Origin of the sequence: Arthrobacter sunyaminii (genome assembly GCF_018866305.1) — a bacterium.
Lineage (GTDB): Bacteria > Actinomycetota > Actinomycetes > Actinomycetales > Micrococcaceae > Arthrobacter_B > Arthrobacter_B sunyaminii.
Map to the genome: position 1 here is coordinate 2,686,480 of NZ_CP076456.1, position 115,343 is coordinate 2,801,822.

The window sequence follows — 115,343 nt, forward strand, 5'->3', positions numbered from 1 at the left end:
GATGAGGTCGGCTTCGCCCAGCAGGGCATTACGGAGCAGCGCCGCGCCGGGGACGGCATCCGGTGACATGCTTTCCGTTCCCCCGCCGGCCCTGGAAACGGCACGGACGGAAACGGCACGGACGGAAACGGCTGTGCGCGGACCGGCGGCGCCGTCGTTCAGTTCAATGAGCTCCAGCGCAAGCCGGACGCCCGCCGTCCCGGAACCAGCCAGTTCCGGGAATTCCAGCTCGAAGACCACGGGTTCCGGTGTCTGCCCGGGCGGGAGGAGCGGGCGGACCCTCGGCGGCATGCCGCTAAGCGCCCTGTTCCTGGTACAGCCGGCGATACGCGGCGCGGGGCACCAGTTCCGAAACGTCACCGCCCAGGGAGGAAACTTCCTTGATCAGGGTCGACGAGAGATGCGTGTAGCGGCTTTCGGCCGGCAGGAACACGGTCTCGATGCCGGTTAGGTGTCGGTTCATGACAGCCATCGGCAGCTCGTACTGATAGTCCTGCACCGACCTCAGGCCCTTCACAATGGCGTTCACGCCGTGTTCACGGCAGAAGTCCGCCAGCAGGCCCTCCCCCATAGGCACCACCGACACGCCGCGCAGGCCGCCGAGGGTTTCACGGGCCATAGCCAGCCGTTCCGGCCCGGAAAACCGGTATTTCTTGGCGTAATTCGTGGACACCGCTACGAGGACTTCATCGAACAGGCTGGCGGCCCGAGCGATCACCTCCACGTGTCCGTTGTGGATGGGGTCATATGATCCGGGGCATACAGCGCGTCGCATAGGTCGAATCTACCCGGTGCAAGCAGGTAATACTGGTAGGCATGAGCTCTCTCGACCGCACCAGTCTTCTCCGCTCCGCTTCGGCTTCCGGCACCCCGCCCTGGCAGCGCACCGCCGCCGGCGCCAATCTGCTCGGTCCGGACGGGGCCCTGGGGGTGACCATCTTCGAGGAGATCACGGTCCTGTCCGGCAGGCACAACGCCATCAACCTGGGCCAGGGCTTCCCGGATGAGGACGGACCTTCGGTCATCAGCGAAGCCGCCCGCGAGGCGATCAGCGCCGGTGCCAACCAGTACGCTCCGGGCCAGGGCCTGCCGGTGCTGCGCAACGCCGTCGCCGCTCATCAGGAGCGCTTCTACGGCCTGTCCCTGGATCCGGACACCCAGATCATTGTCAGCACCGGCGCCACGGAAGCCATTGCCGCCGCCCTGCTCGCGCTCACCGGCCCGGGCGACGAGGTCCTGACCTTCGAGCCGTTCTACGACTCCTACGGGGCGGTGATCGGACTCAGCGGCGCCACGCACACCACCGCACCGCTGAGAGCTCCGGATTTCCAGCCGGACCTGGCAACCCTGGAGGATTCCTTTACCGAGCGCACCCGCGTGGTACTCGTGAACAATCCGCACAACCCCACCGGCGCCGTGTTTCCCGCCGAAACCCTGCAGCGGATCGTGGAGCTTGCCGCCAAGTACAACGCCGTGATCGTCACCGACGAGGTGTACGAGCACCTCACATTCGGTCCCCGGCATGTTCCGGTGGCGACCCTTCCCGGGGCGGCTGAGCGCACGCTCACGATTTCCTCGGCAGGCAAGACCTTCTCCTTCACCGGATGGAAGATCGGCTGGCTGTCCGGACCCGCGGACCTGGTAGCCGCCGTCCGCGCGGTGAAGTCCTTCCTCAGCTACAGCTCCGGCACTCCGTTCCAGAGCGCCATCGCCCTCGGCCTGGGGATGGAGGACGAGTTCTTCACCGGCATCGCCAAGACCCTGCAGAACAAACGCGACGTCCTCAGCGAGGGACTGCGGGCCGCAGGTCTGACCGTTTTTGAACCGCAGGGCACCTACTTCGTCAATGCCGACGTCGCACCCCTGGGGATCACCGACGCCACCGCGCTGGCCCGCCGGCTCCCGGAACTGGTGGGGGTGGGCGCCATTCCGGTGGCGGTCTTCTGCCACGACGACGGCGCCCGCCGGACCCGCTCACTGCTGCGGTTCGCGTTCTGCAAGAAAACCGAGGTGCTGCAGGAAGCCGCCGAGCGTATCTCGAAGCTGGGGCAGGTGCTCTGATGGCTGCTTCGGACAAGATCCCGTCCCGGCTGCTGCGCGGCATCGGCGCCCACGCCACCATTACTGAAGACGGCTTCACCCCCGGCGCCTGGGTGCTGAGCATCGGCGGCGCCGAACAGTCGCACGTGAACCTCGCCCATCCCGAGGAGATCTTCTACGAGTACCTGCGCCGGATCGGGAACGTGCTGGACCTCGCCGCCCCCGCCGGGCAACCGCTGCGGACCCTGCACTTGGGTGCCGGCGCGCTGACCCTCACCCGCTACCTCCAGGCCACGCGTCCCGGCTCCGAGCAGGTGGCCGTGGAGCTGGAGCGGGAACTGCTGGACTTTGTGCTGGCGCATCTGCCGTTGCCGGAGGGGACCGTGCTGGAGACGGTCATTGGAGATGCCCGGGACGCCCTGTCCCGCTGGGAGCCGGGGTCCTTTGACGCCATCGTGCTGGACGTCTTTGCCGGGGCGGACGCACCGGAGCACCTGACCACACCCGAGTTTTACGCCGAAGCCGCAGCCCTGCTCTCCCCCGCGGGGGTGCTGCTGGTGAATGTGGGCGACGATCCGGGGCTGGCTTTTTGCCGCCGTCAGGTCCGCGCCCTGCAGGAGGGGATGTCCGGGATTCCCGGCGCGGGACTCGCTGCGCTGGCAGAGAAGTCCATGTTCAGCGGGCGTTATCCGGGCAACATTGTCCTGGCCGCCACGGCCTTCCCCTGGCCTGAGGACTGGACCGCGCATCTGCTCGCCGCGGGACCGCATCCGGCCGACGTCCTCACCGGTGAACGGCTGGACGTCTTCGCGTCGGGTTCCTAGGAAGCGCCCTCAGCCTGTGCATCCCCGGCATCATGGTCGTCGGCCTCCGCACCATCTGCCTGCGCCGGCTCCGCGAACCACAGCGTGGTCTCCCCGTACTTGCGTTCACTGAAGCGCTCCATTCCGGCGGGCCACACCGGCTCCGGTGAGCGCGTGGAGCGTTCCAGGACGACGACGGCCCCCTCGGCCAGGTGCCGGGGCAGGGCCCGCAGCACGGAGTTCAGGTCCTCTTCGTCCAGGTCATAGGGCGGATCCAGGAACACTACGTCCCAGGTGACGTCCGCCGGAACGCGCAGCAGGTAGGTGTCGGCCTTGGCTCGGTGCACGTTGACGACGGACCGGCCGGCGGCGTCGTTGATGAGTTTGGCGTTCTGCTTGCAGGTGCCGGCGGCCTTGTCCGCGAGCTCCACCAGGTCCACGGAGACGGCGCCTCGGCTGGCGCTCTCCACGCCCAGGGCTCCGGATCCGGCAAAGAGGTCCAGCACGCGGGCGCCGGAGAGGACGTCATAGGACTCCAGCCGGGAGAACAGGGCTTCCTTCACCCGGTCCGTGGTGGGGCGGGTTCCTGTTCCGGGAACGCTGGTCAGGGAGGTTCCGCCGGCGGTTCCGGCAATGATGCGGCTCATGGGTTCACTTTATCGGGCTTTGAATCGGAACCGGGACACTGGCAGTTGCCCTGCCGGGGGTAACGGACGGCTTAGCCGCGGTCCAGGAAGGCTTCCTTCTCCGGGTTCAGATAGTCCTCAATCGCCTCGTTCAGCGCCGGGTGCTCAGTCAGGTCCGGATCCTCCGCCACCAGGGCCGTGGCGGAGGCTCGGGCCTTTTCAATCAGCGGTTCATCCTGAATGGCGCGCAGCAGCTTCAGCGTGGAACGTCCCCCGGACTGCGAGGCGCCCAGGATGTCCCCCTCGCGGCGCAACTCCAGGTCCCGCCGGGAGAGCTCAAACCCGTCGGTGGTGGATGCCACTGCCTCCAGCCGTTCCCGGCTGGGATGCCCGGGTTCCAGCCTCGTGACCAGCAGGCAGGTGCCGGGCAGGCCGCCGCGGCCCACCCGGCCGCGCAGCTGGTGAAGCTGGGAAATACCGAAACGGTCGGCGTCCATGATCACCATGAGGGAGGCGTTGTGTACGTCCACGCCCACTTCGATGACCGTGGTGGAGATCAGCAGGTCGATGTCGCCGCGGGTGAACGCCGCCATGGTCTCGGTCTTGTCCACGGGATCCAGCCGGCCGTGCAGCACTCCGATCCGCACTCCTGCGAGCGCCGGCGCCTCCGAGAGCTGCTGATACATCTCGGCGACGGAAGCCAGATCCGGTTTGTTCGCTTTTCCTGCCGGGGGCGGGCCGTAGTCCAGCAGGGTCAGGTCGGTTCCCGGCTCTTCTTCCTTGTCCCCGATCTTGGGACACACCACGTACACCTGCCGCCCGGCGTCGATCTCCTCGCGGGCGCGCTCCCAGATGCGCCGGCCCCAGGCCGGCTTTTCCGCCAGCGGTGCCATGAAGGTGGAGATAGGCGCGCGGCCGGCCGGCAGCTCGGTCAGGGTAGAGACTTCCAGATCGCCGAACACGGTCATGGCCACGGTCCGCGGAATGGGGGTGGCGGTCATGACCAGCAGGTGCGGCGTGCTGCGGCCCTTGGTGCGCAGCACGTCCCGCTGTTCGACGCCGAACCGGTGCTGTTCGTCCACGACGACGAGTCCCAGGTCCGCGAACTGCACGTGTCCGGAGAGCAGGGCATGGGTGCCGATCACAATGCCGGCGGCGCCGCTCGCGGCATCCAGCAGGGCGGCCCGGCGTCCGCCGGTGTCCATGGATCCGGTCAGCAGCGTGACCCGGGTGGCGTCGTCGTCGCTTCCCAGCCGTCCGCCCTGCCCCAGTGGGCCCAGAGTCCTGGTGATCGATTCAAAGTGCTGTGCCGCTAGAACCTCGGTGGGGGCCAGCAGTGCGGCCTGGCCCCCGGCGTCGATCACCTGGAGCATGGCGCGCAGGGCCACCAGGGTTTTGCCGGAACCCACCTCGCCCTGCAGCAGCCGGTTCATCGGATGCGGGCGGGCCAGGTCCTCGGCGAGTTCACGCCCCACGGTGAACTGGCCGTCGGTGAGCGTGAACGGCAGGGCGGCGTCGAACTTGTCCAGGAGCCGGCCGGGCTTTGGCGGACGCGCGGTGGCGTCTTCCTGGGCTGCGAAGCTGCGGCGGCGGGCCAGCGCCGTCTGCAGCACCAGGGCCTCCTGGTAGCGGAACCGGTGGCGGGCTTTGTACGCCTCGCCAATCTCTGCGGGCCGGTGAATCTTCTCGTAGGCCTCGGCCAGACCCAGCAGATGCTCCGTCTTCCGGATGGGCTCAGGAATGGGATCCTGCAGCTGTTCGGCCTGCATGGTGTCCAGCAGCAGGTCCACCGCCTTTTTGATGTCCCAGCTGTTGAGCTTGGCGGTGGCGGGATAGACGGGGATGGGGCGCTTGGCCATTTCCTCGTCGTCGGCCTCGTCATCAAGCACCACGTAGTTGGGGTTGGTCAGCGTGAGCTGCTGCTTGTAGACGCCCACCTTGCCGGAGAACATGGCGCGGGTACCCACGGTGAGTTCCTTCTGCGCGTTCCAGCCGTTGAAAAAGGTCAGGTGCAGCTGGCCCAGGGCTCCGGAGGCGTCATCGGTGACCACCACTTCAAGGAGGGTTCCCTTGCGGGTCTGCATGCGCCGGGCGTTGGCGCTCTGCACCCTGGCAATGAGGGTGACGTCCTCATCGAAGGGGATTTCCGCGATGGGCGTCAGCTCTCCGCGTTCCAGGTAGCGCCGCGGAAAGTGGTGCAGCAGATCTCCGACGGTTTTCAGGCCCAGGTGTTTGTCTAGCTTGGTGGCGGAGGGCTTGCCTATGCGCCGTTCGAGCGGGAAGTCCAGTTCCGGGGGAACGTTAGACTTCATGGGCCTCGTGGATTTCGCTGATGATTTCGTTGGTTTCGTGGCCGTCGGCTGAGAGTTCCGTGACGGTCAGGTTCATGGGCTCGCCCACGGTGCGCAGCAGGTCAATGGCGGTGCCGGCGTCGGGCGTGTGAACGTGCACCCGCCAGCGGTACCCTTCCCCCACCGCATTTACGGCACTCATGATCACTGAATCCCCCACCTCATCCAGCTGCAGGCGGAGCGTCGCGGCGTCCAGCGGGCTCAGCATGATGGTGCACATGACTTCCACCCCCTCCATCCGGGGCATGGTGCTATGGATGTGCGGGGCCTGCACATCGTAGCCGTGCAGGCCGTCCAGGAGCTCTTCCTGCAACTCCTCGCCGAGAGCTGACGCCCGCAGGGCGTCCAGCACCAGCAGGAACCCGACTCCCCCGGCATCCACCACGCGGGCCTGGGTCAGGGCGTCCAGCTGGAGTTCGGTGTTGACGACGGCGGCGAGGGCGGCATTCATGACGGCGCGCAGGGTGGCGGCCAGGCCCACGTTGCTGTCATCACCGGATTGGGCGGCTTCCTCATCCATAGCGGCGCGGGCCGCTTCTTCCAGGACCGAGAGCATCGTGCCGGGAACCGGATCGCTCAGGACCGACCAGGAGCGCAGCTGCGCCCGGTGAAGAGCCGTGGCCAGCAGCGGCGCAGAAAGCCGGGTACTGCCCTGCAGCGGTTCAGCCATGGCGGTCAGGAACACAGAGAGCAGAGTGCCCGAGTTGCCCTTGGCGTCCTCCATGGCCGCGCGTCCGGCGATGGCCAGCAGTTCACCGATATCGGCAGTGTCGACGTCGGCGATGGCGCGGGAGGCGGCGCGAAGCGTGAGATACAGGTTGGTACCTGTGTCGCCGTCGGCCACCGGGAAGATGTTGATCGCGTTCAGCCGGTCACTGTGATTGCCCAGAGACACTTCGGCGTTGCTCAACCATCGCTTCAGCGCTTGTGCGTTCGCGGTGATTTTGGTCTGCAAAGTGATTCCGTTTCCGTGCTGGCGCCGCTGATCCGGACCGCAGGCGTCATTGCCAGCGTGCCGGTTTTGTCAGTAGGAACTCTACCGCAGCCGCCTTGGCACCGCCGATAACGATTTGCATAAATGTGGGAAAGTTGAGGGATGGCCAACAAGCGGTACGCGGACGTTGCCGCGGCAAGACATATGAGGGACGCCCCCCTTGGACCGCCGACAGATACAGAGCGGGGCAAGCGCACCGATCCTCTGCCCCGCCCGGCTGCGGGCAGCCGCGCCCCCCAATCCGAGAAGGACCGGGCGTACCGGAAGAAGCGTCTGGTTGCCCTGGTGCTGACAACCCTGGTGTGCCTTTCCGTTCCCACGCTGATAATCCTGCTGGTCCTTTTCGGGTAATCGCGGGGAGCTGAGGCGCGAAGTACTCCATTTGCCACGGATCCGACTTCTTATTTTCTTAAACCGCGTTTCGGTTAGACTGAGCCGAGTTATCGGGCTGTTGTCAAGCTAAGCGGGGAATTTATGCCAGTTGTCATGCCAATTTATGGCACTAGGCCGGAAGCCATCAAGATGGCGCCGATTGTGGCCGCGCTGAAGAAGTCTGACGTGCTGGATTGCTTTGTCACAGTGACCGGCCAGCACCGCTCAATGCTGGACCAGGTGAACAACCTGTTTGGGATTGAACCGGACCACGACCTGAACATCTTTGAGACCGGCCAGTCCCTCAACGGCATTCTTGCCCGGACCATCGACGGGCTGGACAAACTCTTTACCGTCAACCGCCCGGATGCAGTCATTGTCCAGGGCGACACGACCACCTCCACCGCCGCAGCCATGGCAGCGTTCTACCACGGCATTCCGGTGGTCCATGTGGAGGCCGGCCTGCGCAGCGGGAATCCCTTTTCTCCCTTCCCTGAGGAAGGTAACCGGAAAATCACGTCGCAGATCGCCTCCCTCCATCTGGCGCCCACGGAGGGAAGCCGGCAGAACCTGCTGGCGGAGAACATCAACCCGGCGGACATCGTGGTTACCGGAAACACCGTCATCGATGCTCTGCTGGCAACGGTGGAAAAGAATGTTCCCTTTAAGGACCCCGAGTTGGAAAACCTTGCGGAGTCCGGCCGCAGGGTTTTGCTGGTCACCACACATCGGCGGGAAAATCAGGGCGAAGGCATGCAAGGTATTGGGCGGGCATTGGCCCGCATTGCTGCCGCCGAGCCCGACCTGAGCATTGTTCTGCCGATCCATGCCAATCCATTGGTCCGCGAGGCAGTGCTCCCCCAGTTGGACGGTCTGGGCAACATCCTGGTCACCGAGCCGCTGGAATACGGCGAGTTCACCCGGCTGCTCTCACTGGCACACATCATCCTGACCGATTCCGGCGGGGTCCAGGAAGAGGCACCCAGTCTGGGTGTTCCCGTGCTGGTGATGCGCGAAAACACGGAGCGGCCGGAGGCTGTGGACGCCGGCGTCGTGAAACTCATCGGCACCGACGAGGACCGGATTGTTCACGAAGTTAACCGGCTGCTGCATGACCGGGACTACTTCGATTCCATGTCCGAGGCCATGAATCCTTACGGGGATGGATCCGCTGCTGCGCAGAGTGTACTAGCTGTTACAACATTCCTTCATCCTCACAACAAGCGCATGGCATAGCCAAGGTAAGCTCTTGAAAGATGTCATAGTCTCATAACCTTGGCAATGGTGCTACCAATTTATGTTCCTCCATTGAACATCAGGCGTTAGACTTTCATGACCCGAACAGATGGAGCAAAATGCCATTATTTGATTTGTCCACTCTCGTCCGTGCAAAGAAAACCGGCCGGATAGCCGTTTTTGTAGCAGGCGATCACAATATATTCTTCCCGGCACTGGTTGCACTTGACAGTATTCAAAAGAACAACAATAAGCACCCGTTTGATTACTACATGTCATTTTCTTCAGAGCACTTGACTGACCGCATGAAGCAAATACTGGCAGCTCATGACATAACATTCCTCGATGTGGACGAATTTGACACACACGGTTCGGTCTCTGGCCTTTCAGCTATGCACGAAAATCGCTGGCCTGAGGAGATATTTTACAACTGGATTGCTCCTCTATACTTCGCAGCGCAGGGCTATGAATATGCACTAAAAGTCGATTACGACATTTTGTGTCTAGCTGAATACGAACTTCCGAAACTAACCAATCCGGCAAGCACCTTCACCGGCTTGGCTTGGGACCTCGATCTCACTAAACAAGGTCTCACGAAAAGCCACCTGGATGCTCTAGATATTCCGGACTTTACCGCAGAAAGAGTCGCCTATTTCAACGCGGGTTTCGTTGCGATTAATCTCAACAGATACGTAGAACAGGACACATACAACAAGTTCAAGACTATTTATGCCCTGCTCCAATCGCAAGAAACTGCCGTCAACATGGCCGAGCAGGTGGCCTTGTCAATCACCGCGTACCTCGACCCCAGCCCGGTAGCTCGGTTAGATGAAACCTATAACACCCGAATAACTGTTCTTCCCCAACTGTCGCCTGACAAGCAGCCGATTATTAGAAATATCCACTACATCACGCAAAATAAGCCTTGGCGTGCTGTCGATTTTCGTTATCTCGAAGGATACACAAAATCCGACAAGACGTGTCTATACATGTATCGAAACGCGTGGCTAAAGTACGCAGCCGACATAGACGGCTTTTCAGAGTTTATTGAAATTTCGCCCCCAAGCGAGTTGGAAACCATCGGCATGTACTCCCAGATTTTCGCGAGCCACTATCGCTTGGCAAAAACGGCGAACAAAGCATAGTCTAGATGGATCCTGTGATGCGTTGTCATATATTGAGGTGCAGCCTCGAGACAACCGAGATTACGGCGTCTAAAGTGGGAGACGATTTGTCCCAATATAGGCGAAATACCATTACCGGAAACTATGGCGGAATTACGGGGTTATCCGACTAAACTTTGGGCGCCTTTTCTGCTGTAAGCAACTTATCCGCCTCAGCCCTTTTCAGTAAAGGAAAAGTCCGCGAATCGGACACATTGTCATTTGCCCACGCCCGAGCCTCAGTTTCTGTCTCGAACGCTATGACGGCAGGTGCTCCCCCGAGTTCAGAAACTACGGCATAACGCGTTTCGGGTTCCTCGACAGCTGTAGTCGCCCAGTACGCGGACTTCGTAATGGAACTTGCATCAGGTTTGTAATAGGGGCGACTGAGGGACAAGTGTGGCCTTTCCCAGGCAACGTCTCGCCGAATGACTCGTGCCGGGATGCCGGCGGCAACACAATTATTGGGAATTACACCAGAGACTATGGACCCAAAACCAATGACGCTCCCGTTGCCTATTTTGGCGCCTCCCAACAGTACGGCCCGCTTCGCCAGCCACACGTGGCTTCCGACGATGATGTCCTCCGAGTGATTTACTCGCTTCTCGGAGTGCACATCGAATATGGCGTGACCATCATCGGCCCGAAGCTCGTTTTCGCTGGCAAACATCACGTCATCTCCGACCATGACTGACGTGCCCTCGACTGCAGAAATAACACAAGTGTTCGTCGTGGTGACGTTTTCACCAAGGCGGACTTCTGAATCCTGGCCGACCCTTATCCAGCCGGAAAAGTGCCCAAATTTGCTGTTTCCCATACTCACCGTGCCGTTGTCACAATCAAAAACGATAGTCAGCTTCGCTATGCGAACGCCTTCGGCAACGCTGAGAGTGTTTCCTGTCCCCGTAAATTCAATCCGGATCCCTGGAATATCAGGACCTTGATAATTGATTCGATTGCTGTTCTCGTCTTCATACGCTGACAAGACATTTAGTACAACCATGTTCCACCTATAATCTAGGATCAATCTGCCGGATTGTTGGGTCCTCGCGGGTCCAGTGAAGGAACTGGCCTATGCTGTTTGGTTGACCGGGCCCCCATGCGCTGGTGAATGAGGAAACGACTCAAGCAGTCGCTGCGCAGCCTTGCCATCATCCAATGAAGCATACTTTGCGACAAAGGCTGAGTATCTTTCTTGATACTCCGAGTTTATTGAGTCTAGGCGTTTGATAGCATCGATTACTTCAGACGTTGATGAAAGTAGTGGACCGGGAGCAACGTCACGAAAGTTAAAGTAGAAGCCACGGGTTTCGTTTTCATATTGATCAATGTCCGGCGCGAGAAATAGTATCGGTTTCTCTGTTCCACAATAATCAAACATCGAGGATGAGTAATCAGTAATCATCAAGTCAGCAGCTAAATATAGATCCGCTATTTCAGGATATGACGTAACATCGATGTAAGTTGATCGGTCTGCCGTTTTCCGCTGGCCGGCGACATTATGGTGACCCCTAGACAACACTCTAAAACGGGACCCGAGCTCCTCAGCAATTTCCTCATAGTCGAGGTAATTAACCACATCAAACCTGTTTTGGGCGGTACGGACATTGTCACGCCATGTCGGAGTGTAAAGAATAGCGAAGGTATCTTCGTTGAGCCCAAGTGCACTTCGGACTTTGGAGCGCCGGTTGGAAGAGTCTGCATCGTGGAGAACATCGTTCCGCGGGTAGCCGGTTGTTACAACGTTACCAAGATATCCAAAGGCTCTCGGCAAAGTCTCTCCGGCGAATTCGTTCTGAGCTATTAGTAGATCCCAAAATTTGGCTTCACGTTCCATAAGTCGCCGGTAAGACGCGCTCAGATTAGCCACAGGGGTATGGTTGCCAATTTTCTTGAGGGGCGTTCCGTGCCAGGTTTGGACATACACCTGCCCCTCACGTTTACGGAAATAGTGAGGAAAGTTGTTATTATTTACTAATGTTCCGACTGTATTGAGGATGCGGTACCAATCAGCGCTGTAAATCAATATACCTGTACATCCTTTAGGTACGCTTACAGAGTGGTCCGTGATTGTCCAATAGCGTTTGTAGTCAGGCCGGGTACGGCCTATTTCGTCGGAAATAGCACGGACGCTATCTGTTGCAGATTTTCCGGCGAAACTCTCGAATAGCACAGCTTCCGGGTCTATCTCGGTACTGTCTGAGAGATGCTTGGTGCGAAGTTGCTGCTGGGCAAAAGGACCGCGTTCATTGAGCTGGTATGGTGCCAGAACCTTCACTACAAAACTGCGTTCACGATCCTCAGCGGAGAGTACTATTCTCAATCGATCCGTTAGGTGCTCTGCGGGAACGCTTTGCGCGAGAGCACCTACAGCTCTAACGGTGTGGCGACGAACAGTCCCGTTGTCGTCTATGGTCCGGGCGTAAAGCTTGTAATGACCCGTCTCCGGCGTCGCGTTGCCGTGTCCCCATCGGTCTGAAGACAGGGGAAATATGGCCGTGAAGACCTCCGACCCAGGAGTAAAGCTGACCTTCCGAGGCGAAATATAGCTTCTCGGTGTGGCCAAAATAAGGTCCAGCATCATCTCGTTGCCGGCCTTCAGGTAAGCAGACGTCCCTGTGACGACGAGCGCGCTATGGTCCTGATTCACCGTGCAATCAGAAGCCGTCACTCGCCACGATCTCACATTGATACGAAGGTACCCATAGCCCGTAGGGAAGACACTCAGTGCTCCCCCTACAGGCGGCAGGCCAGATGGATCACTGCTTGCGCCGGGCCAACCTACAAAATGCGGTTTTCCGGTACCCGACTGTCCATAGACGTCCCACGCGACCTCGCGCCCGTTGGGCGGGACCGGGAGTTCGACAGCAAATACGCGGCCAGTCGGGGAGTCTGTTACGGACGAAAGCAGTTCGTCTTCTCCGCTTTTCACATAGATATTCTCCGGAATATTAGAGGAACCTTCAAAGCGGATCTTCACCGTTCTACCGCTGACGGTCACCTGGCTCGCCATGGACCCGTACCGTATTACGCGAAATCGAAGGCCGCGAGTGCGATCAATCTGTGCCACTACGCGGCTTCGATTGCCGGCTTTACCTGTCGGCAGCTGGAATGGCAGCTTCTCGCCATCACGGACTCGAATAACGTCCGTTTCAGATATGCCTGCGGAGTCTACTGATACGAGCAGACTCCATTCCTGTCCGTTGGGTGTTGCCTTTCCGGCAGCACTAAGTAGGTCACTTGTTTTGATCGTGGCGCTAAAGACGCACCCTGCGTAGCTGTTCCAGCGATCACCGCTAACCTGGTCGATCCAGCGGTCAGGGCTTGCGGTTGCCTGCACAGTAAGACGGTCACCAGTTGTGGTGTTGAGAAGCTCCAGATGAGTCTTATACGGGTGATTGGAAGCGTCGAGTCCCTGGATGTATGCGGCCCCTCGCACCTCAACGGTATCTGTATCAGCCCAAGAAATACTGAGCAGACGAGTTTTGAGTTGAGTATCGACCGGATGAAACTGCAATAAATGCAGAGGCAGCTGAGGAGTTAGCTCCTTGGCATAAATTGGTTCTGCGTAGAGGACTCCGTTAACGGCACGTACTGGGAATGTACGGCCGTTATCCCTAAAACTGACCAGGACGTTCTCCACGTCACCACGCCGGTCCTCCGACACAAGACTAACCACCACACGATCTGCCACGGGCAGGAGTGAAAAAACGTCCGGCTCAGCCTTAGCATAAAGTTGGCTCACGGATGATTGAAGGACGTCCCAATACGCATCAGTCGCCTGCGGAACTTGGTCAATGTACAGTCGCAGATCTTCGCCCAGAGACTTTACATACCATGCTCTCTTAGTTTCCGCTTTAGCTTCGATTTCTACTAACTCCGTGACAATCAAAGCGGCCCTCATCCGGTCGATAAGGTCGTTGAGGTCACCTTTTTGTTGAGTTATGGAGGAATTATCCTCTCGGATCCGCCAGGTGTATACAGGTTGTTGCAAGACGTCGAAGGAGCCAGCACGAAGGAAGGCTCGGACAATGGTTTCCTGATCTTCATAAAGGACGCCTTCGGGAATTGAGCCAACGGATTGATTCCAGAATTCGCGTATAAATACCTTGTTCCATAAGAAGACGTCTCTTAGGATCTCAGGGAAATCGTCTACCGCGATTCCTATCCTATCTTCACCATGTATCTCGGACATCATCTGAGGCAGCCATTTCTTACTGCCCTTCTGGCGATAGAATGCACCCGAGACAAAGTCCGACCCAGAGGACTTCAACTGGTTGATCATCGTTGTATACGCCCCAGGCTCGACGATGTCGTCAGAGTCAACAAACGTTAGGTACTTACCCTTGGCAGCCTGGATTCCGACGTTTCGAGCAGTACCATTTCCTGCGTGGTTCACTCTCAACATACGAACGCGCTTGTGGCGGGACATGTACGCTTCGACTACTTGGTCAGAACCATCCGTGGAACCATCGTCAACTATGATTACCTCGAGATTTTTGTAGTCCTGGCTCAGAATGCTCTCCAAGCACTTTTCTATATATTTCCGGACATTGTAAACGGGAACAATGACACTAAGTAGTGAGTTCTCCGGCGGTTCTCCGACGGGGGACGTAGCTGGTTTGATTTGGTTTGGTATAAGAGGACGGACATTTGCCTGCAAGCCCTTTGGCAGTGCGTTCCAGCTGAGGCGCATCGCCCGGTCAATCGACTTCTTTACTTGCCGCATTCCACCCTCGCGTCTTTCTCTTACTACCGTCTTAAAGATCTGGTTGAATCAGTGCAGGCATGACACGGCATTCTAGTGCCCTGAATTGACTCGGCTCAGGTTCAGCTGCTCGTTGGCCCTAGCTAGATCGTCGGCGAAATCAACTTCAACTGCATAGAATTGACTGATATCTACAGGGAGGTATTTGACTGCGTCTCTTTGGATGGTAAGCATGATGCCGCCTTCAAAATACTCCTGATCATCTACGTCGTTGAGTCTGCGAATCAGTTTGTCTTTATCTTGAGATGAAATGTAATTGATACCAACGGCTTCGCCAAGGCCGTTTATAACACTCTTGGAGAGCTGATTTATGTGCCCCTCGGCGTCCATTGTGTATTTGACTTCTTCATCAGAGACGGCAGAAGTATCGACGGCTACGAAGGAAATATCGTCCAGCAGATAGGGTTGCAGGCATTCGAACATGGCCGGGTCAAATACCACATCTCCGTTCATCCAGAGCACCCCTCCTTCAGCAGAATTGCGAAGAGCCTTGAGTAGGCTTTTGGACGTGTTGGTCTGGTCAAAGGCTTCGTTATAGACAAAGGAAGCATCAGGCACGTGTTCCATGATCTGTTCAAGCTTGTATCCCACCACGATTGTCAGGCGCAGATCATCAGAAAACGCAGACTGAAGGTTGTCCACCTGTTGCGTCATGATCGTGCGTCCGTCGTCCAACGGTGTCAGAGCCTTCGGATGGGGCCTGGCGAGCCTTGTGCCCATACCTGCAGCAAGGATTACGGCTTGTACGGTCATCTGGTTTTCCTATCCATAAATGAATTGAACCGAAGGGAACCTACTCAGGATGCCTAAGCATCGCTACGGAACACGCAGAATAACCCCCATGCGACACCTTACCGCCGGATGAACAAAAGGTGAATTTCGCCACACTTCCTTCTCCTCGCTTCCACGACTGCACAAATTGCGGGCGCGAGTCGACGAAAAGGCCGTCGCATGGTTCGCCTACAGGGAGATGGCGATGTCTCGCCTTAGAGATCGACGCTCTGGATGCACCGTGCTGGATTTCCAGCAGTTGCGGCGATATTGAATCTCGATAGAGTATCTTTCACTTCCCCCCCTTTGAGCCGCCCCTCCGCTCTTCACTGTGGTTGTCGGTCACGTGCGGCAGCCCGACGAGGGATCGCTGCCGGTCCCATGGACGCCCCAGATTCTCCACCACCACGGTGATCCGCTCACACGAGCGCGAATCCCAGAAGGGGAAGGTCTCCCGTACCCGCTCCTCATACTTTTCTTCGCGGGCGAGTCCCCCGCGGACGATGCGCTCGAGTTCTTGAATGGCACTGTCCACGTTGTCAGTCACCGGACCAAAACCGTGCTGGGCATAGTCGAAGTATCCCTTGCGGTACACATGCTTGCCCCGGAAAATCTCGTCGCCGTCAAACTGCACGTAAATAAGGTTGCTCCCCGCATACGCGGCATCAAAGGCAATGGAGGAATGGTCGGTGATCAGAGTGTGGGCTTTGGTGAGTTCAGCCTGGACGCTCACGTCCCGGTACCGCGCCGGCCGCACAAATTCTGGCAGGTCCAGATACGGCACCACGAATTCGAACTCGGGATGGGGCATGAACACCACGTCCACCCCCTGGTTGACGCTCAGTTCCTTGAGCTCCGCGGAGCGGAGCAGCGCCATCCACGTTCCGCCAAAGTCCGTCGCTTCAAAGGCCCGGGCAGCCTCGGCCGGCGTGGCACAGACCTCAATGACCTTTTTCACGTACTGCCGCCAGGTGGGGGCGATCAGGACCTGACGGCGCTCCTCAACGGGTGAGGCCAGCGCGGCTGTGCGTAGGGCGTCGTAGCGGGGCAGCCCCACGAGTTTGGCCTGGTGGTTCGTCAGCCGGTACACACTGTTGTTGCCGGCAATCGATTCGTGCTCGCCATGGGTGGTAGTGACCATTGCCGCGATGTCCTTGCCATTGATCCACCGGGACATGTCATCCTTGATGACACCGTGCTGGAGGTAGACAAATTTGGCGTTGCCGCTGCCGAAACGCTTGCGGCTCACCGGGTATTCAACGTTCCAGTTGGCGTGTGAGGAGAGTTTATAGGCGGCATTCAACACCAGCAGCACGGATTCGTCCGAGCCGTAGGGAACCAGTTTGAATCCTTCACCCTGCAAACGGTGCCAGTCCGCACAGTCCTGTTCAATCACGAAGAAGGCATTGATATCAGGGCGGTGCTTCATGAGGTACCGGTACAGGTGCTCCGCATTGTCATCGGCCCGGTCAATCCGGTCCATCAGCAGCCAGGCATCCTGGTACCGCGCGCGCCGCGGTTCCGTGGATGCCCTGCGGATCAACGCCTGGTCTGCCGCAGCACGTTTTTTGGCGGCGACCGATTTGAGTTGCCGGCGGAGCACCCGGTTTATTGCTAACGCCGCCGTCCGGGAACGGGACTGTCCGGACAGTACCTGCCGGACAGTGAGTCCCGCACGGGCACGCGCGACACGCCGGGACACGCGGCTTCCGCCAACGGTCTTGGTTAGACGACTTTCCTCACGCCCAGCAGCCAGTTGAAGGTAGGGCGCCGGCTCCGGCTTGCGCCCGGGCTGCAGCGGCACTCTGCGGTCCGTGGTGGGAACCGCCTTAACGCCATCCAGCACGATCTCGGTGCTCTCCCCCGCCGGCAAAACAAGGATCCGCTCACGGATCAGGACCTTGCCCAGCACCCGGTGCTCCAACACCTTGGCGGCCACCGGAGGCCGGGAAACGCCGTCCACTACGTATTCTTCCTGCGGCAGGTTCCCCTGGTAGAGGTAGTTATAGGTTGTGACCTGCTGCTCTGGATCGGTTGCCCCCTCCACCACGAGAGGATCACTGTCACGGATGCCCTTGTAGTAGGTGCGGAGAATGTTATGGAAGAGCCAGCCCTGGCTAACCACGCTGAAGGAGCTAATGGCCTCCAGATCGATCAGCGCAACAATTCGTTCGAGCAGGCGGTGCATAGTGGCCTGCTGATCAGGCGTAGCCGACCCTGTGTCGCTGTGCATGCGTTTGTCGTCAATGTAGAACCACACCAGGTCGTAAAGCACCATGTACTGCGCCCAGCGCGGAACATGCCCGGCACATTGGCGCACAGCCTCGAGCATTCCCAGCCAGCCGTGTTCAGGCAGATCGCTGTAGGCACGGGGGTCGCCCCATGTGCCCTGAACCAGTGATGCACCGCTGCTGCGCTGGCGGCGATAGTAGTAGCTAGCGGATGCGACGAGCCCGACGACGGGACGGTCCACGACCGCCAGATAGCGGCCGATGAGGTGCGCGTCCTCGAACTTGGGCCGGATCCGCTCATCAAAGCGCAGGCCATGCGCTTCCAGAACCTCCCTGCGCAGGAAGGTGGTTGGCCCGTGCATATGGATGTACTCCGGGTTCAGGTTCAGGTCCACCAACTGATCCCCCAGACGGAACTTCCGGTTGAGCAGATGGCCCTGTGACGTCTTCAATGATGCGTCATTGAATTGGACAAGCCGTCCGGTGAGCATCTGCGCCGACTGCTGGGTGTCCCGGGAGATGAATTCCGAGAGTCGCTGGAAATACTGCGGATGGAATGCGTCATCGGGATCGCAGAACGTAACCCATGTATTGCGGACTAAGTCCAGCCCAGCGTTTCGTGCAGAACCGGGGCCGCCGTTGGTCTTATCGACCAGTCGAACGTTGGCCCGCCCCTCTGCCCACCTTGATACCAGGGCGGCCGACTCATCAGTGGAACCATCGTTAATCACAACGATGTCCAAGTCATCCACAGAGTAGGTCTGGACCTCCAGGGACTTGAGAAACACCGGAACGTACTCCGCCACGTTGTAAAGCGCCACCACCAGGGAAAACTGGCCCTCAGTCACGTTCGTGTCTCCACTCAGTTGAATAAGCCGTCCGGCAGCCCCTATCAGGCCAATCACCGCAGAGGCAGGTGTTTATGCGCTTCGTACACGATCCACAAGCGCAGGGACTGCCCAATTTAACAGCTTTGGGTCGGGCAGCACCGCTCTCTCCGTCATATGCTTCCATACCCGGCTGCCGTCGCTGTCGCCTCAGCTGCCCGTATAGATCCCAGTACGGTTATATTTCCTGACTCAGCCCGCACAGGGCCCAGTTGCGTAAGTTCATTCCAAGGTTAGATTGGAAACGTCGTCATAGCTTACCCCCTACCCTAACCAGTCATACCCGGCGTTTGATCAGGTGGAAATCTTCTTGATCCGTTACCGTTATTTACGGCACGGCCGACGTACCAAAGGATCTGTCAAGGTCATTTAGTCGGTTTGCGGTGCATTGAAAGGACCATCGTACCGAATACACCCAAAGGTGACGGGCTAGCATAAGAAAGCGCCACAGGCGATCGGGCACCGTTCTGAACAGTAGACTCCCAATGCTAGTTTGCTGCTGGCCAAGGACCATACAACGAGATGCCGCCCCTTCCGTACCTTCAAAAAGCGTATTTGAAATACACCAACCTCAATCTCAAACTCAAGGAGTATAGATGACAAAGCGATATATCCGTTTGAAAGAATATCCAACTAATAGTGACCAATGGGTGACTCCATCCCCCGACTACATTTCGGGCACTGACGGAACTCTGCCTGAGGGCCCGTTTCGGTGCCGCTCAGATTACAACGGGTTTATCCAAACCGGCAACCCATCAGTTCCCGGCGCACGACCCATAGTCTTTCTCGGAGATTCGTTTGTGGAGTCTATGTATACAGCCGAGAGTGACCGATTTGTCTCGGTAGTCGAGCGGACACTCCGAACCCACGGCCATAGCGTGCAGTGCATGAACGGAGGATATTCGGGATCAACGACGCTGCAACTGCTGAACGTCCTGATCAATAAGGTCTACCCCGTCATAGGCCCTGGCGGGACCGTCGTCCTATTTGCACCGCATAGCGACCGTGACTACCTCTATAAGCAAGGTACCTATTGGAGCGATACGCAACGTGGGGCCACAATACTTCCGCCTGGTGACCCTGGTCATCAGGACATTCCGCGTGGACAAGCATCTGCTGTCATGGTCCTCAGACTCTTCGCCACAGCGGCCCAGCAGCTGGGAATGCGTTTGGTTTTGGCGACCGCACCTTACCGTACCGGTGACTATGACGCTGACCCATTGTTTCCACTCAGGTACCACGGGCGGCCCGACTGGTTCCGTGCTGGAATGGCACGGAGACGCCATTGGATTTCCACCATCGCAGACACGGCCGCCGAGTTTAATCTGCCATTGATCAAGGCAGAGGAATTCATCGGTGGTCATGCTAGCTGCTTCTATGACGAATTGCACCTTAACACCGAAGGGCAGAGGCGCGTTTCAATGTACGTATCAGAAAAACTCGGGGAGCTTTGGGCCACGGATAAGCGGGGCCCCGGCAAGGTCGATTCAGACTCACTTCCTGTCGGATAGATACTTCGGGCTATTCCCCCAAGTGTTCGCTAACGAGCCGCGGGCTATTGCAAGGACGTCGTCATTTTATACCCCAGCCTTTTCAATAACTCCTCACGAAAAGTTCGATAGAACCCGGACTCGTAGTGGTACGGAGCGGGGCCCCCGGGGTGGGAGGGATCGCTGAGCGTCTTTGCTCCGCCGGCGCTGACCGCTTCTGCTGGGACATGCTGCAGGAATATCTCGTCAAGCTTCGACCATCGCATGTTGATTGCGTTGACGAACTTCTTGGAGAAGTCCACTCGTGCTCCTTTGTCGAAATAGGAGTACGCCGCTCGCGCAGAATTTAATATCACCCGCGTCTCAGGAAAGTGTTTCCGTCGCAGGGTTTCGAATTCCCCCGCGGCGGCACGGAAGGCCCGCAGGTATTCTTCCTCGTTATCCCAAAGATTCAGGGTCTGATATACGTGTGCGGACTCTTTCCAGTAGCGCGTATTATGAAGCTTCCAATCGTTGTTGGTAACCAGCGAGCCCTCTGCGCGTAAACACCCAAAACGCGCGTCAGCAAATAAATCAACAACTAGAATATCTGGAGCGTCGCCAGCTACAAGATCAACCATGTATTGCTTGCTGAAGTCACGGACGGTTGTCCGCGTTGAATGCTGGTCGGAGCCTTCCAACTCTCCTGTTGAAACCCCCACAGGTTTTGACATCAGCGATAAAAACGAGGACTGATAATGTTCGTTACCCAGGGTAAAATATGACTTCCAGCCGGGTGACAAACGACTGTTGAAGTTGTCTCGTGAAACACAGGACCCGACAACATCCACTCTGGGCCTGTTGCTAAGCTGCACTGAACTAAATGATCCGGAGATGGAAACTACGCTTTCCAACGGCTCGCTGAACACTACATCGCCGAATCGTGCTGTCACGAAGGCTGCGTATTGCCCAGGCGGAGTTCCCATCAGCGCAACACCCCTGTACTTAGGCGTCGCGTAGTATGCCTTTGAATAATCGATCCAAGAGCCGCGGAACTGTTCATTTATCTCCGGCCGGTTGTCCGAGGCCAAGGGGAACGCCGCTATCGGCGCTCCGCCCTCTACCGGGCATAGAACGAGATAATATCTGACGTCATGGTAATGGGCCGTTGGAATTCCCTCCACAGCGAAGTAGCCTTCAAAGTGGACACGGTCCTCTGCGGCCCACCGCCCCATTTCCTTGAAGTACGCACCTCGTGCGGCAGCGCCGAGTGCCGGGCGTTTGGTCAATGTCGTGCGAGATTCATCTGTCTCGATCTTATAAAGATAGCCTTCGCCTGACGTCCATACGTTCCGCGAGCGGTTAGAACTGGCCGGCACTAGATGCTGCCTTCCACCGTGACGCACATTCAAGGAAACATGGTACTTTCCTTCCGGGAGTCCGGACAGGGAAATCCCCTTGTGCGCGAGTGATGCGAACTTTGCCGTGGAGTAATCGCAATACTGATGCTCATAGAACTTGGTGCTCAGGAGGGGATCTTTTACTCCGCCTAGGGGCACCTCATGTGTGAAAGATTCGCTGGCGAATTGAATGCCGGTTCGAACCTTTCCATAGTCATCCGCAGGGTAACCCTTAACGAACGCATATCCTTCAGGAAAGAGGAGGGATCCTTTGAAGCTGATGGACGTCAGGGCCTGAACAACTTCATCCCTGCCGCGAACCTGCTCCAGCGTCAGACTCGAAGCGGCATTGCCGGGAGCCATCGACCCGTTGCAAAGGATCCCCAGGGCAGGTTTGACCCCCTCGCTCAACAGACTCAGGATGCTGGTTATTGTCGGAACATTATATCGAGTGACCGCGCTGTGGGTGTCCACCAAGGGGCTTGATGTCAGAACATAGTTGAAGTTGGTGTACTTACCCAACTCACGCAGATAAGGCACAACGCTTTTCTTATGTTGCGGATCACTTTCGGAAGAAAACAGGTACAGGTTCCGCGCGAGATTGGCATCATCACGAAGTAGATTCGGGAGAAGGGAATCTAGGTAATCGCATTCTGCTGATGACCCGTCTTTTGTCATCGCACTGAACACCTCGGGCCACTTTTTCCTGACCGAACTGCCAATGTGCATTTGCGGAACCGTTGCCAGAATCGCCCCATAGTTGTATTTGATACCATAATAGAGGGCAGCACTCCCACCTTTGGAAAATCCAGCCACAGCACACTGATCTCGGGTGATGCCCAAGTAACGGATGGCCTCCTCTATCAGGGAAGCGACGGCCCGTTCCACACTGAAATCAAGGGCTGTGCACAAATAATATGCGAAGTTGTCGGAGAAATCATCAAGTATCCATAAGACGTTTCCACGGACGCTGGATATCGGCCCGCCGTCAAAGTCATACGTGCCGCGTTCGCGAAATCCCGAGAATATAACGATCAGGTTCCGGCGGTCTCCGATTGCTTTCCGGTACTTGTATTTCACATTCACACCATCGTGTAAATACGTACCTTCGACGATGCTCATCTTTGTGCTGATTCCTTACGCGTAACCTGCCGAACCAATATATTCAACTGTCTTATTCGAACACGGACCATTCAGTAAACGATTCGTATAAGGCGCAGGATGACCGTATTATTCATTCCATGTTCCTTCACACCTGCCAGACTGCCAAAGAGAGTCTAACCGACGACGAGACGTTCCTAGCCTTGGAGCTCGGCGTGCTGGACGACTTCATTTCTGGATCAAGCCGAGGCGGGACCCGACCGTTACAGAACGAACATCTTGAGTATCTGGCGGCGCTCCACTTTCGGGGTGATGGCGAATTAGCTTTGGAGCTCCTAGACCGCGCCTTGGCCATTGCGTCTGATGACTCGCTCCCCACTGCGGGCACAGTATCCCAATCTGAACTGCTTATCCTCAAGGCAGATATGCTGATAGCGACGAATTCACTCGCTGATGCAGAGTCAACTCTCCTGCATGCGGCCTCTATCAGCAGTTCGCCGCACATGATCGGTGTTGTCGCCATTCTTCATGCCAAACTGCTTGCGGGATCGTTCAGAAAACAGGAAGCCTTGACAGTCCTCCAGAGTGCCGTCGGTTCCCTCACCCCAGAGACAGTACCGACGGAACTTGTCAGCTCGCTAGCAGCTGCATACGCCGGTGCAGGCGACTACGGACAGGCGGAAGAGCTTCTCCGCACCCACATCCACCAGGTGTCCGGCATCCCTCCCGTCCCGCGATCTGACGGTGCTGCGCTGTGCCGCTTACAGCTCGCATCGGTGTTATTCGAACAGGGAAAGTACCTTGAAACCGAAAGTACGCTGCGTGTGACCGAACCAGATGAAACATCAGCTCCGATGGTCTCCACCGATTTGTCCGACTATTACACGGCTGCCTGCAGTGCTGTTTCCTCGGGAAAACTACTCTCGGACTGTATAACTGCATCACCATTTCTTTCCCGGCCCGCTGGCTCGGGCGCGGTAAGCCTCCAGCTCTTCGCTGCTTTCGATTGGCTTCGGGCGGGCGAGACCAGCAAAGACACCATGTTGCGCGATTCCCGCAGCAGTGGAGCTGTAACCTCCGCGCCTTGGGCGGAGATCTTCCACGCAGAAGAACTCAACCTCCAGGGTTCCGCTTATGGGCGCTTGGTGGAACGTGACTACGCCGGCGCAGTAGAGGCGTTTCAAAAGCTCGAGAGGTTGCGGGCAGAGGCTTCCCGCGAACGAACACTAATAGCCGTTCTAGATTCCAGGGCTTTGGCCTCTGCTCTCGTCCAAGCGGGGCATTCCGGTGCGCTCGAAGCCGTGCGCCGCGCCCGCCGCTATTCGCAACTCCTGCTCGGTCTCTCAGCAGTCAGCACCCTCTGGGCAGTCTTCGATGAAGCTCGGGTTCTGCTGGACCGCGACGAGGCATCGCAGGCCGGGACTCTCGTACGGCAGGCTCTCACACGGGACGAGCCATCCAGCGATGCGCGGGAAGTCCTCCTCCGGCTACATCTGATCCTCATGGAGGTCAACACTCGGTCAGGTTTTGTTCATGAGAGTCTGAAGTCGGTTGACTCGCTAGCTTCCGAAGCTGCTGTTCTTCGAAGCGTTGCTCCGGACTTGGAATTCATCGTCAAGTATCAGGCTGCGGCGGCCAAGGCAGCTGCTGGCGACTTCGACGCGGCCGAGCATGAATTTACGGCGTTGCGCCACGCCCTGGACGCTGCCGAAGATATGCCGCCGGAGCTCGCTCTTAAGGCCGCCTACGGCCTCGCACGGGTGAGGCAGCATCGTGGAGAGTACTCCCATGCGCTTTCACTCCTCCGTCCGCTGACGGAAGCCGGATCAATGAGTAGGCCTCTGTCTCTGCGGGTACGCCGTCGGACCGCTGCATGCCTCATCAGCCTAAATGAGCATTCAGCCGCTGCTGACGTCTACCGTTCCTGCGCGGAGGACCTAAATACTTGGGCCGGGGACAAGGATCCGGATTACCTGGATATGCGTCTGCTTCAGGCCGACTGTCTGCTCGCCTCAGGACAGTTCAAGCCCGCCCGCAGGATTTACCGCACGCTGTGGGAGGTTCTGCACAAGGACTATGGGGGACGGGACGTTTTCTACATCAGAGCGGTAATGGGAAACGCGACATGTCTGAGGAGATTGAAAGACTACTCAGGTGCCGTGCTCAACTACCGCCGTGTCCACAATCTCGCCGCGCGAACCGAGTACATGTCCCAGGAGCAGACCCTGGAGCTCGAGAAATGGCTGGCTTGGAGTCTGGAAATGACTGGCGCGTTGGCTGATGCGGCCCAGCACTACATCGAAGCAATCCATTTGCTTGGCGAACTGCACCCGGAGCGTGCGGATCTTCTCGAAGACCTCAGATTCCGGGTGCTCTGCTGCAGAGGACAACGCATGTCCATCTCGATCGAACCGGCCGACCAGCTTCATGACAGCTAATTCCAGAACTATTAATCTCAGGTGAGTTACAACATGACCAAAGGGCTTTTTTCAGTAGTCGTTGCGCTGTACGGCGTAGAGGACTATGTGGATACCTTTTTCCAATCCCTGGAGCGGCAGACCTTTCCCTTCGAAGACCTCGACGTCGTCGTCGTCGACGACGAGTCACCGGACGGCTCCTACGAAATCGTGAAAAGGTGGGCGGAAAAGTATCCGGGCGTAATCCGTCATACCACTCAGGTCAACGGTGGCCCTGGGGCTGCACGTAACACCGGGCTCGATATGGTTCGCAATGAATGGGTAACCTTTGCTGATCCTGACGATGCCCTCCAAGCCGACTACTTCCGGAACGTGGCCAACTTCCTTAAACGCGATACACACAATAGTGCCGCGATGCTGACCACGCGCGTGATGATCTGGAACGAGAACCAGCGGCGTGTGACGGATACCCACCCGCTTCGGCGCAAGTATATGTTCGGTGAGCGACTCGTGGATCTACGCAAGGAACCGAACAACATTCAGCTCGGCGGCGCCTCCATCTTCCTGAGGCGCTCCGTCCTCGAAGCGGAGTGCCTCCGTTTCGATGAAAGGGTGAAGCCTACGTTCGAGGACGGCGAGTTCATCGGACGCTATTTGGGGTCCCTTGAAGATCCAATTGTCGGGCTGATTCCCTCCGCCAGATACCTCTATCGCAAGCGTGGAAACGGCACCTCGTTAGTACAGAGCGGCTGGCAGGTTCCCGAACGCTACGATGACATCCTCAGATATGGATATTTGGGGCTCCTCGAAGGTTTGAAACGCCGCCTCGGCGCGGTCCCGGTCTGGGCCCAGAACATGGTGCTGTATGACCTCCAGTGGTACTTTGCGGAGGATCGCAGCATGAACAGCAAGACTGCATGGATTAATCGCGAGCAAAAAGAGATCTTCTTGGCGCTTCTGATGCGTGTCGTGGCCCACATAGACCGCGAGACGATCGACAATTTCGCCGTTGTCCCGTTGGACTGGACCACACGAGAAGCCTTACTCGTGCGTTATAAGGGGCACGGCCTGAGCGTTCCCCGTGTCTTCAAATGGTCTGGGGCGGGCGTATCACCTGCTCAGATCCTCTACACGTACTCGGGCGCCGCACCGTCGGAGAGGTTCCGGGTGAACGGCGCTGAGGTCGAACCGACGCGGACCAAGACAGTCGCCTACAACTATTTTGGTCAGAATTTCTTCATGGCGCGTTCTGTCTGGCTACCCACGGACGGCACAATCGAGGTCTGGCTGGACGGCGAGTTCGTCCCGTTTGAGTCTCCCAAGCGGCCGGGCTGGACGCGTCCCCTTCCTGCCGAGGGAAAGTGCAGACTTGGCCCGATCCGGAAGCCGGTGCAGGGCCAGCTTCCTGTTCTGGGCGCGGTCGGACGACGTGTGCTCGCCCCGGCCAGTTCAATAGCAAAGAAACTGGACAACCGGTTGGGGATTGAGAGCATCGTTTCCGGAGCGGCTAGACCTGCCGCGCTGAGAAACGTGGTCAGCCGCGTCGCAAAACGCAAGGTGCAAAGCACTTTAAGTAAACGGCGTCACCAGGCAGACCAGAAAACCGTCGAATGGGCCCTGTCCCCTGCCAACGCCGCGAAGTTCAAAGACGCCTGGGTCATTATGGATAGAGTCGATCAAGCGGACGACAATGGTGAACATTTGTACCGCCACATCGCGGCCAAGCATCCGGAGGTTAACGCATGGTTCCTTTTGGAGCGGACGTCCTCCGATTGGGCCCGGCTTGAGTCGGAGGGATTCAAACTGGTGGAATACGGCTCCCGGGCGGCAATTGCGCTTGTGTTGAACGCGACTAACCTTATTTCCTCCGACGCGACTGCAGAAGTTCAATATCCGATTGGTCGCGGGCGCTACCCAATGTCTGACGCCAAAATTATCTTTCTTCAGCATGGTGTGATCACTCAGGATCTTTCCCGCTGGGTGAACCCCAAGCCCATATCGCTGTTCGTGACCTCAACACGTCCGGAGTACGAATCTATTGCCGGCGACAACTCGCCGTACAAATTTACTGACCGTGAGACCTGCCTGACGGGCCTGCCGCGCTTTGATGCGCTTCAGCAAAAGGCCCTGGCGATGCCTGTCGCGAAGCGCAATGTTTTGCTTGTCACACCCACGTGGCGTCAGGAACTAAAGACAAAGGCAGGCCTAGCGACGACGAGTGAGGAGCGCCGAACGGTGCTCGAAGCGTCAGAATATGCCCGCAACTGGTTCGGACTGCTCCGGAGTCCCGAGTTGAAAGAGTATGCCGATCGGAACAATCTTGAAATCGTTTATCTTCCGCATCCGTCCTTTGCTGATTTTGGCGAAATAGAGTTCCCCGACTACGTTCGAGTCCACCGGCGCGCCGACGGCAGTGTGCAGGAAATCTTCGCCAGGTCGCGGGTTGCGTTGACAGACTACTCTTCCGTGGCCTTTGACCTGGCGCTCATTGGGTCTCCGCTGGTCTATTTCCACTTTGACCGGGGAGAGATATTTAACGGCAAGCACAATTATCGGAAGGGGTACTTCGAATTCGATCGGGATGGTCTTGGCCCGGTTGCTCTCAGCCCGGACGAAGTGATGCATCATCTGGCGGATCTGGCAGAGCGTAACTTCGAGCGCCATGAGTTATACACCCTCCGGACCAAACAGGCTTTCGCTTATTTGGACGATGGCAACTCGGAACGTGTCTTCCAAGCCATCAAGGCCCTGAACCAGCCGGAATCTGTTAGTCCAGCCGGGTCCGGGAACTGAAAGCGAAGGAAGTAGCGCGCGCTGCTGCCTTTCCGTCATCGAGGGCTGCAAATGCCCTCGATGACGGATTCGCCCGTGTGGATGAGCGGCGCAGCGCAGTGACCAGCTCCGGCGTCGTTTTAACCACCGGGACGCCGGGTAGGTGTTCGGCAGGGTCCAGATACAGGCCCCGCGAGCGTTTGTACTCGTTCAAGTCAGGCGCCAGCAGAAGAATAGGCTGCTTCAGCACCGCGTAGTCGAACATCGCCGACGAATAGTCCGTCACCAAGGCATCCGAGGCCAGATAGAGGTCGTTAACCTCCGGGTAGTCCGTCACGTCGATGGCGGCCGGGTGATTCTCGATCTGGCGCTGTCCGGCAACGTTGTGATGTCCGCGGATCAGGAACGTCCACCCCGGCCCCAGCAGCCGGGCAGCTTCCTCAACATCTAGGAATCCAACCCAGTCCGACCTGCCGTCCCCGTCCCGCACACTGTCGCGCCAGGTGGGAGCGTAGAGCAATACTTTCTGGTCCACAGGAATGCCGAGCAGGCTGCGGACCCGGTCCCGGGTGGCAGGAAGCTGCAGGGCATCGTTGCGGGGGTACCCCGCGGTGAGGACTTCTCCCGTGTAGCCAAGGGCGGCCGGCAGGACGGCTGCCGCGAAGTCGTTCTGCGCCAGGAGCAGGTCCCACCACTGCGCTTCCCGTGCCATAAGATCCCTGTAGGACAGCGAGAGCACCCGCTGCGGCACATCCAGCCCGATTTTCTTCAGCGGCGTTCCGTGCCAGGTCTGCAGGTAGAACTGACCCGGAGACTTGCGGAAGTACCAGGGAAAGTTGTTGTTGTTGACCAGTCGCCGGGTGGATGCGAGTTTCCGGTACCACTCCTCCGATCCCTGCAGCAGCGGCACTGCATACTCGGGCACGGAAACGGAACGGTCAACCACGGACCAGTAGAGGGGTTCATCAAAACCGGCGGCGGCAAGGTAATCCGAAATGGCCCGCGGACTGTCGGTGCAGCTTTTCCCGCCAAAACTTTCAAAGAAGATCCCGGGAGTCAGTTCGCGAGCCGCGGAGGCATCAAAGACTTCGCGCCGCAGCCGGTACTGGTGGAAAGTCCCGGTCTCGTTTCCGGCCAGCGGAGCAGAAATGCTCACAGCCATGGACCCCGCAGCAGTCCTCAGCCCGCGCACGCGGGCTGCCGGCAGCAATACTGATTGAAAGTCCCGGGCTGCTTCGGCGGAAACCGGTACGGCCGGATCCCGCGGCCCGACCGCTTCCCCTCCGGAGTTCCAGCGCAGGGTGTAGGACCCCGACGGAGGTGCCGGCAGCTCCCTTCCCCAGCGCGTGGCGGCCAGCGGGAACCGCACTCTCAATCCGCCGTCGGGCAGCGAAAGAACGTCGCCGGCAATCCGAAAACGGGACGTCACCAGCGCATAGGCGGCCGAGGCCGGGGCATTGGCCAGCACCAGTTCCAGGATGTCGGCGTTGGGGTCGTTAGAGTCAGCCACGAAAGCGGATACATGCGGACCGTTGGTTCGGTTGCTCTGCTCTTCGGCGTGTACAGGAATGGACGAGGGCACGGCAATCGTCTGCTCAATGAGGTGCCCGTCCACTTCAGCGCGTAAAACGACCTCGGCCGGCAGCGGCATTTGTAGCCGAAGACTAAAGGCGGCATCCGCGTAGCTGCAGTTGCGGTCCCCTGAGGAAATATCCAGCTCCGGGTCCGTGCGGGGTTCAAGTTCCAGCGGCTGGAAGCCCGTGGAACCCGGGATCCCAGCGGAAACCTGAACGGCCGTACTACGCAGGTCGACGTTCCGCAGGTAGGCATACCCATGCAGGGTGGCGGGGCCGTCGTTGTCTCTTGCCGAGTTCTTCCCTGAAGCCGGCGGCTCCAGCGCCGCCACCAGTTCCAGGTGTTCGGGACGGACTTCCAGGAGCCCGCGGTCGATGGGAGTATCCAGAACGCGCAGCAGGGGCGGCTCGGCGAAGATGCGGCCCTGATCGAAGACGAGAGGGCTCGCGGTGCCGTTGTTTATCCTGTCCACCACGGCACGCCTGATGTCTTCCCGACGGCCCTCCGCCGTCAACTGCAGCAGCACCCGGGCCTGCGGATCCACGTCCTGAAGATGCTTCTGTCCTGCACTGTAGATACTGCCAACACCGTCCCGGAGCAGCTGCCAAAAATCCTCGGGAACATCCGGTACCTGCTCGATGTATGGGATCAGGTCAGACCCCAGCAGCCGCCGGTACCAATGGGATGCCGCGGCCGGCGGTGCTTCCGCTTCAAACAGCGCCGTGACGTCGCGGGCCACGGACAAGCGGTCCCGGAGGTCCTGAAGCAGGTATTTGGCCTGAGTGATGGAGGAGCCGTCTTCCCGGATCCGCCACCAGTAGACATTCTCGGCTAAGACGTCGAAGGATGCAGCCCGTAGGTACGCCCGTGCAGTGGTTTCCTGGTCCTCATAGCGGATGCCCTCCGGCATGGCACCCACCTGCCTGTCCCAGAACTCCTTGCGGAAGACCTTATTCCAGAGAAATACGTCGTCAATAACGGCCGGGTGGTCCGCCACGGCGATCCGCAGCCGCTCCCGGGCATGGATGCCCTCGGCCAGGCGAACGGGGGTTCTTTTGCTGCCGCGGATCCTGCCGTACGAGCCCACGCAGAAATCTGATCCCGTCCGGGCCAGCGTCCCCATCATCAGCGCGTAGGCGTCAGGGGGGACGACGTCGTCGGCGTCGGCAAAGGTGAGGAACTCCCCGCGAGCAGCGACAATCGCGGTGTTCCGCGCCAGCCCGTTGCCACCGTGGGGCAACTGCAGGACGCGGATCCGCCGGTCATACCGGGCATATCCGGCGGCCACGGCAACGGATTCGTCAGTGGAGCCGTCGTCCACCACAATGATGTCCAGATTGGCGTAGCTCTGGTTCACCAGGCTGGTCAGGCAGCGCTCCAGATACGGTGCCACGTTGTACATGGGCACCACTACGCTCAGCAACCCGTGGTCCGGCCGGCTGCTGCGCCCAACGGTGCGGCGAATCCGGGCCTTCAGCGCCGGATGCAGATCTGCCCCGGCGGAGGCGAACCGTTTGGCGAGTCGGTTCATGCCGTGGTGCGCCAGAATCCCCTGGTATCGATGACAGCCTTCCCGGCCAGCTGCTCGGGGCGGATTTCCCGGAAGGTGTCGTGGTCCACCAGGAGGACAACGGCGTCAGCGGCAGCAATCGCTTCATCGGTCACCGTCGACACGACGTTCGGCAGCGGGGCCAGCTCATCGGGAAGGGTGGCTCCAAGGAAGGACCGTCCCACCAGAATCTGTGCCTGGGGGTTTTCCAGTGCCAGCCGGCGGACAATTTCCACTGCGGGTGATTCACGGGTGTCATCAATGTTCGCCTTGAAGGCCAGCCCCAGGGCTGCGATCACGGGAGTCTCGATCCCTTCCACCGCTGTCAGCACCTCGGCAATGACGTGTCCGGGCTTGGCATCGTTCACCTCGCGGGCGGTGCGGATCAGGCGGGAATTCTCCGGATCCGCGGAAACAATGAACCACGGATCCACGGCAATGCAATGGCCGCCCACGCCGGGGCCGGGCTGGAGGATGTTCACCCGCGGGTGGTGGTTCGCCAGCTCAATCAGGTTCCACACGTCGATGCCGAGGTTGCTGCTGATGACAGAGAGCTCGTTGGCGAATGCAATGTTCACGTCCCGGTAGGCGTTCTCCACCAGTTTGGCCATTTCAGCGGTGGCCGCGTCGGTGAGGTGGATGCGTCCCTGACAGAACGTGCTGTACAGGCCGGCGGCGGCGGTGGCCGCTTCCGGCGTCAGCCCGCCGATAATGCGGTCATTGGTGACCAGCTCAATCATGATCTTTCCGGGCAGCACACGTTCCGGGCAGTGGGCAAACAGTACGGCGTCCTTACCGCCGTTGGCCTCAGCGGAGAGGTCGGGGCGCAGCGCCAGGATAACGTCCGCCATCCGGCGGGTGGTGCCGGGAGGCGATGTGGACTCGAGGATGACCAGGTTGCCGGGACGGATCCGGGCGGCAATATTGCGGGCGGCCTGCTCCACATAGACCAGGTCAGCAGTCTTGTCATCCTGGAACGGCGTGGGCACGGCTACGATGTAGGCGTCTGCTTCCGGCACGCTCCCCTGCGCCGTGAGATGCCCCTGGCTCACCGCACCGGCCACATGGACTCCCAGATCGGGTTCGATGAACGGCACCCGGCCTTCGTTGACGGCCTCGACAGTGTAGGGATTCACGTCCACACCGATCACGTGCAGTCCCTTGCCAGCCAGGATGGCGGCGGTGGGCAGCCCAATGTAGCCCAGCCCGACGACGGCGACGGTAGAGATCTCCGTCGCAGCCTCGCCGGCGTTATATGTCTGTGTGTTCATGTGGTCCCCCATAAAATTTCAGGTCTCCGGACGCCAGCAGTGCGGCGTCCTCCACCTGCCATGTGTGTCCGGTTGCTTCCCGGACCTGAAAGTAATTGAAACGGTCTGCTGAGTAGATGCGCTTGCCGGCTGCTGCAGCCTGCCGAAGGAAACCGGTGTCCTCCCCCAGCCCCAGCTCGGGGAAGGGCAGCTCCAGGACCAGGCTCCTGCGGGCCACAAGGGTGGGACCCATGACGAAGTCCGTGTACCGGTGCTCCCGGTGTCCGAACCGGAGCACTGTGGCGTTGGAGGTGCGCAGGTGCATGTAATGCGCCTGTTTACCCACGATGTCCGCACCCGAATAGTGCAGGGCGTGGAGCTGGTCGCTGAGATAATTCGGGCCGTAGTGGTCGTCGTCGTCCATTTTGGCCACCACCTCTCCGGTGGCGGCAGCGGCGCACCTGTTCAGGCACTCCCCCAAAGAAACGTCGCGGCCGGCCGTCAGCAGCCGCACCTTGGCCAGTCCGTGTGCAGCCTGCAGCTGTTCGAGCCGCCCCGGTTCCAGTTCGAATCCGTGGGTCAGGAGCACCAGTTCCACGTCGACGTTCCGTTGGCGGGCGATGGTGGCGAACAGGCTGTCCAGTTGGTGCGGGCGGATGGTGGGCACCAGCGCCGAGACGCTGGGCCGGCTCAGGGGGCGGATACGGTCCGGCAGCGCGGCCGCCAGAACGGCTTCCGCGCGGTGTGCATAGGTGTGCTGCTCCCAGATGCGGCGCTGGGCAAGGTGCACGGTCCTGTCGTTGTACTCCGGGTTGGAGGCCAGGCCACGGCTCAGTGCGGCAGCTTCCTCCCGGGTGGATGCCACCGGAACCTCCGTGGGAGCGAAGAACTGCTCCACGGCCGCGCTGGGCGTACTGATCACGGGGGTGCCGGCTGCACTGATTTCGAAAATACGCCGGGCACACATGCTGGGTGAATCCACCACGGAGTTCACGTTGAGGAACACTTTGTACGCCTTGTAGGCGGAGAGCATCTGCGGGTAACTCAGGGAACCCACCACCCGGGTGTCCAGGGGTGCCGGGAACTGATAGTTGGTGTCCCCGCCGAGCTTGCGGGAAAAGATCTCCAGCCCGGTGCCAAGTTTTGCCGACGCGTCCATGGCCCCGCCCAGGAGCAGGTCCATCTGGTCGCGGCGCTCCGGATACTTGTGCGCAAAGTACATGCCAGCGAAGGCTATGTCCCGGGAGTGTCGGCCGTGCCGGGGACGCACCGGGTTGTGGATGGCCGGCTGCGCGGCAAAGGGAAGCACAGCAATGTTCCCGTGGCCGAGGTCCTGCCGGTAGAAGGGGACCCGGCGTACGTCGGAGGTGAAGACATGGTCAAAAAGTGCTGCTGCAGGCAGGAAATCCTCGTAGTGGGGCGGATCTTCCTTGTTCCAAAAGACCGTGGGGATGCCGTTTTGGCGGCTCCACTGGAGCAGTTCCACGAGTTCGGGAGCAGGACCGGACGGACCGGCGAGTTTCCCGCGCCAGAGCCGGTTGTTGCCGGCCCAGGCCGATTCGATGAAAACCAGGTCCACCGCTGTAACTGTCATCTGCTGCTGCCAGGATGCCGGATCCAAAGCCACGGTGTTCCACTCATGGGCAAAAGCCATGGCGGAGAATTCGTCCAAAATGACACCGACCGTAAGGTCGCTCCTGCGCGGCGCCGGCGTGGGCAGCGAGGCCGCGGGGATGGATAACCGGCGTGCTGAACCGCGGCCTATCCACCCGGCTTCCACTCCGCGGGCGTTGGCGGGATCCGCGAAGCTACGTTCTGCCCGGCTCCGTATTTTCCATTCCTGTACCTGGGCGGGACCGCCGGCGCGCAGGTGCCAGAGTCCGGTGCGGACATCGGCAAGCAGGCCCATCTAGTGGGTCCTCATGCTGCGGCGGCCGGTGGAACGCTCCATCACGCGGGTGACCGTCAGGGATTCCATAGCGTCTGTCCGGATTTTCGCGGCACTGATGTTGTTGCCTTTGGAGAGGTGCCGGGTGAAGTCTTTGTAGGCATTGACGACTGCCTTGGGCTCGCCGTCCATCAGCAGGTCCCCTTTGTCGATCCAGACGACGCGGGTGCACATTTCCAGGATGGTATCCAGGCTGTGGCTGACCAGGAAGACGCAGCCGGCCTTGCCGCGCAGTTCATCCATCCGCTTTTTACTGCGGTCGGCGAACTGCGCGTCACCGGTGTTCAATGCCTCATCGATGAGGAGGATTTCCGGATCGATGCTGGCGGCGATGGCAAAGCGGAGCCTGGACGCCATCCCGGAAGAGTAGGAGCGCATCGGCAGGTGAATGGCCTTTTCCAGTCCGGAGAGTTCGACAATTTCATCAAACTTCTCCGCGATCTGCGCCTTGGACATTCCCATGGCCAGGCAGCCCAGCACCACGTTGTGGTCGCCGGGGAGTTCGGGAACCAGCGCAGCGTTGACGCCCAGCATGACCGGGGTGCTCACGGCGTAGACGGCCCCTTTAGTGGGTTTGACCTGCCCGCTGATGAGTTTCATGAGGGTGCTTTTGCCGGACCCGTTGCGGCCCACAATGCCAATTGATTCGCCGCGGACGGCCACCAGTGACATGGGGTTCAGCGCGTTGACGGTGACCAGGTTGGGTTTTGCCATCACGCGTCGCAGAAGTCGTGCGGTGCCGCTGGACGTGTCATCCGCGGCCGGTGCTTCGCTGGACGGCACACGGTAGCGCATGCTCACTTCATCGATGACGATGCATGGGTCCTCGCGGAGATATTCCAGGTCCTTAACCGCGTCCATAGGTTTCCTCCGCCCGCCAGAAGTAGACGGAACCAATGGCAAGCGCGCCAAGTGCCCAGCAGCTGAGGACGGCCCAGGACTGCCAGTCCGGCACTGTGTTGTAAAGCAGCACGTCACGGACGATGTCCAGGACATTGAACAGCGGGTTCAGTTGAATGATTTCGAGCAGGACCGGCTGGTCGATGAACCGTTCGTAGGAGTAAAAGACTGCTGAAGCGTACATCCAGGCCCGCAGGGCGAAGCTCAGGAGGTGCACCACGTCATTCACCTTGGAGATCACCCGGGCCAGGATCAGCCCAACCCCCAGGTTGAAGATGCTCTGCAGCAGCAGGGCCGGAATGATCAGCAGTCCCAGCCAGGAGATCTCCTCGGTGGGCGGGATCACCAGGACAATGAGCACCATCACGATGAACACCGGAATGTTGGCGAGCAGCTCGCGCAGGTTTACGGCAATGGGCAGGGTGGCCCGGGGAAAGGAAAAGGCCTGGATGACGGCCCGGTTCTGCTGGATGGACCGGCCGCCGTTGGTGATGGCGCGCGAGCTGTACTGGAAGAGGAAGATGCCGATCACGAGGTAACCGATGAAGTTCTCAATGCCTCCCCCGGTGCCCAGCAGCAGCCCGAAAATCAGGAAGTAGGTCAGCCCGTTCAGCACCGGGTTCAGGATCAGCCAGATGCTGCCCAGCCGATCCCGGCGGTTTCCGCTCTGCACCCGTGACTTGGCGTCATAGAAAATAAACTCGCGGTAATTCCAAACCTGGACAACGTAGTCCACAAAACCCGGGCGCGCGCCCACGCGCTGCAGTCCCCGGACATCCACGGACAACGGTTTCACCTGGACTTCGGACGGGGAATCCGCCTGCGAGCCGGACTGGGGATCCGCCTTGATGCCGGCCATCAGGACGCTACCGTCAGAGAGCCGTACTTCTCCACGCAGAGCTCCGCGTTGGCATGCCAGGTCCGGGTGGCCAGAACGTGCCGGCGCCCGTTGACACCCATCCGGGTGCGCAGATCGGCATCGGCCAGCAGATGGCCGAGCGCTGCTGCCAGGGCCGCGGGGTCTCCTGCGGGCACCAGGGTGCCGTTGCCGCCGTCGTTCACCAATTCCCGGAGCGCAGGCAGGCTGCTGGCAACCACGGGGGTGCAGCAGGCCATGGCTTCCACGGGTTTCAGCGGGGTAACCGCTCGTGTCACGTTCAGATCCTTCCGGGGCACCACAAATATGTCGAGTGCCTGATGATACAAATGTGCGTCCTGACGGGATACACGGCCCGGGAAAACTACCCTGCGGTCTATCCCCAGCTCAGCGGCGAGCGCCTTCAATCCGGGTGCCGCCACGCCGTCGCCGGCGATGAGGCAGGTCAAAAGCGGATACTTCGGTGCAAGCACGGCGAAGGCCCGCAGCAGGTCGTCCAGGCCTTCATAGTCAACCAGACTGCTCACGGTTCCAATAATCTCGGTGTCCGCGGGCAGCCCGAGCTTTACGCGCGCTTCACGCGGCGCCAGCGGAGCTTTCAAGTAAAACTCCCCCACCGCGTTGGGCAGGAGCACAATCTTGGCCGGGTCCACTCCGGCTGCGGTAATCTCCTCGGCCATCACCGTGCCCAGAGTGGGCACCAGCGAAGCGCGGTTCATGATCCGGGCCTCGGCGGCTTTGAAGTCTAGGTACCGCTGGCTGCTCCGGGCCTCCTCGGACCGGGTGGATGCCCAGGTGTCAGCCAACTGACCGCGGACCTCGTACACCCATGGAATACCGAGGGCTTCCGCCACGGCGGCGGTGACCAGACCGTTGGTGAAGTGCGTGGTGGTGTGCAGCACGGCGGGCCGGAGTGCCCGGGCCAGTGCAAGCATGTCTTCGGCTTGGCGCTGCAGCCGGCGGTCCATGCCGAAAGGCATCCGGGACGGGAGCAGCCGGTGGTACACCACGCCGTCGATCACGTCCGTATCCCCGGCGCCCAGCTTGCCCACCGGCACGGGATAGCCCAACCGGGTCACGGCATGGACGTTCCAGCCCAGCTCCAGCTGGGCTTTGAGGATGGAGTGCGTCCGCTGCGCATAACCGCTCTGGGTGTGCGGCAGCGAATTGGTCAGGACATGGAGCACCGTCCGGGGCTCCGGCTCATACCCCGGTAGCGGCACAAGCTTTGGCTGCCAGCCGGCGAATACCCGTGCTTCGGCCGCGAGGCGGCGCTGCTGGGCGAGTTCCCGGCGGGATCCCCCGTCCAGGGCGCTGACCGCTTCGCGGGTGTTGCCGTTGTACCAGTTCAGCCGGGCCGCGGTTCCCCGGCGGCCTCCGGCAGCCGGCGGGACGTCTTTCAGGAGCTCGGCAGCAAGGTCAGGCAGTCCGGCAGCCGTGGCCAAATCCGCCATCCGCAGGCGCTGGCCGTCGCGGGCGCCGCTCTGCCCGCAGGCACGGAGGTTGGCTTCCAGCCTTTGCTTGTCCCCGCGGAGCAGGGCGTCCAGGGAGGCCAGGGTACCCCGTCCGGGGACGCGGGCTGCCGTGTCCAGCAGCGGGCGCAGTACGCGGGGAGGAAGACGGCGGGAGATTTGGAGCGCCAGGACCACCGGATCGTCGCCCAGGTGTTCGACGGCGGTTCCGCCGGCCAGCCGCAGATTGCGCACGAGTGTGCCGAGACGGTTCACGGGGTGGAAACCCCGTCCACCAGGGTGGTCAGCAGTTCGGCGTAGGCGTCAGCCAGGGCATCCACATTGGCATTGTCATGAACCCAGTCCCGTCCGGCCGTTCCGGTCAGCAGCCTGGACCGGTCAGCCGCGAGTTCGCGCCACAGCTCGGCAACCTTTTCGGGGTGGGCGGACACCACGTCACCGGCTCCGGATTCTTCGATGATCTTGCGGGCCTCGCCCAGCACTATCCCGGTCACATGCCGGCCGACCGCGAGGACTTCATAGGTCTTGGACGGAATGGTGGTTTCAAAGGACTTCCAGTCATCCCGCAGCGACACCACGCAGGTATCCGCGTGCCGGTAGTGTTCCATCACCTCGGCGCCCACGGCCGGATCGTGGAACACCACCGGGGCGTCCAGTTCCCTGGCGAGGGCTATCAGTTCCCGGCGCTGCACGCCGTGTCCCACCAGGTTCAGCCGCACGCAGTCCCGGGCCAGTGCGGCTGCACGGATCACGATGTCCAGGCGCTGGCTCTCGCCGTGGTTGCCGAGGTAAAGCACGTTGAGGAATTCCGACTGCTCCGGCGGCGGCATCAGCAGCTCGCGGACTGACACGTCAACACCGTTGCTGACTGTAGCCACGTTGCCCAGCCCGCGGTCCCTGAGCGTCTGCGCGAATCCGTAGGTCACAGTGACAACAAGGGCGGCCCGGTCCTGGATTCCCATGATGATGCGCTCGGCAACCCCCTTTGCGCTGCCCGGAACCAGCCGCGCGTCGCGGGCAATGTCCGGCCAGGCGTCCCGCATGTCCACAACCAGCGGTGTGCGCAGCAGCCGGGCAGCGAGATAGCCGGCACCAAGGATCGGCAGGCTGGGGACGGTGACAATCACCGCGTCCGGTTTGGGGCCCAGAAGCGCAGCCGGAACGCTGCAGGCTGCTGAAAAAAGATGATCCGCCAGGCGTCCCAGCCGGGTGGTGCGGTGCCAGAGGTAGGGGACCCGTCGAATCTGTTCCCCGTAAACGCCGGTATCACGGCGGAAGGCGCGGCCCGCTTCTGTCTTGGGCAGTGTGCGCCGGCCGTGGGGTGCGTGCGCTACGGGAGCTACGACGTCGACATCCCAGCCCCGCTGACGGAACGAACGGATGATCTGGGTCCAGCGCCGCTGCGGAGGGCTGTGCTCAGGCGAGTAGGAATGGGTGAGTAAGAGTACCCGCAAAAACTACCCCCAGAGTTGTGCTGTGGCTTGGACCACTGTATAAGACCGTGACAGTCTACCCCTACTGTCCGTTATCTCGTGAAAGCGGCCTTCGCCGAGGAGCCGCGCAGCTTAATGTAGTAGAGCGCGCCCACTCCGATAAGTCCCAGAATCACCAGGGTGCGCACCAGCCATCCGCTGCCGTCCGGCCCCTCACTGTCGCTGCTGGGCGCCGCTGCCAGCATGCTGGGCGAGGCGGTTGCCGACGGCGTTGGGGTCGCTGTCGGGGAGGGAGACGCGCTGGCTGTTGCGCTGGCAGTGGGCGACGGCGACGGCGACTCCGTAGGCGACGGCGTGGGGCTGGCCGTCTCCTGGTCATCGGCGATCTCGGTCACGAGGCCGGTTGCAGGGTCCCAGCGGAAATTCGTGTACAGCATGCTCCCGGCTTCGATCAGGTAGCCGGTGCCTGCCTCAATCAGCCATCCGGTGCCCGGGTGAATCAGGAGACCCGTGCCGGGATCAATGACGTATCCGGTGGCGGGATCAATGGCCGGTGCCGGTGCAGCAGGGGCCGGCGCAGGCTCGGGTTCCGGAGCCGGTGGCTCGGGAGCGGGTGCAGGCGGTGCGGGTGCGGGTGCCGGCGGGGCCGGCGTTTCGGAAGGCGGCGGCTGGACGGGGTTTGTTGGCGCTACCGGCGCGGGGGTTTCGGGCGGCGGGGTCTGGACCGCGGATGCGGGAGCAACAACCACTGACAACACGAGCACGGCGGCTGCCGCGCCCATTCCTGCGCGACGCGCCCCAGCTGCAAAACCCACGTTGTTATCCCCTATTGGTTGCGGCCAGGTATTCCCCCATGGCGTCGGTGTCCAGTGCTTCCGCTATGTCAGCGATCGCAGCTGCGTCCTTGACCACAATAGACTGTCCGTCGCTGGAGGTTCCGGCCCCCAGGGTCGGCAGCGTGAACATCTCGATATTTCCGCCGCGCACGTTGCGCAGGGAGAAGGCCAGCTGTCCGGCGGCTGCGGCGTTCAATCCCTCGTCCACGCTGAGATAGGGAGAGATTTCGGAGACGGAGCGGCTGATCTTCACCGGGTTCAGCAGAGTCTCCTTGGACAGTGCCGAGGAGACGAGGCCGCTGATAAACGTCTGCTGGTTGCGCACCCGCTGGTAGTCGCCCTCGGCAAAGGCGTGACGCTCCCGGACGTAATTCAGGGCCGAATCCCCGTCCAGGGAAACAACACCGGCCGGGAAGTAGTCATCGGCAATGCTGGAGGAGAAGGGCACCGGGTTATTCACATCCACTCCCCCCAGCGCGTCGGTCAATCCCTTGAACCCCTCAAAATCAATGATGGCCACATGGTCAATGGGTGCATCGAACATGGTCTGGACTGCGTCCACCGCCAGCGGCACCCCGCCCAGGGCCATAGCGGCGTTGATTTTCTGCTCACCGTAGCCGGGGATGTCCGTCCAGGTGTCGCGCATGATGGACATGACGTAGGCGGTGCTTCGGTCCCCCGGTATGTGCACCAGCATCATGGTGTCGGAGCGGGAGGCCTCGGATCCGGGGTCCCTCTCGTCGGTGCCGATCAGCAGGATGTTCTGTGACTTGCCGGCCCTCGGATCCTTGAGTGGGCTGTCGGCGGGAAGCGCGTTTTCGATGGTGGTGGTGCCGCTGTCAAAGCTGCGCGCCAGGCTCCAGAGATAGCCGCCGGCCACCAGGGCAACGGTGAGCAGCAGGACCAGGAGCACCACGGCGGTGGTGCGGACGGGATGCCGGCGGCGTGCGGCGGGCTGCTCATAGTCCTGAAGAAACTGCGTCACAAAAACTCCCTGAAGTTAACGAGTAATGAGCTTAGCGCCCGGCGGCCGGTTCGCCGATTCCGTCCGGGCGGCCGCAGGCAGATAACCTTGTAGGCATGTTCTCCTCCCGCGTTGCCTTTTCGGCGGCCGTTCTTGCCCTTGCCGCCGGTCTCAGCGCCTGCACTCCCATTGCCGACGTGGAACCGGCTCCGGATGCAGCCAACCCGGACTGCGCCACCATTATGGTGGCTCTTCCCGCCGAGCTGGCGGATCAGCAGCAGCGCGAGACGGACAGCCAGGCTACTGCAGCCTGGGGAGAACCTTCCAAGATCATTCTGCGCTGCGGGGTGCCGGTTCCGGGACCCACCACCGATCAGTGCGCCACGGTAAACGGCGTGGACTGGATTCTGCGGGAAGACGAGTCCACCTGGACCGCAACGACGTACGGGCGCGAGCCGGCGGTTGAGGTCCTTTTCAACCCCGACGAGGTTTCCTCCTCCACCCTGCTGGTGCAGCTGGAAAACTCCATCACGCGCATTGAGCCCACCCGCGAGTGCATCAGCAGCAACGATCTCGAGCTGCCTGCACAGTAGGCACCTGCCTACTGTGCCGCGTCAGCGCAGGCCGCACCGTCAGCGCAGGCCGGTTTTACGCTCCAGTGCCAGCGAAATCAGTTCATCAATCAGTTCCGTGTACGGCAGGCCTGACTTTGCCCACATCTGCGGATACATGCTGATCGGTGTGAAGCCGGGCATGGTGTTGATTTCGTTGATGATCAGGTCCCCGACCGGGGTGTAGAAGAAGTCCACTCGGGACAGCCCTTCGCCGCCAACGGCTTCAAAGGCCAGGCCAGCCAGGTCGCGGACCCGTGCCGAAATGTCCTCCGGCAGGTCCGCCGGACAGCTCAGCTCGGCGGCGGCACCGTCCACATATTTGGCTTCGAAGTCATACCACTCGTGCTCGCCGTGCTGCACCGCAATTTCACCCGGCGAGCTGGTCCGGGGATCCTCGGTGCCGCGGCCCTGCAGCACAGCCACTTCAATTTCACGTCCGACGATGCCGGCTTCCACGACTACCTTGGGATCGTGTTCACGTGCCGTCTCGATGGCGGCACGCAGGTCCGCCGGGTTGGTGACGCGGGTGATACCCATGGAGGAACCGCCGCGCGCCGGTTTGACGAACAGCGGGAATGCGAGCTTGGAGGCCCGCTCCAGGCAGGCCGGAGCGTCCTTCTCCCACTGCCGGTCGGTGATGACCTCGTACGGCCCCACCTTCAAACCGGCTGCCTCAAACACCACCTTCATGTAGTGCTTGTCCATGCCGACGGCCGAAGCCAGCACACCGGCCCCCACGTAGCGGATGTCCGCCATTTCCAGCATGCCCTGCAGGGTTCCGTCTTCACCGAACGGGCCGTGGAGTACCGGGAAGACAACGTCGACGCGGCCCAGGCTGCGCGGTAGCGTATCCTCCGCGTGGACCACCAGTTCCGAGCCCGTGCCGTCCGCGGACAGGACAACGCTCTGCTCGCCGGGAACCACTTCCGGGAGGGACTCCGAGCGCAGGGACCAGGCTGCGGGATCAGCGGACACCAGCGACCACTGGCCGTTGCGGGCAATGCCCACCGGAACGACGTCGTACTTGGTCCGGTCAATGGCTTCCAGGACGCCGGCTGCGGTCACGCAGCTCACCGCATGCTCGCTGGAGCGGCCGCCGAAGAGGACGGCCACCCGGGGGCGGCGTCCTTCGGTTTCGCCGTCTGTTGTCTCGGAGAACAGGGGATTTATGCTCACTGCGCGTGCACACTTTCGGATTTTAGCTCGCGGGACAGCAGGCGCGGCCCCAGTTCATCAACGGAGATGGCGCCCTGCAGGACGGCCACAACGTTTTCGGTAATGGGCATGTAGACGCCCAGCTGGGTGGCGCGGTCCAGGACCGCCTGCGCGGACTTGATGCCCTCGGCGGTCTGCTTCATGGACGCGTTGACCTCGTCCAGGGTCAGGCCCTGCGCCAGCAGGCGGCCCGCCGTGTGGTTGCGGGACAGCGGAGAGGAGCAGGTGGCAATCAGGTCACCCATGCCGGCCAGGCCGGACATGGTTTCCGCGTCTCCGCCCAGGGCCAGCGCCAGCCGGGTGGTCTCGGCCAGGCCGCGGGTCATCACGGAAGCTTTGGTGTTGTCCCCCATGCCCTTGCCTTCACAGATGCCCACGGCGAGGGCAATAACGTTCTTGACGATTCCGCCGATTTCCACGCCCACCACGTCAGTGTTGGTGTACGGACGGAAATAGGGTGCGGTGCAGGCCCTGGCTATCCAGGCGGCGGTTTCCAGGTCCGAGCAGGCGACCACCGAGGCGGTGGGCTGCCGGTCGGCGATTTCCATGGCCAGGTTCGGCCCTGAAATCACGGCAACCCGTTCCTCGGGCCAGTGCAGTTCCTCTTCGATCACCTGGCTCATCCGGGAGTCGGTGCCCACCTCCAGTCCCTTCATCAGGGAGACGACGACGGCGCCTGCCGGGATGAGGTGCCGAATGCTGCGCAGCTGGGCGCGCAGTGTCTGGGCCGGAACGGCCAGCACCACCAGTTCGGCGCCGGCCAGCACTTCAGCCGGATCCGCGGACGCGGTCAGGTTCGCCGGCAGGACCGTGTCCTTTAGGTATTGGCTGTTGCGGTGCCGGTCATTGATGTCAACGGCAATTTCCGGACGCCGGGCCCAGACCCGGACGTCGGTTGCCCGGGAGGCACCGGCGTCGGCCACGATCTTCGCGAAGGTGGTTCCCCAGCTTCCGGCTCCGAGGACCGCCACCACTTGCGGGTGTGTGTTGCTGCGCCAGCTCATTTCTTGTCCGTTCCGTCCTGCTCAAAGTCTTTGTGCTGCTCAAAATTCCTGCCGATGACTGCCTGGCCATGGACGGCCGGATCCCAGCGGGTGGCAGGAGGGGTTTCATCCCGCAGTTCCGCCACCTGTGCGGTCACGGCGGCCATGATGCGCTCAGTGGCAGTATCCAGCAGGGTCTTGGTCATCGGCTGCCCCCGCAGGTCCGAAAGGTCCACGGGTTTGCCCACCCGAACCCGTACCGTCTTGCGCGGGAACGGATGGATGCGCTTGCTGTAGCGCGGAAAAACGGCTTCGGCTCCCCAGTGCGCCACCGGAACCACGGGGGCTCCGGTCTGCAGGGCGAGCCGGGCGGCGCCCGTGCGGCCGCGCATCGGCCAAAGGTCCGGATCCCGGGTCAGCGTGCCTTCGGGGTAGACAATGAGCGCCCCGCCGGCATCGATGACTGTCCGGGCGGCTTTAAGGGACGCCGAAGCGCCGCTGGTGATGCGTTCAACGGGCACCTGGTTGGTGGCGCGCAAGGCGGCCCCCAACACCGGCACCTTGAACAGTGAAGCCTTCGCCAGGTAGCGGGGCATGATCTTCTGGTTGTAGAAGAAATGCCCCACCACCACCGGGTCGATCTCCGTCACGTGGTTTGGGCAGGCAATGAACCCGGTGTCCCGGGGAAGGTTCTCCAGCCCTTCCCACTGCTTGCGCATCAGGAGGTTCATGACCGGCCTCATGCTCCCCGCCAGCAGGGCGAAGGCAACGCGTGACTTGATCGACTCAGCCATGGCGCCGGTTACTCGGCGCCGGCTGCGGCAGCCGGTCCGGCCGGTGCAGCAGCCACATCGAAGTCGGCGCCGAGGCCTTCCAGCTTGTCCAGGAAGTGCTCGTAGCCGCGGTTGATGAGTTCAATTCCGGTGACGCGAGAGGTCCCCTCGGCAGCCAGGGCCGCGATCAGGTGACTGAACCCGCCCCGAAGATCCGGAATGTCAATCTCGGCGCCCTTGAGCTTTGCCGGACCGGAGATGACTGCCGAGTGCAGGAAGTTCCGCTGTCCAAACCGGCAGGGTACGCTGCCGAGGCATTCCCGGTGAACCTGGATGTTCGCCCCCATGCGGATGAGCGCGTCGGTGAAGCCAAACCGGTTCTCGTACACGGTTTCGTGAACAATGGACACGCCCTGCGCCTGGGTCAGTGCAACCACCAGCGGCTGCTGCCAGTCGGTCATGAAGCCCGGATGGACGTCCGTTTCCAGGACCAGCGGGTGCAGTGCGCCGCCGGGGTGGTAGAAGCGGATGCCGCCGTCGTCGACGTCGAAGGCGCCGCCGATCTTGCGGTAGGTGTTCAGGAACGCCGTAAGGTCCTGCTGGGAGGCACCTTCCACGTAGATGTCGCCCTTGGTGACCAGGGCGGCGGAGGCCCAGGAAGCGGCTTCATTGCGGTCCGGCAGGGCCCGGTGGTTGTAACCGGTCAGTTCGGTAACGCCCTCGATGCGGATCACCCTGTCGGTCTGGACAGTAATGATCGCGCCCATTTTCTGCAGGACGGCAATGAGATCCAGGATTTCCGGTTCCACGGCGGCACCGCGCAGCTCAGTGATGCCGGCGGCTTTCACCGCGGTCAGCAGCACCTGCTCGGTTGCGCCGACGCTCGGATAGGGAAGTTCCAGCTTGGCACCGGTGAGTCCCTTGGGCGCGGAAATGCTGATGCCGCCGGGGCGCTTTTCCACTACCGCACCGAAGTTCCGCAGCATTTGCAGGTGGTAGTCAATCGGGCGGTCCCCGATTTTGCAGCCGCCAAGGTCAGGAATGAAGGCCTCGCCGAGGCTGTGCATCAGCGGCCCGCAGAGCAGGATCGGAATGCGGGAATCGCCGGCGTGCGCGTCAATGTCCTTGGACGCTGCCGTTTTGGCGTTCTGTGGATCCATGGTCAGGTCCCCGGTGACGGGATCCTTGGTCACTTCAACGCCGTGCAGCTGCAGCAGCGAGGTAACTACCTCAACGTCCTTGATTTCCGGAACGTTGCGCAGCAGTGAAGGGCTGTTGCCCAGCAGCGCCGCAACCATGGCTTTGGGAACGAGGTTCTTCGCTCCGCGGACGGGGACTTTTCCTGTGAGAGGAACTCCACCACGGATGGTTAGAACGCTACCCATGAACACCTAATTTCTTTATCTGGATTGCCCCAACAGCAAAGAGAGACTGCACTCAAGCATAGGAGCAAGCGTCCACATACTGAAATATCGCCGCCCCGCCGGAGGGGCTTTTTTCCGCAGCCCTGCACGTGGTCCCGGCCACGCATAAGGCACCGGTTCTCCGCATGGAAAAGGCGATAGGCCCCCCGGATGGGGGGCCTATCAATGATACTGAGCGGCCAACCGCGACACGAAACCGGAGCCGGGGCAATATCCTCGGCGGGACTGTTTAGGTGCGCGCCGGAAGCGTTGTCGGCTTGAATGCCGGGCGCAGTGACTCGAAATGTGTGATATCCGACTCGGTGCGCAGCGTCAGGGAAATATCATCCAATCCCTCGAGCAGCCGCCACCGGGTGTATTCATCAATGGAAAAAGGTGCGGTGACCGATCCGCAGATCACTGTGCGGGCTTCGAGATCCACCGTCACTTCCGTTCCCGGTGAGTGTTCAAGCACCTTCCAAATGAGTTCAATGTCATCCTGCACCAGCTGGGCAGCCACCAGGCCCTGCTTGCCGGCATTGCCGCGGAAGATGTCCGCGAAGCGGGAGGACAGCACCGCCCGGAAGCCGTAGTCCTTCAGGGCCCAGACGGCGTGCTCGCGGGAGGAACCCGTCCCGAAGTCGGGTCCGGCCACCAGGACGGATCCGGCACTGTACGGCTCCTTGTTCAGGATGAAGTTCTCGTCCTTGCGCCAGGCGGCAAAGAGCGCATCTTCGAATCCGGTCCGGGTGATCCGCTTGAGATAGACGGCGGGAATGATCTGGTCGGTGTCCACGTCGCTCTGGCGCAGCGGCACGCCGATGCCGGTGTGGGTGGTGATCTTCTCCATGGCGGGCTCCTAGCGGGCTGACTGGACGGATGCGGCGGCGGCGAAGCCGGCAGTGCCGGGGACGGGTTCAAGGTCCGAAGGGGAACTGAGGGTTCCGCGGACGGCGGTCGCCGCGGCAACCACCGGGGAGACCAGGTGCGTGCGTCCGCCCTTGCCCTGCCGGCCTTCGAAGTTGCGGTTGGAGGTGGAGGCGCAGCGCTCCCCCGGGGCCAGCTGGTCCGGGTTCATGCCCAGGCACATGGAGCAGCCGGCGAAGCGCCACTCGGCGCCGAAGTCCTTGAACACCCGGTCCAGACCTTCGGCTTCCGCTTCCAGCCGCACGCGGGCGGAGCCGGGAACCACCATCATCCGGATATTGGGGTCCTTTTCCCGTCCGCGGATGATGTCCGCGGCAATCCGCAGGTCCTCGATCCGGCTGTTGGTGCAGGAGCCCAGGAACACGGTGTCCACCCGGATGTCCTTCAGCGGCGTCCCCGGAGCCAGGTCCATGTACGTCAGGGCACGTTCCGCCGCGGCCCGGGCGTTCTCATCGGCAAAGTCCGCGGGGTACGGAACGGATTCCGAGAGCGAGACACCCTGGCCGGGGTTGGTGCCCCAGGTGACGAAGGGCTCCAGCGCGTCCGCGTCCAGGAACACTTCGGCGTCGAACACGGCGTCGTCGTCCGTCTGCAGCGACTTCCAGTGCTCGACGGCGGCATCCCAGTCCGCGCCCTGCGGTGCGTGCGGCTTGTCCTTCAAGTAGGCGAACGTAGTCTCGTCCGGCGCCACCATGCCGGCGCGGGCGCCTGCTTCGATGGACATGTTGCAGATGGTCATGCGGGCTTCCATCGACAGGGACCGGATGGCGGATCCCCGGTACTCCAGCACGTAGCCCTGCCCGCCGCCGGTACCGATCTTGGCAATCACGGCCAGGATGATGTCCTTGGACGTGACGCCGGGGCGCAGGGTTCCCTCAACGTTGATGGCCATGGTCTTGAAGGGTTTCAGCGACAGCGTCTGGGTGGCCATGACGTGTTCCACCTCGGAGGTGCCGATACCCATGGCCAGGGCACCAAACGCGCCGTGGGTGGAGGTGTGCGAGTCGCCGCAGACCACGGTCAGTCCGGGCTGGGTGAGGCCCAGCTGGGGACCCACCACGTGCACGATGCCCTGCTCGGCGTCGCCGAGCGGGTGCAGCCGGACGCCGAATTCCGCGCAGTTGGCGCGCAGTGTTTCGATCTGGGTGCGGCTGATGGGATCGGCAATGGGCTTGTCGATGTCCAGGGTGGGGGTGTTGTGGTCCTCGGTAGCAATGGTGAGGTCCGGGCGCCGCAGCTTCCGGCCCGCGAGGCGCAGCCCTTCGAAGGCCTGCGGGGACGTTACCTCGTGGATGAGGTGAAGGTCGATGTAAAGAAGATCCGGCGCACCGTCTTCACCTTTGACGACAACGTGCTCGTCCCACACCTTTTCCGCCAGCGTCCTGCCTGCTGCGTGCTTACCCATGCCAGATACTCCTTGTGAAGTGTCTTCCGCGGACCGTAAAAAATACGGCCGCGCAAAGCCGATGGTTTAAGAGAACCAGCCGCTGCAGCCGGGGCGCCAGTTTTTCAATTTGCATCTCAAATATTGAGACGGCAGTATCAACTTATGGACATAACTGAAAGCGCGGCCAGCGGCGTCGGCGTTATTGATAAAGCGGCCATGGTGCTGGATGCACTGGAGGCCGGCCCCACCACCCTGGCCCAGCTGGTGGCCGCCACCGGACTGGCGCGTCCCACGGTGCACCGTCTCGCCGTCGCGCTGGCCCACCACCGGCTCGTGGGCCGGGACATCCAGGGACGCTTTGTCCTGGGCGGACGGCTCGTGGAGCTCGCTTCCGCGGCCGGGGAGGACCGCCTGATCGCTGCGGCCGGTCCCGTACTGCTGGCCCTGCGTGATGCCACCGGCGAGAGCTCGCAGGTTTTCCGCCGGCAGGGCGAATGGCGGGTCTGTGTGGCCTCCGCGGAACGGCCGATCGGCCTGCGGGACACCATTCCCGTGGGCACGCAGCTGTCCATGAAGGCTGGCTCCGCCGCCCAGTGCCTGCTGGCCTGGGAGGATCACGACCGGCTGCTGGAAGGCCTGCACAACGCACGGTTTACCCCCACAGTACTGGCCGGGGTGCGGCGCCGCGGCTGGGCGCAGAGCCTGGGGGAACGCGAGCCCGGAGTGGCCTCCGTGTCCGCCCCCGTCCGCGGGCCGTCCGGCCGGGTCATTGCGGCAGTATCCATCTCCGGTCCCATCGAGCGCCTGACCCGCCAGCCCGGCAGGATCCACGCCGAAGTGGTGGCGAAGGCGGCCGCGCAGCTCACCGAAGCGCTGCGGAAGACCGCCGACTAGCCCTATTCTGGGACTCTTCCCGACGCCGAGGAGTTCCCATGAAACGGCTGCGCCTGCTGTGGAACATTGTCCGGGTCACCAGCGCCGACTACGTCTTTTACGGGTTCCTGGCGGTGCTGGCGGCGGCCGCTTTTGCGCTGCCGCGGGTTGAAGCCGGCATCCCCACGTTTGGTGACGCCCTCTGGTACCTTTTTGTCTCCTTTACCACCATCGGTTTTGGCGACTTCTCCGCCGTAACGACGGCGGGACGGCTGGTCACCGTGGCCGTGTCCCTGTACGGGATCCTTGTGGTTGCCCTGCTAACAGGCATCATCGTGGGTTTCTACAACGAATTGCTGAAGGTGCGGGCCAACACCTCGCTGAACGAGTTCGTGGCCGAGCTGGAGCACCTGCCGGATCTGTCCCGCGAAGAGCTCCTGGCACTGGCGGAAAAGGTCCGGAAAAGACACATCCTGCGGTAGCGCCGCCCCCTGCCGGTTGCTCAGCCGGCGAAGTGGTCCCAGCCTGTCGCGGGCGGGGCCTGACCGCCGAAGGTGACGCCTTCGCCGTCGTGCACCGCGCCTATCCGGACAAAACCCTCGGGCAAAACGGCGTCCGGCGGGAAGGCTGCCAGGAGGCCGTGGTCCTCTCCCCCTCCCAGGACCCATGACAGCGGGTCGGCACCGAGCCGGACCGCCGCCGGCGCCAGGGACGCGGCTCTGGTGCGGAGGTAGCCGGCGTCGAGGTCGATGCCCACTCCGGAGGCGCGGGCGATCCGGCCGGCGTCGCGCACCAATCCGTCTGAGACATCCAGCATGGCTGTGGCGCCGGCGGCCGCCGCGTCAGGCCCTGCACCGGTTCGCGGCAGCCGCGGCCGGCACTGCGCCATCACGAGACCGGCAAGCTCCTGATCACCGGCTCCCCCGGGATCCGACATGTCAAAGCTGCTTTCCAGCACGGCGAGGCCGCCGGCAGCCAGCCCCAGGGCCCCGATGTGGGCCAGAACGTTCCCCGGGCGGGCTCCGGAGCGCAGCACAGGTGCCCGGCCCTCCAGATCCCCCGTGACGGCGGCTGTGACGACTATCTGGCTGCCGCGGCCCAGGTCTCCGCCCACTACGGAGCATTGTTCTGAAGCCAGGGCCGAGATGCCGGCGGCAAGTCCGTCGGCGAGGTCCTCCACCCATTTAACTTCCGTGCTGCCGGGCAGGGTGAGGCTGACAACCAGTGACGTGGGGACCGCGCCCATGGCGCGGATGTCGGAAACGTTCTGTGCAACGCACTTCCAGCCAACATCGAACCCCGTGGTGCGGTATCCGGAGGGCCAGAGCAGGCGGAAGTCCGCATCCTGTACGAGGGTGTCAATGGAAATCACGGTACGGGAATCAGGTGCGGCAATAACCGCGGCGTCATCACCGGGTCCCAGCAGCGCCGTATCCGCCCCCAGGCGTGGAAAAATAAGGGCAAGGAGGGATTTTTCATCCAGGTCCGCCACTATGGGCGCATTCAGAGGCACGGGGAATTCCTTTTGAATTAACGTCGCGGAACGCATCGGGTTCCAGGCTGGAAAGCTATCTCGGTCCTGCTTGGCCGTTTTTCCCGGAGGTTTTCCATGGTGCCATATCCGGACAACAAAAAAGCCAGCTCCGGAGAAACTCCGAAGCTGGCTAAATGGTGACCCCAGCGGGATTCGAACCCGCGTTACCGCCGTGAGAGGGCAGCGTACTAGGCCGCTATACGATGGGGCCATGTACAAGCAGTCTGCCCCTAAAGGCGTCTTGCTTCCTTTTTGCTCAATCTGGAAATTGAACTCAATAAGTTTTTCATACTTACTGCTGATCTTCAAATTGATAATCGCTTATCAATTGAGAACCGCTGGGATACCAGGACTCGAACCTAGAATGTCGGTACCAGAAACCGATGTGTTGCCAATTACACCATATCCCACTGCGCTTTTCCGGCCGCTTCGGAGAACTTTTTCCCCGCTGCAACCCCTCAGCACGAGATATAACTATACACGGGTTCCGGGGGAAGCACAAAACGCGTCCCTGGCCCTTCCGGCCGCCGTCAGCTCCCCACCAGAGCCGCCACCTCGCTGAGGGACCGCACGGTGCGGAAATCACCGTCCGCGGGTGCGTCACTTTCCTGGCGCACCGGTGACGGGTTCTCCGCCCGGTCGAGCCAAATCCCCTGCAAACCGGCGGCGCAGGCCCCCACGGCGTCAACGCGCAGATTGTCCCCTATATAGAGGGTCTGTCCGGGCTCGGTGCCGAGCAGGCGGACCCCTTCCAGGAAGATTGCCGGGTCCGGTTTGGCCGCCCCGACGGAGTCGATGCCCACCAGGACCTCGATCCGCTGCAGGCCGGCGGCGTCGAGCTTTGACCGCTGGTAGTCGTGGACGTTGTTGCTCACCGCGCCGTAGGGAATACCGCGCATATCCAGCTCGTCGAGGAGCGGAACCACGTCATCGAACGCCCGAAAGTGCAGGGGCAGCATTTCCTCATAGGCTTCGTTCCACATTCTTGCAGCGTCGCTGTCCAGCGGCGCCAGGCCTGCCTGCTCCCGGGCATGCTGCACCCGCAGCACCCGCTGGTCGGCAAAACTCAGGTGTCCGGCAAGGTAGGCGTCGTAGTGCCCCTGCGGGTCAGCGGCGAAAAGGGACGTGTAGGTGTTCCAGTCCGCCGGGGTGAAGTGCGCCAGGTCCTTTTCACCGAGTCCCTGAAGCGTGGTGCCCATGGCCGCCTGCAGGTCCACGAGGGTCTCGTCGATGTCGAAGAGGACCCCGCGGACCTGCGGGCGCAAAGGCATGGACCTAGCCTGCGTTCCGGAAGGCATTCAGGCGGGCCAACGAGGAGTCCTTGCCCAGGATCACCATGGATTCGAACAGCGGCGGCGAGATGCGCCGGCCGGACACGGCGGTGCGGACCGGACCAAAGGCCTTGCGCGGCTTGATGTCCATCTCCTCCACCAGGGCAGTGCGCAGCGCTGCCTGGATGTTCTCGGCCGTCCAGTCAGTAACCGGTTCCAGCGCAGCGATGGCGGCGTCCAGCACCTCGGTGAGGTTCTCGGGCAGGCCCTTCCGTGCGTCGTCGGCCACGTCAATGGCGTCGTCGGCCTTGAACAGGAAAGCGAGCATCTCCGGAGCCTCACCCAGCAGGGTGATGCGTTCCTGGACCAGCGGGGCGGCCTCGGTGAGGATTTCCTCTTCGCGGGCGGTCAGGGTCTCCCCCACCAGCCCGGCCTGCCGCAGGTACGGCACCAGCCGGTTCCGGAAGTCTTCGGGATCCAGCATCCGCACGTGGGTGCCGTTGATGGCTTCGGCCTTCTTGATGTCAAAGCGGGCCGGGTTGGCCAGGACGTCGTGGATGTCGAAGTGTTCCACCAGCTGGTCAACGGTAAAGATGTCCTCGTCCGCGGACAGGGACCAGCCCAGCAGGGAGAGGTAATTGAGCAGGCCCTCGGGGATGAAGCCGCGTTCGCGGTGCAGGAAGAGGCTGGACTCCGGGTCGCGCTTGGAGAGCTTCTTGTTGCCGCCGCCCATGACGTAGGGCAGGTGGCCGAAGAGCGGCATGTACTGGGCGACTCCGACGTCGATCAGGGCCCGGTAAAGCGCAATCTGGCGCGGGGTGGAGGACAGCAGGTCCTCGCCGCGAAGCACGTGGGTGATGCCCATGAGCGCATCATCCACCGGGTTCACGAGCGTGTAGAGCGGGGCGCCGTTGGCGCGGACCACCACAAAGTCCGGAACGGTGCCGGCCTTGAAGGTGATTTCGCCGCGCACGAGGTCGTTGAACGTGATGTCCTCATCGGGCATGCGCACGCGCAGCACCGGCTGCCGGCCCTCGGCCTTGAAGGCTTCGATCTGCTCAGGCGTCAGGTCGCGGTCATAGTTGTCATAGCCGAGCTTGATGTCGCGGCCGGCGGCACGGTGGCGGGCCTCGATCTCCTCCGGCGTGGAGTAGGACTCGTACAGATGGCCGGCGTCCTTGAGCTTGGCGATGACGTCCTGGTAGATCTCACCGCGCTGGGACTGGCGGTACGGCTCATGCGGGCCGCCCACGTTGACGCCTTCATCCCAGGTGATGCCCAGCCAGTCCAGGGCGTCCAGAAGCTGCAGGAAGCTCTCTTCGCTGTCACGGGCGGTGTCGGTGTCCTCGATGCGGAACACCATTTTTCCGCCGGTGTGCTTGGCATAGGCCCAGTTGAACAGGGCGGTCCGGATGAGGCCCACGTGCGGGGTTCCGGTGGGTGAGGGACAGAACCGCACGCGCACTGGCGTGTTGTCATCGACGGTGGGCAGGTCGGCAAGTGAAGGCAGGTTAGTCATGATGCTTCCAGTTTAGTCTCTTGCCGTGTCCGCCCGGACGATTACAGGCTGTAAGTCAGCAGCCAGAGGAAGACACCGCCGCCGGCCAGCACGCCAACGGCTGCTGCGGCACCGGTTTTGACGGTGTGTCCGCGGCCGCTGATCACGGCGGCGACGCAGACGCAGGCAGCGGCGGCAGCCAGGACCGCACCAGCCGCTCCCGGAAACAACAGGAAGAGAAGGACCGGAAGCACGACGGCGGCGGCGGCGTAGGTGACATCCGCCCATTCCAGCCGGGCGGCCTTGGAGACCGCCGCGGTCAGGGCATAGGCCGCGATCATGCCGAAGACGACGGCGGCCAGTGCCCGCGGCCCATCGGTCCAGCGGACAACGCGAAGCACCATGAACGCAGCTCCGAACGCCCCGAGGATTATGGGCGGGGCCCCCAGCCGGTTGAGGCCTCGCCGCAGGTCTCCGCGCTTATCCAAAACCGTCACCAGCGCCCACGGAAACAGGGCAATCAGCACGGCTGACCCAACACCCCAGACCAAGGCGGTAGCGCCGTCGTCATTCAGGAAAGGGGCAGCGAGCAGGGCAGCCGCCCACACGGCGCCGGGCGGCAAAAAGCGCCGGACCAGGGCAAGGCTGCGCACCGGTCCGGCGCTGGGGTTGCTCATTCTTAGCTGCGGGCGGTGTTCGAGAGGCGGCCGATGCCTTCGATGGAAACCTCGTAACGTTCCCCGTCGGAGATGAGACCTACACCTGCCGGCGTGCCCGTGAGGATGACATCGCCGGGCAGCAGGGTAAAGGCCTGGGAGACGTAGGAGACAAGTTCCTTCACGCCCCAGACCATCTGGCTCGTGTTCCCGTCCTGCACCAGCTCACCGTTGAGGTAACCGCGGACGGCCACATCGTCAGTGTCCAGGTCGGTTTCAATCCAGGGGCCGAGGGGGCAGGAGGTGTCAAAGCCCTTGGCACGGGCCCACTGGCCATCGGTGCGCTGGGCATCGCGTGCGGTCAGGTCATTGGCACACGTGTACCCAAAGACAACCTCGTCCACGCGGTCCAGCGGCACGTCCTTGCAGATCCGGCCGATGACGACGGCAAGTTCTGCCTCGTAGGAGATCTCGTCCGAGAAGGCCGGCAGCACAATGGGATCGTTGGGGCCGATGACCGAGGTGTTGGGCTTGAGGAACATCAGCGGAGCAGGCGGAACTTCACCGCCCATTTCGGCTGCATGATCGGCGTAGTTTTTGCCGATCCCCACCACCTTGCTGCGGGGAATGATCGGTGCCAGCAGCCGGACATCTTCCAGCTTGTGGCGCTCCCCCGTCAGCTGAACGCCGGAGAAAAACGGATCGCCCTTGATGACGGCAATTTCTTCCTGGCCCTCGTCTCCGTCCACGACGCCGAACGCTGGGTCACTGTCTTGTACAAATCGAGCAATACGCATGTTCTCAAGCCTAGTAGAAGATTGCCCGGTTACGCTCCCGCGATGCGGGGTAAAAACAAGCTCCTGTTAAACAAGTAAGGCCCCGCCGATGGCGGGGCCTTACTCTCTCTACCGAAATATTGTCCGGCGGTGACCTACTCTCCCACACCCTCCCGGATGCAGTACCATCGGCGCAGTGGGTCTTAGCTTCCGGGTTCGGAATGGGACCGGGCGTTTCCCCCACGCTATGACCGCCGTAACCCTACCACCCGCACCACCAGCCAAACTGCTCCTGGTGGAGGGGAAAACAATGGGTCACAACCAAACACGTTCAACCGTGCCTGTCATGATAAAGTATCCACGCGTAAGAATGAACACTTCTCTTTTATTCTAAACCACCCAACCATCCCCGAAAGGACAATCAGCGGTTCGTTCCACGGTGACAAACCACACACGGGTTTGTTATCCGGGAACCACATAGTGGACGCAAGCAGCATGATCAACACAATCCTTCTTTGGCGGGAACGTTTGAAGTCGTTTCCTGCCCAGACTGTGGTGTGGTGTAAGTTATCGGCCTATTAGTACCGGTCAGCTTCACGGGTCTTTAGTCCCCGCTTCCACATCCGGCCTATCAACCCAGTGGTCTGGCTGGGGGCCTCTCACACACAAGGTGTATGGAAATCTCATCTCGAAGCGGGCTTCCCGCTTAGATGCTTTCAGCGGTTATCCCATCCGAACGTAGCTAATCAGCGGTGCACTTGGCAGTACAACTGACACACCAGAGGTTCGTCCGTCCCGGTCCTCTCGTACTAAGGACAGCCCTTCTCAAATTTCCTGCGCGCGCAGCGGATAGGGACCGAACTGTCTCACGACGTTCTAAACCCAGCTCGCGTACCGCTTTAATGGGCGAACAGCCCAACCCTTGGGACCTACTCCAGCCCCAGGATGCGACGAGCCGACATCGAGGTGCCAAACCATGCCGTCGATATGGACTCTTGGGCAAGATCAGCCTGTTATCCCCGAGGTACCTTTTATCCGTTGAGCGACGGCCATTCCACAATGTACCGCCGGATCACTAGTCCCGACTTTCGTCCCTGCTCGAGATGTCTCTCTCACAGTCAAGCTCCCTTGTGCACTTACACTCGCCACCTGATTGCCAACCAGGCTGAGGGAACCTTTGGGCGCCTCCGTTACTCTTTAGGAGGCAACCGCCCCAGTTAAACTACCCATCAGGCACTGTCCCTGACCCGGATTACGGGCCGAAGTTAGATATCCAGTATGACCAGAGTGGTATTTCAACGATGACTCCACCCGAACTGGCGTCCGGGTCTCACAGTCTCCCACCTATCCTACACAAGCCACACCGAACACCAATACCAAACTATAGTAAAGGTCTCGGGGTCTTTCCGTCCTGCTGCGCGTAACGAGCATCTTTACTCGTACTGCAATTTCGCCGAGTTTATGGTTGAGACAGCGGGGAAGTCGTTACTCCATTCGTGCAGGTCGGAACTTACCCGACAAGGAATTTCGCTACCTTAGGATGGTTATAGTTACCACCGCCGTTTACTGGGGCTTAAATTCCCAGCTTCGCCCGTAAGGGCTAACCGGTCCTCTTAACCTTCCAGCACCGGGCAGGAGTCAGTCCGTATACATCGTCTTGCGACTTCGCACGGACCTGTGTTTTTAGTAAACAGTCGCTTCCCCCTGGTCTCTGCGGCCCCGATCCCCTCCGGACAGCAAGTGTCCATCAAGGTTGGGGCCCCCCTTCTCCCGAAGTTACGGGGGCATTTTGCCGAGTTCCTTAACCATAATTCTCTCGATCGCCTTAGTATTCTCTACCTGATCACCTGTGTCGGTTTGGGGTACGGGCGGCTAAAACCTCGCGCCGATGCTTTTCTAGGCAGCATAGGATCACCGGATTCCCACCAAAGTGGGTCCCGTCAGATCTCAGGTGCGTCATTCAAGACACAGTGACGGATTTACCTATCACTGACCCTACATCCTTAGACCAGGACAACCATCGCCCGGCCCGGCTACCTTCCTGCGTCACACCTGTTAATACGCTTACCTCCCGGGATCAGGTCCCGCGCTCCACCAAAAACCGTGTCGCCACAAGGGCTAACGGTCAGGTATTGGGCGGTTAGTATCCCCCGATCAGTATTGGCGGTTTTTCGCCGGTACGGGAATATCAACCCGTTGTCCATCGACTACGCCTGTCGGCCTCGCCTTAGGTCCCGACTTACCCAGGGCAGATTAGCTTGACCCTGGAACCCTTGATCATTCGGCGGACGGGTTTCTCACCCGTCTTTCGCTACTCATGCCTGCATTCTCACTCGTGTAGGCTCCACCGCTGGTTTACACCGCGACTTCACTGCCCACACGACGCTCCCCTACCCATCCAAACGCTTGAACGAAAATGGATAAACCATCCGCTTGGCTAATATTTGAATGCCACAACTTCGGCGGTGTACTTGAGCCCCGCTACATTGTCGGCGCGGAATCACTTGACCAGTGAGCTATTACGCACTCTTTCAAGGATGGCTGCTTCTAAGCCAACCTCCTGGTTGTCTGAGCAACTCCACATCCTTTCCCACTTAGCACACGCTTAGGGGCCTTAGTTGGTGGTCTGGGCTGTTTCCCTCTCGACTATGAAGCTTATCCCCCACAGTCTCACTGCTGCGCTCTCACTTACCGGCATTCGGAGTTTGGCTGACGTCAGTAACCTTGTAGGGCCCATTAGCCATCCAGTAGCTCTACCTCCGGTAAGAAACACGCAACGCTGCACCTAAATGCATTTCGGGGAGAACCAGCTATCACGGAGTTTGATTGGCCTTTCACCCCTACCCACAGCTCATCCCCTCCATTTTCAACTGAAGTGGGTTCGGTCCTCCACGCGCTCTTACACGCGCTTCAACCTGGCCATGGGTAGATCACTCCGCTTCGGGTCTAGATCACGCCACTGCATCGCCCTGTTCAGACTCGCTTTCGCTACGGCTTCCCCTCACGGGTTAACTCTCGCGACGTAACACTAACTCGCAGGCTCATTCTTCAAAAGGCACGCTGTCACAAGCACAACACCACAAGTGGCATCGCCCTGCTCCAACGGATTGTAGGCACACGGTTTCAGGTACTGTTTCACTCCCCTCCCGGGGTACTTTTCACCTTTCCCTCACGGTACTTGTCCGCTATCGGTCATCAGGGAGTATTTAGGCTTACCAGGTGGTCCTGGCAGATTCGCACGGGATTTCTCGGGCCCCGTGCTACTTGGGATCCTCTCCAAGCGGCAGCATACATTCCGGTTACGGGGCTAACACCCTCTACGGCCGGGCTTTCAAACCCGTTCACCTATGCATCTGCACTCACTTCACCAATCCGGCAGAATCGGTACGGAAAGTCCCGCAACCCCAGTGATGCAACGCCCGCCGGCTATCACACACCACTGGTTTAGCCTCTTCCGCGTTCGCTCGCCACTACTAACGGAATCACTGTTGTTTTCTCTTCCTGTGGGTACTGAGATGTTTCACTTCCCCACGTTCCCTCCACGCACCCTATGTGTTCAGATGCGGGTCACCCGGTCACTCGCGCGCCGGGCGGGGTTTCCCCATTCGGACATCCTGGGATCAACGCTCGGTTATCAACTCCCCCAGGCTTATCGCAGATTCCTACGTCCTTCTTCGGCTCCTGATGCCAAGGCATCCACCGTGTGCCCTTAAAAACTTGACCACAAAGATCAATAAATATTATCGCTATCGAGAAAACCATGGAGGCCGGTAAAACCGGTCACCAGGTTTATCTGAAATTGCACTTAATAATTTTAAGATGCTCGCGTCCACTATGTAGTTCTCAAACAACAACCCCGTCACACCCCGCCACCACCACGTATTCACCGTGGAAGTCTTGGGCCTGCGCAGGAACAATCAGAAACAACACGAACCCGTGTCCCTTCCAACCCCTCCAATGAAGGCTTGAAATTCTTCGGTCCTGTTATTTCAGGACCCAACAGTGTGCCAAACGGAAAAACCCGGTACTTGAAGACACCGGCAGCGTTTCCAGTCCTCCCCGAAGGAAGAACGTACTGTGCTGCCGGGCTCAACGCCGGGCACCTGCCTATTGATATTCCACCCTTGAGCACCCACCGGAAAACATATGTTCCCGATATGGGCATCTCCTGCAAAGCCCGCATCCAACACTGTGGAAGAACACGAAAACTTTGAGGTGCTCCTTAGAAAGGAGGTGATCCAGCCGCACCTTCCGGTACGGCTACCTTGTTACGACTTAGTCCCAATCGCCGGTCCCACCTTCGACGGCTCCCTCCCACAAGGGGTTAGGCCACCGGCTTCGGGTGTTACCAACTTTCGTGACTTGACGGGCGGTGTGTACAAGGCCCGGGAACGTATTCACCGCAGCGTTGCTGATCTGCGATTACTAGCGACTCCAACTTCATGAGGTCGAGTTGCAGACCTCAATCCGAACTGAGACCGGCTTTTTGGGATTAGCTCCACCTCACAGTATCGCAACCCTTTGTACCGGCCATTGTAGCATGCGTGAAGCCCAAGACATAAGGGGCATGATGATTTGACGTCGTCCCCACCTTCCTCCGAGTTGACCCCGGCAGTCTCCTATGAGTCCCCGGCATAACCCGCTGGCAACATAGAACGAGGGTTGCGCTCGTTGCGGGACTTAACCCAACATCTCACGACACGAGCTGACGACAACCATGCACCACCTGTAAACCGGCCACAAGTGGGGGACCTGTTTCCAGGCCTTTCCGGTTCATGTCAAGCCTTGGTAAGGTTCTTCGCGTTGCATCGAATTAATCCGCATGCTCCGCCGCTTGTGCGGGCCCCCGTCAATTCCTTTGAGTTTTAGCCTTGCGGCCGTACTCCCCAGGCGGGGCACTTAATGCGTTAGCTACGGCGCGGAAAACGTGGAATGTCCCCCACACCTAGTGCCCAACGTTTACGGCATGGACTACCAGGGTATCTAATCCTGTTCGCTCCCCATGCTTTCGCTCCTCAGCGTCAGTTACAGCCCAGAGACCTGCCTTCGCCATCGGTGTTCCTCCTGATATCTGCGCATTTCACCGCTACACCAGGAATTCCAGTCTCCCCTACTGCACTCTAGTCTGCCCGTACCCACTGCAGACCCGGGGTTGAGCCCCGGGCTTTCACAGCAGACGCGACAAACCGCCTACGAGCTCTTTACGCCCAATAATTCCGGATAACGCTTGCGCCCTACGTATTACCGCGGCTGCTGGCACGTAGTTAGCCGGCGCTTCTTCTGCAGGTACCGTCACTTTCGCTTCTTCCCTGCTGAAAGAGGTTTACAACCCGAAGGCCTTCGTCCCTCACGCGGCGTCGCTGCATCAGGCTTTCGCCCATTGTGCAATATTCCCCACTGCTGCCTCCCGTAGGAGTCTGGGCCGTGTCTCAGTCCCAGTGTGGCCGGTCACCCTCTCAGGCCGGCTACCCGTCGTCGCCTTGGTGGGCCATTACCCCAACCAACTAGCTGATAGGCCGCGAGTCCATCCAAAACCGCATCAAGCTTTCCACGGACCCCCATGCGGGAATCCGTCGTATCCGGTATTAGACCCGGTTTCCCAGGCTTATCCCGAAGTTAAGGGCAGGTTACTCACGTGTTACTCACCCGTTCGCCACTAATCATTTTGTGCAAGCACAAAAGTCATCGTTCGACTTGCATGTGTTAAGCACGCCGCCAGCGTTCATCCTGAGCCAGGATCAAACTCTCCGTAAATGTGTTACAGACACAAGACCGGAGCCAAGGAAAATTGGCTGCACAGTCCTGCACTAAATTCGAAACCAGCTAAAAAAGCTGCTCCCAACCCACGGGGTGGGCGGAAACAACCAGTTCAACCAATTAAAATAATTGGTATCAATAAACTTGGCACACTATTGAGTTCTCAAACAACAGATGCATCCGAAATACTCGGAAAAACAAAGAATGTTTTTCTTTTCTCTTCGCTGCAGTGTTTCTTTATTCTATTTCATCCGGACCGTTTTAGCAATTCCGCGGTATTCGCGGTAATTGGCTGAAACAACCGTTTGAACCCGCCACAAAGCATTCGGATGAAATCCGCTGCTGTGTTTTTGGGCTGTTGCCGGATCCGGGAGCCTTGCCAGCGGACCATGTCCGCCAGGCACTCACCGGGGCAACTCACTAAACTTTACACAGACTTGCCGGTCCTTGCAAACCGCCGGAGTGTGACCTCCTGCACTCTGCCGGCCCCGGGGCGTCTGCGCTAAATCTGCGCGTTGCCGAACCAACTTCCAATAGTTTGCGACGGAAGTTCAGGTCCCTGCAAGTCCGGCGGCCGTTGTCTCGCTCACAGCGGATCGTTGCCCCGCAGATACTGCAGCTGGGCAGCCACTGACAGTTCCGCCGCTCCGCGGACGTTGGCCGGCACATCGGCGTAGACCAGGTCCGCCACCTCGGAAACGGAGGCTCCTTCTCCTGCTTCCTCCAGCGCGGCGCGAATCTGCTCCAAACGCTCCTGACGGTGGTCCCGGTAGGTCAGGACCACTGTGCTGAGGTCAGAGAGCACGGGCCCGTGCGCCGGAAGCACCGTTGCATGCCCCAGCTCTGACAACCGTTCCAGGCTGGCGAAATAGTCTCCGAGTGTTCCGTCCGGGAAGTCCAGAACTGTGGTGCCGCGCCCCAGGATCGTGTCGCCGGTCAGGACGGATCCGCCCGGCCCGTCGGCGGGAAGGTGGAAGCAGACGGAATCCGAGGTGTGGCCGGGGGTGGCCAGGACCGTGATGTCCACTCCCCCGGCGTGCACCACTTCACCGTCAACGAGCGGATCTCCGTCCACGCAGTAGGCAGGGTGGAAGGCACGGACAGGTGCCCCGGTCATTTCGGCAAACCGTACGCTTGCCTCGGTGTGGTCGGGGTGCCGGTGTGTAATGAGGACCAGTTCCACAGTCCCGGCGGACGCCAGCAGCTGCAGGTGCGCTTCATCCAGGGGCCCCGGGTCCACCACCACCACATGGTCTGAATCCTCGGCAGCAATGACATAGCTGTTGGTTCCCTCCAGACTCATGGGACCGGGGTTCGGCGCCAGGGCAAAGCGGGTCAGCGGGCTGCTGCGGGTCAGGGTGGTGGTGGACATCGGGTTCCTTTGTTGAGCCGGCGTTTAGGCCAGTCGGGTCAGCCAGCCGTGGGTATCTTCCACGGTGCCGGTCTGAACGCCCAGAAGCTGTTCGCGGATGGACATGGTGACCGGGCCGGCAACGGCGTCGGCCGATCCAATGGTCTCGGTTTCAGTCTTTAGTTCGCCCACCGGCGTGATGACAGCAGCGGTGCCGCACGCGAAGACCTCGGTGATGTCACCGGAGGCCACGCCGTCGCGCCATTCATCCAGGGTGATCTTCCGTTCCTGGACGTCCAGTCCGCGATCGCGGCCCAGCTGGATCACGGAGGAGCGGGTAACGCCGTGCAGGATGGTGCCGGACAGTGCCGGCGTGACCAGGCTGCCGTCTTTGAAGACAAAGAAGACGTTCATCCCGCCGAGTTCTTCCACGGCGTTGTCATTGGCCGCGTCCAGGAACAGCACCTGCTTGCAGCCGTGCGCCTCGCCTTCCATCTGGGCGATCAGGGAAGCAGCGTAATTGCCGCCGCACTTGGCTTCGCCGGTGCCGCCGATGCCGGCGCGGGCGTACCTGGTGGAGAGCCAGATGGATACGGGCTTCAGTTCGCCGCCGAAGTAGTTGCCGGCGGGCGAGGCGATGACACGGTAGGACACCTCGCGTGCAGGGCGAACGCCGAGGAACGCTTCGGTGGCGATCATGAACGGGCGCAGGTAGAGCGCGGCGCCGTCGCCTTCGGGGATCCAGTCCGAATCCACCGACACCAGCCGGCGGAGCGATTCCATGAACAGCTCTTCAGGCAGTTCCGGCAGGGCAAGACGGAGGGCGGAGAGGTTCATGCGGGCGGCGTTGGCTTCCGGGCGGAACGTCCACACCGAGCCGTCGGCATGCCGGTACGCCTTGAGCCCCTCGAAGATTTCCTGGCCGTAGTGCAGCACGGCCGCGGCCGGATCCATGGCGATGGGACCGTACGGTTCAATCCGGGCGTTCTGCCAGATACCGGTGCCGGTTTCATCGGCCTTGTAGTCGATGACCGCGGTGTGGTCCGTGAAGTAGTCTCCGAATCCGGGGTTGGCCAGTATGGCCGCACGCTCCTGCGCCGACTTTGGGTGGGCAGAGAGCTGCTGGGAGAATTCCAGAGCGCTGACAGACATTTTTCCTCCACGGTGGGCGGCGCGGGCCGTCCGACGAATTGGTTATTGATACTCCCCGAGCTTATGACACCGCTGCGGCTATCGCATTGCCGACTTCCGCTGTCGTGCGCGGTTCCCCGGTGCGTGCGGCGAGGTCCTCCTCCACCGCCTGTTCCACGCGGGCGGCTTCTTTTTCCAGCCCGAGGTGGCGCAGCAGCAGCGCCGCGGAGAGGATGGCTGCCGTGGGATCGGCTTTCTGCTGGCCTGCGATGTCAGGGGCCGAACCGTGCACCGGTTCAAACATGGAGGGAAAGGTGCCGTCCATGTTGATGTTGCCGGACGCTGCCAGTCCGATGCCGCCGGTCACAGCAGCAGCCAGGTCCGTGATGATGTCGCCGAAGAGGTTGTCCGTGACGATCACGTCAAAGCGTGACGGATCAGTCACCAGGAAGATGGTGGCCGCGTCCACGTGCAGGTAGTCGTGGCTGACCTCGGGGAATTCGACGGCGACGCGTTCCACGGTGCGCTTCCAGAGCCTGCCGGCGTAGACCAGCACGTTGTGCTTGTGCACCAGGGTGAGTTTTTTGCGCGGACGCTCGCTGGCGCGCCGGAACGCATCCCGGACCACGCGTTCCACGCCGTAGGCGGTGTTCAGGGAGACCTCGGTGGCAACTTCGTGCGGAGTTCCTTCGCGGAGCACTCCCCCGTTGCCGGTGTACGGGCCTTCGGTGCCTTCGCGGACCACAATGAAATCCACGGTGCCGGGGTTGGCCAGCGGGCTGGCGACCCCGGGGTAGAGCCGGGACGGACGCAGATTCACGTAGTGGTCCAGGCTGAAGCGCAGCTTGAGCAGCATTTCCCGCTCCAGAAGCCCGGACGGAATGCTCTTATCCCCCGGAGCCGCCCCGACGGCGCCGAACAGGATGGCGTCATGGCCCTTGAGCGCTTCCAGGGTGGAGTCCGGCAGGGTTTCACCCGTGGCCAGCCAGTGCTCGGCGCCAAGCGGATACTCAGTCAGCTCGAGGCGCACGGGGCCGCCGTCCGTCACCGCAAGGAGTACCTTAACGGCCTCGGCAGTGACTTCAGGACCGATGCCGTCACCGGGAATGACGGCCAGGGAAACAGTGGAGGACTCTTCGCTCATGCCGCCATTCTAGGAAGGGTGTCCATATCGCGGGCAAACCGTTCCACATGCTGGACGCTTCCGGAGATCAGCCCCTGGCATGAGGACCTGCAGGCGGGTCAGGCCCTAAAGTTGTTGTCCATGCTCGTGCACCGCCGAATCCAAGCCTGGCTGCAGGCCAATCCCTTCAAGGTAGACACCACTCTCATGCTTTTCGGTGTGCTCTTCTTTGTGCTTTCGGCAACGGCGGTCGGAAGCCCGCATCCGGTATTCGACATCGTCGTGTCCCTGGGCATTGTGGTGCCCCTGGCATGGCGCCGGACCCGGCCGGTGCTGTCCGGCAGCATCACCGCCTTTTTCTGTTTGATGCAGGTGATTTTCAGCGGTTTCCCCCTGCCGGCGGACATCGTGGTCCTGGCAACGGTCTATGCGCTGGCCGCCTATGCACCGCGCTGGGCGAGCCTGGGCGGGTTGGCCCTGGCGCTGATCGGCGGGATGCTGTTTGTTTTCCGCTACTTCGCCAACCCCTTTGAGGGGCTTGGGACCATGACCGCGGCCATGTTCGTCTTCAACGTCATTGCCTTTGACGCCGTCATCCTGGTGGCCTGGACCTTCGGCGACCTGGCCCGCACCCGCAGATTGGCCCTCCAGGCACTGGAGGACAGAGCACGACGGCTGGAGACCGAGCGGCAGCAGGAACGCGATCTCGCCGCCGCTGACGAGCGCTCCCACATTGCCCGGGAAATGCACGACATTGTGGCCCATTCCCTTTCGGTCATCATCACCCAGGCGGACGGCGCCCGGTACGCGAGCGCCCAGGATCCCGAAATTGCCGTCAAGACTCTCGGCACCATCGCGGAGACGGGCCGCGGATCGCTGCGTGAAATGCGGCGCCTGCTCGGGGTGCTGCGCGGCGACGAGCTGGCTTCCACGCGCCCGCTGCCCTCGCTGGCCGACGTCGATTCCCTGGTGGACGCGGTCAAACGCGCCGGCCTGGAGGTGAGCGTGCATCGGACGGGAGCCATGCGGCGCCAGCTTCCCGCCGGAGCGGAGCTCACCGCGTACCGGGTCATCCAGGAGTCACTCACCAACGTGCTCAAGCACGCCGGCCCATCGGTGCGGGCGGACGTGGAGCTGGAGTGGACGTCCCGCGGCCTGGAGGTCCGGGTGTTCGACGACGGACGCGGCGCCGGCGCGGATGCCGCGCCGCCGGCTCCCCCGGCCGCCGGTTCCGGCCAGGGCATCAATGGCATGGCGGAGCGGGTGGCCCTCTACGATGGAAAACTGGTGGCCGCACCCGCAGTCGGCGGAGGATTCCGCGTTACCGCATTCATTCCCTATACGGAGGCCTGAGCATGACCGGCACCCTGTCCAACCCTTCCGGCAGCGACATCCCCGAGCCCGCGCCCATCCGGGTGGCCCTGGTCGATGACCAGCAGCTGGTCCGCGGCGGCTTCAAGATGCTGATCAATTCCCAGCCCGACCTGACCGTGGTGGCCGAGGCAGGCAACGGCGAGGAAGCGGTGCGCGCGCTCTCCGCCGTGCGCGCCGACGTCGTCCTCATGGACGTGCGCATGCCCGGGATGGACGGCATCGAGGCAACCTCCCGGATCCTGGAGCGCGCCGCGGCGCAGCCCAAGGGATCCAGCGACGCCGAGCTCAAGGTGGTGGTGCTGACCACCTTCGACCTGGACGAGTACGCGCTGTCCGCGATCCGTGCCGGAGCCAGCGGTTTCCTGCTCAAGGACGCCCCGCCGGAAGAACTCCTCGACGCCATCCGCACCGTGTACCGCGGCGACGCGGTGATTGCGCCGTCGACCACCCGCAGGCTGCTGGACCATGTGGCTCCCCTGCTCCGCGAGCCCACCGCCGAGGTCAGCCGGCATGCGGCCGACGTCGAACGCCTCACCCCCCGCGAGCACGAAGTCTTCGGACTGATCGCGCAGGGACTCTCCAATCCCGAAATCGCCGCGCACCTGTTCCTCTCCGACGCCACAGTGAAAACGCACGTGGGCCACATCCTGGCCAAGCTCGGCGCCCGGGACCGCGTGCAGGCTGTGGTGATTGCCTACGAAACCGGTATCGTCGCACCGTAGACAGGGGTGCCCCGGCGCTCCGGAGTTAGGGAGGCTGCCGTGTCCGCTGAAGCCGACGTCCGTTCCTTCTGCCTTGGCCTGCCCGGCGTCACCGAACGGCTCAGCTGGCAGCAGCCCGCGTGGTTTGCCCGGACCCTGATGGCGCGGATCTGGGATGACGGGGTTCTGACCGTCAAGTCTCCGGAACGGGAGGCACTGGCGGGCACCAACCCGGACACCTTCTTTTGGACGCCGCACCACGACCGTTCCCCGCTCTTGGTGCTGGTGCGGCTGGACCGGGTGGACCGCGGTGAACTGGAGGAACTGCTGCTGGAGTCCTACCGGCTGGCAGGCCCGCTTCCACCCACGGTATGAGACGGGGCCGGGCTGATCCCCGCCCCTCCTCCGATGCTCCGGCAACCGGCCGAGGCATAACGTAATGGGTATGACAACCCTTACTGAGAAATCTTCCGTGCCCGGCGGCACCACGGCCGCCGCTGCCGCACGGTCCCTGAACAAGACTTACGGCTCCGGCGACACCGCCGTCCACGCACTGTCCGACGTTGACGTCACCTTTGACGCCGGCACCTTCACCGCCATCATGGGACCGTCCGGATCCGGCAAATCCACCCTCATGCACTGCCTCGCGGGACTGGACACGGCTGACTCGGGCAGGATCTGGATCGGGGACACGGAGATCACATCTCTGAAGGACGCCGAGCTGACCCGCCTGCGCCGCGACAGCGTGGGCTTTGTGTTCCAGTCCTTCAACCTGGTGCCCACCCTCACGGCCGAACAGAACATCACGCTGCCCGTGGCCCTGGCCAACGGCAAGGTGGACCAGTCATGGCTGGAGTACATCACGGAGACCCTGGGTTTGACCGGCCGGCTCAAGCACCGCCCCCACGAGCTCTCCGGCGGCCAGCAGCAGCGCGTCGCCGTCGCCCGCGCCCTGCTGACCCGCCCTCATGTGGTCTTCGGCGACGAGCCCACCGGCAACCTGGATTCGAAGTCCGGCGCCGAGGTACTCTCCCTGCTGCGCCGCTCCACCCGGGAAATGGGCCAGAGCATCATTATGGTCACCCACGATCCGGTGGCTGCTTCCTACGCCGACCGCGTGGTCCTGATGAACGACGGCGCGCTGGTGGGGGAACTGGCCAACCCGACGCCGGAGACCGTGCTCGCAGCCCTGACCAAACTGGGAGCCTGAGCATGCTGCAGGTAGCTCTGGCGCAGGTGCGCCTCAACGCCCGCCGGTTCATCGCCGTCTCACTTGCCGTGATGATCGCCGTCGGATTCCTGACCGCCACGCTGGTCATCAACTCCTCGTCAAAAGCCTCGCTGACCCAGAGCGTGGGTGAGGGTTTCCGGAACGCGGATCTGGTCCTCAACGGAAACCTGTACCGCGCCGACCCGGTGGTGCTGAACGAAGACACAGTCGACGTCGTCCGCGACCTTCCCGGGGTGGAGGGCAGCTATGCCGTTCACCGGGGCTACGCCAGCTTTGGCACGGGTCGGGACACGGTATTTGCCCAGGTCAACAGCATTCCCGAGTACACGCCGCTCTTCCCCGGGGACGTCATCGACGGTTCACTGCCGGTATCCGACGGCGAAGTTGCCGTAGACAGTGACACCGCAGAGCGCCAGGGCCTCTCGAAAGGCTCGGTACTGAACCTCACGGGCGGCCCCGATGAATCTGCGGCACAGCTGACCGTCACTGCCCTGGTTGCACCCTCCAACGATCCGACCAGCATGGGCACCCCCCAGCTCTACGCCGCCGGTGCCACCGCGGCGTTGTTCGCCAACACCGAAGACGGGTTCGACACCATCCAGCTGGCACTGGCCGACGGCGCCAAGGCGGACGAGGTACGGGCCACCGTGGAGCAGGAACTTTCAGCTGCCGGCATGGACGAAGTTGTTGTCCGCACCGCCCCGGAACAGACCGACGCCGTTGTGGCCAGCTTCACCAACGGAGAAGATGCCCTCACCCTCATCCTGCTGGCCTTCGCCGCCGTAGCCGTGCTGGTCTGTGCCCTGGTGGTCTCCAACACCTTCTCCGTACTGGTGGCCCAGCGCACCCGCGAACTTGCCCTGCTGCGCTGCATTGGTGCGGAACGTTCACAGATCCGCCGCTCCGTCCTCGCGGAAGCCCTGATCGTGGGCATCGTGGCGTCAGTTGCCGGTGTAGTGGCCGCCGTGGCCCTGGTGGGCGGCATCATCGCCTACCTGCAGACCATTCCTGAAAGCGGCTTCGCCACGCTGGCGGTCTCCCCTGTGTCGGTTGTCGTTGGCCTGCTGGTCGGCGTCCTGATGACGGTCCTGGCCGCACTGGTTCCGGCCCGTGCCGCCACCGCGGTTGCCCCGCTGGCTGCCCTGCGGCCTGCCGAAGACGTGCGGGCCGGAACGAAACGCGGCCGGGTCCGCCTGATCGCAGGACTGGTGCTGCTGGCCGTCGGCGCCGCCCTCCTTGCCGCCGGCGCCATGTCCGCGGATCTCCTGGTGGCGCTTCCCGGCGGCATCCTCAGCTTCGTGGGCGTGCTGATGTGCGCCACCCTGTTTGTTCCGTCGCTGGTGCGGACTGTCGGTTCGCTGGCCGCACCGCTGGGTGTGCCCGGAAAACTCGCCGCCGTCAACGCCGTCCGGAATCCCCAGCGCACCTCGGCCACGGCATCCGCCCTCCTGATCGGCGTCACCCTCGTGACCATGATGATGACCGGAGCCGCAACCGTACGGACTTCCCTGGACAGTATGCTGGCCGGGGAATTCCCGGTGGATGTGAGCGTCACCGGGCAGGACCGTGCGTTTACCGCAGCTGATGCGGATACCGCCCGTGCCGTCGAGGGCGTGCAGGACGCCGTCCTGGTACCTGTGGCAGGGACCACCGATACAAAGGACTGGGGGGCGTACGACGTCTACGCGCTGGACCCTGCCGACGCGGCAAAGGTCCTGCAGGATTCCAACCTGGTCCTGGCGGATGACACCATCCTGATGCCGCAGGGCGTCAAGGACGAGACCCTGACGGTTGCCGGTGCAACCTCCAGCGTGGAGCTGAAGGTCCTGGTCTCGGAGGACAAAATGCTGCGTCCGCTGATCACGTCCGACACGGCCGCGGCCCTGGGCGGCCCCGCACCGGTGGCCGATTCCGCGGATTACGTTCCCATGCCGCAGCTCTGGCTGTCCGTGGAGGACGGTTTGACCACCGGTGCCCTGATCGACCTGCGCGCCGAGCTGGCTGAACGGCTGGACGTGGAGGAGTACACCGTGAACGGCTCCGCTATTGAGCGGGCGGCCTACGAACAGGTCATCAATGTCCTGCTGATGGTGGTCACCGGGCTGCTGGGCGTCGCCGTGGTGATTGCCCTGGTGGGTGTGGCCAACACGCTGTCCCTGTCAGTCCTGGAACGCACCCGCGAATCCTCGCTGCTGCGGGCACTGGGCCTGACCCGCGGACAGCTGCGCGGCATGCTGGCGCTCGAAGCCGTCCTCATAGCAGGGGTCGCGGCACTGATGGGCAGCGTGCTGGGATCGGTGTACGGCTGGCTCGGAGCACAGTCCGCGCTGGGCTCCTTTGCCTCCGTGGCGCTCTCACTCCCGTGGCTGCAGCTGCTCGGCGTCCTGGCCGTGGCACTGTTGGCCGGACTGGCTGCCTCGGTCCTCCCGGCCCGCCGTGCCGCCCGCCTGTCCCCGGTGGCAGGACTGGCTGCCGACTAACACGCAGCCGCGAGTTCCCGGACCGGCCGGTACGGCGGACTCCGGCCCGGGAACTCGCGGCAGGTAGGGTGATCTGACAGGATAGTAAGCAAGCTGATCAGCATGAGTCGAAGGAGTATGAGATGTCCAATCCCGGGGCCGCCTGGAAACCCAAGCATGCATCCCTGTCCGCATATCTGGATGACCATCTGCTGGGTGCTGAAACCGGGGTTCGGTTGTTCAGCGCAGCCCGCCGAACCTGGGAGGGCTCCGAGTACGAGCAGACCTTCGCTGACCTGGAGTCCGAAATCGCCGGGGAACGGGACGAACTGGAGCAGTTGATCCTGGCGCTCGGATACCGGCGGAGCAAATTCAAGAAGGCCCTGGCGATGGCCGGTGCCGTGACCGGAAAGCTGGGGCCGATCAATCCGCTCAGCACGGGAGGCGGCACCACGGGCCAGTTTGAACTGGAAACCCTGCAGTCCATTGTCCGGGCCAAGGAGTGCCTGTGGCGGACCCTGCTGGCGCTGTCCGCGCACGACCGCCGGTTCAATCCGTCCCGGCTTCAGGAAATGATCGACATGGCCGGGCGGCAGCAGGATGCTGTGGCCCGGGTCATGGAGGAAACGGCTCCGGCACGGTTCCTGACCGGTTCGATCCCCGTGAAGCCCTAGAACTAAATCGTCTGCAGACCAAAGAAAGAGTGCCTTCTGACCCGGTCAGAAGGCACTCATTGTTAAGCCGGCGGGTTGCCGATCCTGTTACTCGGCAGGTTCCTCGTACTTCGGGAAGATCGGCGCCGGAGCCGGCAGCGGTGTGCCCGGCACCAGAGGGGTGCCGATCGCACTGAACCGGCGGGCGGCGGCGTCGTCCTGGCCCAGGACCGTCAGCAGCTTGGCGGCGCTGTCCGGCATCACGGGCTGGATGAGGATGGCCACGATCCGCAGCACCTCCAGCGTCACGTAGAGCACGGTGTTCATGCGCTCGACGTCGGTCTTCCGCAGCACCCAGGGTGCCTGCTCGGCGAAGTAGGCGTTGGTGTCGCCGAGGACCTTCCATGTGGCTTCGAGCGCACCGTGGAAGTCCTGAACGTCGTAGGCCTTGCGGGAGATCTCCAGGAGTTCGCCGGCGGCGGCCAGGATGGCCTTGTCCTCGTCGGTGAATTCTCCCGGCTGAGGAACTGCGGCGCCGCAGTTCTTGGCCACCATGGACAGCGAGCGCTGGGCCAGGTTGCCCAGGTTGTTGGCGAGGTCCGAGTTCATCCGGCCCACCACGGCCTCGTGGCTGTAGGAGCCGTCGCCGCCGAAGGGCACTTCACGCAGCAGGAAGAACCGCACGGAGTCCAGGCCGTACTGGTCGGCCCACTCCTTGGGCGCCACCACGTTGCCCAGGGACTTGGACATCTTGACGCCCTTGTTGTGCAGGAAGCCGTGGATCATCACGCGCTTGGGCAGTTCCAGGTCCGCGGACATCAGGAACGCGGGCCAGAAGATGGCGTGGAAGCGGGAGATGTCCTTGCCGATGACATGGACGTCAGCCGGCCAGTACTTCTGAAAGGACTCCGACTCGGTGTCGGGGAAGCCGACGCCGGTGAGGTAGTTGGTGAGGGCATCCACCCACACGTACATCACGTGCTCCGGGTTGCCCGGAACCGGAACGCCCCAGTCGAAGGTGGTGCGGGAAATCGACAGGTCCTCGAGTCCGCCCTTGACGAAGCTGATGACCTCGTTGAACTTGGACTGCGGCGCGGCGAAGGTCGGCTGGGCCTCATAGAGTGCCAGCAGCTTGTCCTGGTAAGCGGAGAGGCGGAAGAAGTAGCTTTCCTCCTCCGTCCACGTCACCTCGGTGTCCGTCTCCTTCGAATACCGGATGCCGTCTTCGCGGACTTCGGTTTCGTCGTCGGTGTAATAGGCCTCATCCCGGACCGAGTACCAGCCGGCGTACTTGGAGAGGTAGATGTCGCCCTTCTCCTCCATCCGCTTCCAGATGGCCTGCGCCGCGGCGTAGTGGTCCTTGTCCGTGGTGCGGATGAAGCGGTCATGGGAAATGTTCAGGTCCCGGCTCATCTGCTGGAAAGCCGCCGAGTTGCGGTCCGCCAGTTCTTTGGCGGTGATGCCTTCCTTGTCCGCCGACTGCTGCATCTTCAGGCCGTGCTCATCGGTGCCGGTCATGAAGAAGACGTCGTAACCGTCCAGGCGCTTGAAGCGGGCCATGGCGTCGGTGGCGATGGCCTCGTAGGCATGGCCGATATGGGGCACTCCGTTGGGATAGGAGATGGCCGTGGTGATGTAGAACGGGGTCTGGGAATCGGAAGAAGTCACATAAGAAAATTACCCTGTTTGGCCTGCGCTTGTCGCTTCGGTCCTTTCAAGCCCCGATGCCGGAGCGCGCCTGCCGGGCGGCACCGCGGCGTTCGGCCCGTGTTTGATACCCCGGAGTGTCGAACCTGGCGTAATGACCCAGGCAGAGAAGGGCGAGGGTGTAGAAACAGCTGATGGTGCAGGCAGTACCGACAACGGCCCGGTACGGCAGCCAGGAGTCTCCCTGGGGCAGGATGGCGAACTCCGCCCCGATGCACGCTGCAAGCAGGACCGCGAAGAGAAGCTCCGCCGTCACCCTCAGCTTTGGTTGCCGGTAGCGCGGGGACAGAAGGGGCGCAACGGGCATAAGCCACACCGCTTCGTTGATCCAGACGGTGGCGACCAGCAGAAACGCCGCCACTGCGCTTCCGGCATAGAGCAGGACGAACTTCCAGCCCTTCGGCAATCCTCCCCGAACCCCGTAGAGAGCCGTCAACAATGCCCAGGGCGGGAGAGCAGCGTGCACGAGTTCCATGGGACCGGCCGGGATCACCCACAGCAGCAGGGCTGACGGAACCAGGTAAACCGTCAGCCGAACTCCCGCGGCAGGCGGGCGGACGGGTGCAAAAACCATCAGCCCGGTCAGGAGCACTGCCAGGGCAAACACCAGACGGTAGACCAGGAATTCAGTGCTCCCCGCTCGAGCGGTGTTGCGGCCTGCTCCGCCGGAAGCTGTGACATGGGCCCAGTCTAGGTGCGTTCAGGGCAGACTACCGGGGCATCCAGCGGCCCCTGGCTAAGACTCACCGTCCAGGACACCCGTCAGGACCGGGCCCGTCGCCGCGAGTCCTGCGCGCACCAGCGCCACCCCGGCAGCAACCGACGCCGCCAGGAAGATCATGGACACCGGCGCGAACAGCACCGCGGCTCCGGTGAGCGGGAAGAGCAGCAGGGCAGGCACCGCCGTGGACACCACGCTCACCAACAGAAGCGGCTGCATGACGGCTCCAATTCGGGCATCGTCTATGACGCTGCGCGGCATCCCCATCCGGTCCAGGCTGCGGTACAGGTCCGCACGGTCCAGCACGGTGGCGGCCTGGTTGATGCCGGCCGAGCAGGCGACCATGAGGAATCCGGCGACCACGGTGATCAGGACGCCCGTCATTACGTCTCCAGGCAGGAAATCCTCAAGTCCCTCCGCCTGCACCCCCTGCAGGACCGAGGCACCAGCTCCGGCAACGACGGCGGTGAAGCAAACCATGGACAGTGCGCTGACCTGCCGCCAGGCCGCTTTGGGCGCGTCCAGCACAATTCGGGCAGCAAGCAGCGCCTGCGGCGTTGCCGCCCGGCGCAGCCGTCGGCGGGCGGAGACAGCCACCAGCCACGGCCCCACCAGGTTCAGGACCGCCAGCCCGGCGGCAAAGGCACCGAACAGGACGGCCAGTGCCAGGGCGGCCACAGCAATGGGGGTCATCAGGGCGAGGACACAGCCGGCGATGATGACCACCGCCGCCACGGCCCGGCGCCCCCGCACCTTTTGCGGCACGGCACGGGTGCGGACGCCAAGCGGCGAAACCGTCACCCGGCGCAGGCCGACGGCGGAGCTGACCGCCGCCAGGAGCACCACCGCCAGCACCGTTGCGGCACTGGCCGCCGGGTGCAGCCAGTAGGCGGCGCCCAGCGCTGCTCCGCGGAAATGAATCAGCTGGACAAACGGCGCGAGCACCAGATAGCCGGCCACGCCTCCCAGTGCACCCGCGAACGCCTGGGCACTGGCCTCCAGAACCGTCACCCGGCGGACCGTCTTTGCGGAAGCACCCAGCAGGCGCAGGGTTGAGAGGTGCTCGTCGCGGCGGCGGGCGGAGAGCCGCGCAGCCGAACCTCCCAGCGTGATCAGGGGAAGCACCAGCAAAATGAGGGCAAAGCACGCGAGCAGCAGGTACAGGTCACCCTCTTCGTCCCCCCACTGCAGGAAGGACAGGGCACCGGCGAGGACCGTCAGCAGCAAGGTGGTGACCACGGCGAAGGACGCGGCCGGCAGCAGAGCCGCTGTCCGCCCGGCGGTACCGGGGCGGTTCAGCAGCCAGGTAATACGCAGCGGTACGGCCAGCGGAGAGGAGTCCACTGCGCGGAGCAGGGCGGAGGCCACGGCGCTCATCGGCGGATTCCCGCGGCGCCGGCGGTGTCCGCCACCACGACGCCGTCGGCCAGGGTGATGATCCGGCTGCACCAGCGGGCAACATCGGAATCGTGGGTGACAACCACCAGGGCCCGTCCGGTTCCCTGCACCGTTTGCAGCAGCTGTCCCATGACTTCTGCTGAAGTGCGGGAGTCCAGGGCGCCCGTGGGTTCGTCAGCGAACAGCATCCGGGCGCCGGTGACCTGTGCCCGGGCGATGGCTACCCGCTGCGCCTGTCCCCCGGAAAGCTCACCGATCCGCCGTTCCTCCATGCCGGTCAGTCCCAGGGCGGCCAATGCGCCGGCTGCAGCCTGTTCCGCCTCCCGGCGGGCCGTGCCGTCAAGCATGAGGGCCAGGGCCACGTTCTCTCCGGCGGTGAGCTCGGGTATGAGCAGCCCCTGCTGGAACACGAAGCCGAACTCCCGCCGGCGCAGGGCGGACCGGGCGTCGTCGTTCAGGGCTGTGACCTCAATCGGCAGCGCTGTATCCCGGAACAACCGAACCCGTCCGGCGTCGGGCGAGGTGATGCCGGCCAGGCAGTGCAGGAGCGTGGTTTTTCCGGAGCCGGAGGCTCCCATGACGGCGAGGGACTCTCCGGGGCGGACAGTGAGGCTGACCCCTGCCAGGGCCGGAGCGCCGTCGTACGTCTTTACAAGGTTCTCGGCCGCCAGCAGGGGCGCACCGGACATGGATGCAGTCATGCCTCCATGTTGTCCCGCCGCGGGTAGGCGGCGCCTCGGAGCCCGGCATGAACTCCGTGCCAGGCGCCTCCTACCCTGGGCGGACCCTGCAGGCCTGTCAGCCCTGCAGGTCGACCTCGCGGACCACGGTGGCACCGATTTCGGTGCGCAGTGTTTCCAGCACGTCCTGCGGAACGGAGGAATCCACGGTCAGCAGTGACAGGGCCTGGCCGCCCTCGGTGTTGCGGGCCACCTGCATGCCGGCAATGTTGATGTTCTTCTCCCCCAGGACCCGGCCCAGGGCGCCGATGACGCCGGGGCGGTCGGCGTAGATGAGCACCAGCAGGTGCTCGCTGATCGGGATCTCGAGGTCATAACCGTTGACGCCCACAAGCTTTTCGATCTGCTTGGGCCCGGTCAGGGTACCGGCGACTTCCAGCTGGGTGCCGTCCGAGAGGGCGCCGCGGATGGTCAGTACGTTGCGGTAGTCATCCACATCGGGGGTCTTGAGCAGACGGACCTCTATGCCGCGCTGCTCGGCCAGGACCGGAGCGTTCACGTAGGAGACCTGCTCGGAGACGATGTCCGTGAAGATGCCCTTGAGTGCTGCCAGTTCCAGGGCCTTGACGTCCAGCGCGGCGATCTCGCCGGCCACCTCAATGTCGATGGCGGTGACGGAGTCGGAGGAGAGCGCGGTGAAGATGCGTCCCAGCTTTTCGATCAGCGGGATGCCCGGGCGGACGTCCTCGGCAATGATGCCGCCGGCCACGTTCACGGCGTCGGGCACCAGTTCGCCGGCGAGGGCCAGACGGACCGATTTGGCGACGGAGACGCCGGCCTTTTCCTGGGCTTCCTCGGTGGAGGCGCCCAGATGAGGGGTGACAATGACATTGTCCAGAGCCTGGAACGGCAGGTCGGTGGAGGGTTCCTTCACGAAGACGTCCACACCGGCACCGGCGATCTTGCCCTCGGTCAGCGCGGTGTAGAGGGCATCCTCATCCACCAGGCCGCCGCGGGCCACGTTCACCACGTAGGCGGTGTCCTTCATCTTGTCGAAGGCCTCGGCGCCGAGCATCCCCACCGTCTCGGGGGTCTTGGGCATGTGGATGGTGACAAAGTCAGCCTGCTCCAGCAGCTCGTCCAGCGTCACCAGGCGGACATTCAGCTGGGCGGCGCGGGCCGGGGTGATGTACGGGTCATAGGCGAGGATTTCGGTGCCGAAGCCCTGCAGCCGGGCGGCCACCAGGGCTCCGATGCGGCCCAGGCCGATGATGCCGATCTTCTTTTCGAACAGCTCAATGCCGGAGTACTTGGAGCGCTTCCACTCGCCGCCCTTGAGGGCTGCACTGGCCTGCGGAATGTGGCGGGCCAGGGAAAGGATGTGGCCGACGGTCAGTTCCGCGGCGGAGATGATGTTCGACGTCGGGGCGTTGACCACCATGACACCGGCCTGGGTGGCGGCCTTGATGTCCACGTTGTCCAGGCCGACACCGGCCCGGGCAATGACCTTGAGGTTCTTCGCGGCAGCGATGGCTTCGGCGTCCACCTGGGTGGCCGAGCGCACCAGGATGGCATCCACGTCCGCAATGGCGGAGAGCAGCTGCGTCCGGTCCGCTCCGTTGGTGGAACGGATCTCAAAGTCCGGACCCAGGGCCTGAACTGTGGCCGGGGAAAGTTCTTCCGCAATAAGTACGACGGGCTTGGTGGCTGTCACCGGTGACCTCTTTAGCTGTGGTGGATTCTGGTGGGGATCTTGGTGAAACCCTTTTCTGCGCAAAGAGGCCGGACCCGTTCAACCGGGCCCGGCCTCTTTACCGAAACGGCTTGCTCTTGCGAGCTTATCGTTTCGCTGTTGGGCGCACTCAATCGTGTGCCCTGTGTTACCGGCAGGTTACCGGCCTCCGTTTAGCGGGATCTGCCTAGCGGGAGACGGAGCCTTCGGTGTAATCGTCGTCGGACTTGATCCAGGAGAAGAGCTTGCGCAGTTCGCGGCCGGTGGCCTCGATCGGGTGGTCTTCGCCCTTCTGGCGCAGTGCCTTGAACTCCGTAGCGTCGGCGTCCTGGTCATCGATGAAGCGCTTGGCGAAGGCACCGTTCTGGATGTCCGCCAGGACGGCCTTCATGTTTTCCTTCACGCTCTCGTCAATGACGCGGGGTCCGGAAACGTAGTCGCCGTACTCGGCGGTGTCCGAAACGCTCCAGCGCTGCTTGGCGATGCCGCCTTCGACCATCAGGTCAACGATGAGCTTGAGCTCGTGCAGCACCTCGAAGTACGCGACCTCGGGCTTGTAGCCGGCTTCGGTCAGGGTCTCGAAGCCGTACTGGATCAGCTGTGATGCACCGCCGCAGAGGACAGCCTGCTCGCCGAAGAGGTCCGTTTCGGTCTCTTCGGTGAAGGTGGTCTCGATGACGCCGGCGCGGGTGCCGCCAATGGCCTTGGCGTAGGACAGGGCCAGTTCCTTGGCCTTGCCGGAGGGGTTCTGCTCGACGGCGATGAGGTCGGGAACACCGCGGCCGGCTTCGAATTCGCGGCGCACAATGTGGCCCGGACCCTTGGGGGCAACCAGTGCGACGTCGACGTCCGCCGGCGGCTGGATGTAGCCGTAACGGATGTTGAAGCCGTGGCCGAAGAACAGGGCGTCGCCGGCCTGCAGGTTCGGGGCGATCTCCTCGGCGTACACGAAGCGCTGGACCTGGTCCGGGGTGAGCACCATGATGAGGTCAGCCTCGGCAACGGCGTCGGCAACGCTGAGGACACGCAGGCCCTCAGCTTCGGCCTTGGCGCGGGACTTCGAGCCTTCCTTGAGGCCAACGCGGACGTCAACGCCGGAATCGCGCAGGCTGAGAGCGTGGGCGTGGCCCTGGCTTCCGTAGCCGATGACCGCGACGGTACGTCCCTGGATGATGGACAGGTCGGCGTCGTCGTCGTAATACATGTCAGTCACAGTGTTCTCCTACTGAAGTTTGTTGCTGGGTTCTTGGATAAAGGTTTGAAGCGGAACTGCAGCGAAGGCCTAGGCGGTGCGCAGGTGCGCGCGGTCGCCCATGGACTTGGAGCCGCGGCCGATGGCCAGCGTTCCGGATTGAACTATTTCGCGGATGCCAAAGGGTTCAAGCACTGCAAGGAGTGCATTGAGCTTTTCGGCGGTGCCTGTGGCTTCAACGATCAGCGAGTCGGTGGACACGTCAACCACTGAAGAACGGAACAGCTCGGCTGCCTGGGTTACCTGCAGCCGGGTTGCGGCATCCGCGCGAACCTTGACCAAGATGTGGTCGCGTTGCACGGAAGACTCGGGAACCAGCTCAACAATCTTGATGACATTGACGAGCTTGTTCAGTTGTTTGGTGACCTGTTCCAGCAGGTCACCCTCGGCCTCGACCACCACCGTGATGCGGGACAGTCCCGGCACCTCCGAGGGGCCGACAGCCAAAGAATTGATGTTGAATGCCCGGCGGGCAAACAGGGACGCGACGCGGGTCAGGACACCGGGAACGTCTTCAACCAGTACGGAAAGGGTGTGGCGTGCCATGGCCCTAGTCCTCCTCTTCCCAGGTGGGTGTCATGTTGCGGGCAATCTGGATCAGGTCATTGGAAACGCCGGAGGGAACCATCGGCCACACCATTGAGTCGCGGCTGACCACAAAGTCAATGACCACCGGGCGGTCGTTGATCGCCAGGGCCTGGCGGATCGTATCGTCAATGTCCTCTTCGCGCTCGCACCGCAGTCCGGCGCAGCCGTAGGCGTCCGCAAGCTTCACGAAGTCCGGAACCCGGACGGTGTCATGACCGGTGTTCAGGTCCGTGTTGGAGTAGCGGGACTCGTAGAAGAGGGTCTGCCACTGCCGCACCATGCCCAGCGAGGAGTTGTTGATGATGGCAACCTTGATCGGGATCTTGTTGATCAGGCAGGTGGCCAGTTCCTGGTTGGTCATCTGGAAGCAGCCGTCGCCGTCGATGGCCCAGACCACACGGTCCGGGTTGCCGACCTTGGCACCCATGGCTGCGGGCACCGAATAGCCCATGGTGCCCAGCCCGCCGGAGTTCAGCCAGGCGCGGGGACGTTCGTACTTGATGAACTGGGCGGCCCACATCTGATGCTGGCCCACGCCGGCCACGTACACGCCTTCCGGGCCGGTGAGTGCACCGATGCGTTCGATGACCTTCTGCGGGGCAATGTGGCCGTCCTCGGGTTCGCTGTAACCCATGGGGTAGATCTCGCGCAGGCGGTCAATGACTTCCCACCAGGGGGCAATGTCGGGGCGCTCGACGGCGAACTGAGCGCGTACGGCGTCGGACAGTTCAGGGAGGATCTCCTTGACCGAGCCCACAATCGGCACGTCCGCAGGCCGGTTCTTGGAGATTTCGGCGGGGTCGATGTCCGCGTGGATGACCTTCGCCCCGGGGGCAAAGGAGGACAGCACGCCGGTGACGCGGTCATCGAAGCGGGCACCGAGGGTGATAAGCAGGTCCGACTGCTGCAGGGCCGTGACCGCCGAGACGGAACCGTGCATGCCGGGCATGCCCGCGTGCTGACGGTGCGAATCGGGGAAGACGCCGCGGGCCTGCAGCGTGGTGACGACGGGCGCGCCCACCAGCTCGGCCAGCTCCAGCAGCTCTGCAGAGGCATCAGCCTTCAGCACGCCGCCGCCAACGTAGAACACGGGACGGTGCGACGCCGCGATCAGGCGTGCGGCTTCGCGCACCTGCTTGGAGTGGCCGCGCACCACGGTGCGGTAGCCGGGCAGATCAATCCGGGGCGGCCAGGAGAACATGGTCTTGGCCTGCTGGGCGTCCTTGGAGATGTCCACCAGCACCGGTCCGGGGCGGCCGCTGGTGGCAATGTGGAAGGCCTCGGCCAGGACCCGGGGGATGTCATCCGCGTTGGTGACCAGGTAGGAATGCTTCGTGATGGGCATGGTGATGCCCACGATGTCCGCTTCCTGGAAGGCGTCGCTGCCGATGAAGGCGCTGGACACCTGGCCCGTGATGGCAACCATGGGAACCGAGTCCATGTGTGCGTCTGCGAGGGCGGTCACCAGGTTGGTGGCGCCGGGCCCGGACGTGGCGATGCAGACTCCGGCACGGCCGGTAACCATGGCGTAACCCTCTGCGGCGTGTCCGGCTCCCTGTTCGTGGCGGACCAGGATGTGCCGGAGCTTGGTGGAATCCATGAGCGGGTCATACGTCGGAAGGATTGCGCCGCCGGGCAGGCCGAAGATGTCCTCAACGCCCAGCTCTTCCAGCGCCCGGACAATAGCCTTGGAGCCGGTCATCTCGGTGGGCGGAACAACATTGTTGGAGCCCTGCACCCGGGTGTCCACGGCTTCGGACGGAACGGAAACGGAAGAGGCAACATCACGCGTCTTGGCAGCGGCTGCCTTGGCGGCAACGCTGGCCTTGTTGGCCATCAGCGACGGGCTGATTGGCGATCCCTTACTCATAAATTCTTCCTTACGGATACTTATTCATGTGATCTGCTGCGGCGGCCGGCCGGACGATTAGCCCGGGACGGCTTTTCTGCTTTGTCTGAAGCCAATAAAAAAACCCCTCGTGCCGGTTGGCTCCGTAGGGGTTCGCGCGTGACGTTCTTGCAAGCTCGGCGGTTAGGCCACGCGCTTGATAAGGACGACGGGTACGATCTGCATGCCCTTCAGTCTTCCCGTCCCCTGCGGGGGTGTCAAACTTATGAGACTTCCGTCTCATTATGTGGACAACGTGTCCGTTCTTTGGACGCCCAGTTCCCCTGGTTCCCTGCCCGCCCAAGGCGGCAGGGCTTAATAAGGTTGAAAACCCTAAGGGGCCCCAGGCAGCAGGCGCTCCGGCGCCTGCTGCCTGGGGAGGGTTTTCAACCGCAGTAAGCGCCGGTGGAGGCAGAGTTGACCAGTTTGGTGTACTTGCCCAGCACGCCGGTGGTGAACTTGCCCGGCAGCGGCTTCCAGCCAACCTTGCGCGCTTCCAGCTCGGACTCGTCGACCAGCAGGTCGAAGCTGCGCGCGGCGATGTCCACGCGGATCCGGTCGCCGTCCTTCACGAAGGCAATGGGACCGCCGTCGACCGCTTCCGGCGCCACATGGCCGATGCACAGGCCCGTGGTGCCGCCGGAGAACCGGCCGTCAGTGAGCAGCAGGACGTCCTTGCCCAGACCCGCTCCCTTGATGGCACCGGTGATGGCGAGCATTTCGCGCATGCCCGGTCCGCCCTTGGGTCCCTCGTAGCGGATGACGACGACGTCGCCGGCGTGGATTTCTCCGTGGTCCAGGGCATCCAGTGCACCCTGTTCACGTTCGAACACGCGGGCGGTGCCTTCGAAGACATCGGCGTCAAAGCCGGCGCTCTTCACGACGGCGCCCTCGGGTGCCATGGAACCGTGCAGGATGGTGATGCCGCCGGTCTTATGGATGGGGTTGTCCATGGCGCGCAGGACCTTGCCGTCGGGGTCCGGCGGATTGATGGAGGCCAGGTTTTCCGCAACGGTCTTGCCCGTGACGGTGAGGCAGTCGCCGTGGATCAGGCCGGCGTCGAGCAGTGCCTTCATGATCACCGGCACGCCGCCGATCTTGTCGACGTCGTGCATCACGTACCGGCCGAAGGGCTTCAGGTCCCCCAGGTGCGGAATCCGGTCACCGATGCGGTTGAAGTCCTCCAGCGTGAGGTCCACATGAGCTTCGCGGGCGATGGCCAGCAGGTGCAGGACGGCGTTGGTGGAACCGCCGAAGGCCATGGTGACGGCAATGGCGTTTTCGAAGGCTTTTTTGGTCATGATGTCGCGGGCGGTGATGCCCTTGCGCAGCAGGTTGACCACGGCTTCGCCGGACTTGCGGGCGAACTCGTCGCGCCGGCGGTCGGCCGAGGGCGGCGCGGCGGAACCGGGAAGGGACATACCCAGTGCTTCACCGATGCAGGCCATGGTGTTGGCTGTGTACATGCCGCCGCAGGCGCCTTCGCCCGGGCAGATGGCACGTTCGATGGTGTCCAGGTCCTTGAGGCTCATCTTGCCGGCGGCGCAGGCACCCACGGCTTCGAAAGCATCAATGAGCGTCACTTCCCGCTCGGTGCCGTCTTCCATCTTGGCGAAGCCGGGCATGATGGAACCGGCGTACAGGAAGACGCTGGAGAGATCCAGCCGCGCGGCAGCCATCAGCATGCCGGGCAGGGACTTGTCGCAGCCGGCCAGGAGGATCGATCCGTCCAGGCGCTCGGCCATCATCACCGTTTCCACGGAGTCGGCAATGACTTCACGCGACACCAGGGAGAAGTGCATGCCCTCATGTCCCATGGAAATGCCGTCGGACACCGAGATGGTGCCGAACTGCATGGGGAACCCGCCGCCGGCGTGGACGCCTTCCTTGGCGCCCTGGGCCAGCCGGTTCAGGGACAGGTTGCAGGGGGTGATCTCGTTCCAGGAACTGGCGACGCCGATCTGCGGCTTTGCGAAATCGTCGTCCCCCATTCCGACGGCCCGGAACATGCCGCGGGCCGGGGCTGCATGGATCCCGTCCGTGACGACTCGGCTGCGGGGTTTGATGTCAGGGGTATTCTCCACACTCATGTTCCGATCTTAGGACCTATCGGAGGCCGTTCCGGGGCATGTGACGGATGCATGCCCCGGTTGTTACGGCGCGTGAAGAGCACGTGACAAGTGGATGACCAACCAAGGCGTTGCCGTGGCGGGCTTCCATTGTCCGGGGCTGATGTTCATAGACTGGGCAAATGACTTCGGCACCAGAATTCCGCGACCAGCCCTCAAGCGATGACATCAAGGCTGTGCTCCGGCATGTGTTTGAATCTCAGATCCCCAACTATGGGGACTACAACCTGGTCTGCGCCGTCCCGGGCGGAGACGATGCCGAAACCTACTATGTGGTGGGTTACCGGTGGCGCCCCGCAGAGCTGGTGTTCGCGCCGTTCGATCCCGAAACGCTGGCCGGCACGGAAGCTCCCACCGCAGTCAATTCGACCAACCTCTCCCACACGGATGAAGTGAATTCAGGAGACTACGAAGTGGGAACGAACACCGGGCGCCTTTTCCGGTTCCGGGTGCTGTCCACGGCTTTGCTGCCAAAAAACAGCGACGGCGGAGAGCGCCGGATCATCGAACAGGCCGGGGACCTGGAGGATTTCAGCGCTTTTCTCGACCACTTCCTGACGCTGGCCTGAGGCCGAGCCTGGCCGCGCCCAGCCCCGGCAGGCTCAAGCCCACGGCCCCCGCAGGACAAGGTTCATTGGTTCCTCGCCCCGGGCCAGCCGGTCCGCCTGCTCTTTGAGCAGCTTGCGGATGCGCCGCACAAAGGCCTCGGTGTTTCCTCCGACATGCGGGGTGATGATCGCGTTGGGTGCCTTCCACAGCGGATGATCCGCCGGCAGCGGCTCCGGATCGACGACGTCGAGCGCCGCTGACAAACGGCCCGAGACCACCTCCGCAGTGAGCGCGTCCGTATCAACGACGGCGCCGCGCGCCACGTTCACAACCAGCGCCCCGTCAGGCAGCGCCGCCAGGACGTCACGGCCAATGAGGTGCCGCGTTTGCTCGTTCAGCGGGGTAATTACCACCAGGACATCCGCTGTGGCTGCGAGTTCGGCCAGTTCATCGACCCCGTGCACCAATCCGTGCTCATCGGTGCGTGCCCGGTTTCCCACCCGGGTCAGTTCAACTTCGAAGGGCTCCAGCCGGCGCGCGATGGCGGATCCGATTCCGCCCACACCCACCATCAACACCCTGGAGTCGGCCAGTCCTCGGTAACGCCTGCTGCCCCACGTGCCGGTCTGCGCATTGCGCACGGCGTCATCAACTCCGCGCAGACTGGCCAGCATCAGGGTCAGTGCAAGCTCCGCGGTCCCGGCCGCATGGACGCCCGCAGCGCTGGCGACGGCGACGCCGGGGCCGGCGAGTTCCGGCAGCCCGTCATATCCGGTGGTCTGGGCCTGAATCATCCTGAGGTTGGGTACGCGGCCCAGTGCCTCGCCCCAATCGTTTCCCGCCGCGTACGGCAGGACGACGGCGTCAATCTCGCCGTAGGTTAGCCCGCTGGGCTCCCCCACCAGGTCCCAGACGCCGGCGCGGAAGCCGTTAGGCAAAGGTTCCAGCGCATCGAGGAGATCTTCGCTGGGCACGGTCAGGGTGCGGACGGGGCGGAATTGCTCATTCATGCCTGACAGCCTAGCCCCGGGGCTGCTCCGCACCGTGCACTCTGGACACCGCTGCGGCGCCGCCGTAACGTCGAAGACCGGTTCAGTGTTGTTGTCCCCGCGGGCCATGCCTGCTGCGGCACACCAGTGGAAGGGCGGGTTGAGTGAAACGCTTGTCTCGGCTTACAACGTCCGCAGCTGCCGCTGCCGGACTGAGTGCCGGTGCCGCTTTTGCCCTGCTGAGGCGGCTCCTGAACAACAAGGTAGTGGAGCAGGCCGGCGGCCTCCCGGTCACCCCGGTCCCCCGCGACACCGTTTCAGCCACTGCCGCGCAGGACCCGGAGGACCCGGACGAGCCGGCTTCCGGCGCCCCCGGACTTCCCTCCCGAACGTGGATTGTTGATAACAGTGCAGATTGGGACGGCAGTCCGCTGGAACTCGTGGTTCCGGCGGGCCGACACAGGAAGGCAGGTACGCCCAATCCCTGAAATTTCCACCCGATTTCTCTTTTCCCCGGAAGTACTGGTAATGTTTCATGTCGTTGCGGAGAGCAAATCGAGCAAAAAAGCACGGTTGACACTCTGAGACAAATGCACCTCTAGCTCAATTGGCAGAGCATCTGACTCTTAATCAGAGGGTTCCGGGTTCAAGTCCCGGGGGGTGCACCAATGAGAACCCCGGCTGTTTGGCATTATGACCAAGCAGCCGGGGTTTTTCTTTTGTCCGGGAGATCTCCGGCGCACCCCCGTACCGGTCAAGCTGCGCATCCGCTGCTCGCCGTATACCGCGAATGCAGGGACGCCGTATGAACTGCGTCTCAATTGCCCGATTCCACGCCCCCGCGTTCGCGGTCGGGGAAAAAGGCTGGTAATGTTGTCTGTCGTTGCGGATGACAAATCGCCGGTTTGACCGGCGGTACGGCGTCCCGGCAAGATGCACCTCTAGCTCAATTGGCAGAGCATCTGACTCTTAATCAGAGGGTTCCGGGTTCAAGTCCCGGGGGGTGCACCACGTCAAGGAGAGCGGTTCTGTTCGGTGAATACCGGCGGGGCCGCTCTCCTTTTTGGTTGGCAGGGTGTTGGTCGGCACAGGGTGCGGGTCGGCACGACCCCCGCCTCTTTTGAACCCTCCTGCCCCGGCAACCCGGACCGGCTGGCTTTAACCGGACCGGCTGGCTTTAAACAGGAAAGGCACGCTTCCCGTCAGGGTGCGTGCCTTCCTGTAATTGTTACCTCAGAGATATCAGGCCCGGGGTTATTTTCCCGCCTCAACGCCTTCGGTTTTGCCGGACGCCTCGCCCTGGACCTCGCCCGCCGGATCGGTCGGAGCTGCAATGGCTTCAATTTCCTCCGGGGCCACCGCCGGAATAGGCAGCCCGGGTACATCCACGGCAAGTTGCCACCGGGAATTGCCCAGCTCGCGGATAACGTTGCGCAGCTGTCCGCGCAGTTCGGGCGACATGAGTTCCTGGCCCTCGGTCAGCGTGCGCTCAATATCCTGTGCTTCCTGCAGCGCTTCACGGCCCTGCGGGGTAATGGACACCATGTGGCTGCGGCGGTCCAGGTCATTGCGGACGCGGGTTACGTGTCCGTGAGCTTCAAGCCGGGAGAGAGTCTTACCCATGGTCTGCGCCTGCACACGGACAATTTGCGCAAGGCGTGCCTGCGTCATGGGTCCCTGGGATTCAAGGACTCCAAGCGCGATCACTCCCGCGTGGGTGACACCTATCCGGACCAGCCTCTCATTCCAGGCATGTTCGACCAGACGTGCGGCCGTAGACAAGAGGCGACCAGTGGGCCAGTGCTCCATATCGGGCATAAAACAGAACTCTTCCTTTCAGGGTGAGGAGGCATCGGCCGATCGGATAACCTGCAAATCCACCACCTACTATGATAGTCACCATGGCCTCCCACTGTCTCGCCGAGGCGTGGTGAGCCGCGCATTGATACCAAGGAGAGACCTATGACCCGCCTGTCCCCCGGTGAAACAGCCCCGGACTTCACCCTTCCGGCCACAAACTCGACTTCCGTCTCGCTCTCCGGATTCCGCGGACGCAGCACCATCGTGTACTTCTACCCCGCCGCCGCCACCCCGGGCTGCACCAAGGAAGCCTGCGACTTCCGGGACAACCTGAACAGCCTGCAGGACGCCGGGTACGCCGTCGTCGGCATCTCTCCGGACCCGGTGCCCAAGCTGGAGAAGTTTGCCGAGGCGGAGAACCTCAACTTCCCCCTGCTTTCCGATCCCGACCACGCCGTGGCCGAAGCATACGGAGCCTGGGGCGAGAAAAAGAACTACGGCAAGACCTATGAGGGCCTGATCCGGTCAACCGTGGTGGTGGACCCGGAAGGCAAAGTCTCCCTCGCACAGTACAACGTGAAAGCCACCGGCCACGTTGCCAAACTATCCCGTGATCTGGGACTCGCCTAACCTCGGGTACACTGGAGGCTGGTTTTAGGGCTTTGCGCAACAACTGCGGCAACATCCTGAAAGCAGTGCGCGCGAGTGGCGGAATTGGTAGACGCGCTGGATTTAGGTTCCAGTGTCTTCGGACGTGTGGGTTCAAGTCCCTCCTCGCGCACCAAAGGGAATCGTCGAGACATCGTTTCCGGATGAGTCGCGACACAGGTAACACCCCGGTCTTCGGACCGGGGTGTTTTCTTTTGCCCCTGCCCCCTTCCTCCCCCGGCCGTCCGCAGCCTGTGACGCGGGTCAAAACTTTTCCGGTGTTCCACCCATCCGGCTCCGGACTCCGGCCGAAGACCTTCTGAGACCTCGCACCAAGAGGTGTTCACACCAACCACGAGGTTCCGCCGCAACGGGGGCTCTCGCCAGAAGGAGAAAATCATGGCTTTCAAAACCCGCCGAAACATGTCCATCCTCGGAATCGCCGCTGTCTCCATGCTGGGCATGGCCGCCTGCAGCACCGACTCCACCGACACCTCATCAACGAGTTCCGAATCAGGTACGGCATCAGAGTCCAGCATGTCCCCCTCGGCTTCGGAATCCATGAGCTCCGACCCCGGCGCCAGCGAGTCCATGAGCGCTGACCCGGCGGCCAACCTGGTGGGCGCCAGCTGCGCCGACTACGCAGCGGCCGTTCCCGAAGGCGCCGGCTCCATTGAAGGAATGTCCCTTGATCCGGTGGTCACCGCCGCTTCCAACAACCCCATGCTCACCACCCTCACGTCTGCGGTCTCCGGCGAGCTAAACCCGGATGTGAATCTCGTGGACACCCTCAACGGCTCCGAGTTCACCGTCTTCGCCCCCACCGATGATGCCTTTGCCAAGCTGGATCCGGCCACCATTGAGGCGCTGAAGGCTGATCCGGAACTGCTCTCCAGCATCCTGACGTACCACGTGGTTCCCGGCCAGATGACACCCGATGAACTGTCCGGCTCATACGCCACCGTCAACGGCGAAGAAGTTGAGGTCACCGGTTCCGGAGACAGCCTCATGGTCAACGACGCCACAGTGGTTTGCGGCGGCGTCCAGACTGAAAACGCCACCGTTTACCTGCTGGACACCGTCCTGATGCCCGGAATGTAACCAAAGCGGCCGGTTAGCGCCGGCAGGCTGTGCCGACCTTCGCAGCCGAGCAAAAGGCGGGTGCCCCTCCGGGTGCCCGCCTTTTGTGTGCCCGCCCCGCCTCCTGTGTGACCGAATTGTGACCGCGCCGCCGGGCGTTCAAATACCGTCGGAATCGCGGTCACCCATTAGGCTCTGGTCCATACGTTTGTGTCACACGACACACATCGGATGACACGCCCCGCACGGCACCCGCCACACGCACGGGTATCTCTCGCCCCAGAGGAGTACGACCATGTCATATGCCGGCCGATCTACGAGCGGTTCGCGCCCCAAACGGCGCGCCGCGGCCATCACCACAGGGATCGCGCTCAGCGCCCTGATTCTCTCGGGCTGTGCCCAGAGCGAGCGCGACGAAGGAACGGGCGACGCCGGGGCGTCGTCGGACGTTGACGGAACCTTTGTGTTCGCAGCGTCCTCGGATCCCAAGTCGCTGGACCCCGCCTTCGCTTCCGACGGCGAGTCCTTCCGCGTCAGCCGCCAGATCTTCGAGGGCCTGGTGGGCGTCAAGCCGGGCACCGCGGATCCGGAGCCGCTGCTGGCCAAGTCCTGGGAGACTTCCGAGGACGCCCTGACCTACACCTTCGAGCTGCAGGACGGCGTCACCTTCCACGACGGCACCGATTTCAACGCCGAAGCCGTTTGCGCCAACTTTGACCGCTGGTACAACTTCACGGGCATCCAGCAGGCCGAGAGCCTTGCCTACTACTACAGCAAGCTCTTCAAGGGCTTCGCCGATACCCCGGAAACCGCCACCTACGAGTCCTGCGAGGCGACCGGCGAGACCGAAGCCGTAGTGACCCTGGCCAAGCCGTTCGCCGGATTCATCGCCGCCCTGTCCCTGCCGGCCTTCTCCATGCAGAGCCCGACGGCGATGGACCAGTACGCGGCCAACGAAGCTTCCGGCACGGCCGAGGCCCCCACGCTGACCGAGTACGCCAAGAGCCATCCCACCGGAACCGGCCCCTTCAAATTCGAGAACTGGGAAGTCGGCAACCAGATCACCCTCTCCGCCTACGACGACTACTGGGGCGAGCAGGGCCAGGTCACGGACATCATCTTCCGTGTCATCGACGATCCCAACTCCCGCCGCCAGTCCCTCGAGGCCGGCACCATTGACGGCTACGACCTCGTGGCTCCGGCCGACACAAAGTCGCTGGCCGACGCCGGGTACAACGTGATGGCCCGCGAGCCGTTCACCATCCTCTACCTCGGCATGAACCAGAAGGTTGAGGAGCTGGCGGACCCGCTGGTGCGCCAGGCGATCGCTCACGCCATCGACAAGCAGGCCCTGGTGGACCAGACCCTGCCCGAAGGCACCAAGGTGGCCTCCCAGTTCATCCCCGATGTCGTCAACGGCTACAACGAGGACGTCACCGAATACGAATACGATCCTGAGAAGGCCAAGTCCCTGCTGGCCGAGGCCGGCTACCCGGACGGCTTCTCCGTGGACTTCAATTACCCGACCGGCGTTTCCCGCCCGTACATGCCGACGCCGGAGCAGGTTTACACCAACATCACCGCCCAGCTCGAAGACGTGGGCATCACCGTCAATCCGCAGCCGAACAAGTGGTCCCCGGATTACCTGGACCGCGTCCAGGCCTCCGAAGACCACGGCATCCACCTGCTGGGCTGGACCGGCGACTACAACGACACGGACAACTTTGTCGGTGTGTTCTTCGGCGGCGAAAAGCCCGAGTTCGGGTTCAACAACCCGGAGATCTTCGATGCCCTGGAGGAAGCCCGCCAGGTCAGCAGCCTCGAGGAGCAGACTCCGCTCTACGAGCAGATCAACGAGGACATCGCCGAGTTTGTGCCGGCCATTCCGCTGGCACACCCGGCTCCCTCACTCGCCTTCAACGAGCGCGTGGTTTCCTACCCCGCCAGCCCGGTGAATGACGAAGTGTTTAACAAGATCGAACTCAACAAGTAAGCAGCACAGGGCCGGGGTCTCTTCGGAGATCCCGGCCCTTTCCCTGTTTCTTTTTCCTTCATCCAGCGCCTCGACCACGCTGAGAAAGGACACCTGTGCTGCAAGTCATCGGCAAACGTCTTCTCATGCTGATTCCCACACTCATCGGTTTGTCCATCCTGTTGTTCGTCTGGGTCCGCAGCCTTCCCGGCGGCCCGGCCACCGCTCTGCTCGGCGACAAAGCAACACCGGAGGCGATCGCAAGGATTAACGCCGCCTACGGCTTTGACCGCCCCCTCCTGGAGCAGTACTTCGTCTACGTCGGTAAGCTCCTGCAGGGCGACTTCGGCGTTTCCACGGTCACCGGCCGGCCCGTGCTGGAGGAATTCGCGACCCGTTTCCCCGCGACCCTGGAACTGTCCCTGGTGGCGCTCATCTTTGCCATCGGCATCGGGATCCCGCTTGGCTACCGCGCGGCAACCCACTACGGACGTTTCTGGGATCATTCCTCGGTGGTGCTTTCGCTCGTGGGAATCACCATCCCGGTGTTCTTCCTGGCCTTCATCCTGAAGTGGCTCTTTGCCATCCAGCTCCCCTGGTTTCCCCCGGACGGCAGGCAGAATCCGCGCATTGACGCCACCCACATCACGGACTTTTATGTGCTGGACGGGCTGCTAACCCGGGAATGGGACGCGTCCTGGGACGCGCTGATGCACCTGGTCCTGCCCGGAATTGCCCTGGGCACCATCCCGCTGGCGATCATTGTGCGCATCACCCGCGCCTCCGTCCTGGAGGTTCAGGGCGCTGATTATGTGCGCACCGCGCGCGCCAAGGGCCTGATGGAGAAAACCATCCGCGGCCGGTTCGTCCTCCGCAACGCCATGCTTCCGGTGACCACCACCATTGGACTGCAGACCGGCCTGCTGATTTCCGGTGCCGTGCTGACGGAAACGGTGTTTGCCTTCAGCGGTATCGGCAGATTCCTGCGTGATGCCATCTTCAACCTGGACTATCCCGTGCTGCAGGGATTCATCATTTTCATCGCCATCGCCTATTCATTGATCAACCTGATTGTTGACGTGTCCTATGGCTTCATCGACCCGAGGGTGAGGGTGCAATGAGTACAGTTCTCCCACCGGCTCCCGGCGGCGCCATCCGCCCCGACGAGCCCGCAGCGCCGGTCAAGGCCGACACCCGCGGAACGGGTATGTGGCGTTCCGCCTTCAAGCGGCTGCGCCGCAATCCGGCGGCCATTGCCGGGGCCGTGATTATCGGCCTGTTCATCCTGGTGGCCATTCTGGCACCGGTACTGGCACCGTTCGGCGGTGACGATCTTCCGGGACGGACGGACATCACCCCCACGTCCATCCCCGGGCCCGGCGACATTGACGCCTACCCGCTGGGACTGGACCGGTTCGGCGGCGACGTCCTGTCCAAACTCATCTGGGGCGCCCGCGCTTCACTCATCATCGGTGTCATTTCCACAGCGCTGGGACTGGCGGGCGGCATGCTCCTGGGCATCATCGCCGGCGGAATCGGCGGCTGGGTGGACAACGTCATCATGCGTTTCGTGGACATCCTGCTCTCCGTCCCGAACCTGCTGCTGGCGGTGAGCATTGCCGCCATCCTGGGGCAGAACACCTACGCCATCATGATCGCCATTGGTGTTTCCCAGATCCCGATCTTCGCCCGCCTGCTGCGCTCGTCCATGATTTCCCAGCGCAGCGCCGATTACATCCTTTCGGCGCAGTCCCTGGGCCTGAGCCGGCGCACCATCACCATGAGCCATCTGCTGCCCAACAGCATGGGTCCGGTGATCGTGCAGGGCACCCTGACCCTGGCGACGGCTGTCATTGATGCCGCCGCCCTGTCCTTCCTCGGCCTCGGCGGCGGCAAGCCGCAGACGGCGGAGTGGGGGCGGATGCTGACCTACGCACAGAATGAACTGGCCGTGGCACCGCAGCTGGCGTTCCTGCCGGGCATCTGCATCGCCGTCACGGCCCTGGGATTCACCCTGCTGGGCGAATCCCTGCGGGAGGCCCTGGATCCCAAGACCCGGAAGAAATAGCCGGTCCGCACCACGAGAAAAGCGCCGCTCCTGTTCACAGGGGCGGCGCTTTTCTCGTTCGTCAAGCAGATTAGGAAGCCAGTTCGTCTTCCTCGATGTTCAGCTCGTTGCCCGGAATCGAAGCCAGCAGTTTGCGCGTGTACGGGTGGCGGGGGTTGGAGAAGACTTCCTCCGACGACGCTGCCTCCACCAGTTCACCGTCCTTCATCACGCAGACATAATCCGAGATCAACCGCACCACGGCCAGGTCATGGGAGATGAAGAGGTAGCTCAGTCCCAGTTCTGCCTGCAGGTCCCCCAGCAGTTTCAGGATCTGGGCCTGGACCAGGACGTCCAGGGCAGAGACCGGCTCGTCGCAGACGATCAGTTCCGGCTTGAGCGCCAGAGCACGCGCAATCGCCACGCGCTGGCGCTGCCCGCCGGAGAGCTCCGCGGGGTAGCGGCCCAGCATGGAATGCGGCAGCGCCACCTGGTCCATCAGCTCGCGCACGCGGGCCTCGCGCTCGCTCTTGGAACCCCGCTTGTAGGTTTTCAGCGGCTCGTCCAGGATGCGCTGAATGGTGAACATGGGGTCCAGGGAGGAGTAGGGATCCTGGAAGATCGGCTGCACCCGCTGCCGGAAGTCCCGCAGCTTGGCCTTCTCCAGGGACCCGACGTCGATTCCGTCAAAAGTCATGGTGCCGCTGGTGGGTTCGACCAGCTTCAGCAGCATCCGGGCTGTGGTGGTCTTGCCGGAGCCGGATTCACCGACGATGGCCACGGTACGCCCGCGGGGAATGTCCAGCGTGACGTTGCGGGCAGCGTAGAAGTCCTCGGAACGGCCGCGGATCTTGTAGACCTTGGTCAGATCCCGGATCTCCACAATGTTGTCCGGTGCCGCGGTTTCCGGCGAGCCCGCCGCGGTGACTCCGGCACTGTGCTTCGGTGACGGAACCGCATCAGCCGGGGCACCGCCGTCGTTCACTGGCGTGCTGGTGCCGTCCGAGTGTTCGGCGTACACCTGCTCAGCGAGCCGCAGGCGCTGGGCCGCAGGCGCCTTGAAGGCCCCCGGGCTCAGCCGCACCGCTGCGACGCTGGGCGCCGCCGCCACCAGTGACTGGGTGTAGGGATGCTGGGGATCCTCCAGCAGCTGACGCGCGGGTCCGGCTTCCACCACGAGGCCCCGGTGCATCACGACAAGCTCCGAGGCGCGTTCGGCTGCCAGCCCAAGGTCGTGCGTGATGAGCAGCACCGAGGTTCCCAGCTCCTCGGTCATTTTTCCGATCTGGTCCAGGATGGTCCGCTGCACCGTGACGTCCAGGGCCGAGGTGGGCTCGTCGGCAATCAGCAGCCGCGGCCGGCAGGCCAGCCCAATGGCGATCAACGCACGCTGGCGCATACCGCCGGAGAACTCATGCGGATACTGCTTGGCGCGCTCCGCGGCGTCCGGCAGCCCGGCTGCCGTCAGTACCTCGATGACCTTCCGGTCCACATCCTTGGACGTTGCCATGCCGTGGACCAGCAGGGTTTCCGCAACCTGGGTGCCAATCTTTGTGACCGGGTTCAGGTTGGACATGGGGTCCTGGGGCACCAGTCCAATGGACCGTCCCCTGATGGCACGCATCTTCGCCTCGGGCAGGCCCACCAGTTCCGTGCCGTCAAAGCGGATGCTGCCCTCGGCCACCTTGCCGTTTCCGGGCAGCAGGCCGATGACGGCCATGGCTGTGGTGGATTTGCCGGAACCCGACTCCCCCACAATTGCCAGCGTCCCTCCGCGGGGCAAGGTAAAGGAGGCGTTCTTGACGGCTTGGACTTCTCCGTCGGTGGTGCGGAAATTAACCGCGAGATCCGTCACCTCAAGCAGAGGTGAATCAAGGCTGATTTCAGTCATTTCCCTATCCTGCCCTACTTGCAGGACTGCTGTGAGCCGTGTCTCACCGGCTGTTGCCGGATTTTTATCATTTAGACTGGCAATTCGTATAAATACACCCGATAGAACCAAACGCACCGTTGACGGAGCGTCTCCGGAGGAGAACAACAGCTGTGACAAATTCCGGCATGGGCCGCCGCTCCTTCCTGCGGGCCGGTGCAATGATTGCCGCTGTAACTCTCGCCGGATGCACCGCCGCTCCGCCCGAGGGCACTGCCACGGCCTCAGCGTCGGCGACAGGAAGCGCAACGGGTTCAGAACCCACCGCCACCTTCACCTTCGCCACCGCCGCCCGCCCGTCCACTCTGGATCCGGCCCTGGCGACGGACACTGAAAGCCACCGGGTCACCCGCCAGATCATGGAGGGGCTGGTTGGTGTTGATCCCCTGACCTCTGCACCCACTCCCCTGCTGGCCGAGAGCTGGACCGAATCCGAAGACGGACGCACATACACCTTCACCCTGCGGCGGGACGTCACCTTCCATGACGGCGAGCCGTTCAACGCCGATGCCGTCTGCGCCAACTTTGACCGCTGGTACAACCTGCCTGTCTCCGCACGCGGATCCGGCAACCTTGCCTACAAAGCCGTCTTCAATGCCTTCTCGGACGCCCCCAATTTGGCTGTGTACAAGTCATGCACTGCCATCGACGAGTACTCCGTCAAAATAGATCTGGCCACCCGGCTCAGCGGTTTCATTCCCGCCCTGGCATCGCCGGAATTTGCGATCTCCTCCCCCAAGGCTCTGCAGCAGTTCAAAGCCGACGTGCTGACCGTGGAAAAGGACGGCCAGAAAGTCTCCGACTACGCGCTGCACCCGACAGGGACGGGTCCCTTCACTCTCGAGTCCTGGGAGGGCGACGAGGTGCGGCTGGCCGCCAACCCTGATTACTGGGGTGTCCGCGGGCAAATCGGCACCGTGGTCTTCTCCACCATCAGCAGTCCGGAAAGCCGCCTGCGGGCCCTGAAAACCGGGCAGGTGGACGGCTATGATCTGGTCACCGTGGCGGATGTGGACGATCTCGCCCGCAACGGCCTCCAGATCCTGCAGCGGGACCCCTATTCGGTGCTTTATCTCGGCATCAATCAGGCCTTCCCCGGAATGGATGACCTCAAGATGCGCCAGGCCATCGCCCACTCCATCGACAAGGGCGCGCTCCTGGACGGGCTCTTCCTTAACGGCACCAAGCAGGCGAACCAGTTTGTGCCGGAAAAGCTCGGGGTTTCCTCGGGGTCCGTCACGAACTACGGCTACGATCCCGAGAAGGCCGCCGAGCTGTTCAAGGAAGCCGGCTACGACGGCGCCGAGCTCCCCTTCTACTATCCGCGTCACGTGACGCGGGCCTATCTGCCCACCCCCGAACGGGTGTACGCGGAACTGAGCCGCCAGCTGACCGCTGCGGGGCTGAACATTAAGCCGGTTCCGGTGGAGTGGTCCGATGATTATCTCTCCAGCGTGCAGACCAGCGGGGACCGGGCCCTGCATTTGTTCGGCATCAGCGGCACCTATAACGATCCGGACAACTTTGTGGGCACCCTTTTCGGCAGTTACACCGAAGAGTTTGCCTACGATGACACGCAGTTGCTGAGCAAGATCGACCGGGCACGAACCCTGCAGGAAGGTCCGGAACGCACGGAAGCGTACACCGCGATTACGGACCGAATCTCCACCCGGGTGCCGGCCGTTCCGCTGGCCTTCCCCATTTCCGCGCTGGCCCTGTCCCCCAGGATCGGTTCCTACCCCACGTCGCCGCTGCTCAACGAGGTCTTTAACCGGATCGAGCTTCGGGACGAGTAACGGGCGCGTATTGGTCCGTTGCAAACTGCAGGTGATTTTAGTAAGGCCCCTTGGAGCGATACGCTTCTATGGCTAGCGCCCACGCGACTGGAGATATGAAGTTGACTGCTAATAGCCCGGCGGATACGTCCGCAACAAAAACCGATGTACTGCTGATCGGCGGCGGCATCATGAGCGCGACCCTCGGGGCGTTCCTGAAGCAGCTGGCGCCGGACTGGGACATTTCCCTGTTTGAGCGCCTCGACCGCGCCGGACTGGAAAGCTCGGACCCTTGGAACAACGCCGGAACCGGCCACGCCGCACTGTGCGAACTGAACTACAGCCCCGCAGCTGCGGACGGCTCAGTGGATTCGGCCAAGGCGGTGGGCATCAACGAGCAGTTCCACGTGTCCCGCCAGTTCTGGTCCCATATGGTCTCATCCGGCCATATCTCCAACAGCTTCATCAACCCGCTGCCGCACATGAGCTTTGTGTGGGGTGACGCGCACTCCGAGTACCTGCGCCGCCGGTACGAGTCGCTGAGCGCCCAGCCGCTGTTCAAGTCGATGGAATTCTCCGAAGACCACTCCAAGCTGGCCGAATGGGCTCCGCTGATCATGGAGGGACGCGACCCTTCCCAGCGTGTTGCCGGTTCCCGCGTCGTCGGCGGCACCGACGTCGACTTCGGCGCGCTGACCCGCGAACTGACCGGTTACCTGGCCGGCAGCGGCGTGGAGATGAATTACGGCCACGAAGTCAGCAACGTCACCCGCTCCTCCTCCGGCGGTTGGGATGTCAAGGTCAAGAACCGCGCTACCGGGGCCTCCCGCACGGTGTCCGCACGCTTCGTCTTCATCGGCGGCGGCGGCGGTGCCCTGCACCTGCTCCAGGCCTCCGGCATTCCCGAGGGCAAGGGATTTGGCGGGTTCCCGGTCTCCGGCCAGTTCCTGCGCTCCACTGACGAGTCCATCATTGCCCGCCACAACGCCAAAGTGTACGGCCAGGCCTCAGTGGGCGCCCCGCCCATGTCTGTCCCGCACCTGGACACCCGCTTCGTCAACGGCAAGCGTTCGCTGCTGTTCGGCCCGTACGGCGGCTTCTCCCCCAAGTTCCTGAAGACCGGCTCCTATCTGGACCTGCCTGCTTCGGTGCGGCCGGGCAACCTGGTTCCGATGCTGGCCGTGGCCAAGGACAACATGTCCCTGGTCAAGTACCTGGTCACCGAAGTGATGAAGACCCGCGAGGGCAAGACGAAGGCGCTGCAGGAATTCATGCCGCAGGCGGGTACCGAAGGCTGGGAGCTCATCACCGCCGGGCAGCGCGTGCAGGTCATCAAGAAGGACCCGAAGAAGGGCGGCGTGCTGCAGTTCGGCACCGAACTCATCACCGCAGCGGACGGCTCCATCGGCGCCCTGCTGGGTGCTTCGCCGGGTGCCTCCACGGCCCCGCCCATCATGATCAACCTGCTCAAGCGTGCCTTCCCGCGCGAGTTTGGCGGCTGGGAGCCGAAGATCAAGGACATGATTCCGGGATACGGCGTCAAGCTCAATGAGAACGAGTCCCTGCTGGATGAACTCACCTCTGACACCAACCGTGTTCTGGGCCTGAACTAAGCCGCAGGTACTCTCCGAAAAAGTTTTACCCGTTGGACCGGGCTGACCCATCCGGTCGGCCCGGTCCAACGAACGTTAAGTACCGGAACCGGGTTGGTTTCGGGATGTTTTGCCGATCTGCGTTAGTTCAGCCCTTCCGAAGGCAGGCTCATGGACCGTTTGGCCAAGTTTTCCCTCTCCAACCGGGCGCTCATTGCCCTGATCACGGTGTTCATTGCCGTCTTCGGGGTGATCTCCATGGGATCCCTGAAGCAGGAGCTCATTCCGTCGCTGGAGTTCCCGCAGATCACCGTGATCACCGCACTGCCCGGCGCCTCGCCGGAAGTGGTGGACAAGCAGATCAGCGAACCGCTGGAGGGTGCACTGACCGCGGTGGAAGGCCTGGAGGATTCCTCCGCCACCTCCCGCAACTCGATCTCCACCATCAGCCTGACCTTCGCCTACGGCACCGACCTGGACCGTGCCCGCGGCCAGGTGGACCGCGCCATCTCCAACGCCCGCCAGCTGCTGCCCGATGACGCCAACCCGCAGTCCCTGGCCGGCAGCATCAGCGACTTCCCGATTGTGTACCTTGCGGTCTCCTCGGATGAGCCGCTGGCCGAACTCAATGCCGACCTGCAGCGCCTCACCGTTCCGCGGCTGCAAAAGATCGAAGGGGTACGCACCGCTGAAGTTACCGGCGGATCCACCCGGAGCATTTCCATCCTGCCCGACGAGGCGGCCCTCGCCGCCCTGGGCGTCACGCCGTCGGCGATCTCCTCCGCACTGGAGAACAGCGGCGCCCTGGTGCCCGCGGGTACCGTCGCTGAAGACACCCGCACTCTGTCCATCCAGATCGGCAGTCCGCTGGACAGCTTGGAGAAGGTCTCCGCCCTGCCGGTGGAGTCCACCCGCAGCAGCGGCTCCAACGCTTCCGCGGATCCGGTGACCATCGGCGACGTTGCCTCGGTGGAGATCGTGGAAGACGAGAACACCTCAATTACCCGCACCAATGGACAGCCGACGCTGGCGGTGTCCATCACCAAGACTCCCGCGGGCGACACCGTTGGCATTTCCCACCAGGTGACCGATCTCCTGCCCGCCCTGGAATCAGAGCTCGGCAACGGCGCCAAGTTCACCGTGGTCTTTGACCAGGCCCCGTTCATCGAGGAATCCATCTCCAACCTCACCACCGAAGGCATCCTCGGCCTGGGCTTCGCCGTCCTGGTGATCCTGGTCTTCCTGCTCTCGGTGCGCTCCACCCTGGTCACCGCCGTCTCCATTCCGCTGTCCCTGCTGGTGACCTTCATTGGCCTGCTGGCGTTCGGTTATTCGCTGAACATCCTGACCCTGGGCGCGCTGACCATTGCCATCGGCCGGGTGGTGGATGACTCCATTGTGGTCATCGAGAACATCAAGCGGCACCTGGGGTACGGCACGGACAAGCGGACGGCCATCCTCACCGCTGTGCGAGAAGTCGCCGGCGCCATTACCGCCTCAACCCTGACCACCGTTGCCGTCTTCGCTCCGATCGCCTTTGTGGGCGGGCTGGCCGGTGAGCTATTCCGCCCGTTCGCCATCACCACCTCCCTGGCACTGCTGGCGTCGCTGCTGGTTTCGCTGACCATTGTGCCGGTGCTGGCGTACTGGTTCCTGAAGTCCGGCCAGCCGGTGGCGGACCCGGCGGCGTACCGCGCCGAAGTGGAAGCTCGGGAATCCAAAACCTTCCTGCAGCGCGGCTATGTGCCGATCCTGCGCACCACCCAGCGGCATCCGGTGTACACGGTGGTGGCCGGCGTGATTGTCCTTGCCGCCACGGCGGCGATGACCCCGCTGCTGCAGACGAACCTGCTGGGCGACACCGGGCAGAACACCTTCAGCGTCCGGCAGGAACTGCCCCCGGGTACCTCGCTGGAAACCACCTCCGCCGCAGCCGAAGAGGTGGAGGAGGTGCTCCGCGGCACCGAGGGCGTCAAGGACGTCCAGGTCACCATGGGCACCTCCAGTGCCGGCTTCGCCGCCTTCAGCTCCGGCGGATCCGCGGTGGCCTCCTACACGGTCATCACCGAGCCGGGCGTTGACCAGGTGGCGCTGCGGGAGACGGTTAGCAGCGAATTGGATTCCCTGGACGACGACGCCGGGAACATCACCCTGGGCAGCACCGGCGGCGGTTTCGGCACCTCCAACACGGTGGACATCAGCCTGTCCGCCGGCGATCCGGGTGAACTGCAGCCGGCGGCCGATGAGGTAGTGGAAGCGATGTCCTCGCTGCCTGCCGCAGGTGAAGTCACCAGCAACCTGTCCTCCTCCTCCCCCGTGGTCCAGGTGTCGATTGACCGTGCCAAGGCAGTGGCTGCGGGTTTGAATGAACAGCAGATTGCCGGTCTGGTGGCCTCCACGCTCAGCCCGCTGCCGGCCGGAACCATCCGCATCGGCACCGACGACTTCCCCGTGCTCATCGGCGAAGGAACACAGATCACCAGCGTGGAGCAGCTCAGCCGGGTTCCCGTTCCCGCCGGGTCCGGCACCGTTCCGCTGAGCTCGCTGGCCACGGTTGAGGAAGTGGACGTCCCGACGTCGATATCCTCCTCAGGCGGCGAACGCACCGCCGTCGTCTCAGTGTCCCCGGCGGGAGAGAATCTGGGCGCGGCCATTACCGAGGTCCAGGACAAACTGGCGGAGCTGGACCTGCCCGCCAGCGTCACGGCCACGCTCTCCGGCGCCGCCACCCAGCAGAACGAGTCCTTCACCCAGCTGGGACTGGCACTGCTGGCGGCAATTGCCATTGTCTACGTGATTATGGTGGCCACGTTCAAGTCCCTCATTCAGCCGCTGATCCTGCTGGTATCGGTGCCGTTTGCGGCCACCGGCGCAATCCTGCTGCTGCTGGTCACCGGAGTGCCGCTGGGTCTGCCCTCCCTGGTGGGCATGCTGATGCTGGTGGGCATTGTGGTCACCAACGCCATTGTGCTGGTGGACCTGATCAACCAGTACCGGCGCCCGCACAACGGGGAGCCGGGCATGAACGTGGCCGATGCCATCATGCGCGGCGCCCGGCAGCGGCTGCGGCCCATCCTGATGACCGCGCTGGCAACTGTCTTTGCCCTGACCCCCATGGCCTTGGGTGTCACCGGTGAAGGCGGCTTCATTTCCCGTCCGCTGGCGATCGTGGTGATCGGCGGCCTGGTCTCCTCCACCGTCCTGACCCTCATTCTGGTGCCGGTCCTGTACCGGCTGGTGGAAGGCGCCCGGGAGAAGCGGGCCGGCCGGCGCCGCCACTCGGCGAATCACGCCGCCAACCGTTTAATTAGTGATTGACGCAGGCCGGACCGCGGAGGAGCGTTAGTCTCATGGACGCCCGTTCCCGACCCTTCCAGGGAGCCGCCGTGACGCCCATGAGGTCACTCCGTGGTAGGGGAGGCAGGCTATGGATGACGAAACCAAACCGAAAGCCAATACGCCGTGGTATCGCCGCGGCACGTCCCTGATTCTCACCGTCGGTGCCCTCGCCGCCGCAGCCGCCTCCGTCGTCGGGCTCTGGGACCGTTTCAAACCTGGCGACACCAAAGACGTAGCGACCGTTGAGGTGACCGAAGAGGGCAGGTCGTTGGCGCTTCGTGATTTCATGACGGAAAACCTCGGCGATTACGTGACCCTTGTGCGCGACAGTGAGGGCGCCGCGGCTCATCATGTACGCATCAACGGCGCGGCCGAGGCGTCCCTTGCCGTGGTCCCCTCTCTCCCGCCGACGCCGGCGGTGCCCGGGATATCACCCGTTCCGCCTGAACCCGCCGTACCCACCGGATCATCCGACACCGGTACCGGTGGATCCAGTGGCCCCAGTGAGTCAGCCACCGAATCGACGGACCCGGAGAATCCTTCCACGAGCCCTCCCGGCACAGTTACGGACGTAGTGCTGGAGAACACTGCCAGGGACGTTGGGGGAATCCTTTTTAATGACCCAGGCTACTTTGAGCCATCCGACATGAAAATCTTCCTACAAGCTGCCCCGGCCCAAGACGCTCCGCCGGCAGATCCGGCTGCGCAAGAGTTCTTCGAAGATGCGGTTGCCCAAACGTCTTCTGAAGATGCGGCTCCACAGATCATCGAAGCCCTCAATGTGGTCGAGGGAACATATGATGCCAGTCCGGAACCGCGCGGCTGGGTGATTCCCGTGAATCTGAGCTTTGAGAAGCTGTCTGGGGAGAAGCTCTCCCTCACCTGGTCCCTCGAAGGCATTGATGTGCCCCAATCCTGGTCCGGTGACAAACTTGCCTACAGAGTGCAGGCCAAGACAGACCAGGCTTCTTCATCAACGGAGGAGATCTGGGTTCCGGATCTCATGGTGCCGGGCACCTATCAACTCAATGTGAAACTAGTCAAGGAGACGGATAGGGACTTCGTCGTTGCGGAGGATTCGTCGGGGTTGCTAAACCAGTAGCGGGATCGGCTTTTCTTCATCCGGACTAGGCGCACACCTTTGCGCAGCTGGGCGATTCAGCCGCTAGGGTGGGACGACTGTTTACGATTCCCGGAGGAACCATGAGAAAAGCCGTCGCCGTTTCTGCCCTTGCCCTGGTGTTCGTCACCGGATGCAGCTCGGGTGCCGCGGAGCCCGACGGACTGTCTGCCTCCGACCCCGGACCTGCCGCACCGTCTGCCGCACCTGCAGTTGCAGCAGCGGCACAGGGCTCGGACGAGCAGACATGCTCCGAGCTCCTCGGGACCAACGGTAAAGGTCCTCTCTACCGGGCCATCTATCTCCTCAAGATTGGTGACGGAACGAGCGGCTTCGGGGGAAGTGCCGAAACCGCTCGCGACCTGAGCGAGGAAATCCGCGGCATAACCGGCCGCGCCCCACAGGACATGGAAGCCGCATTGGAAGAGCTGGCCTCCCCCATGGACGCCGCCATCCAGCGGGCTGAGAACCCGAACTCTGCCTGGAACGTCAACGTCGAGACGTGGAAAAGTGCCGTCGCGGAACTTTTGACCCGCTGCGCACCCTATGAGACCGCTACGGACAGTGCGGCATCCACATCGGCATCCCCCGCGGTCCCTGCCCAGGTCACCGCGGACACAACCAGCGCCGCCTACCCCGGTTACCCGTTGATCGTGGACGCCGCATCTCTGGACTACCGGGTCGCCGCGTGGTTCAGCGGCAGACTCATCGACGGCCGGGTTACTGCTCTTGCGCCGGGGCTCTACGCGCCGTATGACCCCAATGTCCCCGATCTGTCGTCCTACTACAGCGCGGACCGGGCGGTCGGAGACGGAGTCATGAAGCACATCGTCTTCCCCGGCTCCGGAAACGCCGCCATATGGTCAGCAGTTCGGCCCGGGAGCCAGGAACCCCGGTAAGCATCCTGGCGCCGGGAATGTTCCACGGTTGAGCATCGTTGTCGAACATGTAGATGCAAATGCATATACTTGTAGCTGCACCAGCCACATCGGAGGACACCATGCAGATCGGCGTATTCAGCGTCAGCGACATCACCCGCGATCCCGTCACCGGACGGATCCCCACGGAGGGCGAACGGATCAAGGCCGCCGTCGCCATCGCCAAGAAGGTCGAAGAAATCGGCATGGATGTCTATGCCACCGGTGAGCACCACAACCCGCCGTTCTACGCTTCCTCCCCCACCACGCTGCTGGGCTACATTGCGGCGCAGACCGACCGGATCATTCTCTCCACGGCCACCACGCTGATCACCACCAATGATCCGGTGAAGATCGCCGAGGACTTTGCCATGCTCCAGCACCTCGCCGACGGCAGGGTGGACCTGGTCCTGGGCCGCGGCAACACCGCTCCGGTCTATCCCTGGTTCGGCAAGAACATGCAGGACTCGGTGGAACTGACGGTGGAAAACTACAACCTGCTGCGCCAGCTCTGGGACAAGGAGACGGTGAACTGGGAGGGCAAGTTCCGGACCCCGCTGCGCAACTTCACCGCCACGCCGCGCCCGCTCGACGGCGTTGCCCCCTTTGTGTGGCACGGTTCCATCCGCACGCCGCAGGTTGCGGAGATTGCTGCCTACTTTGGCGACGGCTTCTTCGCGAACAACATCTTCTGGCCGAAGGAGCATTACATGCAGCTCATCAGCCTCTACCGCGAACGCTACGAGCACTACGGCCACGGCCGAGCCGACCAGGCGATCGTGGGTCTGGGCGGACAGTTCTTCATGCGCAAAAACTCACAGGACGCCGTCAATGAGTTCCGGCCGTACTTTGACAACGCTCCCGTCTACGGCCACGGCCCCAGCATGGAGGACTTCACGGCGCAGACTCCGCTGACCGTCGGCAGCCCGCAGGAGGTCCTTGAAAAGACCCTGTCCTTCCAGGAGTACTTCGGCGATTTCCAGCGCCAGCTGTTCCTGATTGACCATGCGGGCCTGCCGCTGAAGACCGTCCTGGAGCAGCTTGATCTGTTCGGCGAATATGTGCTGCCGGAGCTCAGGCGTGAATTCGATGCCCGGCGTCCGGCAGATGTTCCCGAGGGGCCCACCCACGCCGCACGGGTAGCCGCAGCTCAGATGTCGTCACGTTCCGCCCCTGCCCCAACTCTTCAGTAGGCTAAAGACATGTCCCTGGATACCAGCAGCACCCCCGTTCGACAGGCAGCCGAGGCCTGGGAGTCCCTCTTCCGGACCCAAGTGGGAGTGATGCGCCGCCTGCAGCGGGATCCGGCCTTCAAGGAACTGTCCATGCGGGAGTATGACGTCCTGTTCAACCTCACCCGCTGCCCCACCGGCTGGATCCGCCTCAACGAGCTCAATGAGCACCTGCTGATCAGCCAGCCCAGCCTCAGCCGCATGGTGGAACGGATGGAAGCGAAAGGGCTGGTGCAGCGCAGGCCTGCCCAGCACGACCAGCGCGGTGTGGAGCTTTCCCTGACGGAGGAAGGGCTTGCCCTGCAGCGGCGGCTGGGCCGGGCACATGTGCGCGGCATCTACGAGCTGTTGACGCCGGCACTCACCGAGGCCGAACTGGCGGAGCTAAAGTCACTGACGGACAAGGTGCTGGCCAGCCTGGCGGACAGCGACAGCTAGGCAGCGCTGAAGCACCCCTACCCGAACGGCGGCGGGAGCCAAGTGGAGAACTACAGCATCGAGTCCATCCCGGACCTGTCCGGAACCACCGCCGTCGTCACCGGCGCCAACAGCGGACTGGGCTTGCAGACCTCGCTCGTCCTTGCCGCCAAAGGTGCCCGCGTGGAACTGGCCTGCCGGGACCGGCAGCGCGGTGAGGCTGCGCAGACGCGGATCCGCACCGAAACCGGAAACAGCGACGTTCATCTGCGGCAACTGGACCTCGCCTCCCTGAAATCCATTCGCCGGTTCGCAGCGGATCAGGACGGGCCGGTGGACCTGCTGATCAACAACGCCGGGGTCATGGCCACGCCGCACCGGACCACCGCTGACGGATTTGAACTGCAGTTCGGCGTCAACCATCTGGGCCACTTTGCCCTGACCGGCCTGCTGCTGCCGGCGCTGCGCCAGGCTCCGGCCGCGCGCGTCGTCACCGTTTCCAGCTTGGCCCACCGCGGGGGCCGGATCGATTTCGAGGACCTCGCTGCGCAGCGCCGGTACCGCCCCTGGGTGCGGTACAACCAGAGCAAGCTGGCCAATCTGCTGTTCACTTTCGAATTCCAGCGACGGCTCCAAGCACACGGAGAAAAGCTGATCGCGGTCGCGGCCCATCCCGGTTTTACCAACACCAACCTCACCTCCGGCATGAATCACCCGGCCACTCTGGACATCTTAGGTTCGTTCTTCCGCCTGCTGGGCCAAAGTGGGGCACTCGGAGCGCTGCCTACGCTGTACGCGGCAACTGCCCCAGGGGTCCGGGGCGGGGAGTTTTACGGCCCGGGTGGTCCGGGCCAACTCCGCGGGCGGCCCGTGCTCGTAACACCGGCTCCGCAGGCCTTGGATCCGAATACGGCACGCCGCCTCTGGGACGTCAGCACCGAACTCACGGGCGTCCGTTTCCCCGGCCTCGACTAACGCCGTCGAACATCTAGCCGTTTGCGCCCCGGCCCTCCGGCGGTACGGAGATCCCAGGATCCGCCGCCGTCAGCGGCGGATCAGCGAAGGCGAGCCGCGGCACCAGGAGTAGCAGTCCGGCAGCAATGAACCCGGTCACCGAACACACGGCCCAAACCACCAGATAGCCCGACAGCGGTGCCGCCGTTTCCGCTCTTTGGGCCCCGCCTGCCAAGGCATCCGCAGCGGCGCTGGCCAGTGCAATGCCGAACACGGCAGAGGCGAACGAGCCGCCGATGGTTTTGGTGGTGTTGGTCAGCCCGGTGGCCATGCCCGTGCGGTTGGGCGGGGCTGCTGCGGCGGCGGCCGACGGCAGCGCCGCCACGAGTGCCCCCGATCCCAGCCCGGCAACGATCATGTTGGTCAGGGTCTGAGCCAGCGTGTCGTGGAACGGCAGGAACAGCAGGTAACCAAATCCCACCAGGGCTGCCGCACCGCAGAGGGTCAGCCGCGGCGTGACGTACCGCGAGACCACCGGGAACAGCAGGGCGCCGATCAGCACGGACAACACGTAGGAGCCGATGATGATGGACACATCTCCGGCATCCAGCCCCAGGCCGTAGCCATGCATCTGCCGGTCAGTGCGGGCGAAGGTGGACATGGGAGCCTGGGCTCCGAGCACCGAGATGCCAAACAGTCCGGCGGTGAGCTGCACCGGCCACATGGCCGGATCCCGCAGCATCCGGAAGTCCACCAGCGGATCCGTGCGGCCCAGTTCCCAGCGGACAAACGGCACAAACGCCGCCGCTCCTGCCAGCAGGATCCCCCAGACCCACCAGGTGCCCGGGCCGTTGATCCGCAGGAAGCTCAAACCCGAGGTGAGCAACAGCAGCCCGGAGGCCAGCAGCAGGAAGCCCCTGCCGTCCAGGATGCCGCCGGCCCGCTCAGGAGTTTCCGGAACACCGAACTGCACGGCGGCAATGCACAGGGTTACGGCCACCGCCGGAATCATGAGCGTCAGCTGCAGCCGTCCGGCAAAGACCTCCACCAGGACACCGGCGGCCAGCGCACCGGCAATGACTCCGAACTGCAGGGACCCCACGAGGACACCGGCGGCTTTGCGGGTCAGGGCAGCGCCGCCCGGAGCCGCGGAGGCACGGCTGAAGATCAATGCGATTTCCAGCGGCAGCCACACCACGTAGAAGCCCTGCAGCGACCATGCGGCCAGGAAGGTCCAGAAGTCAGGGGCAAAGGCGACGCCCCAGGACGCCGCCGCCGTCAGGACGGTGGAGACCAGCAGGATCCGCTTGTGCCCGTAGATGTCACCGAGTTTGGCGAGCACGGGAACGGCGAGCGCGCTGAGCATCAGCTGGGCGGCTTCAAACCAGTTGACGTCGCCGTCGTTGATCCCCAGGTTCCGCGCAATGTCGGTGAGGATGGGCGTGTAATACCCCTGGAGGATGCCGGAGGTGATTTCCACCAGGGCCAGGAAGAGCACCACCGGTCCCAGCGAGCGCAGGCTGCGGTGCCCGACGTCGGCGGCCCGCTTCACTGCCTGTCCCCGAGGGTGCGCAGCAGCCGGGTGTAGAAGAGGATTCCTTCGCCGAAAGTCTCAATACACAGGGACTCGTTGTCCGCGTGGATGTTCGCGCGGTCCTGTCTGCCCATCCGAAACGGAGCAAACCGGTACACGGCATCGCAGATACCGGTGAAACGGCGGGAATCGGTACCTCCAAGCATGATGTACGGAGCGGTCACGGCGTCCGGGAACACCGCCGCAATGGCCTGTTCCAGCAGGGCGAACTGGGCATTGTCCGTGGCGGAGACCGGTGCCGGCTCGTTGCCTTCGACCACCCGCAGGGAAACCGAGGAATCGGCGATGATCCTCCCCAGCCGCTGCACCGTGCCGGCCACCGTTTCCCCCACTGCAACGCGGATGTTGGCGTTGGCCGTGGCCCGGGACGCGATGACGTTGGAGGCGGAGCTGCCCCGCAGCTGCGTGACAACCACGGTGGTGCGGGTCAGGGCCCCGGGCTCGCCTCCCATGCGGGCCAGCACCCGGGTCAGCGGCCTCCGGAAGATGCGCAGGTTGCCGAACACCAGCCGCGCCGGAAACCGTGCCGACGAGGCCAGCCGGCCGATCATCTCCACTGTGGGCTCGGGCAGGACTGCGGGCAGCGGTTTGGCGTCCAGGCGGGTGATGGCACGGGCCAGTCGTGCAGTGGCTCCGCCGCGGTGCGGCGTGGAGGCATGACCGCCGGCATCCTCGGTGGACAGCTCCACGTCCAGAATGCCTTTCTCGGAGACTCCGACCACCGCCACCGGACGGTCCACAAAGGGAAAGGCCTGCCCGGCCACGGCACCGCCTTCATCGAGCACCAGCCAGGGGCGGATGCCGCGGTCTTCCAGCAGTGCGGCGGCCGCTCCGGCGGTGTCGCCGGCGGTTTCCTCATTGTTCCCGAAAGACAGATAGATATCCCGCACCGGAACGAAGTCCTCGGCCAGCAGCTGTTCCACCGCTTCGAGGATGGCGGTCAGGGAGCCCTTGTCATCCAGTGAACCCCGGCCCCAGATACGGCCGTCCGCAATCTCTCCGGAAAAGGGCGGATGTGTCCACGACGCCGGGTTTTCCACCGGAACCACGTCGTAATGGGCCATCAGGACCACCGGCCCTTGCCCCTCACCCTGCGATCCCGGCCAGCGGTACAGCAGTCCGTGCCCGTTAACCCGTTCCCGCGACAGCTTCTCGTGGACCAGAGGAAACAGTTCGGGCAGGGCATCAATAAAACCGTCAAACTCTTCGATGCTGACTTGCTGCGGGTCACGGGAGGAGACGGTCCGGTAGGTAATAAGCCGGGAGAGCTTGGGGGCCGCTTCGGTGCCGATGGAGAGCGCCTGCCCGCCGGCGGTTTCCCGCACGCGGGATGACGTGGATTTGATGTGCATGCGCTGAGTGTAACGGGCATCACATAGGACCCGGTTGAGGTAGCCTTACTGCCACACCGCAGCCGTCGTCGCACATCAGGAGAATGAAATGACCAGTGCCACGGTCCTTGTTCGATCCCCGGTTGAACGCGATGCTCCCCGGCTGGCCGACATCCACATCTCGGCGTGGCGGGCTGCCTACCGGAAGGTCATGTCCGACGAGTATTTGGACGGCCTGAATCCCGAGGCGCAGACCAGAGGTTGGCGGCGGAACATTACCGAGCCCAGGTCTGGAACCTTCCATTTGGTCGCGGAAACGGACAGCGGGGTTGCCGGTTTCTGTATTTTCGGGCCCGCTGAAGGCGCGGCGGAATCGGATTCCGAGTCAGCCTCAGCATCAGCAACGGGTCAGCTGTATGCAATCAACGTGCATCCGGATTCATGGGCACAGGGTGTCGGCTCGGCCCTGTTTGCCGCGGCGGAAGAAAAACTCCTGTCACTGGGATACACCAGGGCGTTCCTGTGGGTTGAAGCGAGCAATAAAAGGGCCATAGATTTCTACACCCGGCGGGGTTGGCTGGACGACGGCGGAACCCTGCAGGACACCCGGTTTGATCCGCCCGTGTCAGAGCGCCGCCACAGCCGGGACCTGCTTTCGGAAGTCGCGAGCGTGTCGTTCAATCACCTGGACTTTGCCACGGCAGCAACCCGTCGTCGAGGACCGGGTGCAACGGAACAGCCACCACCGGACGGTGCTGATGGTGGGCAAGCTGAACCATGACGGAGGTGGTGAAAAACTCTTCAATTGAACCCCGGAAACCTGATTCGCGTGTGCCGACAACGATCATAGCCGCGTCCAGTTGGTCGGCCAGCCGGGCAAGCTCCTGCACTGGACCACCGGCCAGTGCACGGACGGACCACGTTACGGGGTGCGAATCCAAGGCTCCCGCAATCTCTGCCCGAAGTCCGGGATCGAACACCTGGGTCTCTTCGAAAGGCAGGTCGGGATTGATGGGCTCGGACACCACCGTTCCGTCGGCTCGTTGCTTGACTTCCTCGCTGGAGGCGTCGACAGTGGCGCAGACCAAGTCCGCCCCGAGCCTGTCGGCTAACCCTCCCGCTACGTCGACCACCGCGGCAGCCGTACCGGGCACGACACCCACCAGGACCTGCGGCTTGGAATTGGGGCTGGTCATGATGTTGACTCCTTCTCTGGGACCGTCCATGAGTCTCATGTTGTACAGCTAAGGTGTCACAGCACTTCGAGCATGTGTACCGGTTTAGAGCACCATCTGCCTCATGAGGCGCGGATTGCTGGCGGGCGCTTGACTCGTTGGGCCTTGCCCGCTGCAAGCTGGCGCCGGCGCCAGTCCCCCCACTGCTTCGACGGCGGCGGCGACCGCCCGCGCGGCCCGGTCGACGTCGTCCTCCGTGAGGGCAGCCGTAAACGTAAACCGCACGGCCGTCTGCGCAGTTGCCCGATCCAGCCCCATCGCCGTGAGTACAGCCGACGGTTCATCGGATCCGGCGGCACAGGCCGAGCCGCTGGAACACAGCACTCCGGCCCGTTCCAGTTCCAATAACACCGCTTCCCCCGAGGTGCCCGGAAAGCAGAATGAGGCGTGACCGGGCAGCCGTTCGCTCCGGTGACCGGTGAGCAGGGCGCCGGGAACGTCTCGCAGCACGGCATCGATCAGCTTGTTCCGGAACGTCACCGTGTGCCGGGCGGCGTCGTCGCGCTCCGCTGCGGCCAGCGCCAGCGCCGCAGCCATCCCCACGGCCCCGGCCACATTCTCGGTCCCGGAACGCCGGCCGCGCTCCTGTCCTCCCCCGTGCATCACCGGCTCAAGTGCCGGCGCTCCGCGCAGGTACAGCAGCCCGATCCCCTTGGGCGTCCCCAGCTTGTGTCCGGACAGGCTCAGCGCGTCCACCCCCAGGCGAGTCACATTCAGGTCCAACCAGCCGCCGGCCTGAACCGCGTCCGTGTGGAACGTCACGCCGGCCGCACGGCAGCGGGCGGCAATCTTACGCACGGGCTGGATGGTGCCGACTTCATTGTTGGAGTACATCACCGAGCAGAGGACCGTCTGGGGCGTCAGTGCCGCACTTACTGCCTCGGGGTCCACCCGGCCTGTCCCGTCCACCGGCAGCAGCGTCACGCTGAAACCGTGGCGTCGCTGGAGGTAATCCAGGGATTCCAGCACCGCGGGATGCTCGACGGCGGTGGAGACCAGGTGGGGAGCAGCACCTGCGCCTTCCTGCGCCGGACGGTCCCGCCGGGCCAGGCGGTCCATCCCCGCCAGGGCCAGGCCTTTCACTGCGAGGTTGTCCGCTTCGGTGCCGCCGGAGGTGAAGATGATTTCCCCGGGGCGGCAGCCGAGCACCCGGGCCGCTGTCTCCCGGGCTGCCGTCAACGCCCGGGCGGCGGATTCCCCGGCCGAGTGCGAGCTGGAGGGATTGCCGAATTCCGTGGTGAGGTACGGCCACATGGCCTCCAGCACTTCGCGCCGCGGCGGAGCGGTGGCGGCCGCGTCCAGGTAAATCACCTCAGGTCCAGTCCCAGGTCCAGGGCCCGGACGCTGTGGGTCAGCGCTCCCGCGGAAATCAGGTCCACCCCGGTGGCGGCTATCTCGGCGACGGTTTCCAGCCGGACATTGCCGCTGGCTTCGGTGAGGGCACGGCCGCCGATCAGCTCAACGCCGCGGCACAGATCCGCCGGGGAGAAGTTATCCAGCAGCACGGTGTCCGCGCCGCCGGCCAGCGCGGCTTCGATCTGGTCCAGCCGGTCCACCTCCACCTCGAAGTGCACGGTGTGCGGCAGCCCCGCTTTGGCTGCTGCCAGTGCCTGCGCCAAATCCATGTTCCCGGCGGCCAGCAGCGCCAGGTGATTGTCCTTGGCCATCACCGCATCGGAGAGGCTGAACCGGTGGTTGTGCCCGCCGCCGCACCGGACCGCGTGGCGTTCCAGGATGCGCAGGCCCGGCGTGGTCTTGCGGGTATCCGTAATCCGGGCGGATGTGCCGGCTGCCTGCGCAACAAACGCCGCGGTGAGGGTGGCGATGCCGCTGAGCCGCTGCGCCAGGTTCAGGGCCACCCGTTCACCCGTGAGCACCGCGCGGGCGGGCCCGCTGATTTCCGCCAGAACGGTTCCGGCTTCGAAGGACTCGCCGTCCCGGACCGGGAACTGAACTGATGTTTGGGCAGAGGCGAGCCGGAACGCTGCTTCGATGACCTGGGTTCCGCAGAAGATGCCGGGTTCGCGGGCGGTGAGGACGGCCGAGGCCCGGGCTTCCACCGGGACCAGGAGTTCGGAGGTGATGTCCCCCCACGGTGCGTCTTCTGCGAGCGCCGCGGCAACGATGCGGTCCACGGCATCCTGCGGAACAGGTGCCGGCACATAAGACTGACGGGGAAGCGCTGTGCTGGTGGTCATGGAGGTGTTTCCCTTCGGGGAGCTCATGCGGTGAAGTGCAGGGTTTCGCCGGCGGCTTGCAGGCCGGCGGCTTCCTCAGCCGGGCGGATCCCGGCGTCGGTCCGGTAGTGGGCGCCCACGGATTCGGTGCGCCGCCGTGCAGCGGCCAGGAGCAGCCGTGCGCAGGTCAGCAGGTTCGCGTCTTCCAGCACCCGCACTTCCGGTGCCAAAAGGTTCGTTACCGTGGTCCCCGCCGCGTCCCGCTGCCAGCGGGCGACCTGGGCGGCGGCGGCAGCCAGCCCGTCGGCGCTGCGCAGCACCCCGGCCCGGGCGGACATGAGTTCCTGAAGGGCAGCACGGCTAAAAGCAGGCCCCTTCCGGCCCGCGTCCCCGGGGACAGGACCTTCGCCTCCGGGGACAGGAGCTTCCCCTTCCGCGGCCGGTCCGGAGGCAGGCAAGACAGTGGGCAGGGCCGCGGGAAAGGCCCCGGTTTGCCGGTCCGCCACCGCTGCGGCGCCGGCCCGGGCGCCGAACACCAGTCCCTCCAGCAGGGAATTGGAGGCCAGCCGGTTTGCGCCGTGCACACCGGTGCAGGCACACTCGCCGGCAGCGTACAGCCCGGGCACCGTGGTGCGGCCCCAGAGATCGGTGGACGCTCCTCCCATCCAGTAGTGGGCAGCGGGAACCACGGGCAGCAGGTCCCGTTCCCAGTCCAACCCGTGACTTCGGGTCATGGCATCCAGGCCGGGAAAGCGCCGGGCCAGATACCCGGGACCGCGGGCGGCTGCAACGCCGGTGGCATCCAGCCAGACGCATGGTTCCCCGCTGTCCAGCAGATAAGCGCTGACGGCCCGGGAGAGGACGTCGCGCGGAGCCAGTTCAGCGTCCGGGTGGGCGGCCCGGGCAGCCAGGCCGGCCAGCAGGAAACGTTCCCCCGCGGCATTGCGCAGTACCGCCCCCTCGCCGCGGACCGCCTCGGAAATCAGCGGATTCCCCGGCACGTCCAGCGAGGTGGGATGAAACTGGAAAAACTCAAGATCTTGCACTGCGGCACCGGCACCGGCCGCCAGGGCCACGCCGTCGCCCGTTGCCGAGTCCGGATTGGTGGTGTGTGCGTACAGGGCGCCCGCTCCCCCGGCTGCGAGGATCACCGCGTCGGCCGCGAGCGGCGCCAGCACGCCGTTCCGGAGCACCTTCACTCCCTTGACGCCGCCCGGTTCGAGCAGCAGTCCGGCGGCAAAGACGTGCTCCGCGACGGCGATCCTCGGTTCCTCGGCCACGGCCTGCAGCAGCGCTGCGGCAATGCCGGCTCCGGTGCTGTCGCCGTTGACATGCAGGATCCGCCGGGCCGAGTGCGCCGCTTCCCGGCCCAGCGCCAGCACCCCCGCCGGATCACGGTCAAAGGGTGTGCCCAGTTCCAGCAGGCGGCGGATCTGTTCGCCGGCTGCTGAGCAGAGAACCCGCACCGCTTCGGCGTCGCCCCTCCCGGCACCGGCGGCCAGCGTGTCCGCCGCGTGCGCGTCCGCCGTGTCTCCGGGCGCCGCAGCTTCCGGCACGACGGCGGCGATTCCGCCCTGCGCCAGCCAGGTGTTGGACTGCTGCACCGTACCCTTGGCGAGCACGGTTACTTCGGCCGTCGGGTCCTCCTGCACCGCACTCAGGGCGGCCATCAGCCCGGCAATTCCGGCGCCGACGACGGCGATCACGGCCGTGCCGCCAGCATCCGTTCCAGCGCGGTGCGGGCCGGCACGGCAACGGTGGCGGGAACCGTGATCCGGTTCAGGACCTCGCCCCGGACCAGGCCCTCCAGCACCCAGGCGAGGTAGCCGGGATGGATCCGGTACATCGTGGAGCAGGGACAGATCACCGGGTCCAGGCAGAAGATGGTGTGCTGGGGATACTGCGCCGCCAGCCGGTTGACCATGTTGATTTCGGTGCCGATGGCAAAGGTACTGCCGTCCGGGGCGGCGTCGATGGCCTTAAGGATGTAGTCGGTGGAGCCTGCCTCATCGGCGGCGTCCACCACGGGCATGGGGCATTCCGGGTGCACAATCACCCGCACTCCGGGGAAGTCGGCGCGGGCCTTTTCGATCTGGGCTACGGTGAAGCGTTTGTGTACCGAGCAGAAGCCGTTCCACAGCAGCACCCGTGATTGGCGCAGCTGCTCCACGGTGTTTCCGCCCAGCGCCAGCCGGGGGTTCCACGTAGGCATGGCCTCCAGCGGGATCCCCATTGCCTTGGCGGTGTTCCGGCCCAGGTGCTGGTCCGGGAAGAAGAGCACCCGGCGCCCGCGTTCGAAGGCCCATTCCAGCACGGCTGCGGCGTTGGAGGAGGTGCAGACAATGCCGCCGTTCTCGCCGCAGAAACCCTTCAGCGCGGCCGAGGAGTTCATGTAGGTGACCGGGATGACGGGAAGCCGGCCGTCGTCGTCGGGCTCTGACCCGAAGAGTTCGGTGAGCTGGCCCCAGCACGCGGTCACCGAATCGATGTCCGCCATGTCCGCCATGGAGCAGCCGGCGGCGAGATTGGGCAGCACCACGGCCTGGTCCGGTCCGGAGAGCAGGTCAGCGGTTTCAGCCATGAAGTGGACGCCGCAGAAAATGATGGCTTCGGCATCGGGCTTGGACTTCGCCGCCTTGGCCAGCTGAAAGGAATCACCCACAAAGTCCGCGTGGCGGATCACTTCGTCCCGCTGGTAGAAATGGCCCAGAATAACGGCCCGCCCGCCGAGCTTTTCCTTGGCGGCTTCGATCCGCCGGTGCAGCTCGGCGTCTGACGCCTGCCGGTAATCCTCCGGCAGGCTGCCCTGCCGGGGCGTGGCGGGGGGCGCCGAATCATGCATCGAGGCGCCGGGACCGTAGTCCGGCAGCCGGGCGCCGTCGAATTCCCACGGCGGCATGGCCAGAGCCGGCGTGCAGGTGGATGTCGAGGATTGTCCATTGGCGGCAGCCGCGGCCGAAATCAGTTCAACGGCCGTGGCGACACTGGGCGTCGAGGTACCGGGGGCATTACTCATGGGTTAGTGCTCCGTTGCTGGGTTGGTCCGGGCTGGCGGGTCTGCCGGTGTTTCGGGTTGTCCGGTCAGGAGCGCTCCGGTGTAGCGGTACAGGCGCGGCGGACGGTGCCTGCCGCCCTGCAAATACTGGTCCGTGGCTTCGATGTCCGCGGCTGCACGCAGCTGGCGCCGGAAGTTGGCCGGTTCCAGCTCGCGGCCCAGCACGGCTTCGTAGACTTCCCGCAGCTGCGCCAGGGTAAAGGTGTCACCCAGGAAGGCATAGGCGATGGAACCGTATTCCATCCGGTTGCGCAGCCGCCACAGGGCGTACTCCACAATCTCGTTGTGGTCGAAGGCCAGCTCCCCCACCGCGGCGGCCGGAAACCAGCGGACGTTGTCATCCTCCCGGGACAAAGCTGCTTCGTCGGGCTGCACGAGGGCCCAGTAGACGATGGATACCACTCGCGGCGACGGCGACCGGTCGGTCCCGCCGAAGGCATAGAGCTGCTCCAAATACTTCGGTGCGAGTCCGGTGGTCTGCGCCAGGTTGCCGGCTGCTGCCTCCTGCAGCGACTCGCCTGCGCCCAACGGCCCGCCGGGCAGTGCCCACAGGCCGCGGAACGGCTCGCGGATGCGGCGCACCAGCGGCAGCCACAGTGCGGGGCGTCCGGTGTCGGGGTCCGGGCGGAGAGCAAAGATGACGGTGGAGATGGCCAGTGCCGGGGGCTGCCGTGCCCGTTCGGAAACGTTCGCGTATCTGTGCGCCGGATGCTGGTAAACCACTGGGCCCTTTCCGGCCGGTCCCCGGGCCAAAGCCTGGAGGAAAGAGTAAAAGTCAGGATGACTCTAACTCATTTCGGACCAAAGGCGTGCGAGGTGTGTCACATTTTTGGCTGCGGGCCGGATCAGATCCCTGCGGACGGAAGGATCACGCTTGTCTGGCTGCCGGCATGGACAAAGCCCGCCCGCAGGGCCGTCCGGCAGGACGCAGCGTTATCCGTCCGGGCACGCCACTGCGGGATGAGGCCAGCAGTGATGGCCGCCTCCGCGGCCAGCTGGGAGACACGCAAAGCGTGTCCGCGGAATCTTTCACCCGGGGCCGTGAGGACTCCCATGTGAGCGAGTGCGCCTGCCCAGACGTCATAGCCGGCGCCGGCGACCGGCCGGGCCGGGCTGTCCCTGCCATCCATGAGGATCCAGACGTGCTCAGTGTCGCTGAGGCCAGCTTCCTCCGCATCCTCAGGCAGGCAGGCACTTTCGAGCATGACCGCATCATTGCGTCCCAGGCTCACCGGCAGCGAAGGACCGGCGGCCGGGGGCACGGTATCGCAAAAGAAGAGGGAGGCTTCTCCCAGCGCCTGCCCGTTATGCGGAAGACTCAATTCCAGCAGGACGGAGTGCCGGGCCAGCTGGGCGTCGGTCAGGGTGCGTGCCGCCGCCATCGCCCACGCCGGCCCCACCAGCACGCCCTTTCCGAACAGTGAAACGAACATCAGCAGCGGGCTGTCCCTGCTTTCACGGTACGTCCGGGTACTTGCGTCCGCCATCTCTTCTTCGTCGATGTCCAGAATCCGGGACCAGGCGAATTGGATGTTCCGTATCGTGGCGGACTGCAGCTCCATGCGGCATTTGTAGCACGGGAACCAAAGATTAGGCAGGA

At 62.9% G+C, this 115,343-nt stretch carries 88 protein-coding genes, 5 tRNA genes and 3 rRNA genes (2 of these 96 only partly in view); 36 read left to right on the forward strand and 60 right to left on the reverse strand.

Annotation, left to right across the window (positions count from 1 at the left end):
* Positions 1-291: the 5' portion of a polysaccharide pyruvyl transferase family protein gene (locus tag KG104_RS12120; RefSeq protein ID WP_207347144.1), read on the reverse strand. Its footprint begins 975 nt before the window's first position; the window shows 291 of its 1,266 coding nt (coding positions 1-291); it begins with the start codon at positions 289-291; its stop codon lies off the left edge, out of view.
* A 4-nt stretch (positions 292-295) separates the two neighbouring features.
* The gene (coaD, locus tag KG104_RS12125) at positions 296-775 is read right to left on the reverse strand and encodes a pantetheine-phosphate adenylyltransferase (RefSeq protein WP_104053817.1); all 480 of its coding nucleotides are present in this window, start codon (positions 773-775) and stop codon (positions 296-298) included.
* Between the two features lie 41 nt (positions 776-816).
* Between coaD and KG104_RS12130 the strand changes: the two genes are divergently transcribed.
* Together KG104_RS12130 and KG104_RS12135 are read left to right on the forward strand one after the other, a co-directional pair.
* Complete coding sequence (locus tag KG104_RS12130; RefSeq protein ID WP_207347145.1) at positions 817-2,061, forward strand: aminotransferase class I/II-fold pyridoxal phosphate-dependent enzyme; 1,245 nt, start codon at positions 817-819, stop codon at positions 2,059-2,061.
* Positions 2,061-2,864 carry a spermidine synthase gene (locus KG104_RS12135; protein ID WP_207347146.1) on the forward strand — a complete coding sequence of 268 codons (804 nt, stop codon included), beginning with the start codon at positions 2,061-2,063 and terminating at the stop codon, positions 2,862-2,864. The genes KG104_RS12130 and KG104_RS12135 overlap by 1 nt, the downstream gene beginning before the upstream one ends.
* Here the strand turns inward: KG104_RS12135 and rsmD are convergent.
* The 3 genes from rsmD to KG104_RS12150 form a co-directional block, all read right to left on the reverse strand.
* Positions 2,861-3,490, reverse strand: a complete 630-nt coding sequence (gene rsmD, locus KG104_RS12140; RefSeq protein WP_207347147.1) for a 16S rRNA (guanine(966)-N(2))-methyltransferase RsmD — start codon at positions 3,488-3,490, stop codon at positions 2,861-2,863. The two genes, KG104_RS12135 and rsmD, sit on opposite strands and share 4 nt — an antisense overlap.
* A gap of 71 nt (positions 3,491-3,561) precedes the next feature.
* Positions 3,562-5,781, reverse strand: a complete 2,220-nt coding sequence (locus KG104_RS12145) for an ATP-dependent DNA helicase RecG (protein ID WP_207347148.1) — start codon at positions 5,779-5,781, stop codon at positions 3,562-3,564.
* Positions 5,771-6,742, reverse strand: a complete 972-nt coding sequence (locus KG104_RS12150; RefSeq protein ID WP_207347204.1) for a DAK2 domain-containing protein — start codon at positions 6,740-6,742, stop codon at positions 5,771-5,773. The genes KG104_RS12145 and KG104_RS12150 overlap by 11 nt, the downstream gene beginning before the upstream one ends.
* Before the next feature lie 174 nt (positions 6,743-6,916).
* On the opposite strand from KG104_RS12150, the gene KG104_RS12155 reads away from it, so the two are divergent.
* The 3 genes from KG104_RS12155 to KG104_RS12165 all read left to right on the forward strand — a co-directional run bounded on the left by KG104_RS12155 (position 6,917) and on the right by KG104_RS12165 (position 9,567).
* Entirely contained in the window at positions 6,917-7,165 is a 249-nt protein-coding gene (locus tag KG104_RS12155; RefSeq protein ID WP_207347149.1) for a hypothetical protein, read from the forward strand.
* A gap of 123 nt (positions 7,166-7,288) precedes the next feature.
* Positions 7,289-8,422 (forward strand): non-hydrolyzing UDP-N-acetylglucosamine 2-epimerase, encoded by a 1,134-nt coding sequence (wecB, locus tag KG104_RS12160; protein ID WP_207347150.1) that lies wholly within the window; start codon positions 7,289-7,291, stop codon positions 8,420-8,422.
* 119 nt (positions 8,423-8,541) lie between these two features.
* Positions 8,542-9,567, forward strand: coding sequence for a glycosyltransferase (locus tag KG104_RS12165; RefSeq protein WP_207347151.1), 1,026 nt, complete (start codon positions 8,542-8,544; stop codon positions 9,565-9,567).
* Positions 9,568-9,715: 148 nt separating this feature from the next.
* On the opposite strand, the gene KG104_RS12170 is transcribed toward KG104_RS12165, so the two are convergent.
* The 4 genes from KG104_RS12170 to KG104_RS12185 form a co-directional block, all read right to left on the reverse strand.
* Complete coding sequence (locus KG104_RS12170) at positions 9,716-10,588, reverse strand: acyltransferase (protein ID WP_207347152.1); 873 nt, start codon at positions 10,586-10,588, stop codon at positions 9,716-9,718.
* Positions 10,589-10,657: 69 nt separating this feature from the next.
* A complete protein-coding gene (locus KG104_RS12175) occupies positions 10,658-14,314 on the reverse strand; it encodes a bifunctional glycosyltransferase/CDP-glycerol:glycerophosphate glycerophosphotransferase (protein ID WP_207347153.1) in 3,657 nt (1,218 codons plus the stop codon).
* 72 nt (positions 14,315-14,386) lie between these two features.
* Positions 14,387-15,106, reverse strand: a complete 720-nt coding sequence (locus tag KG104_RS12180; RefSeq protein ID WP_207347154.1) for a phosphocholine cytidylyltransferase family protein — start codon at positions 15,104-15,106, stop codon at positions 14,387-14,389.
* Between the two features lie 310 nt (positions 15,107-15,416).
* Entirely contained in the window at positions 15,417-18,203 is a 2,787-nt protein-coding gene (locus KG104_RS12185) for a bifunctional glycosyltransferase/CDP-glycerol:glycerophosphate glycerophosphotransferase (RefSeq protein ID WP_207347155.1), read from the reverse strand.
* Between the two features lie 926 nt (positions 18,204-19,129).
* Here KG104_RS12185 and KG104_RS12190 point away from each other — a divergent pair.
* Positions 19,130-19,753: a hypothetical protein gene (locus KG104_RS12190; protein ID WP_207347156.1), complete on the forward strand. Its 624-nt coding sequence runs from the start codon at positions 19,130-19,132 to the stop codon at positions 19,751-19,753.
* Positions 19,754-19,797: 44 nt separating this feature from the next.
* On the opposite strand, the gene KG104_RS12195 is transcribed toward KG104_RS12190, so the two are convergent.
* The gene (locus tag KG104_RS12195; RefSeq protein WP_207347157.1) at positions 19,798-22,233 is read right to left on the reverse strand and encodes an accessory Sec system protein Asp2; all 2,436 of its coding nucleotides are present in this window, start codon (positions 22,231-22,233) and stop codon (positions 19,798-19,800) included.
* Positions 22,234-22,352: 119 nt separating this feature from the next.
* Here KG104_RS12195 and KG104_RS12200 point away from each other — a divergent pair, with 119 nt between their 5' ends.
* Positions 22,353-24,650: a tetratricopeptide repeat protein gene (locus tag KG104_RS12200; protein ID WP_207347158.1), complete on the forward strand. Its 2,298-nt coding sequence runs from the start codon at positions 22,353-22,355 to the stop codon at positions 24,648-24,650.
* Positions 24,651-24,671: 21 nt separating this feature from the next.
* The gene (locus KG104_RS12205; protein ID WP_207347159.1) at positions 24,672-27,422 is read left to right on the forward strand and encodes a bifunctional glycosyltransferase/CDP-glycerol:glycerophosphate glycerophosphotransferase; all 2,751 of its coding nucleotides are present in this window, start codon (positions 24,672-24,674) and stop codon (positions 27,420-27,422) included.
* On the opposite strand, the gene KG104_RS12210 is transcribed toward KG104_RS12205, so the two are convergent.
* The 9 genes from KG104_RS12210 to KG104_RS12250 form a co-directional block, all read right to left on the reverse strand.
* Entirely contained in the window at positions 27,397-30,507 is a 3,111-nt protein-coding gene (locus tag KG104_RS12210; RefSeq protein ID WP_207347160.1) for a bifunctional glycosyltransferase/CDP-glycerol:glycerophosphate glycerophosphotransferase, read from the reverse strand. The genes KG104_RS12205 and KG104_RS12210 overlap by 26 nt on opposite strands.
* On the reverse strand, positions 30,504-31,796 hold the full coding sequence (gene wecC / locus KG104_RS12215; protein WP_207347161.1) for a UDP-N-acetyl-D-mannosamine dehydrogenase: 1,293 nt from the start codon (positions 31,794-31,796) through the stop codon (positions 30,504-30,506). Before wecC ends, KG104_RS12210 begins: the two co-directional genes overlap by 4 nt.
* On the reverse strand, positions 31,777-33,684 hold the full coding sequence (locus KG104_RS12220) for a glycosyltransferase family protein (RefSeq protein ID WP_207347162.1): 1,908 nt from the start codon (positions 33,682-33,684) through the stop codon (positions 31,777-31,779). Before KG104_RS12220 ends, wecC begins: the two co-directional genes overlap by 20 nt.
* A complete protein-coding gene (locus KG104_RS12225) occupies positions 33,685-34,584 on the reverse strand; it encodes an ABC transporter ATP-binding protein (RefSeq protein WP_207347163.1) in 900 nt (299 codons plus the stop codon). It abuts the gene before it with no gap.
* Positions 34,571-35,482: an ABC transporter permease gene (locus KG104_RS12230; RefSeq protein WP_104161378.1), complete on the reverse strand. Its 912-nt coding sequence runs from the start codon at positions 35,480-35,482 to the stop codon at positions 34,571-34,573. The genes KG104_RS12225 and KG104_RS12230 overlap by 14 nt, the downstream gene beginning before the upstream one ends.
* Complete coding sequence (locus KG104_RS12235; protein WP_207347164.1) at positions 35,482-37,227, reverse strand: glycosyltransferase; 1,746 nt, start codon at positions 37,225-37,227, stop codon at positions 35,482-35,484. The genes KG104_RS12230 and KG104_RS12235 overlap by 1 nt, the downstream gene beginning before the upstream one ends.
* Positions 37,224-38,426 (reverse strand): glycosyltransferase family 4 protein, encoded by a 1,203-nt coding sequence (locus tag KG104_RS12240; RefSeq protein ID WP_207347165.1) that lies wholly within the window; start codon positions 38,424-38,426, stop codon positions 37,224-37,226. The genes KG104_RS12235 and KG104_RS12240 overlap by 4 nt, the downstream gene beginning before the upstream one ends.
* A 71-nt stretch (positions 38,427-38,497) precedes the next feature.
* Positions 38,498-39,220: a hypothetical protein gene (locus tag KG104_RS12245; RefSeq protein WP_207347166.1), complete on the reverse strand. Its 723-nt coding sequence runs from the start codon at positions 39,218-39,220 to the stop codon at positions 38,498-38,500.
* A gap of 4 nt (positions 39,221-39,224) precedes the next feature.
* Positions 39,225-40,226 carry an LCP family protein gene (locus KG104_RS12250; protein ID WP_207347167.1) on the reverse strand — a complete coding sequence of 334 codons (1,002 nt, stop codon included), beginning with the start codon at positions 40,224-40,226 and terminating at the stop codon, positions 39,225-39,227.
* A 95-nt stretch (positions 40,227-40,321) separates the two neighbouring features.
* On the opposite strand from KG104_RS12250, the gene KG104_RS12255 reads away from it, so the two are divergent.
* Complete coding sequence (locus KG104_RS12255; protein ID WP_104053799.1) at positions 40,322-40,798, forward strand: DUF3515 domain-containing protein; 477 nt, start codon at positions 40,322-40,324, stop codon at positions 40,796-40,798.
* A 39-nt stretch (positions 40,799-40,837) separates the two neighbouring features.
* On the opposite strand, the gene KG104_RS12260 is transcribed toward KG104_RS12255, so the two are convergent.
* The 6 genes from KG104_RS12260 to leuC all read right to left on the reverse strand — a co-directional run bounded on the left by KG104_RS12260 (position 40,838) and on the right by leuC (position 47,525).
* Complete coding sequence (locus KG104_RS12260; RefSeq protein ID WP_237686964.1) at positions 40,838-41,980, reverse strand: D-alanine--D-alanine ligase family protein; 1,143 nt, start codon at positions 41,978-41,980, stop codon at positions 40,838-40,840.
* Between the two features lie 11 nt (positions 41,981-41,991).
* Positions 41,992-43,038, reverse strand: coding sequence for an NAD(P)H-dependent glycerol-3-phosphate dehydrogenase (locus tag KG104_RS12265; RefSeq protein WP_104053798.1), 1,047 nt, complete (start codon positions 43,036-43,038; stop codon positions 41,992-41,994).
* A complete protein-coding gene (locus KG104_RS12270) occupies positions 43,035-43,811 on the reverse strand; it encodes a lysophospholipid acyltransferase family protein (protein WP_104161383.1) in 777 nt (258 codons plus the stop codon). The genes KG104_RS12265 and KG104_RS12270 overlap by 4 nt, the downstream gene beginning before the upstream one ends.
* Before the next feature lie 8 nt (positions 43,812-43,819).
* Positions 43,820-45,175: a UDP-N-acetylglucosamine 1-carboxyvinyltransferase gene (murA, locus tag KG104_RS12275; RefSeq protein WP_104161469.1), complete on the reverse strand. Its 1,356-nt coding sequence runs from the start codon at positions 45,173-45,175 to the stop codon at positions 43,820-43,822.
* Positions 45,176-45,443: 268 nt separating this feature from the next.
* Complete coding sequence (gene leuD / locus KG104_RS12280) at positions 45,444-46,043, reverse strand: 3-isopropylmalate dehydratase small subunit (RefSeq protein ID WP_104053796.1); 600 nt, start codon at positions 46,041-46,043, stop codon at positions 45,444-45,446.
* 9 nt (positions 46,044-46,052) lie between these two features.
* Positions 46,053-47,525, reverse strand: a complete 1,473-nt coding sequence (gene leuC, locus KG104_RS12285; protein ID WP_104161384.1) for a 3-isopropylmalate dehydratase large subunit — start codon at positions 47,523-47,525, stop codon at positions 46,053-46,055.
* A 144-nt stretch (positions 47,526-47,669) separates the two neighbouring features.
* Between leuC and KG104_RS12290 the strand changes: the two genes are divergently transcribed.
* Positions 47,670-48,401: an IclR family transcriptional regulator gene (locus KG104_RS12290; protein WP_104053794.1), complete on the forward strand. Its 732-nt coding sequence runs from the start codon at positions 47,670-47,672 to the stop codon at positions 48,399-48,401.
* Between the two features lie 38 nt (positions 48,402-48,439).
* Entirely contained in the window at positions 48,440-48,862 is a 423-nt protein-coding gene (locus KG104_RS12295) for a potassium channel family protein (RefSeq protein ID WP_104053793.1), read from the forward strand.
* A gap of 20 nt (positions 48,863-48,882) precedes the next feature.
* Here the strand turns inward: KG104_RS12295 and thiL are convergent, their stop codons facing one another.
* The 13 genes from thiL to KG104_RS12360 all read right to left on the reverse strand — a co-directional run bounded on the left by thiL (position 48,883) and on the right by KG104_RS12360 (position 63,498).
* The gene (gene thiL / locus KG104_RS12300; protein ID WP_237688591.1) at positions 48,883-49,893 is read right to left on the reverse strand and encodes a thiamine-phosphate kinase; all 1,011 of its coding nucleotides are present in this window, start codon (positions 49,891-49,893) and stop codon (positions 48,883-48,885) included.
* 156 nt (positions 49,894-50,049) lie between these two features.
* Positions 50,050-50,125, reverse strand: a tRNA-Glu gene (locus tag KG104_RS12305).
* Between the two features lie 127 nt (positions 50,126-50,252).
* Positions 50,253-50,324 (reverse strand) — tRNA-Gln (locus KG104_RS12310).
* A 120-nt stretch (positions 50,325-50,444) separates the two neighbouring features.
* The gene (locus tag KG104_RS12315) at positions 50,445-51,185 is read right to left on the reverse strand and encodes an HAD family hydrolase (protein WP_104053791.1); all 741 of its coding nucleotides are present in this window, start codon (positions 51,183-51,185) and stop codon (positions 50,445-50,447) included.
* 4 nt (positions 51,186-51,189) lie between these two features.
* Complete coding sequence (gltX, locus tag KG104_RS12320; RefSeq protein ID WP_104053790.1) at positions 51,190-52,704, reverse strand: glutamate--tRNA ligase; 1,515 nt, start codon at positions 52,702-52,704, stop codon at positions 51,190-51,192.
* A 41-nt stretch (positions 52,705-52,745) separates the two neighbouring features.
* The gene (locus KG104_RS12325; protein WP_207347168.1) at positions 52,746-53,360 is read right to left on the reverse strand and encodes a hypothetical protein; all 615 of its coding nucleotides are present in this window, start codon (positions 53,358-53,360) and stop codon (positions 52,746-52,748) included.
* Between the two features lie 2 nt (positions 53,361-53,362).
* Positions 53,363-54,136 carry a fumarylacetoacetate hydrolase family protein gene (locus tag KG104_RS12330; protein ID WP_104053788.1) on the reverse strand — a complete coding sequence of 258 codons (774 nt, stop codon included), beginning with the start codon at positions 54,134-54,136 and terminating at the stop codon, positions 53,363-53,365.
* A gap of 121 nt (positions 54,137-54,257) precedes the next feature.
* Positions 54,258-54,374 (reverse strand): 5S ribosomal RNA (rrf, locus tag KG104_RS12335).
* 298 nt (positions 54,375-54,672) lie between these two features.
* Positions 54,673-57,838 (reverse strand): 23S ribosomal RNA (locus tag KG104_RS12340).
* 503 nt (positions 57,839-58,341) lie between these two features.
* Positions 58,342-59,869, reverse strand: a 16S ribosomal RNA gene (locus KG104_RS12345).
* Together the 16S, 23S and 5S rRNA genes form the textbook arrangement of a ribosomal RNA operon.
* A gap of 589 nt (positions 59,870-60,458) precedes the next feature.
* Positions 60,459-61,244 (reverse strand): MBL fold metallo-hydrolase, encoded by a 786-nt coding sequence (locus tag KG104_RS12350; protein ID WP_104052377.1) that lies wholly within the window; start codon positions 61,242-61,244, stop codon positions 60,459-60,461.
* A 24-nt stretch (positions 61,245-61,268) separates the two neighbouring features.
* Positions 61,269-62,375, reverse strand: coding sequence for a branched-chain amino acid aminotransferase (locus KG104_RS12355; RefSeq protein WP_104052378.1), 1,107 nt, complete (start codon positions 62,373-62,375; stop codon positions 61,269-61,271).
* Positions 62,376-62,436: 61 nt separating this feature from the next.
* On the reverse strand, positions 62,437-63,498 hold the full coding sequence (locus KG104_RS12360; RefSeq protein WP_104160626.1) for a 3-isopropylmalate dehydrogenase: 1,062 nt from the start codon (positions 63,496-63,498) through the stop codon (positions 62,437-62,439).
* A gap of 120 nt (positions 63,499-63,618) precedes the next feature.
* Here KG104_RS12360 and KG104_RS12365 point away from each other — a divergent pair, with 120 nt between their 5' ends.
* The 6 genes from KG104_RS12365 (at position 63,619) to KG104_RS12390 (ending at position 69,916) form a co-directional block, all read left to right on the forward strand.
* Complete coding sequence (locus KG104_RS12365; RefSeq protein ID WP_207348064.1) at positions 63,619-64,830, forward strand: sensor histidine kinase; 1,212 nt, start codon at positions 63,619-63,621, stop codon at positions 64,828-64,830.
* 2 nt (positions 64,831-64,832) lie between these two features.
* Positions 64,833-65,573, forward strand: a complete 741-nt coding sequence (locus tag KG104_RS12370) for a response regulator (protein ID WP_207348063.1) — start codon at positions 64,833-64,835, stop codon at positions 65,571-65,573.
* 39 nt (positions 65,574-65,612) lie between these two features.
* Positions 65,613-65,927, forward strand: coding sequence for an MmcQ/YjbR family DNA-binding protein (locus KG104_RS12375; RefSeq protein ID WP_207348062.1), 315 nt, complete (start codon positions 65,613-65,615; stop codon positions 65,925-65,927).
* Positions 65,928-65,997: 70 nt separating this feature from the next.
* Positions 65,998-66,762, forward strand: a complete 765-nt coding sequence (locus KG104_RS12380; RefSeq protein WP_207348061.1) for an ABC transporter ATP-binding protein — start codon at positions 65,998-66,000, stop codon at positions 66,760-66,762.
* A 2-nt stretch (positions 66,763-66,764) separates the two neighbouring features.
* Positions 66,765-69,263 (forward strand): FtsX-like permease family protein, encoded by a 2,499-nt coding sequence (locus KG104_RS12385; protein ID WP_207348060.1) that lies wholly within the window; start codon positions 66,765-66,767, stop codon positions 69,261-69,263.
* A 122-nt stretch (positions 69,264-69,385) separates the two neighbouring features.
* A complete protein-coding gene (locus tag KG104_RS12390; RefSeq protein WP_207348059.1) occupies positions 69,386-69,916 on the forward strand; it encodes a hypothetical protein in 531 nt (176 codons plus the stop codon).
* A gap of 87 nt (positions 69,917-70,003) precedes the next feature.
* Here KG104_RS12390 and metG read toward each other — a convergent pair whose 3' ends face one another.
* From metG to ilvD, 9 genes are all read right to left on the reverse strand, one after another.
* Positions 70,004-71,563 (reverse strand): methionine--tRNA ligase, encoded by a 1,560-nt coding sequence (gene metG / locus KG104_RS12395; protein WP_207348058.1) that lies wholly within the window; start codon positions 71,561-71,563, stop codon positions 70,004-70,006.
* 46 nt (positions 71,564-71,609) lie between these two features.
* The gene (locus tag KG104_RS12400) at positions 71,610-72,209 is read right to left on the reverse strand and encodes a hypothetical protein (RefSeq protein WP_207348057.1); all 600 of its coding nucleotides are present in this window, start codon (positions 72,207-72,209) and stop codon (positions 71,610-71,612) included.
* Positions 72,210-72,338: 129 nt separating this feature from the next.
* Entirely contained in the window at positions 72,339-73,700 is a 1,362-nt protein-coding gene (locus tag KG104_RS12405; protein WP_237687164.1) for an FtsX-like permease family protein, read from the reverse strand.
* Entirely contained in the window at positions 73,697-74,422 is a 726-nt protein-coding gene (locus tag KG104_RS12410) for an ABC transporter ATP-binding protein (protein ID WP_207348056.1), read from the reverse strand. Before KG104_RS12410 ends, KG104_RS12405 begins: the two co-directional genes overlap by 4 nt.
* Positions 74,423-74,519: 97 nt before the next feature.
* Positions 74,520-76,115, reverse strand: coding sequence for a phosphoglycerate dehydrogenase (serA, locus tag KG104_RS12415; protein ID WP_104101148.1), 1,596 nt, complete (start codon positions 76,113-76,115; stop codon positions 74,520-74,522).
* Positions 76,116-76,320: 205 nt separating this feature from the next.
* Entirely contained in the window at positions 76,321-77,346 is a 1,026-nt protein-coding gene (gene ilvC, locus KG104_RS12420; RefSeq protein ID WP_104052390.1) for a ketol-acid reductoisomerase, read from the reverse strand.
* Between the two features lie 69 nt (positions 77,347-77,415).
* Complete coding sequence (gene ilvN / locus KG104_RS12425; RefSeq protein WP_104052391.1) at positions 77,416-77,931, reverse strand: acetolactate synthase small subunit; 516 nt, start codon at positions 77,929-77,931, stop codon at positions 77,416-77,418.
* Between the two features lie 4 nt (positions 77,932-77,935).
* Positions 77,936-79,843, reverse strand: a complete 1,908-nt coding sequence (locus tag KG104_RS12430; RefSeq protein WP_104160615.1) for an acetolactate synthase large subunit — start codon at positions 79,841-79,843, stop codon at positions 77,936-77,938.
* Between the two features lie 404 nt (positions 79,844-80,247).
* Positions 80,248-81,951 carry a dihydroxy-acid dehydratase gene (gene ilvD / locus KG104_RS12435; protein WP_207348055.1) on the reverse strand — a complete coding sequence of 568 codons (1,704 nt, stop codon included), beginning with the start codon at positions 81,949-81,951 and terminating at the stop codon, positions 80,248-80,250.
* A gap of 161 nt (positions 81,952-82,112) precedes the next feature.
* Between ilvD and KG104_RS12440 the strand changes: the two genes are divergently transcribed.
* Entirely contained in the window at positions 82,113-82,559 is a 447-nt protein-coding gene (locus tag KG104_RS12440) for a hypothetical protein (protein ID WP_104052394.1), read from the forward strand.
* 33 nt (positions 82,560-82,592) lie between these two features.
* Here KG104_RS12440 and KG104_RS12445 read toward each other — a convergent pair whose 3' ends face one another.
* Entirely contained in the window at positions 82,593-83,549 is a 957-nt protein-coding gene (locus KG104_RS12445) for a 2-hydroxyacid dehydrogenase (RefSeq protein WP_207348054.1), read from the reverse strand.
* Between the two features lie 143 nt (positions 83,550-83,692).
* Here KG104_RS12445 and KG104_RS12450 point away from each other — a divergent pair, with 143 nt between their 5' ends.
* The 3 genes from KG104_RS12450 (at position 83,693) to KG104_RS12460 (ending at position 84,539) form a co-directional block, all read left to right on the forward strand.
* Positions 83,693-84,016, forward strand: a complete 324-nt coding sequence (locus KG104_RS12450) for a hypothetical protein (protein ID WP_207348053.1) — start codon at positions 83,693-83,695, stop codon at positions 84,014-84,016.
* A gap of 104 nt (positions 84,017-84,120) precedes the next feature.
* Positions 84,121-84,196: transfer RNA gene (locus KG104_RS12455), tRNA-Lys, on the forward strand.
* 267 nt (positions 84,197-84,463) lie between these two features.
* A tRNA-Lys gene (locus tag KG104_RS12460) sits at positions 84,464-84,539 on the forward strand.
* Between the two features lie 243 nt (positions 84,540-84,782).
* Here the strand turns inward: KG104_RS12460 and KG104_RS12465 are convergent.
* Positions 84,783-85,310, reverse strand: coding sequence for a MarR family winged helix-turn-helix transcriptional regulator (locus KG104_RS12465; RefSeq protein ID WP_307859005.1), 528 nt, complete (start codon positions 85,308-85,310; stop codon positions 84,783-84,785).
* A 180-nt stretch (positions 85,311-85,490) separates the two neighbouring features.
* Between KG104_RS12465 and bcp the strand changes: the two genes are divergently transcribed.
* The 6 genes from bcp to KG104_RS12495 all read left to right on the forward strand — a co-directional run bounded on the left by bcp (position 85,491) and on the right by KG104_RS12495 (position 91,096).
* Positions 85,491-85,958 carry a thioredoxin-dependent thiol peroxidase gene (bcp, locus tag KG104_RS12470; RefSeq protein ID WP_104052398.1) on the forward strand — a complete coding sequence of 156 codons (468 nt, stop codon included), beginning with the start codon at positions 85,491-85,493 and terminating at the stop codon, positions 85,956-85,958.
* 69 nt (positions 85,959-86,027) lie between these two features.
* Positions 86,028-86,112: transfer RNA gene (locus KG104_RS12475), tRNA-Leu, on the forward strand.
* Between the two features lie 263 nt (positions 86,113-86,375).
* Positions 86,376-87,077 carry a fasciclin domain-containing protein gene (locus KG104_RS12480; RefSeq protein ID WP_207348052.1) on the forward strand — a complete coding sequence of 234 codons (702 nt, stop codon included), beginning with the start codon at positions 86,376-86,378 and terminating at the stop codon, positions 87,075-87,077.
* A 274-nt stretch (positions 87,078-87,351) separates the two neighbouring features.
* On the forward strand, positions 87,352-89,049 hold the full coding sequence (locus KG104_RS12485) for an ABC transporter substrate-binding protein (protein ID WP_207348051.1): 1,698 nt from the start codon (positions 87,352-87,354) through the stop codon (positions 89,047-89,049).
* A 95-nt stretch (positions 89,050-89,144) separates the two neighbouring features.
* Entirely contained in the window at positions 89,145-90,149 is a 1,005-nt protein-coding gene (locus KG104_RS12490) for an ABC transporter permease (RefSeq protein ID WP_207348050.1), read from the forward strand.
* Positions 90,146-91,096, forward strand: coding sequence for an ABC transporter permease (locus tag KG104_RS12495; RefSeq protein ID WP_207348049.1), 951 nt, complete (start codon positions 90,146-90,148; stop codon positions 91,094-91,096). The genes KG104_RS12490 and KG104_RS12495 overlap by 4 nt, the downstream gene beginning before the upstream one ends.
* A gap of 70 nt (positions 91,097-91,166) precedes the next feature.
* Here the strand turns inward: KG104_RS12495 and KG104_RS12500 are convergent, their stop codons facing one another.
* Positions 91,167-92,966 carry a dipeptide ABC transporter ATP-binding protein gene (locus tag KG104_RS12500; protein ID WP_207348048.1) on the reverse strand — a complete coding sequence of 600 codons (1,800 nt, stop codon included), beginning with the start codon at positions 92,964-92,966 and terminating at the stop codon, positions 91,167-91,169.
* Between the two features lie 152 nt (positions 92,967-93,118).
* Here KG104_RS12500 and KG104_RS12505 point away from each other — a divergent pair, with 152 nt between their 5' ends.
* The 8 genes from KG104_RS12505 (at position 93,119) to KG104_RS12540 (ending at position 104,372) form a co-directional block, all read left to right on the forward strand.
* Positions 93,119-94,801, forward strand: a complete 1,683-nt coding sequence (locus KG104_RS12505; RefSeq protein WP_307859004.1) for an ABC transporter substrate-binding protein — start codon at positions 93,119-93,121, stop codon at positions 94,799-94,801.
* Positions 94,802-94,869: 68 nt separating this feature from the next.
* A complete protein-coding gene (locus KG104_RS12510) occupies positions 94,870-96,393 on the forward strand; it encodes a malate:quinone oxidoreductase (protein WP_207348047.1) in 1,524 nt (507 codons plus the stop codon).
* A 150-nt stretch (positions 96,394-96,543) separates the two neighbouring features.
* Positions 96,544-99,690, forward strand: a complete 3,147-nt coding sequence (locus KG104_RS12515; protein WP_207348046.1) for an efflux RND transporter permease subunit — start codon at positions 96,544-96,546, stop codon at positions 99,688-99,690.
* 109 nt (positions 99,691-99,799) lie between these two features.
* Positions 99,800-100,813 (forward strand): hypothetical protein, encoded by a 1,014-nt coding sequence (locus KG104_RS12520; protein WP_207348045.1) that lies wholly within the window; start codon positions 99,800-99,802, stop codon positions 100,811-100,813.
* Between the two features lie 101 nt (positions 100,814-100,914).
* On the forward strand, positions 100,915-101,730 hold the full coding sequence (locus KG104_RS12525) for a hypothetical protein (RefSeq protein WP_207348044.1): 816 nt from the start codon (positions 100,915-100,917) through the stop codon (positions 101,728-101,730).
* Between the two features lie 101 nt (positions 101,731-101,831).
* Positions 101,832-102,941 carry an LLM class flavin-dependent oxidoreductase gene (locus tag KG104_RS12530; RefSeq protein WP_207348043.1) on the forward strand — a complete coding sequence of 370 codons (1,110 nt, stop codon included), beginning with the start codon at positions 101,832-101,834 and terminating at the stop codon, positions 102,939-102,941.
* Positions 102,942-102,950: 9 nt separating this feature from the next.
* On the forward strand, positions 102,951-103,418 hold the full coding sequence (locus KG104_RS12535; protein WP_104052409.1) for a MarR family winged helix-turn-helix transcriptional regulator: 468 nt from the start codon (positions 102,951-102,953) through the stop codon (positions 103,416-103,418).
* Positions 103,419-103,460: 42 nt separating this feature from the next.
* Positions 103,461-104,372, forward strand: a complete 912-nt coding sequence (locus KG104_RS12540) for an oxidoreductase (RefSeq protein WP_216202320.1) — start codon at positions 103,461-103,463, stop codon at positions 104,370-104,372.
* A gap of 13 nt (positions 104,373-104,385) precedes the next feature.
* On the opposite strand, the gene KG104_RS12545 is transcribed toward KG104_RS12540, so the two are convergent.
* The gene (locus tag KG104_RS12545; protein ID WP_237688592.1) at positions 104,386-105,903 is read right to left on the reverse strand and encodes an MFS transporter; all 1,518 of its coding nucleotides are present in this window, start codon (positions 105,901-105,903) and stop codon (positions 104,386-104,388) included.
* Positions 105,900-107,297 (reverse strand): M20/M25/M40 family metallo-hydrolase, encoded by a 1,398-nt coding sequence (locus tag KG104_RS12550; RefSeq protein ID WP_207348042.1) that lies wholly within the window; start codon positions 107,295-107,297, stop codon positions 105,900-105,902. The genes KG104_RS12545 and KG104_RS12550 overlap by 4 nt, the downstream gene beginning before the upstream one ends.
* A gap of 190 nt (positions 107,298-107,487) precedes the next feature.
* Between KG104_RS12550 and KG104_RS12555 the strand changes: the two genes are divergently transcribed.
* Complete coding sequence (locus tag KG104_RS12555; RefSeq protein WP_237687191.1) at positions 107,488-108,057, forward strand: GNAT family N-acetyltransferase; 570 nt, start codon at positions 107,488-107,490, stop codon at positions 108,055-108,057.
* Here KG104_RS12555 and KG104_RS12560 read toward each other — a convergent pair.
* The 8 genes from KG104_RS12560 to KG104_RS12595 all read right to left on the reverse strand — a co-directional run.
* The gene (locus KG104_RS12560) at positions 107,954-108,472 is read right to left on the reverse strand and encodes a universal stress protein (RefSeq protein WP_207348040.1); all 519 of its coding nucleotides are present in this window, start codon (positions 108,470-108,472) and stop codon (positions 107,954-107,956) included. The two genes, KG104_RS12555 and KG104_RS12560, sit on opposite strands and share 104 nt — an antisense overlap.
* An 84-nt stretch (positions 108,473-108,556) precedes the next feature.
* Positions 108,557-109,822 carry a cysteine desulfurase family protein gene (locus KG104_RS12565; protein WP_207348039.1) on the reverse strand — a complete coding sequence of 422 codons (1,266 nt, stop codon included), beginning with the start codon at positions 109,820-109,822 and terminating at the stop codon, positions 108,557-108,559.
* Positions 109,819-110,709, reverse strand: a complete 891-nt coding sequence (gene nadC, locus KG104_RS12570; protein WP_207348080.1) for a carboxylating nicotinate-nucleotide diphosphorylase — start codon at positions 110,707-110,709, stop codon at positions 109,819-109,821. The genes KG104_RS12565 and nadC overlap by 4 nt, the downstream gene beginning before the upstream one ends.
* Positions 110,710-110,732: 23 nt before the next feature.
* Positions 110,733-112,394, reverse strand: coding sequence for an L-aspartate oxidase (locus KG104_RS12575; protein WP_237688593.1), 1,662 nt, complete (start codon positions 112,392-112,394; stop codon positions 110,733-110,735).
* The gene (nadA, locus tag KG104_RS12580) at positions 112,391-113,704 is read right to left on the reverse strand and encodes a quinolinate synthase NadA (RefSeq protein WP_207348038.1); all 1,314 of its coding nucleotides are present in this window, start codon (positions 113,702-113,704) and stop codon (positions 112,391-112,393) included. Before nadA ends, KG104_RS12575 begins: the two co-directional genes overlap by 4 nt.
* 3 nt (positions 113,705-113,707) lie before the next feature.
* Complete coding sequence (locus KG104_RS12585) at positions 113,708-114,466, reverse strand: NUDIX hydrolase (protein WP_104160599.1); 759 nt, start codon at positions 114,464-114,466, stop codon at positions 113,708-113,710.
* 122 nt (positions 114,467-114,588) lie between these two features.
* On the reverse strand, positions 114,589-115,305 hold the full coding sequence (locus KG104_RS12590; RefSeq protein WP_207348037.1) for a GNAT family N-acetyltransferase: 717 nt from the start codon (positions 115,303-115,305) through the stop codon (positions 114,589-114,591).
* A 28-nt stretch (positions 115,306-115,333) separates the two neighbouring features.
* Positions 115,334-115,343, reverse strand: the 3' portion of a protein-coding gene (locus KG104_RS12595; RefSeq protein WP_104052419.1) for an Lrp/AsnC family transcriptional regulator. 494 nt of this gene lie beyond the right edge of the window; the window shows 10 of its 504 coding nt (coding positions 495-504); the start codon falls outside the window, past its right edge; the stop codon is at positions 115,334-115,336.

Bases quoted from the DNA above. Each gene is read 5' to 3' on its own strand.
- coaD (WP_104053817.1), bottom strand. From the start codon at position 775: ATGCGACGCGCTGTATGCCCCGGATCATATGACCCCATCCACAACGGA.
- KG104_RS12130 (WP_207347145.1), top strand. From the start codon at position 817: ATGAGCTCTCTCGACCGCACCAGTCTTCTCCGCTCCGCTTCGGCTTCC.
- KG104_RS12135 (WP_207347146.1), top strand. From the start codon at position 2,061: ATGGCTGCTTCGGACAAGATCCCGTCCCGGCTGCTGCGCGGCATCGGC.
- rsmD (WP_207347147.1), bottom strand. From the start codon at position 3,490: ATGAGCCGCATCATTGCCGGAACCGCCGGCGGAACCTCCCTGACCAGC.
- KG104_RS12145 (WP_207347148.1), bottom strand. From the start codon at position 5,781: ATGAAGTCTAACGTTCCCCCGGAACTGGACTTCCCGCTCGAACGGCGC.
- KG104_RS12155 (WP_207347149.1), top strand. From the start codon at position 6,917: ATGGCCAACAAGCGGTACGCGGACGTTGCCGCGGCAAGACATATGAGG.
- wecB (WP_207347150.1), top strand. From the start codon at position 7,289: ATGCCAGTTGTCATGCCAATTTATGGCACTAGGCCGGAAGCCATCAAG.
- KG104_RS12165 (WP_207347151.1), top strand. From the start codon at position 8,542: ATGCCATTATTTGATTTGTCCACTCTCGTCCGTGCAAAGAAAACCGGC.
- KG104_RS12170 (WP_207347152.1), bottom strand. From the start codon at position 10,588: ATGGTTGTACTAAATGTCTTGTCAGCGTATGAAGACGAGAACAGCAAT.
- KG104_RS12175 (WP_207347153.1), bottom strand. From the start codon at position 14,314: ATGCGGCAAGTAAAGAAGTCGATTGACCGGGCGATGCGCCTCAGCTGG.
- KG104_RS12180 (WP_207347154.1), bottom strand. From the start codon at position 15,106: ATGACCGTACAAGCCGTAATCCTTGCTGCAGGTATGGGCACAAGGCTC.
- KG104_RS12190 (WP_207347156.1), top strand. From the start codon at position 19,130: ATGAACGGAGGATATTCGGGATCAACGACGCTGCAACTGCTGAACGTC.
- KG104_RS12195 (WP_207347157.1), bottom strand. From the start codon at position 22,233: ATGAGCATCGTCGAAGGTACGTATTTACACGATGGTGTGAATGTGAAA.
- KG104_RS12200 (WP_207347158.1), top strand. From the start codon at position 22,353: ATGTTCCTTCACACCTGCCAGACTGCCAAAGAGAGTCTAACCGACGAC.
- KG104_RS12210 (WP_207347160.1), bottom strand. From the start codon at position 30,507: ATGAACCGACTCGCCAAACGGTTCGCCTCCGCCGGGGCAGATCTGCAT.
- wecC (WP_207347161.1), bottom strand. From the start codon at position 31,796: ATGAACACACAGACATATAACGCCGGCGAGGCTGCGACGGAGATCTCT.
- KG104_RS12220 (WP_207347162.1), bottom strand. From the start codon at position 33,684: ATGGGCCTGCTTGCCGATGTCCGCACCGGACTCTGGCACCTGCGCGCC.
- KG104_RS12225 (WP_207347163.1), bottom strand. From the start codon at position 34,584: ATGGACGCGGTTAAGGACCTGGAATATCTCCGCGAGGACCCATGCATC.
- KG104_RS12230 (WP_104161378.1), bottom strand. From the start codon at position 35,482: ATGGCCGGCATCAAGGCGGATCCCCAGTCCGGCTCGCAGGCGGATTCC.
- KG104_RS12255 (WP_104053799.1), top strand. From the start codon at position 40,322: ATGTTCTCCTCCCGCGTTGCCTTTTCGGCGGCCGTTCTTGCCCTTGCC.
- KG104_RS12265 (WP_104053798.1), bottom strand. From the start codon at position 43,038: ATGAGCTGGCGCAGCAACACACACCCGCAAGTGGTGGCGGTCCTCGGA.
- KG104_RS12270 (WP_104161383.1), bottom strand. From the start codon at position 43,811: ATGGCTGAGTCGATCAAGTCACGCGTTGCCTTCGCCCTGCTGGCGGGG.
- murA (WP_104161469.1), bottom strand. From the start codon at position 45,175: ATGGGTAGCGTTCTAACCATCCGTGGTGGAGTTCCTCTCACAGGAAAA.
- leuD (WP_104053796.1), bottom strand. From the start codon at position 46,043: ATGGAGAAGATCACCACCCACACCGGCATCGGCGTGCCGCTGCGCCAG.
- leuC (WP_104161384.1), bottom strand. From the start codon at position 47,525: ATGGGTAAGCACGCAGCAGGCAGGACGCTGGCGGAAAAGGTGTGGGAC.
- KG104_RS12290 (WP_104053794.1), top strand. From the start codon at position 47,670: ATGGACATAACTGAAAGCGCGGCCAGCGGCGTCGGCGTTATTGATAAA.
- KG104_RS12295 (WP_104053793.1), top strand. From the start codon at position 48,440: ATGAAACGGCTGCGCCTGCTGTGGAACATTGTCCGGGTCACCAGCGCC.
- KG104_RS12315 (WP_104053791.1), bottom strand. From the start codon at position 51,185: ATGCCTTTGCGCCCGCAGGTCCGCGGGGTCCTCTTCGACATCGACGAG.
- gltX (WP_104053790.1), bottom strand. From the start codon at position 52,704: ATGACTAACCTGCCTTCACTTGCCGACCTGCCCACCGTCGATGACAAC.
- KG104_RS12325 (WP_207347168.1), bottom strand. From the start codon at position 53,360: ATGAGCAACCCCAGCGCCGGACCGGTGCGCAGCCTTGCCCTGGTCCGG.
- KG104_RS12330 (WP_104053788.1), bottom strand. From the start codon at position 54,136: ATGCGTATTGCTCGATTTGTACAAGACAGTGACCCAGCGTTCGGCGTC.
- KG104_RS12350 (WP_104052377.1), bottom strand. From the start codon at position 61,244: ATGTCCACCACCACCCTGACCCGCAGCAGCCCGCTGACCCGCTTTGCC.
- KG104_RS12355 (WP_104052378.1), bottom strand. From the start codon at position 62,375: ATGTCTGTCAGCGCTCTGGAATTCTCCCAGCAGCTCTCTGCCCACCCA.
- KG104_RS12360 (WP_104160626.1), bottom strand. From the start codon at position 63,498: ATGAGCGAAGAGTCCTCCACTGTTTCCCTGGCCGTCATTCCCGGTGAC.
- KG104_RS12365 (WP_207348064.1), top strand. From the start codon at position 63,619: ATGCTCGTGCACCGCCGAATCCAAGCCTGGCTGCAGGCCAATCCCTTC.
- KG104_RS12370 (WP_207348063.1), top strand. From the start codon at position 64,833: ATGACCGGCACCCTGTCCAACCCTTCCGGCAGCGACATCCCCGAGCCC.
- KG104_RS12380 (WP_207348061.1), top strand. From the start codon at position 65,998: ATGACAACCCTTACTGAGAAATCTTCCGTGCCCGGCGGCACCACGGCC.
- KG104_RS12385 (WP_207348060.1), top strand. From the start codon at position 66,765: ATGCTGCAGGTAGCTCTGGCGCAGGTGCGCCTCAACGCCCGCCGGTTC.
- KG104_RS12390 (WP_207348059.1), top strand. From the start codon at position 69,386: ATGTCCAATCCCGGGGCCGCCTGGAAACCCAAGCATGCATCCCTGTCC.
- KG104_RS12405 (WP_237687164.1), bottom strand. From the start codon at position 73,700: ATGAGCGCCGTGGCCTCCGCCCTGCTCCGCGCAGTGGACTCCTCTCCG.
- KG104_RS12410 (WP_207348056.1), bottom strand. From the start codon at position 74,422: ATGACTGCATCCATGTCCGGTGCGCCCCTGCTGGCGGCCGAGAACCTT.
- ilvN (WP_104052391.1), bottom strand. From the start codon at position 77,931: ATGGCACGCCACACCCTTTCCGTACTGGTTGAAGACGTTCCCGGTGTC.
- KG104_RS12430 (WP_104160615.1), bottom strand. From the start codon at position 79,843: ATGAGTAAGGGATCGCCAATCAGCCCGTCGCTGATGGCCAACAAGGCC.
- ilvD (WP_207348055.1), bottom strand. From the start codon at position 81,951: ATGAGTGTGGAGAATACCCCTGACATCAAACCCCGCAGCCGAGTCGTC.
- KG104_RS12440 (WP_104052394.1), top strand. From the start codon at position 82,113: ATGACTTCGGCACCAGAATTCCGCGACCAGCCCTCAAGCGATGACATC.
- KG104_RS12445 (WP_207348054.1), bottom strand. From the start codon at position 83,549: ATGAATGAGCAATTCCGCCCCGTCCGCACCCTGACCGTGCCCAGCGAA.
- bcp (WP_104052398.1), top strand. From the start codon at position 85,491: ATGACCCGCCTGTCCCCCGGTGAAACAGCCCCGGACTTCACCCTTCCG.
- KG104_RS12480 (WP_207348052.1), top strand. From the start codon at position 86,376: ATGGCTTTCAAAACCCGCCGAAACATGTCCATCCTCGGAATCGCCGCT.
- KG104_RS12485 (WP_207348051.1), top strand. From the start codon at position 87,352: ATGTCATATGCCGGCCGATCTACGAGCGGTTCGCGCCCCAAACGGCGC.
- KG104_RS12495 (WP_207348049.1), top strand. From the start codon at position 90,146: ATGAGTACAGTTCTCCCACCGGCTCCCGGCGGCGCCATCCGCCCCGAC.
- KG104_RS12500 (WP_207348048.1), bottom strand. From the start codon at position 92,966: ATGACTGAAATCAGCCTTGATTCACCTCTGCTTGAGGTGACGGATCTC.
- KG104_RS12510 (WP_207348047.1), top strand. From the start codon at position 94,870: ATGGCTAGCGCCCACGCGACTGGAGATATGAAGTTGACTGCTAATAGC.
- KG104_RS12515 (WP_207348046.1), top strand. From the start codon at position 96,544: ATGGACCGTTTGGCCAAGTTTTCCCTCTCCAACCGGGCGCTCATTGCC.
- KG104_RS12520 (WP_207348045.1), top strand. From the start codon at position 99,800: ATGGATGACGAAACCAAACCGAAAGCCAATACGCCGTGGTATCGCCGC.
- KG104_RS12525 (WP_207348044.1), top strand. From the start codon at position 100,915: ATGAGAAAAGCCGTCGCCGTTTCTGCCCTTGCCCTGGTGTTCGTCACC.
- KG104_RS12530 (WP_207348043.1), top strand. From the start codon at position 101,832: ATGCAGATCGGCGTATTCAGCGTCAGCGACATCACCCGCGATCCCGTC.
- KG104_RS12535 (WP_104052409.1), top strand. From the start codon at position 102,951: ATGTCCCTGGATACCAGCAGCACCCCCGTTCGACAGGCAGCCGAGGCC.
- KG104_RS12550 (WP_207348042.1), bottom strand. From the start codon at position 107,297: ATGCACATCAAATCCACGTCATCCCGCGTGCGGGAAACCGCCGGCGGG.
- KG104_RS12555 (WP_237687191.1), top strand. From the start codon at position 107,488: ATGTCCGACGAGTATTTGGACGGCCTGAATCCCGAGGCGCAGACCAGA.
- KG104_RS12560 (WP_207348040.1), bottom strand. From the start codon at position 108,472: ATGACCAGCCCCAATTCCAAGCCGCAGGTCCTGGTGGGTGTCGTGCCC.
- nadC (WP_207348080.1), bottom strand. From the start codon at position 110,709: ATGACCACCAGCACAGCGCTTCCCCGTCAGTCTTATGTGCCGGCACCT.
- nadA (WP_207348038.1), bottom strand. From the start codon at position 113,704: ATGAGTAATGCCCCCGGTACCTCGACGCCCAGTGTCGCCACGGCCGTT.
- KG104_RS12590 (WP_207348037.1), bottom strand. From the start codon at position 115,305: ATGGAGCTGCAGTCCGCCACGATACGGAACATCCAATTCGCCTGGTCC.